This is a genomic window from Pseudomonas sp. B26(2017), assembly GCF_002113045.1.
Taxonomy (GTDB): Bacteria; Pseudomonadota; Gammaproteobacteria; order Pseudomonadales; family Pseudomonadaceae; genus Aquipseudomonas.
In genome coordinates, this window is sequence record NZ_NEJJ01000013.1 from 113,578 (window position 1) to 206,644 (window position 93,067).

Sequence of the window (93,067 nt, forward strand, 5' to 3'; positions counted from 1 at the left end):
GTGGAGTCAGGGTCAGTACTTTGTTGTTGAACGAAACTTCCAGCGGAATGGTTTCGCTTCCATAGATCAATTGCGGAACACTTTCCAGGCTGGCGTGAACCGAACCGTTGTTGTTGCGCACATCGAAGAAACCATTGATCTCACGCATTTTGCCGGTGCTTGGCTGATAGCTCATGTCCTGGTCTTTGTTGACCAGATCCGTATCAGTTGGCACCACGTAGAAACCATTGGTCGGCACATGGGCGATGAGGCTGATGGAGTGGCGCGCTTCACCGGCAGCAAAGGTCACGGAAGAGCTGAGGGCGAGGGCAGCGAGAGAAGCGGTGATTGCGATTTTCTTGAACATCGATCAGTACCTGTTTTCTTTTTAAGGAATCGAAACATTGAAGTTCAGCTCACAACGGCCGATAAGGCCCGAGACACTGAAGTTCAACTCCGCGGCATGATCAACGCTTGTAGATTAAATGTAAGCAGGCAACTTCCTACGCACTTGTAGTTCAACACCCTTACAACTCGAAAGAAAAAACATTCAAAATCACAAATTCAATAAAGTGACTGTAAGCAATTCCCTACCTACAGTTTCAAGTCAAAAACATTACAGCACTTTCAGCACGCCCCAGTAGTACTTTCCTCAAGTTTTAGAATATAAGCTCAACGATTAATAGAGTCATAGCTTTAACTTCATGGTTATTTATGCGTGACTGGTCTTTTTGGCAAAAAAATCATTTGAAACCCTGCTCACGCGCTTCGACCGCTCGTCAGCGGCCATTCCCTTTCGAAGAAAAAGGCCTTGCCCGGCCTGAAAGATATATCTTAAGTTGTATCTAAATACGACGAGAGACGACTGAAATGAGAGACCATCATTCCCCCCACCGCGACCACGGCAACAGCCGTGACGGCTTCGAAAAACGCCACGGCCGCGAGCGCGGCGGTCGCGGCCCGCGGGTTTTCGCTCCCGGTGATCTGAAATTGCTGCTACTGGCACTGATCGCCGAACAGCCGTGCCACGGCTACGACCTGATCCGCCAGATCGAAACCATGTTCGACGGCGCCTACAGCCCCAGCCCCGGCGTGATCTACCCGACCCTGACATTCCTTGAAGAGAGCGAAATGATCACCGGCGACGCCGAGGGCGGCAAAAAGCGCTACGCCGTGACCGATGCCGGCCGGCAATCCCTCAGCGAACAAGCGGTGGCGCTGGACGGCGTGCGCATGCGCATCGACGTCAGCAAGCGCTCGCTACGCGGTCACGACCGGCCGCCGGAAATCCATGAAGCGGTACACAACCTGCGTCATGCCTTGCAGATGCACCACGGGCGCTGGAGCCCGGAAGAAATCCTGCGGGTGCGCGACCTGCTCAACGACACCGCCAAAGCCATCGTCGACGGCCCTGCCGTTCAATCTGCCCCGGAGAAAGCCGAATGACTGAAGTCCAGACCCAAGGCATCCACCGTGTGATGCATGAAATCAAACGCCGCCGGCTCGAGGTTCTGCGGGTGGTCGACCTGACCCCGCGCATGCGCCGCATCACCCTCGGCGGGCCGGAACTGGCCGGGTTCATCAGCCTGGGCACCGACGATCACGTCAAACTGTTGTTCCCGCAGAACGCCGAACAGGCCGCCGCGCTGGAAACCCTGGTGCTCGGCGCCGGCAAGAGCGACGTGCCGATGCCACCGATGCGCGACTACACCCCGCGTCGTTACGACCTCGACAAGCTAGAGCTGGACATCGATTTCGTCCTGCACGGCGACGGCCCTGCCTCGACCTGGGCCGAACAGGCCAAACCGGGGCAGTTCCTGCACATTGGCGGCCCGCGTGGCTCGATGATCGTGCCGGACATCTTCGACAGCTACCTGCTGATCGGCGACGAAACCGCCCTGCCCGCCATCGCCCGCCGCCTCGAAGGCCTGGCGGCCAATCGCAAGGCGCTGGTGGTGATCGAAGTGGAGAACGGCAAGGAGCAGCAAACCCTGGAAAGCGCGGCGCAGGTCAATGTGATCTGGGTGTTGCGTGAGGGCGGCAAAGACAATCTGCTGGCCACCATCAAACAATTGCAGGTGCCCAAGGGCAATCTGTATGCATGGGTGGCGACGGAAACAAAAGTCTCGCGGCAGATCCGCCGGGTACTGCTCGATGAGCACGGGCTGGATGAGCAGTTCGTCAAAGCCGTCGGCTACTGGCGTGCCGAAGGCTCGGAAGAAGAGTGAATACGCGCGGCGGCGCTGTTAAAGGCGCCGCCCTTGCCAGCGATCAAGCCCGATCACCAGCAACGCCATCAGCACAAAACCCAGCAGAATCCCCCCGGCATTGACGAACACCTGTGGATAACCCAGCAGCGCCACGTCAATGAACGGATAGGCGTAAGCCCCCAGCAAATGCCCGCGCAACAGCGCATAGGCGAAGTACACCAGCGGATAGATCAGCCACAGCGGCAGGTGCTTCAGACGCAGGGTGCCCTTCGGCACACACAACCACCAATAAGCCAGAAACAGCAGCGGCATCACGTCGTGCAGCAATTCGTCAGCGATAAACTGCCAGCCCTGCGGATGCCACAGATGTCTCAGCAGAATGCTGTAGGCCAGGCCCACCACCGCAATGCTGACGGCAATCCCGCTGCTGACCCGGGGTTGCACAAACCACTGGCGCGCAGCGGATTCGCGATGGGTCACCGCGCAGGTCAGCACCACCGCCACCAGGGTGTTGGTGATCACGGTGAAGTAGCTGAAGAAACTCACCAGCCCGCCCAGCAGGCTGGCGCCGACACTCAGCCGTGCGAAGAAAATCAGGTACAGCTGAATCCCCAGGCCGGCCCAGCCCAGCACCGCGGCCGAAGTGATCAGGCGTCGCCGCCATAGGGCGTTCATCTCAGAGCGGTCGCTTGGTGCGCATCAGCTTCACGTACAGACGCTCAACCTTTTCCCGCGCCCATGGCGTCTTGCGCAAAAAGGTCAGGCTCGACTTGATGGTCGGATCGCTCTTGAAGCAGCGGATGTCGATGCGCTCGGCCAGGCCCGACCATTCGTAGTGGGTTACCAGTGCATTGAGGATTTGTTCGAGGGTCACGCCGTGCAGCGGATCGGGATTGTGGTCGTTCATGCCGGGCCTTTGGGCGAAGTGAAAATGCAGAAGCCGCGCACCTTAGCCGAGGGGCAGAGCCGGTGGAAGGCCTTCCTTCAAATGTAGGTGAACCGCACAAGATCGCAGGCTCCATCATCCCGGGCAATGTGATCGATTGCCGCACTGTTACCGAATCCGAAAGGGTTCATGTCTGCAAAAGCACTTTGTGTTTTTGTAACAGGACATTATCCTGCCGCCCTTCTGCTGAATCGCTTCACTGCCTGCGTCAAATCGTAGCGGCCAGCTTATCCCCCAAAAAGATCAAGAAAGACCTATTCAATGCCCGATTTTCCGCTCTCCAGAGACAGCGCTATCTCAACCCTGCGCCTGATCGGCGGCTGCACCGCCCTTGGCCTCGCCACCTGCACCCAGGCCGCCTCGGCCTTCGACAGTGAATCACCGTGGATGCTCGGTGACTGGAACGGCACCCGCAGCGAACTCTCGGCAAAAGGCATCGACTTCAAGCTCGACTACACCGGTGAAATGGGCAGCAACCTGCACGGCGGCTACGACCACGACCGCACCGCGCGCTACAGCGACCAATGGGGCCTCGGCACTCATCTGGACCTGCAAAAACTGCTGGGCTGGGATGACGCCGAATTCCAGCTGACCGTGACCAAACGCAGCGGCAACAACATCAGCAACGACCGCATCAACGACCCGCGCGTCGGTGGCTTCACCTCGGCCCAGGAAGTCTGGGGCCGTGGCCAGACCACCCGCCTGACGCAGATGTGGTACCAGCAGAAATTCTTCGATCAGAAACTCGACATCAAGGTCGGCCGCTTCGGCGAAGGCGAAGACTTCAACAGCTTCCCGTGCGACTTCCAGAACTTGGCGTTCTGCGGCTCGCAGGTCGGCAACTGGGTCGGCGGCATCTGGTACAACTGGCCGGTCAGCCAATGGGCAATGCGCGTCAAATATCACCTGACGCCGGAGCTGTACGCGCAAGTCGGCGCCTATGAGCAGAACCCGTCGAACCTCGATCGCGGTAACGGCTTCAAACTCAGCGGCAGCGGCACCCAGGGCGCGATCCTGCCGATCGAACTGGTGTGGAAGCCGAAACTGAACGGCCTGCCGGGCGAATACCGCGCCGGTTACTACTACAGCAACGCCAAGGCCACCGACGCCTATAAAGACAGCAACGGCCAGCCGGCGGCCCTGAGCGGCGAAGCCTATCGCAGCGCTTCAAGCAAACACGGTGTGTGGCTCGGCGTGCAGCAGCAGATCACCAGCGTCGCCAGCGACAACTCTCGCGGCTTGAGCGTGTTCGCCAACGGCACGATGCACGACAAGAAGACCAACGCCGTCGACAACTACGTCCAGGCCGGCGTGGTCTACAAAGGCCTGTTCGACGCCCGCGCCAGGGACGACATCGGTTTCGCTCTGGCTCGCGTTCACGTCAATCCGGCCTATCGCAAGAACGCCGAAGCGACCAACCAGGCCCGCGCCGTCTACGACTACGACGATCCGTCCTACCTGCCGCCGCAGGACACCGAATACAGCGCCGAACTCTATTACGGCGTGCACGTGACGAACTGGCTGACCGTGCGCCCGAACCTGCAATACATCCGCCATCCGGGCGGCGTGGACAAGGTCGATGACGCGCTGATCGGCGGGATCAAGATCCAGTCGTCGTTCTGATCGACACCGCCTTGCACGAAATTTAGCTAGCTACACAAGTTTTACTTGAACCATGCCCACGCCAAATCGTCATCTACAGTGACTACAGCGCGGGACTACATAAACGTCACGGAGAATCACACTATGAGCACTGAAGGTGCTTCGAGTCGAAGCCGTCTTCTGCCGAACCTGCTCGGCATTCTGCTTCTACTGATGGGCCTGGCCATGCTGGCCGGGGGAATCAAGCTGAGCACGCTCGGCGGCTCGCTGTACTACCTGCTGGCCGGCATCGGCATCACGCTGACCGGCATTCTGATGTTGATGCGCCGTCGCGCAGCACTGGGCCTGTACGCCATCGTGCTGTTCGCCAGCACCGTCTGGGCGCTGTGGGAAGTCGGCCTGGACTGGTGGCAACTGGTGCCGCGTCTGGCGCTGTGGTTTGTCCTCGGCTTCGTGATGCTGCTGCCGTGGTTCCGTCGTCCGCTGTTGCTCGCAGGCCCTGCGCCGATGGGCACCGGTGGTTTGACCGTGGCCGTGATCCTGGCCGGCGTCACCGCTCTGGCCAGTCTGTTCACCCACCCGGGCGAAACCTTCGGCGAACTGGGTCGCGACACCGCCGGTACCACCAGCACCGCGCCAGCCATGCCCGACGGCGACTGGCAGGCCTATGGCCGCACCGAGTTCGGTGATCGCTACTCGCCTCTGAAGCAGATCACCCCGGCCAACGTCGGCAAGCTGCAAGAAGCCTGGCGCATCCAGACCGGCGACCTGCCGAGCGCTGATGACCCGGTCGAGCTGACCAATGAAAACACCCCGCTGAAAGCCAACGGCATGCTCTACGCCTGCACCGCCCACAGCAAAGTGCTGGCGCTGGACCCGGACACCGGCAAGGAACTGTGGCGCTTCGACCCGCAGATCAAGAGCCCGGTCGGCTTCAAGGGCTTCGCCCACATGACCTGCCGTGGCGTGTCGTACTACGACGAAGCCGCGTACGCCAAGTCGCAAAACGCGGCGTCCGCCGTCATCTCCGAGGCCGGCAAAGCCGTCGCCCAGGCCTGCCCGCGTCGCCTGTACCTGCCGACCGCCGATGCCCGCCTGATCGCACTGAATGCCGACACCGGCAAGATCTGCGAAGGCTTCGGCACCAACGGTGTGGTTGACCTGACCCAAGGCATCGGCCCGTTCACCGCCGGTGGTTACTACTCCACCTCGCCAGCCGCCATCACCCGTGATCTGGTGATCATGGGCGGTCATGTCACCGACAACGAATCGACCAACGAGCCATCGGGCGTGATCCGCGCCTTCGACGTGCGCGACGGTCACCTGGTGTGGAACTGGGACAGCGACAAGCCTGACGCCACCGAGCCTTTGGCCCCGGGCGAGACCTACAGCCGCAACTCGGCCAACATGTGGTCGCTGGCCAGCGTCGATGAAAAACTTGGCATGGTTTACCTGCCACTGGGCAACCAGACGCCAGACCAGTGGGGCGCCGACCGCACCCCGGGCGCCGAGAAATTCAGCGCCGGCGTCGTCGCCCTGGACCTGGCCACCGGTAAAGTGCGCTGGAACTACCAGTTCACCCACCACGACCTGTGGGACATGGACGTCGGCAGCCAGCCAACCCTGCTGGACATGAAAACCGCCGACGGCATCAAGCCTGCACTGATCGCCCCGACCAAACAGGGCAGCCTGTACGTCCTCGACCGTCGTGACGGCACGCCGATCATCCCGATCCGCGAGATCCCGGTTCCGCAAGGCGCCGTGAAAGGCGACCACACCGCCCCGACCCAGGCCCGTTCGGACCTGAACCTGCTGGCCCCGGAACTGACCGAAAAAGCCATGTGGGGCGCCAGCCCGTTCGACCAGATGCTGTGCCGCATCCAGTTCAAGGAACTGCGCTACGAAGGCCAATACACGCCTCCGTCGGAACAGGGCAGCCTGATTTATCCGGGTAACGTCGGCGTGTTCAACTGGGGCGGCGTATCGGTCGACCCGGTTCGCCAGATGCTGTTCACCAGCCCGAACTACATGGCCTTCGTCTCGAAAATGGTGCCGCGCGAAAAAGTCGCCGCCGGCAGCAAGCGCGAGAGCGAAACCGCTGGCGTGCAACCGAACACCGGCGCGCCATATGCGGTGATCATGCACCCGTTCATGTCGCCACTCGGCGTACCGTGCCAGGCCCCGGCGTGGGGCTACGTCGCTGGTATCGACCTGACCACCGGCAAAGTCGTCTGGAAACGCAAAAACGGCACCAGCCGCGACAGCTCGCCAGTCCCGATCGGCTTCACCCTGGGCGTGCCAAGCATGGGCGGCTCGATCGTCACTGCCGGCGGCGTCGGCTTCCTCAGCGGCACCCTCGACCAGTACCTGCGCGCCTATGACGTGAACACCGGTAAGGAACTGTGGAAATCGCGTCTGCCGGCCGGCGGCCAAGCGACCCCGATGACCTACACCGGCAAGGACGGCAAGCAATACGTTCTGCTCGTTGTCGGCGGTCACGGTTCGCTGGGCACCAAGATGGGTGACTATGTGATTGCGTACAAACTGCCGGAATAAGTTTTAGAGGCGGTAAAAGCAAAGGCGACGCCCTGCCAAGGGTGTCGCCTTTTTTGTGGGCGCCAATCGCCAATCGATATAAAAGACTGTCAACTCTGACAGGCGCGGTTCTGCTCATTTGCTCCGATCATCAACCCTGAGAAGCGGTTGAATCATGGAGCCAGCGATGTCCGCCCCCCACCACTTTGGCAACCACTGGATCGAGTCTCTGGTCAACGGACAGACCCGGCTCCATCAGTTGCCCGCACACCTTGCGCCCGATGAAGCCAACCTGATACGACGCGAGGCCCTACAACGAATCAACGGGTCGTCCCTGCAGGCGATCGGCGAATATCAGCACGACGCGCGACCGGTTCATTGCGAGAACCGCATCGGCTCCATACAGATTCCGCTGGGTGTCGCCGGACCGCTGCTTGTCAAAGGCCAGGCCATTACGGCTCAGGAACCGGTCTATGTGCCCATGGCCACCACCGAAGGCGCGCTGATCGCCAGCACCTCGCGCGGTTGCCGCGCCTTGCATGCCGCCGGCGGCGCCGTAGTGCGGGTCGAGGACGTGGGCATTACCCGCGCGCCTGTGTTTCGCACCAGCGGCATTGAACAGGCCCAAACCTTTCTCGCCTGGATCCGCGACCACTACCCGCAGATCAAGCAATGTTGCGAACAGGACAGCCACTATCTGCAATTGCAGGAAATCGTGCCGGCAGTGGTCGGCAGAACGATTTACCTGCGTTTTCGCTTCCACAGCGCCGATGCCATGGGCATGAACATGGCAACCCTTGCCTGCGACCGAGCGATTATCCAGTTGATCAGCCCGGAAACAGGCGTGCCCTGCATCAGCATCTCGGGCAACTATTGCACCGATAAAAAAGCGGCAATGGTCAATTTCCTCAACGGACGCGGCCAGCGCATTCATGCCGAAGCCCACCTGAGCGCCGACATCCTGCGCGATATTCTCAAAACCAACTCCACCGACCTGTGCGAACTGCAATACCGCAAGAACCTGCTCGGTTCCGCCATGGCCGGCGCCATCGGCCACAACGCCCATCACGCCAATATCCTCGCCGCGTTTTTCATCGCCACCGGTCAGGATGTCGCTCAGGTGGCCGAAAGTGCGGTAGGCATCACTTGTATCGAAGCCTGTGAACACGGAGCCATTTACGCCTCGGTCCTGTTGCCGGACACGCCGTTGGGAACAGTCGGCGGCGGTACCGGGTTGTCCACCCAGCGCGAAGCCCTGGCCTTGATGGGGATCGTCCCGGGCAGTAAAAAGCCAGGCGTCGACACCCGGCGGCTGGCGGAAATTCTCGGTGCGCTGGTACTGGCGGGGGAACTGTCGATCATGGCCGCCCAAGCCTCGCATCAGCTGGCTTCAGCACACCAGCGATTGGGGCGCTGAGCATGCCCGTGATCCATGCCAGAGCGCCCGGCAAAATCATCCTGATGGGGGAACATGCCGCGCTGCATGGATGTCCGGCCATTGCCTGTGCCGTGGGGCTTTACTGCAACGTGTGGATATCCCCGCACGAGAGTCGGCAGATCGACGTGCAACTGCCCGACCTTGCGTTCCAGCACCGCTATGACCCCGAGCAATTGGCCGACTACATCCGCCATGTTCGTCTGGCCTGGGCGCATTATCGGCGCGGCCCGAGTACCTCCAGTTTTGCGCGACTCAACGTCAGCGCCCCCGACCACCTGATCAAATGCGCCATGGGTGAAATCCTGCTGCGACTCGCGCCCGCCAACTGGCAGGGCTTTGTCCTGCGGGTGCAATCACAGATTCCGACCGGCGCCGGCTTCGGCAGCTCCGGCGCACTGGCCGTCACGCTCATGGCTGCACTGTCGCAGCTGTTCCGGCTGACAGAAGCCGATTGTCCGCTCGAGCAATTGGCCCTGGCGGTAGAACGCTATCAGCACGGCGAACCCTCGGGCATCGACCACAACACCAGCCTGCTGGGCTCGGTTGTCATAGGCCGGCGTGACGCGCAGGGCCCGTTCAATCTGCGCACGCTACCCGACAGCCCTGTGCTCCTGCCGCCCGGCACGTTGCGAGTGTTCAACACCGGAACCGCCCGCGAGAGCACCGGCCAAGTCATCGCCGCCACCCGATACCGGCTCGAAGGTGCCAACAATCCATTGCTGGCCAGCATGCAACGCAATACCGAGCGCTTCTGTTCGCTGCTGCAACAATCGCGACCGATGCCGGAAACGCTTCGCGCGGTGATACGCGATTACCAGGCGGATCTGGAAAAGCTGGGCGTCGTCCCCGCCGCCGTCGCCCGGTTGATTCGCTCGATAGAAAACGCAGGAGGAGCAGCCAAAATCTGCGGCGCGGGAGCCCTGACCGGTCACCAGGCCGGCGCGCTGCTGGTGACGGGCGCAGAAGAGGTGCCGCAGCTTTCGCGGTATCAGCGAATCGACGCACCGCTCGCGGTGGCGGGACTCGAGATCATCCGTTCATGAATCGCACCAGCGTCTCGTCCCCGGCCAACATTGCACTGATCAAGTATTGGGGCATGCGCGACGCTCACAACACCTTGCCCAATAACGCCTCGCTTTCGATGACCCTGAGCCGCTGCGTCAGTATCTGCACGCTGGCGCCATTGCCAGGTGGCTCGGCCGATGAATTTCTATGGAAAAACAGGCAAGGCGCACTGGTACCGGCCGATCCCACCCTGCGCGCCGGGATCGAACATCACCTGCACGCCTTGCGCGAACATTTCGATCACTGGCAACCGCTTCGCATCGCAACCACCAACCGTTTCCCGACCGGCGCCGGCATCGCCTCGTCGGCAGCGGGTTTCAGCGCACTTGCAGCGGCATTTGCCGTGTATCGCGGACACTCGCTGACGCATCCCACCCTCAGCGATCTTGCGCGCCTGTCCGGCTCCGGCTCGGCGGCGCGCTCGGTCTGCGGTGGTTTTGTGCAGTGGCCCGGCAATGCGCAGCTGCTTTCGGGGCCGCCCCTGCAAATCGCTCCCGCACGGCACTGGCCACTGCATGATCTGATCGCCGTGGTCGATGCCCGACACAAAACCGTCAGCTCCCGCCAGGGTCATCTGCTCGCCACCAGCAGCGAGTTTTATCCGACCCGTTTGAAGCTGCTGCCGGAGCGTCTGGAACAAGTGCACCGCGCCATTCTCGAATGCGACTTCACCCGACTGGCCGATGCCGTGGAGCGCGAAGCCATCGAACTGCACCTGATCGCCATGACTTCGCAGCCACCGGTTTTCTATTGGCGCCCGGCGACACTGGCCGTGCTGGAACAGGTCCGCCAACTGCGTCGCGAAGGCCTGGACGTCTGCGCCACCCTCGATGCCGGCCCCAACGTACATGTGCTGTGCACGCCGCAACATTCCCCCCGCGTGTTTGCTGCACTGCGCAAACTGCCTGACATCCAGCGCTGGATACTCGATAGAGCGGGCGACGGGCCCCGGCGGCTGGAGCAGCATCTGTTTTGAAACTTGCGTCCTACAGACGGGGTGTTTTTTGGGGATGATTCCGACAAGTCGCGTCGGTTGTCCCTAGGAAACGGGGTGGATAGGCTTTCAGGGTCGCTGAAACATTCAGCGATGGGGCGTCGCGGCCCGATAACTGATGCATAATCGCCAACCTCACGGCACCCCGGTGCCTGTTGTTTGTGTCATGGCGGCTGTGCGCGGGATACCTTCCTTGAATGTATGCCGATTCCTCAGTTATCGGTCCGCGAACCCGCGTACAGCTGCCACCTCAGATTGCGTCGCGGCAATCGAAGGCAGCTCCAAATTCACCAACTGAGTATTCACCATGAAAAAACCAACATCCAATCCCCCCGAATCAAACGACGCATCGCCCTAACGAATCGCCAGATTCCAAAAAACTCCACGAAGCCGCCGAGCGCGCCCTCGACCATTACCTGAAACCCAACGCCACCACCCTGCGCTTCCATAAACCCAGCACCATGTTCCAGGTCGCCCCCGATCAGGACAGCGAAAGCCTGCTGGTGCACGCCTGCGAATCACTGGCACAGGCCAGCCTCATGACCAGCGACATCGCCGCACACATCGACCTCCCGCAGCGGCGGACGATTCTGGCCATTCAGCAAATCATCATGCTGGCTGAACTGGCGGTGAATCGGGTGCTGGATAATGTTGAGGTTGATCGGTATCCAGCCTGATTATTGAAAATACCGCTGCGCGAAGAAGGGCTTGTGGTGCGTTCTGCCTGAGGCACCACGAGCCCTTCCGACCGTCAAATCCGTTGTTTTTTGACAATGCCCGGAGCCAGCCGGTTTTTATCTCACCCTGATCATTTGCAGATCGTGTTCAAGCATATTGATCAAGTTCTGCAGGTATTTGAATCGCTTATCTTTTTTCTCCCAACGATCAATGAACAGCAAGCCGTGATCGTTGACCTGGATCGGTGTCTCGACGATTTCACCGGTCCTGGATTTATGCACCAGACGGAGCGCACTCGTGTCTGAACTGTCGATCATGAACATCCCGGCACCGGTCAGTTTGCTGCGGCTGACAGACTGCACCGGGACTGGTTTTTTCCCTCCGGCGACGGCCGCCTCCATCAAGAAATCGCTGCGCAGGGCGCGGCTAGTGGTTCCCATCCTGCCGGCCACAACTTCCCACCTCCCGCGATGGATACCTTTGGCCAGTTCCGGAGCGGTGTCGCGCACATGGAGACTGACTGCCGAGAGGGTATCCGCCAGCCCCGGTACACCCAGGTTGTAATTGGTGTGGGCACTGCCGATCAGGGCCACCCATTTATGCGGTCCGTGTGCCAGTTGGTCGGCTTTGATCACCTGAGTGGCGAAATAGCTGAACATCTCGTTGCGAGAAATATCGGTGTCACGCAAGCCCTTGACGTGGTACGACACCGTGCAATCGAGTGCCCTGATACGGATGTTGTACTTGGCCGCCGCCTGACAGACCTCTGTGTACGTATCGTTACCGGCATGGGTGGGCATCTGGCCACGGTCCTGAACGCGCAGATAAGCCTTCAGTCGGTCCGGCATGCGCTGTGTCCGGTAAAAAACATCCAGGTCAGCCTGATGCAGATCGGTGAACAGATGCTCCATGTACAGCGTGTCATACCCGGCTTGCTTGAGCGCCTTCATGTGTTTTTTCAGCAGCACTTTGCTCGATACGTCGCTATGGGCCTCGCCGATCAGCAGGTTCAAGCGTCCGTCAGCCAACTGCCGCAAAAAACCTTCGAATGAGGTGTCTGAGGTGATTGTCGGGAGCCTGGCAGCTGCGGGGGGAGTGTACTGAGCAAAAGTGTCCCGGGCTTTTTTCCCGAGACGCTCGCGGTTGGTGATGAACGCATCATGCGCCGGTCTTTCTTTAGGTGCGGACGGGGAATAACGTGAATCCAAGGCATGGCGTTGGTGCAACATGTTCGCGATATCGTCACGCAGGGAGGCCGGGATATCGTAGTCGCTGAAATGCTCGACAACAGAAGCAATCGGAGCGGGCCTGGAGACGGGCTGGGGAGCCTTGTATGCCGTCGGCCATTGCACACGATAATCGCCCTTGGCAGCCGCATCCCCCGCGTTTGTCCCGGCCGAATCGAGGCTGATACGTGCTGACTGATCCAGGGCAACGTCTTCTACACGCACGGCGACAGCAGCATGCAGGTCAGCCAGGCCAGGGGTTTTGTCGGAGGTGCACATGCGTGATTGTTCAGTGAGAACCACCCAGCGCTCCTCGGGCGCATCGGCGATATCGGCGGCCAGCGTCTTGTGTGAATAGAAATTTCTGATGAGGTTGCTTCGAGGGGTCAATGGCGAGACATCGGCCAGGACCAGAGCCCCGTCCAGGTTGTAGCTGGTCGAAGCATCCAGCGCATGGATTTTCAGACCTTTTTCGCGAGCCGCACGCACCAGTGCCAGATACGAGTGTGGTGCGTCTTTCTCATGTCCCAGTGCACGATCGACGGCTTCAAGATGAGTTTTGATGTGCTTCCAGGTTCCACCCTTGTTCATTTTTGCCAGCTTGACATTGAAGACATCACCCGCCAGGTATTCCACGTAAAGCCGCTTGTAGCCGTGACTGACGAGTGCGTCCAGATTATCGATCAGCAGTTGTTTGCTGGCGATCGAATCGGGCCGGGCGCCGATCACCAGATTTTTCCCTTTGACAGTATCGCTGCCGATCAACCGGGCAAATGACAGGTCGCCGGCGACTGCCGGGACTTCGGCGCGGGCTGCCAGCGGGGCAAGTCCGGCGAAATGAGCAGTGGCGTCTGCGCTGAGCTTTTCGACCTGCTTGAGGTATGCGGTGCGTGTCGAGGCAAGCTCATGGGCGGCGCCTTCCATGACGACGGCGGGCGTGATGGCTATATCGTCCTGACTGCGCAGGAGGATGTTCTGCCTGGTTTGCGGATTCATCACCGTTTCGATGCGTTCCCGGTACTTGGGCTCTACGCCATAGTCCTTATACGGTCCGGGGGTCTCTGGTACAGGCTCATACTTGGGCGCTCCACCGACCATGCCACTACGTACCAGAACGCCATCGGAATTGCGCACGGTCAGAATGCCGGTAGAAACGAGTTCGCTGGAATCCGGCTTGAACCGATAGAGCAAATAACGACCGAGTTCGTCAGGACTGTTCCTGGTATAGAACAGTTGGTTTCTGAAAGACACCACATGCATGTCTTTCAAATGAGGTTGGGTTGCCACGTCATCAATCACGGCCATGACATGTTCCAGTTGATTTCTGGCGCTGGCACTGGAGAGGCGTGGCAGCAAAAGACTGCGTGTGGGTTTGAGCGGTTTCAACATCGGACGCAGGTCGGTCAGTACCGCCCCGGCACTGTTGAACAGATAGCCGAGCCAACGCTCAAAAGCTTCACCGTGGTCACCCTGGCGATAGGCGTGCAGGGCGAGCATGCCGTCCTTGAAAGCCAACAGCAGACCGCTACTCAGGCTCAGCAGCGGGAACGGCGCAGTGGCAATGGCGGTGAACAGTTCGACAGTGATCCATACCAGACCGGCGATCATTCCGGCACGGCTGGTGGTGGTCGCGTTAACGTCGTCGATCCGACGTTGCAGCTTCATGTTGTAAAGGGCAAAGCGCAGATCACTGACTGCCGCGACCGCGTGGGTCGAGTCGTAACGCGCAGGGCTGGGTGTCGTTTTATTGAGGCCTGCGGGCAGCTCCTTCCTGATATTTTCAAGGTACTTGCTTACACGGGGCCGGGCGCTGACGCTGACTCGCGAGACCAGGTATTCGAGCATGCCGGACAGCTGTTTAAGCAGGTAGTTGAACAGCCGCGCCTCGCGAAAAACCACGCCGTCGGGCGCATCGGGTGTGTAGAGCAGGACCGGGTTGTCGCCGTGGCTGAACAGCCACGTATCGATCACCCACTCGCCGTCGATCATCAGACGGTGAAGCGCATAATTGGTGCGCGTGGCACCTGAAGTCTCACCCATACTGTCAATACTGCGCTCCAGCCATTGCAGGTCATGACTGGCAATATGGCCTTGCAGCTGGCACTCCAGCGCGGCGTTTTTCATCTGGAGCCGGGTAATCGCCAGGGTCGCATTACGCCTGAAGTCATAGCCTTCGCTTGTCGAACTTTGCAGCTCGGCCTTGACTTTGTCGATGTAGCGTTGGCCGATCCATACACCGGTGACCGAACGCGCGACATTCTCTGCGGTCAGGTTGCTGATATCGATCCCCTGCGGACCTCTGAAGCGCGCCGAGCGGGAAAATTTTTCATCGAGAAAACCGACGCCGTCGGCGTAACCGTCGCGATAAAGCTCCGTGTACGTCAAAGGTGCCGGTGTCCACGAGGGCATGATGGAGGTCGGCGAGAATGCCCAGACGGTATCCGGGTCGACATCGTTGGCCGTGCGTTTGAGCAAGCGATTCAAGCTTATTTTTGCTTGCTCGTGCACATAGTCATCAAAGGTCGGAAAGCGACTGCCCGACAAGGCGTGGCTAATGAACGCACGCAAGACTCCGTCGGCGCCTTCGCCATGGGTCGTCAGTTTCCGGCGGTTGACGGAGGTGGTCGAGCGATACCACAACGGTGTACTGAAATCGTAGTCGTCGGTCCGTGTAGCGAGCATGTGCCTGGCCATCGCACCAAGGCAATCAAGATGACTGCCGTGAGCGAACGTGACCTTGTGATGCTCGTGCGCCTCTGGCTTGAAACTCAGTCCGGACAACACCTGGCGCACCTTCTGGCGAAAACGCATGGGCGCGCGACGGATCAGATAGCCGGCCATGCTGTCGGCGACACTTTGCCGGGCCCAGCCAAGCAAGTGAGTCTGGCATTCGAGCTCACTGTCGAAAGCCTGGAATTGCTGCTCTCGCGGCGCCTCTGGCGTACACAGCAACAACCGTTTGATCGCGCCGCCGTCATCGTTCTGGCACAGCACCCACAAGTCCTGTAACTGTGCGCCGTGCAGCGACACGGTGGCGGCGCGCAGGCGGGAATCGCGGCCGTCACGCAGGCGCTGGATCAGTTGCAGGTCACTGTCGAGCAGATGCCCTTGCAGCACTGCCGTGTGAGCGAGGGCGACGATACGGTGATCGAGCATCTGCTCGATGGCGGACTTGATCGCAGGCCTGGCCTGTAGCGTTTTTTGCAAGTCATAGAAATTAGTTCGAGGCTGCAGTTCCAGGGCTTGCTTGATCAGCCACGCTGGTGTCACGTCAGCGTAGGCTGGTGGCAAAGGCTCGTCATTGTAAGTGAGGGTGGTGTGCTTCAAAAACGCCGAGTCCGGTAATTCATCGCCGGTGTGCGGGCCGCGCAAGGTCAGCTCAAGCAAACTGCTTTGTTGCACATAATTACCGTATCCCGGTACTTGACGAACGGTGGATAGGCTTAATTTTTCGGGCTCGATATCGTCGATTTCCAGATCTTCGCTCAGGCGCTCCAGCCATTGCTGGCGGGCCAGGGCCGTCAGGCTGCCTGCCGGTCCCATCAGGTCGAGCAGGTGTTGCCGCCTCTGCTGGTAGTTGCGCAGGTGCTGCGTCAGTGCGTTTTTTTGCGCAGTGCTGGCGCTCCGATACCAGTGCGGTGCGCTATCGCGCAGATGGCGTTCGAACAAGGATTGCGCGCGCAATTCCATACGCGACGTGAGATCCGGCAATGCGGCGGCAATTGCGCGCTCCAGGGCCGCGAGCAATAGCGTGGGGTCTTGCAGCGGGTTATCGGAGAAGCTCAAGGCGCGCTCGATATCCTGCGTACGTTTTTCGATCAGCGCATCGTAGATGTGTTCGAACAAGGGCTTGCTGTCGATCGGTACGAGCGACAGCGGCCAGATACCTGCTGCGCCCACAGCGTGATAGCGCGTCGGCAGCATGTGCATGAATTCTTGGCTTGCACTGGCCTGGTTCAGTGACGCGCGCAACTGGTTGTCGAGATCAGCCAGGGAATTGAAGAATTCGATGCCCCTTGCGGGGGTGAACAGCAACGCGTAACCCATGCCTTGGTCTGTCTGCAGATCCTTGACCTGGCGGGTGTTTTTTTCCGTGACGAGGAAGGCGCCGGCCAGCTCGACGATGGTGTCCTGGTAGCTGAACTGCAGCGCGTAAGTGGCTGGACGCAGCATAGGTACCCTATTGAGTTTTTGAAGAAGCTCGCCGGCTTGCGGGTGCAGCAGGCGGTCGCTGACGGCTTGCCTTGCTTCGTTGCCGATGGCGGTGAAGCCCGCGTCATATACGAGGAAGCTTTTCGCCGGTTTGCCGTCGATGCGGTCGCGCATGTCCATGCCGGCCAGTTGGCTAGCCAGTCCGTTTTTCAGCGTTGCGATCAACTTTTTGCCGTCGGCGCTTTTCAGATCGCTGTTTTCCACCACCTGATACAGCGCGCGACTGCGTTGCAGGTAGCTTGTACGGTAGGTTTTCAGTTGCTCATCGAGGCGTTTCAGGAAGGCCTGTTCGCTGGTCGGTTTCTGTGCGGGAAGCAATGGGGTTGGGGTATTGAACAAATAATGGGCGATCACGTTGAGATCGTTTTTGATCTCTTCGGGTGTGGGAGGGGTGGTGATACTCATTGGCACACGTCCATGTTGAGAATGAGGGCGCAGCATGGCGAAGGGCAGTCCTGACAAGGTGGTACACATACACTTCCAGACGAGGTCCTAAACCTGTCAAAGCCCTGAACACACAACCAGAAACACCCACCCCATTGAAACCACCAAAACCCTGCCCCATCTAACAGCCATACCCCATTGCGCAGGTGCCCCATGAGCGACCAGCAAGAATTCCCCGAGAACCCCGACGACATCACCGAAACCGACGCCGAACACATCGAACACCACGTCCCAGGCAAAGGTCTGGCCCTGCCCGGCCAGAACCTGCCGGACAAGGTGTACATCATGCCGATCCACAACCGCCCGTTCTTCCCGGCTCAGGTCCTGCCGGTCATCGTCAACGAAGAACCCTGGGCTGAAACCCTCGAACTGGTCAGCAAATCCGAACACCACTCCCTGGCCCTGTTCTTCATGGACACGCCCCAGGAAGACCCGCGCCACTTCGACACCAAGGCACTGCCGCAATACGGCACCCTGGTCAAGGTGCACCACGCCAGCCGCGAAAACGGCAAACTGCAATTCGTCGCCCAGGGCCTGAGCCGCGTCCGCATCAAGACCTGGCTCAAACACCACCGCCCGCCGTATCTGGTGGAAGTCGAATACCCGCACCAGCCCACCGAGCCGACCGACGAGGTCAAGGCCTACGGCATGGCTCTGATCAACGCGATCAAGGAACTGCTGCCGCTCAACCCGCTGTACAGCGAAGAGCTGAAGAACTACCTCAACCGCTTCAGCCCCAACGATCCGTCGCCGCTGACCGACTTCGCCGCCGCCCTTACCTCGGCGACCGGCAATGAGTTGCAGCAAGTGCTCGACTGCGTGCCGATGCTCAAGCGCATGGAAAAAGTCCTGCCGATGCTGCGCAAGGAAGTCGAAGTTGCGCGCCTGCAGAAAGAAATCTCCGCCGAAGTGAACCGCAAGATCGGCGAGCATCAGCGCGAGTTCTTCCTCAAGGAACAGCTCAAGGTCATCCAGCAGGAACTCGGCCTGACCAAGGACGACCGCAGCGCCGACCTCGAACAGTTCGAGCAGCGCCTGGAAGGCAAAGTCCTGCCGACCCAGGTGCAGAAGCGTCTCGAAGAAGAGATGAACAAACTGTCGATCCTCGAAACCGGATCGCCGGAATACGCGGTCACCCGCAACTACCTCGACTGGGCGACCTCGGTGCCGTGGGGCGTGTACGGCGAGGACAAGATCGACCTCAAGCACGCGCGCAAGGTGCTGGACAAACACCACGCCGGCCTCGACGACATCAAGGACCGGATCCTCGAATTCCTCGCGGTCGGTGCCTACAAAGGTGAAATCAGCGGCTCCATCGTGCTGCTGGTCGGCCCGCCGGGCGTGGGTAAAACCAGTGTCGGCAAATCGATCGCCGAATCGCTCGGCCGGCCGTTCTACCGTTTCAGCGTCGGCGGCATGCGTGACGAGGCCGAAATCAAGGGCCACCGCCGCACTTACATTGGTGCGCAGCCGGGCAAACTGGTGCAGGCGTTGAAAGACGTAGAAGTGATGAACCCGGTGATCATGCTCGACGAGATCGACAAGATGGGCCAGAGCTACCAGGGCGATCCAGCCTCGGCGCTGCTGGAAACCCTCGATCCGGAACAGAACGTCGAATTCCTCGACCACTATCTGGACCTGCGGATGGACCTGTCGAAAGTCCTGTTCGTCTGCACCGCCAACACTCTGGATTCGATTCCCGGCCCGTTGCTGGACCGGATGGAAGTGATTCGCCTGTCGGGTTATATCACCGAAGAAAAAGTCGCCATCGCCAAGCGTCACCTGTGGCCGAAACTGCTGGAAAAGGCCGGCGTGTCCAAGGGCAGCCTGAGCATCAGCGACACGGCGCTCAAGGCCTTGATCGACGGTTACGCCCGTGAAGCCGGCGTGCGTCAGCTGGAAAAACAGATGGGCAAACTGGTGCGCAAAGCGGTGATGAAGCTGATCGACGACCCGAAAGCGGTGATCAAGATCGGCCCGAAAGATCTCGAAGCGTCCCTCGGCCATCCGGTGTTCCGCAACGAACAGGTGCTGTCCGGCACCGGCGTGATCACCGGCCTGGCGTGGACCAGCATGGGCGGCGCGACTCTGCCGATCGAAGCCACGCGGATTCACACGTTAAATCGTGGTTTCAAACTCACCGGGCAACTGGGCGATGTGATGAAGGAATCGGCCGAGATCGCCTACAGCTACGTCAGCTCGCACCTCAAATCCTTCGGTGGCGATACGAAATTCTTCGATGAAGCTTTCGTCCACCTGCACGTGCCGGAAGGTGCAACACCGAAAGACGGCCCGAGCGCCGGCGTGACCATGGCCAGTGCCTTGCTCTCCCTCGCTCGTAACCAGCCGCCGAAAAAAGGCGTGGCGATGACCGGTGAATTGACACTGACCGGGCATGTACTGCCGATTGGCGGGGTGCGCGAGAAGGTGATTGCGGCGCGGCGCCAGAAGATTTTCGAGTTGATTCTGCCGGAGGCGAATCGCGGCAACTTCGAGGAACTGCCGGATTACCTGAAAGAAGGCATCACCGTGCATTTCGCCAAGAAGTTTGCGGATGTGGCGAAGGTGCTTTTCTAACCCTCCCCTGCTGATCGTTCCCACGCTCCGCGTGGGAATGCATCCTTTGACGCTCTGCGTCACGCTTGCAAAGGACGCAGAGCGTCCCGGGCGGCATTCCCACGCGGACGCGTTCGACGCCTCGACGTGGGAACGATCACGCCAAGCCTGGCGTTGTCACACTTTGTCTCATCTTCAGTTATGCTCGCCGTTCGTCGCCAACGCCGGAGCCTCTGAATCCATGTCCCCCCTTCGCCTGTTTGTCCCCCTGTCTCTCGCCCTGCTGGCCGCCTGCGCCACGCAACCGAAAACCAACGTGACCGTGGAAAAACAGAGCGAATGCCCGGTGCAACTCACCAATGGGCAAAACCTGATCGTCATGCTCCCGAGCAACCCCACCACCGGCTACCGCTGGGCTATCCAGGATTCCGCCGGCGGCGTATTGCGCGCCCTCAGCCCCGAGGTCTACAGCAATCCGGAAGATGCCGGCGTGGTCGGTGCGGCCGGTCTCTCGACCTGGCGCTTCCAGGCTTTCGCCACCGGCACCGGTCGTCTGCGTCTGACTTCACAGCAACCATGGGCACCGGAAGTGTTGCCGGTGGAAACATTTGACTGCGCCATTTCGGTGAACTGATCGTGGGCTGGCTGATCCTCGCGCTGATGGGCGCCGTGACTTTTCTCTACGGCGTCAGTACCCACGCGGCGTTGCTTTGCCTGCTGGTCAAACCGCTGCCGGTGCTGGCATTGCTCGGCTGGTTGCACGATGCGCCGCCGAGCGAATATCGCCGCTGGATCAGCCTCGGACTGATTTTCTCGTTGATCGGCGATGTGCTGCTGGCGTGGCCGGGGGATTTGTTCGTCTTCGGCCTGGGTGCGTTTCTGGTCGCGCATCTTGCGTATCTCAAGGCTTATCTCAGTGATTGCCGGCGCCTGGCATTGCTGCCGCTGATCCTGGCGCTCAGCGTCGGCGCCGTGCTGTTGGGCATTCTGATTTCCAGTGGACTGGGTCCGTTGACCGTGCCGGTGATCGTTTACGGCACCGCCATCAGCGCCATGCTCTGGCGCGCCCTGGCCCGGCTCGGCAGCAGCGTGCCGCAGCGCTCGGCATTGCTGGCGGCGGGTGGCGCAGTGGCGTTCGTGTTTTCCGACAGCGTGATCGGCATCGATCGTTTTGTCGCACCGTTCCACGCTGCTCCGTACGTCATCATCCTCAGTTACTGGCTGGGGCAGTGGGGCATCGCCGCCTCGGCATTTTCGCAGAGCAAACGTCCGGCCCTTTGACCCGGCGGTTTATCAGACAACCCGCGCATCTGCGCGCCAGTTTGGCTAAAATGCCGGCCTTTTCATCGACACCGCCGGAACCGCCGTGAGCAAAGAACCCGATCGCATTTTCGCCCAGCCGATGGCCCAGGTGCCTGACTTCGCCTTCAACGAAGACGTGGTGCGGGTGTTCCCGGACATGATCAAGCGCTCGGTGCCGGGTTACCCGACCATCGTCGAAAACCTCGGCGTGCTCGCCGCGCAGTTCGCCCGGCCGAACAGCGTGCTCTACGACCTCGGCGCCTCTCTCGGTGCGGTAACCCAGGCCCTGCGCCGGCACGTGCGCACCGACGGTTGCCGGGTGATCGCGGTGGATAACTCGGCGGCGATGGTCGAGCGCTGCCGCGAATACCTCAACGGTCAGGATTCGATGTTCCAGGAGTTGCTGCCAGTGGAGGTGATCGAAGGCGACATCCTCGCCCTCGATTTCAAACCGGCCTCGGTGGTGGCGCTGAACTTCACTCTGCAATTCATCGCCCCGGATCAGCGCACCGCGTTGCTGTCGCGCATTCGCCAATCGTTGCTGCCGGGTGGCGCGCTGATTCTGTCGGAGAAGCTGCGCTTCAACGATGCCGAAGAACACGCGCTGCTCACCGATCTGCACGTCGCATTCAAACGCGCCAACGGCTACAGCGAACTGGAAATCGCCCAGAAGCGCAGCGCCATCGAAAACGTCATGAAGCCCGACAGCCTCGAAGAACACCGCGAGCGCCTGCTGGCGGCCGGGTTCTCGAAAGTCGTGCCGTGGTTCCAGTGTCTTAACTTTGCCTCGTTGATTGCCTTGCCATGATTGATCTGTCTCCCCTCGCCCGCCGTCTGGCCGGTACGCCGCTGGCCGAATGGGCCAACACCCTGCAAGTGCAGCTCGACAAGAAAATGGAGAAAGGCCACGGCGATCTGGAACGCTGGCAAAGTGCGCTGGACGCTTTGCCGAAGCTCCAGCCGACCGAAGTCGACCTGCTCGACGGCCTGAAGCTGGACACCGATTGCGACGACGCAACCCGCGCACAGATGCGCACCGCGCTGATGGGCCTGTCGCCGTGGCGCAAGGGGCCGTTCGATCTGTTCGGCGTGCACGTCGACACCGAATGGCGCTCGGACTGGAAGTGGTCGCGGGTTTCTCCGCATCTGGACCTGAAGGGCAAGCGCATCCTCGATGTCGGTTGCGGCAACGGCTACTACATGTGGCGCATGCTCGGCGCCGGTGCCGACAGCGTGATCGGCGTCGATCCGAACTGGCTGTTCTTCTGCCAGTTCCAGGCGGTGCAACGTTATCTGTCAGAGCCGAATGCCTGGCACCTGCCGTTCCCGTTCGAAGACCTGCCGCCGAACCTGGAAGGCTTCGACACGGTGTTTTCCATGGGCGTGTTCTACCACCGTCGTTCGCCGATCGAGCATTTGCTGGCGCTGAAGGATTGCCTGGTGAAGGGTGGCGAACTGGTGCTGGAGACATTGGTGGTCGAAGGCGACAAGCATCAAGTGCTGGTGCCGGAAGACCGTTATGCGCAGATGCGCAATGTGTGGTTTTTGCCATCGGTGCCGGCGCTGGAACTGTGGCTGCGGCGCGCGGGTTTCACCGATGTGAAATGTGTGGATGTGAGCACCACCACCGTCGAAGAGCAGCGCGGGACCGAGTGGATGAAGTATCAGTCGTTGAGCGACTTCCTCGATCCGCAAGATCACAGCAAGACGATCGAAGGGCTGCCGGCGCCGATGCGCGCCGTCATCGTCGCGAAGAAGTAACGATCCCTTCCAGACACTGCAAAAAATTGTGGGAGCTGGCTGGCCAGCTCCCACAGGGTTTGATGTTGTGCTTCAGTCTGCGGGTTTCGCCCGCCGCGCCCTGAAGAACTCGGTCAACACCGCCCCGCACTCCTGCGCCAACACCCCGCCTTCATACAGCACTCGATGGTTGAGAAAGCCCTGAGTGAAGAACTGCCCCTGACTCTGCACAATCCCGGCCTTGGGCTCCAGCGCGCCGTACACCACCCGCGCAATCCGCGAATGCACGATCAGCCCGGCGCACATGCTGCACGGTTCCAGCGTCACGTAGAGCGTACTGCCCGGCAGGCGATAGTTGCTCACAGCCTGAGCAGCGGCGCGGATCGCGACCATTTCCGCATGAGCACTCGGGTCACTGGCGCTGATCGGGCAATTGAAGCCGCGACCGATAATCTCGCCATCCTGCACCAGCACCGCGCCCACCGGCACTTCGCCGAGGGCTGCGCCTTGGGCCGCCAACGCCAGGGCTTCGCGCATGAAGTCGCGGTCACGGCTGCGGTCGATGATCGCCGCGGGGCGAATCTGGCGCATCACTTCACCTCGATGGCGGCCATCAGGCCGGTTTCCATGTGGTCGATCACGTGGCAGTGGAACATCCACACGCCAGGGTTATCCGCCACCAACGCCACTTGCGCGCGCTCGTTTTTGCCCAGCAGATAAGTGTCGGTGAAGTACGGCACGATCTTGTGCCGGTTCGACGCAATCACCTTGAAGCTCATGCCGTGCAGGTGGATCGGGTGCTGGTACTGGGTCATGTTCTTCAGTTCGAAAATATAGCTCTGACCCAGTTTCAGGCTGGCGATCGGCCGGTCGGCGCAGGTCTTGTCCGTGATGTCCCAGGCCTTGCCGTTGATCTGCCACAGGCTCGGCGGCTTGCCGTTATCAACATTCACCGACACCGAACCGACCCATTCGAAATTGAAGTTGAGTTTCTCGGCATTGGCCAGGTCCGGCTCGGCCACCGGGTTGGCCGGCAGTGCTTTCGGCCAGTCGGTCGGCGCGTCATTGTTGGCTACCGAACGCAGAGTGCCCAGGCGAACCGGGCCATTGCGCAGCGACAGTTCTTCACCGGCAGCCGGCGCCTTGATCGCCAGACAGATGCGCATGCCCGGGCCGAGCCAGTATTCCTTGCCCAGCGGGCGCGGCTCGACCGGGTTGCCGTCCAGCGCATAAACCTGCGCTTCGACGCCGGGAATATTGATGCGATAGGTCAGGGTATTGTCGAGGTTGAGCAGGCGCACGCGGGTGATCTGCCCCGCCGGCAACTCGATCACCGGCGAAGGCACGCCGTTGATGGTCGACAGCCTTCCTGCCGTACCGCCCCGGGCCGCTTCACGCGGGATGCTGAATTCGACGAAATTGCCCTCGTCGTCGACGTGCCAGTTCTTCAGGCTCAGAGTCTTTTCGTACTTGAACCCGGTCGGCTCGCGCTCCTCGACAATCAACGGCCCGACCAGCCCGCGACCGAGTTCTTCGCTGCTGCTGACGTGCGGGTGATACCAATAGCTGCCGGCGTCCGGCACACGGAATTTGTAATCGAAGTATTCGCCCGGCAGCACCGGCAATTGCGACACATACGGCACACCGTCCATTTCCAGCGGCAGGCGGATGCCGTGCCAGTGAATGGTGGTCGCGACCGGCAGATGATTGATGAAGCGAACCCGCAACCACTCGCCCTGACGCACGCGCAATTCGGTGCCCGGCGCCGACGGGCCGAACGCCCACGCCTCGGTCTTGTGCCCCGGCACCAACTCGACATCCAGTGGCGCGGCGATCAGCTCGTAGTCATGCCCCGCATCGGCATCGGCCATCTTGCCCAGCCAGTAACGCGACGCGCCCCCCGCTCCCACGCCAACGACAACAAGACCGGCCAGGCCACCGAGGATTTGGCGACGGGTAAAGGACATGAACTCAACTACCTCACGTATCTGCGGCGGGCCCGCAGGCCCGTAAAGGGCGAATACGATACACCTGCAAATGAGAAAGAAACAGCAACGCGGCCGTGACCACAGGCCGCAGGGGTATCACCCCACTCCACTCGCGAAGCAGCTTGTTACTGTTGAAAAACACAGCAACCTGACAAAAAGCGAAAACCTTCCGTAGAATGCCGGCGTGGCTATGGAACACCTTCCTTCTAAACCCTATGAACTAGGGGTTCCGCTCTCCACACCGCGCCTGCTCCCAGCAGGCGTTTTCATATCAGCTGTAGACATGATGCTGCAGCTCGCTCACGCCGGCGACCCAAGGAGAAAATCAAGCATGAATCAGGAGCTGTTCCTGCGTCGCCGCAGCAAAGTTCACGTCCCGATGGGTACTGGTGGTGCCACGCGCGCTCAGGTCGCGTCGGTTGTCCGGGAAATCGCGGCGTTCCGCTGCGTACTGTCAGAGCCTCTGATTGAACAAATCGGCCTGTTGTCGGCGACAGAGCTCAAGTACTGGTTGCGTGACATTGTCAGAGTGCTTCGGCGCAGGAGTGGCGCTCATGTGCACCACCGGCCGTTTTACCCTGACTTTCCTGAGCAGGTTCTGACGGCCTCGGAGGCCGAGCTGTACCTCAACGCCGTCATGCATTACCTCACGCTGCGACGTATACCAGCGACTGAAGAGTCTTGCCCCCCACTGCTTGAAGGCAACTTCATTTCCTGGGTTATCGAACCGGGAAGCATCCCTGAGTTCGAGTCACTGCTTGAGCCTCTGGTTTCATCACGCACCTCGCTCTCCGAGGAGGAAGCGACCGATGTCATCTGGTTTATCCGCGAGTACAAAAGTGATGTGTTCCGTCTGCTGCCTGAAGTCGTCCCGTTCCGGGAGATCCGGGCACAGGTTGGCGGCGCACTGATCCGGTATGTAGCCGGCGATACTCGGATAGATACATTCCTGGAGCAAAACGTCGAAACGGCGACTGACGTGCTACGACTGGCGATCGCGCTGCATGGAGGAGACGTGTCGCTGGCGACCGCTACGACACGTTTCAAAGCGATGAAGCGCTCGATGCGCCGCCTGCTGTTGAGTCTGCTCGATCAAATACCCAACGCTACAGAAGACGTGATGCGGCAAGCCGAGCGATGGAAACGCCTGGCTGAAGTGCTTCATCCGGGCGATTACGCCGATAAATACCCAAGAGCGCTGGCCGCCATCACCGCAGCGCGTCGCAACGAAGCGCTCGCCTCATTTGGTTCACGTGTCGAAACACTGTTCGCCCAGCGCGATATTGCCGAGCTTGTGTCCGTGCTCCAGAGTCGTCCCGGTGAGTTCGCACGACGGCTGGACGCGACCCTGCGGCGCGCGACGCAACCGGGGCCGGTTCTCGATGCGTTCGAGGCTGTTGCGGCACAAGTTGCCTCGCCTGTCCTGCTGCAGTTGCTGGCCCAGTCACGTGCGCCACGCCCCTTGCCTCTTAGAGGGTTCACACCCAAGGGTTCGTTCGCCAAAGTCTATGGCATCAAGGATGACCGAGAGCTTCTCGCACCCGAGGTGCTGGCCCGTGCAGCCCGAATCTGCGAGGACGCTCTGGTAACGCGGTTTGCGACACTACCGCCATTGGGTCGCTGTTACATCGATCCGGAATTAAGCGAATTCAGGGTACCGCTGGCACAACGCGCGTCTTCAAAATCGCTACGGACACTGGTGCGGGGCAGCCGATTGCCGATGCCTGACACACGTTTCATTCGTCTGTTCCTTTGGTGGAAAAACGGTCGTTCACGCACGGACATCGATTTGTCCGCCGCATTTTTCGATGCCAACTTCGTGTTCAGGGAAACGGTTGCGTACTACAACCTGAAAGATTACGGCGGCTGCCACAGCGGCGACATCGTCGACGCACCCGAAGGGGCTTCGGAGTTCATCGACCTTGACCTTGAAGTCCTCGTCGAGAAGGGTATCCGTTATGTCGTCACGTCCATCAACTCGTACACCCAGCAACCGTACTGCGATCTTCCAGAATGCTTCGCTGGCTGGATGGCCCGCACCGATACGGCATCGGGTGAAATATTCGAGCCGCGAACAGTGTTCGATCGTATCGATATTGCATCCGACACACAGATCTGCCTGCCATTCGTGATGGACCTGCAGGAGCGCCGAGTGATCTGGGCTGACCTGGGACTGACCTCAGCTCCCCGGTGGAACAACGTCGGGAACAATCTCAGCGGAATATCGTTGATGCTGCGGGCTTTGGTACATACACCGCGGCCTGATCTGGAGACATTGTTCGATTTGCACGTACGTGCACGAGGCGAACGAGTGGCTTCGCCGCAGCAGGCACAAGCGGTGTTTGCACCTGATCAAGGAATAACGCCGTTCGATACGGATTTGATTCGGTCACAGTTCCTCTAATACCTGCGCCCGCCTCCGCACTTTCCGCCCAAAAACAAAAAAGCCAGTCAGATTAACTGACTGGCTTTTTTATAACCCCTTTTGCGCCTCTGCGAATCCAAACTTGAACTCTAGAGGGCGCGACGCAGGATCACTCCCACTCAATGGTCGCCGGCGGCTTGCTCGACACGTCGTAAGTCACGCGCGAAATACCTTCGATTTCATTGATGATGCGGCCGCTGACAGTTTCCAGCAGTTCGTAAGGCAGGTGTGCCCAACGCGCGGTCATGAAGTCGATGGTTTCCACGGCACGCAGGGCCACGACCCAGGCGTAACGACGGCCATCGCCGACCACGCCAACCGATTTCACCGGCTGGAACACGACGAAGGCCTGGCTGACCTTGTGGTACCAGTCCGCCTTGCGCAGTTCCTCGATGAAGATGTGGTCGGCGCGACGCAGCAGGTCGGCGTATTCCTTCTTCACTTCACCGAGGATCCGCACGCCCAGGCCCGGACCCGGGAACGGGTGGCGGTAGACCATGTCGTACGGCAGGCCCAGTTCCAGGCCCAGACGACGGACTTCGTCCTTGAACAGTTCGCGCAGTGGCTCGACCAGTTTCAGGTTCATTTCTTCCGGCAGGCCGCCCACGTTGTGGTGCGACTTGATCACGTGGGCCTTGCCGCTTTTCGCGCCAGCCGACTCGATCACGTCCGGGTAGATGGTGCCCTGGGCCAGGTACTTGATGTTTTCCAGCTTGCAGGATTCGGCATCGAACACGTCGATGAAGGTGCGGCCGATGATCTTGCGCTTCTTCTCCGGATCGGCTTCGCCGGCCAGGTTGTTCAGGAACTGCTCTTCAGCGTTGGCGCGGATCACCTTGACGCCCATGTTCTCGGCGAACATGGCCATCACTTGCTCGCCTTCGTGCAGACGCAGCAGGCCGTTATCGACGAAGACGCAGGTCAGTTGATCGCCGATGGCCTTGTGCAGCAGCGCCGCAACTACCGAGGAATCCACACCGCCGGACAGGCCCAGCAGCACGTTGTCGGTACCGACCTGTGCGCGGATGTTGGCGATGGCGTCTTCGGCGATCTTCGACGGAGTCCACAGGGCTTCACAGCCGCAGATGTCGAGAACGAAACGCGACAGGATGCGACCGCCCTGCTTGGTGTGGGTCACTTCCGGGTGGAATTGCACGCCATAGTAAGCACGCTCGTCGTTGAACATGCCGGCGATCGGGCAGCTCGGGGTGCTGGCCAGAATGTGGAAATCGCCTGGCATTTTGGTGACCTTGTCACCGTGGCTCATCCACACGTCGAGGCCGAACAGGCCGTCGGCGTCGATGTGGTCTTCGATGCCGTCGAGCAGGCGGCTCTTGCCGACCACGTCAACGCGGGCATAACCGAACTCACGCAGTTCGGAGCCTTCAACCTTGCCGCCCAGCTGCTCGGCCATGGTCTGCATGCCGTAGCAGATACCGAAAACCGGTACGCCCAGATCGAACACCGCTTGCGGGCAGCGCGGGCTGTTGGCTTCGTGCACGGACTCGGGACCGCCCGCGAGGATCACGCCTTTTGGCGCGAATTCGCGGATCGCATCCTCGTCCATGTCGAACGGGTGCAGTTCGCAGTACACACCGATCTCGCGCACGCGGCGGGCGATCAGTTGGGTGTATTGCGAACCGAAGTCGAGGATCAGGATGCGGTGAGCGTGAATGTCGAGGGCCATGATTCAGTCTCGTCTAAGTAATTCAGAAACAGTCTTGATTCAGAAACAACTCGGGGCTGAATAAAACAGCCCCGGTCATTTGACGTTTTGCTTGAAGCCTCAACCTACGCGGTAGTTTGGCGCTTCCTTGGTGATCTGCACGTCGTGGACGTGGGATTCGGCCATACCTGCACCGGTGATCCGCACGAACTCAGGCTTGGTGCGCATCTCTTCGATGTTGGCGCTGCCGGTGTAACCCATCGAGGAACGCAGACCGCCCATCAACTGGTGAATGATCGCGCTCAGGGTGCCCTTGTAGGGAACACGGCCTTCGATGCCTTCCGGAACGAGTTTCTCGGCGCCTGCCGAGGAGTCCTGGAAGTAACGGTCGGAGGAGCCTTGAGCCTGGGACATGGCGCCCAGCGAACCCATGCCGCGATAAGCCTTGTACGAACGGCCCTGGAACAGTTCGATCTCGCCCGGCGCTTCTTCGGTACCGGCGAACATCGAGCCCATCATCACGCAGGACGCACCGGCCACGATGGCCTTGGACAGGTCACCGGAGAAACGGATGCCGCCGTCGGCGATCAACGGAACGCCAGTGCCTTCAAGGGCTGCGGCGACGTTGGCGATGGCACTGATTTGCGGAACGCCGACACCGGCGACGATACGGGTGGTGCAGATCGAGCCAGGGCCGATACCGACCTTGACCGCGTCGGCGCCAGCTTCGGCCAGAGCCTTGGCGGCTGCGCCGGTGGCGATGTTGCCGCCGATCACCTGCACTTCAGGGAAGTTCTCCTTGACCCAGCGAACGCGGTCGATCACGCCTTTGGAGTGACCGTGAGCGGTGTCGACCACCACCACGTCCACACCGGCATTGACCAGGGCAGCAACGCGGTCACCTGTGTCTTTACCGGTACCGACCGCAGCGCCGACGCGCAGACGACCCTGGTCGTCCTTGCTGGCCAGTGGGTAAGCCTTGGCTTTTTCGATGTCTTTGACGGTCATCATGCCTTTGAGGGCAAACTTGTCGTCGACGATCAGGACTTTTTCCAGACGGTGCTTGTGCAGCAGCTCGCGGACTTCGTTCTTGTCGGCGCCTTCGCGAACAGTGACCAGACGCTCTTTGGGCGTCATCACTTCGCGAACGGTGGCGTCCAGACGGGTTTCGAAACGCACGTCACGGGAAGTGACGATGCCGACCAGGTCGCCATCGTGCAGAACCGGAACGCCGGAAATGTTGTGCATGCGGGTCAGTTCGAACAGATCACGAACCGTGGCGTCAGCCTCGATGGTGATTGGGTCCTTGACCACACCGGCTTCGAACTTCTTGACCTTGCGAACTTCGGCAGCTTGCTGCTCGATGGTCATGTTCTTGTGGATAATGCCGATGCCACCTTCCTGAGCCATGGCGATTGCCAGACGGGCTTCGGTAACGGTGTCCATGGCGGCAGAAACCAGAGGAATGTTCAGCTCGATGCCACGGGTAAGGCGGGTCTTCAGACTGACTTCGTTAGGAAGCACCTCGGAATAACCGGGCACTAGGAGAATGTCGTCGAAGGTCAGAGCTTCTTGGCTGATACGCAGCATCGCGGGGGCTCCCGAGCGGGAAAATGGAAGCGCGCCATTATAGTCAGACACCCCCTCGGGTTCAATGTAAAACTTGTCTTATATCAATGTTGCTGATGTACGGAAAAAGCGGCCTCTAAAGCTCGACCTTGACCCAGCTCACCGGCTGATCCAGCCAGTCGGCGAATTCGTCTATGAAGCTCTGCTTGAACCCCGCCTCCAGCCAGTTGTTGAAGATGAACCCGAGGTTGGAAAAACCGCACTCCTGCAAATACAGAAAGCCGTTGATGTCGTCTTCATGCCCGCACTCAGGGCAGGTGAAGTTGTCAGTGCGGCCCGGCATCCAGTCTTCCAGGCTTTCGAACAATGCTTCGCCGATTTCCTGACGGCACTCGGCACAACCAGCCTCCTCGAGAAAACCCTTGGCTGGCGTGTAGATACAGCGCTTGGTAATGACTTCCAGCCCATTGATCGGCTCACCGAACGGCAACGCCTCCGGGTATAGCACCACCGCGCGGGCGCCATCGGCGATGGCGTAGGCCATGCGATTGCCGGTGCGTCCACAGGTGCTCAGCTCTTCCTTGACGATGTTCTTGCGCACCAGCCAGCGCAGGATCGCCCGGGCCCGGGGCTCGTGCACCGGCAGGTTGGAGATTTTCGGGACGATGATGCTTTGGGAATTCATGGTGCAAGCCTGCTGCGTCAAAGGATGTTCTGCGACGAACGCGGCCGGCAGCTTAATCCCTGACAAAATCCGGTCAAGTGCTTAAATAGCGGCCGATCAGCGCAATCCCGCTTGCCAGCACCAGCCAGGTCACCAGCCGCACGAAGGCCTCGCGGGACAGGCGCATGGTCAAGCGCCGCCCGCCCCACAAGCCCAGCGCCATGGCTGGCAACAGGCACAGCGCAAGCATCAACAAGGGTAGCTCGGCATACACACCGGCGATGGCGAACAGGCTCAAACGCACCACCGTGCTGCAACTGATCAGCGCACTTTGCGTGGCCCGGGCTGCGTCCTTGGGCAGTCGGCTGTTGAGGTAGATCGCATAAAGAAAGCCACCACTGCCGAACAAAGCCCCGAACAGCCCGCCCACCGTGCCCATCGGCAATGCCCACCCGGCGGACAACTGCGTCGGCCGTGCCTTGATCCACAAGCTGTAGATCGCATAGGCACTGATGAACAGCCCCATCAACAGCAGCAAAAGATCGGATTTGAGGTTAAGCAGAAAAATCACCCCCAGCGTGCAACCGACCGCCATGCACGGCAGCAGCCGCAGCAATTCCGGTTTCGCCACATCCCGCCGCGAAGGCAGCAAATTGCCGAACGCCGCGACGAAATCCAGCAACACCAGCAACGGCACGATTTTCGACAGCGGCATGAACAGAATCAGAATCGGCCCCGCCACCAGCGCCGTACCGAAACCGGCAATCCCGAAGACGATGTAGGCCAGCGCGATGGCCAGTCCGATCACCACCCAGCCCTGCGCGCCCCACGACCATTCGCTCAACAAACCCGCCACGCTCATCCATTCGCTTCCTTTATAGACCTGCGATGACTTTAGCCAGCGCCGAGGGTTGCGACTAATATCATCGAATTCGCCAAGCCATCTCGAAAAGGCATGCCTCGTGCTTTCAACCCGTCAATTGCGCTACTTCGTGGAAATCGCCGAAAGCGGCAGCTTCAGCGCCGCAGCCGAACGGCTGTTCATCGCTCAATCGGCGTTGAGCCGGCAGATCAAGGACATGGAAACCCGACTGCAAACACCGCTGTTCGAACGCACCGCGCGTCAGCCCCGGCTCACCGCTGCTGGCGAAGCGTTCCTGCCCCGGGCGAGAAACCTGCTCAATGAACTGAACAAGGCCAGCACCCTGGCCACGGAGATCGGCCAGGGCCAACGCGGCACTTTGCGCGTGTGTCACTCCAGTACCGTCCCGATCAGTGGCCGGCTGCTGAGCGACATGAGCGCATATCTTGAGCAACGACCCGGCGTTTCGCTGGACATCGGCACGCTATCCTCGGAAACACAACTTGAAGAACTGGCCGAGGGCCTGCTCGACATCGGCCTTCTGCGTCTGCCAGTACTGCGCCAGCGTGAAGGCGTTCAGGTTGTGCCGCTCTATACCGAGCGCCTGCTGCTTGCCGTGCCGATGAATCATCGACTGGCGTTGGTGGAGGCAGTCGACTTGGCGCAATTGAGAGACGAAGCGTTTATCTCCATCCCGCATCCGCAGCGCGGCGGGCTGAGTTATTTGTGCGCCGACCTGTGCATGCGTCACGGTTTCTTCCCTCAGGCTGCGCGGGTGATGTCGCGCAAGACCACGCAACTGCAGTTGATCCAGGCCGGATTCGGCATCGCGCTACTGCCGGAATCGATGCAGGATATCGCGCCCGCCGGTGTGAGATTTGTCCCGCTGACCGGCGATTGCCAGAGCACCGTCGCCCTCGCCTCTCGGCAAAATCCCACAGCTCTGGTGCAACACTTCCTCCAGACATTCACCGGCGAATGCCTTTAAACTGCGCCCCATGATTAAAGATCCCTTTGCAAGACTCGGTCTGGACCGCGAAGTCCTGACCGTCAGCCAGCTCAACGGCCGCGCGCGGGTGTTGCTTGAAGACGTGTTCAGCAACATCTGGGTCGAAGGCGAAATCTCCAACCTCGCCCGCCCGGCGTCCGGCCACGTGTATTTCACGCTCAAGGACAGCGGCGCGCAGGTGCGTTGCGCACTGTTCCGCCAGAATGCCGCGCGGGTGCGTCAGGCGCTGAAGGATGGCCTGGCGGTCAAGGTGCGCGGCAAGGTCTCGCTGTTCGAAGGGCGTGGCGACTATCAGCTGATCCTCGACACCGTGGAGCCTGCCGGTGACGGCGCCCTGCGCCTGGCCTTCGATGCGCTGAAGGAAAAGCTCAGCGCCGAGGGCCTGTTCAGTGCCGAGCGCAAGGTGCCGCTTCCGGCGCATCCGCAACGCATCGGCATCATCAGTTCACCGACCGGCGCGGTGATTCGCGACATCATCAGCGTGTTTCGCCGTCGCGCGCCGCAAGTGCAACTGACGCTGATCCCGACTGCCGTTCAGGGCCGTGAAGCCACCGCGCAGATCGTCCGCGCTTTGAAAATGGCGGATGCCCGTGGCTTCGACGCGCTGATCCTGGCCCGTGGCGGCGGCTCGCTGGAAGACCTCTGGTGCTTTAACGAAGAGGCCGTGGCCCGGGCGGTGGATGCCTGCGTCACGCCGATCGTCAGCGCAGTCGGCCATGAAACCGATGTGTCGATCAGCGACTTCGTGGCCGACGTGCGCGCCCCCACGCCGTCCGCTGCTGCTGAACTGCTTGCACCGGACTCCAGTCACCTGATCCGTCAGGTCGAAAGCCTGCATCGCCGACTGGTGATGCGCATGCGTGATCGCCTGATGCGCGATCGCCTGCGGCTCGAGGGCGTGACCCGCCGCTTGCGCCATCCCGGCGAACGTCTGCGCCAGCAGGCACAGCGTCTGGATGACCTCGACATGCGCATGCGCCGTGCCTTCGAGCGTCAGCTCAATACCCGCCGCGAACGCCTGATCCGCCTGGAAACCCGCCTCGCCGGGCAACACCCGGGACGCCAACTGGCCCTGTTGCGCCAACGCCTCGACAGCCTCGCCGAACGCCTGCCACGCGCCATGAACGAAGGCCTGAAACGCCGTCGCCTGCAGCTGCAAAGCCAGATGCAGACGTTGCACGTGGTCAGCCCGTTGGCGACGCTCGGCCGTGGCTACAGCATTCTGCTGGATGAGCGCGGCAACGCGATCCGCAACGCCGCGCAGACCCACACCGGCCAGCGCCTCAAAGCCAGACTGGGCGAAGGCGAGCTGCAAGTGCGCGTCGAGGACAACCACCTGACGCCCGTCACTCTTTCTTTACTGGACTGATCCATGCCGCGTTTTCTCGCTCCGCTGCTGTTGCTGTGCCTGACCTTCAACGCCCACGCCGACAGTTATATCACCCGCCTGCTGAACAAACCGGTGCCGGGCGGCGTGGCAGTCGTCAATCTGGGCAGCGCCGCGCAAGCGCCGAAAGCCACGTATCAGGGCAAACCGGTGCTGGTCGTCAAGGAACAGAACAACTGGCTGGCGATTGTCGGCGTTCCGCTGACCGTCAAACCCGGTATTCAGCAGATCAGCAGTGGCGGCCGTAACCTCAACTTCAATGTCGGCAACAAGAAATACCCGGAACAGCACATCACCCTGAAGAACACTCAGCAGGTCAATCCGAACCCGGCCAATCTCAAGCGCATCGAGAGCGAACTGGCCGAGCAGATCAAGGCCTATCGCAGTTTCAGCCCGAACACCCCAAGCAACCTGCTGCTGGACAAACCGGTCAACGGGCCGCTGTCGAGCAAGTTCGGCGTGCGCCGTTTCTTCAACGGTGAAGAGCGCAATCCACACGCAGGTCTGGACTTCGCGGTGCCGGCGGGCACGCCGATCAAGACCCCGGCGGCGGGCAAGGTGATCCTGATCGGCAACTACTTCTTCAATGGCAACACGGTGTTCGTCGACCATGGCCAGGGCTTCATCAGTATGTTCTGTCATATGTCGAAGATTGAAGTGCAGAACGGCCAGCAACTGGCGCGTGGCGCGGTGGTTGGCAAAGTGGGCGCCACAGGTCGGGCGACCGGACCGCATATGCACTGGAACGTCAGCCTGAACGATGCGCGGGTCGATCCGGCGATTTTCATCGGGGCTTTCCAGCCTTGATTTGCGGGTGAGGCGAAGGCCCTCATCGCGAGCAAGCTCGCTCCCACAGCGATTGCGCACGACGAACGGACTGCGCAATCTCTGCAAACAATCAATCTGATTCAGAGAATAAAATCTCGGAAAAAACCGCTTTCCGAGTATTCCTCTCAATTTTTTTCGACTGCTTGCCATCCTCATCCCCCGCGGTTAGGGTTGAGGGCATGAAAACCTCTCACACCCTCATTCAGCTTCGCCAGCACCGCAGCCTGTGCCTCGTCAGCGCACGACTGCCGGGCTGAATCGCTGCGCCTCGTCCCACGCTTTTCCAAGAACGTTCGTTCCACCGGCAGGCCGCCTCTTTTCGGCCCAGACAATAAGGAATTTCCCGATGAGCATGCTCAAAGACCCGTCTTCGAAATACCGCGCGTTTCCTGTGATCAACCTGCCGGACCGTACCTGGCCATCGAAAACCATCGATGCCGCGCCGATCTGGTGCAGCTCCGACCTGCGTGACGGCAACCAGTCGTTGATCGAGCCAATGGACGCGGTGAAAAAGCTGCGCTTCTGGAAAACCCTGGTGCAGGTGGGCGTGAAGGAAATCGAAGCCTCGTTCCCGGCCGCTTCGCAAACCGACTTCGACTTCGTGCGCACCCTGATCGAAGACGGCCACATCCCGGACGACACCACCATCCAGGTGCTGACCCAGGGCCGTGAAGACCTGATCGAGCGCACTTTCGAATCCCTGCGCGGAGCGAAGAAAGCCATCGTTCACCTGTACAACGCCACCTCCCCTTCTTTCCGTCGCATCGTGTTCAACCAGGACAAGGACGGGATCAAGGCCATCGCCGTCAACGCCGCCAAGCTGTTCGTCAAATACGCAGCCATGCAGCCGGACACCGAGTGGACATTCGAATACTCGCCGGAAACCTTTAGCGCCACCGAGCTGGAATTCGCCAAGGAAGTCTGTGATGCGGTGATCGAGGTCTGGGACCCGACGCCTGAGCACAAGATCATCCTCAACCTGCCGGCCACCGTTGAATGCGCGACCCCGAACGTCTACGCCGACCAGATCGAGTGGTTCCACCGCAACATCAACCGTCGTGACAGCGTGATCATCAGCCTGCACACCCACAACGACCGTGGCACCGGCGTGGCCGCCACCGAACTGGGCCTGATGGCCGGTGCCGACCGCGTCGAAGGCTGCCTGTTCGGCAACGGCGAGCGTACCGGCAACGTCGACCTCGTGACCGTGGCACTGAACATGTACACCCAGGGCCTTGACCCGCAACTGGACTTCTCCGACATCGACGGCGTGCGCAAAGTCGTTGAAGAGTGCAACCAGATTCAGGTTCACCCGCGTCACCCATACGTCGGCGACCTGGTGCATACCGCATTCTCCGGCTCCCACCAGGACGCAATCCGCAAGGGCTTCGCCCAGCAGAAACCGGACGCACTGTGGGAAGTACCGTACTTGCCGATCGACCCGGCCGACATCGGTCGCAGCTACGAGGCGGTGATCCGCGTCAACAGCCAGTCGGGCAAGGGCGGCATCGCTTACCTGCTGGAACAGGAATACGGCATCAGCCTGCCGCGTCGCATGCAGATCGAATTCAGCCAGGTCGTGCAGCGTGAAACCGATCGCCTGGGCCTGGAGATGACTGCACAGCAGATCCACGCGCTGCTGCACAGCGAATACCTGCAAGCCAATACCCCGTACGCGCTGGTCAGCCATCGCTTGCAGGAAGAAAACGGCAATAGCGCCGTCGAAGTGGAAGTGGCGAGCAAAGGTCAGGGCGAAACCAACCTGCACTGGCGCGGTAAGGGCAACGGCGCGCTGGAAGCGCTGGTGGCCGGTCTGCCGATTCCGGTGGAAATCATGGACTACAACGAACACGCCATCGGCGCAGGCACCAACGCCAAGGCGGCGGCCTACATCGAACTGCGTGTGAATGGCGAGCGTGCGGTGCACGGTGTGGGTATCGATGAAAACATCACCACCGCCAGCTTCAAGGCCCTGTTCAGCGCGCTGAACCGCTCGCTGAGCCAGCCGGAAGCGAAAGCGGCGTAACTGATCGCTGCAATGCAAAAGGCCCCGGAGTTCGCACTCCGGGGCCTTTTTATTTTCCATCTGATCGTTCCCACGCTCTGCGTGGGAATGCAGCTCGTGACGCTCTGCGTCACTGGGACGCGGAGCGTCCCTTGAGGCGTTCCCACGCGGAGCGTGGGAACGATCTAGGTGATCTGGGCTATCAGGTGAACTCGAAGGTGTCCGCATCCAGATTCGCCGGAAACCGCTCGCGGTAAGCCGCCAGCGAAGCCGCTTCCAGAACCACCTTGAACACCCCGTCAGCCTCTCCGGCCGCGAGCAACGTCTCGCCCTGGAAGTCCAGCACCTGACTGTCGCCTGTATACGCAAAGCCTTTGCCATCGGTGCCAACCCGGTTGACCGCCGCTACATAACAAAGGTTTTCAATGGCCCGGGCCGGTAGCAGCCGGTTCCAGTGCTGACGCCGCGCGCCCGGCCAGTTGGCGGTGTACAACAACAGATCGGTGTCCTGCGCGTCGCGGCTCCACACCGGGAAGCGCAAGTCGTAGCAGATCAGCGGACGCACCCGCCAGCCCTTGAGTTCGAACTGCACCTGGCGCTCGCCGGGGGTGTAGTGGTTGTGCTCGCCGGCCATGCGAAACAGGTGACGCTTGTCGTAATACAGCACTTCGCCGTCCGGGCGAGCCCACAGCAAGCGGTTGCGGTGGCTGCCGTCGGCGGCCTGGATGATCACGCTGCCGGTGACGACCGCGTTCAGCTTCGCAGCCTGGGCCCGCAGCCATTTGCTGGTCGGGCCGTTTTCGGCTTCGGCCAAGGTTTCGGATTCCATGGAGAATCCGGTGGTGAACATTTCCGGCAGGATAATCAGATCCGCACCGCGCGCCTGCTCCAGCAAAACGTCGAAATGCTCGAGATTGGCCTGACGGTCATGCCAGGCCAGGCTGGTCTGGATCAGCGCCAGATTGAGATCGGGCAACGCACTCAGATCACGCATAGTTTGGCCGCTGCTTCCCGCAGCGTCTCCTCACGTTTGGCAAAGCACAGGCGCACCAGGCGCTGGCCTTCAGGTGGACTTTGGTAGAACACCGACACCGGAATACTCGCCACGCCGTGCTCGCGGGTCATCCACATTGCCATTTCGACATCGTTCAGGTCGGGGCGAATCTGCGAGTAATCGACCAACTGGAAATAGGTGCCGGTGACCCGGGTGAAACTGAATCGCGACGGCGCGAGCAAATCACAGAACAGATCGCGCTTGGCCTGATAGAAGCCCGGCAGTTCTTCGACGTGCTCCGGATGCTCGGCCATGTAATCGGCCAAAGCGAACTGCAATGGCGTCACGCCACAGAAACTGACGTACTGGTGCACTTTGCGCAGCTCCGCCGTCAGGGCCGGCGGCGCCACGACGTAACCGGTTTTCCAGCCGGTGACGTGATAGGTCTTGCCGAACGAGCTGACCACGAAGGCGCGCTGATACAACTCTTCGTGGGCCAGCACGCTGACATGCGGAACGCCGTCATACACCAGGTGTTCGTAGACTTCGTCGCTGATCACATAAATGTCGCGATCGCGGATCAGCGCCGCCAGTTGGTCCAGCTCTGCGCGACTGATCAGGGCGCCGCTGGGGTTGTGCGGGGTGTTGAGGATGATCATCCGCGTGCGCGGACTCAGCGCTGCACTGAGCTTGTCGAAGTCGATGGAGAAATCATCCAGACCGAGTTGCACATGCACACAGCGCCCACCGGCCAGTTCCACCGACGGCTCGTAGCTGTCATAGGCGGGGTCGAACACGATGACTTCGTCGCCGCTGTGGATAACCGCCTGGATGGCGCAGAAGATCGCCTGGGTCGCGCCCGGGGTCACGGTCACCTCGGTGTCGGCATCGACGTTGACGTTATAACTGCGGGCGATTTTCGCCGCGATCTGCTGGCGCAGCGCCGGCAGGCCGGTCATGGGCGAATACTGGTTATGGCCGCTGGCGATGTGTCGACCGACCGCGTCGCGCAGTGCCTGCGGGCCGTCGAAATCGGGAAAACCCTGGGAAAGGTTGATCGCTCCGGTCTGCGCCGCGAGCTGAGACATCTGCGTGAAAATCGTGATGCCGACATTCGGCAGCTTGCTGGTGATCATCGGGGTTCCCTGCTCTGCCCCGGCTCTGACGACGGCGCGGGAGAGCCCGAGGATAGCCCATCCGGCGCCCATAAAAAAAGGGCGCCAGACGGCGCCCTTCTCTCTTGATGACCGGGATCAGCGCTTGTCGCGGCGCTTCTTGCTGGCTTTCTTGTTGTGCGACATCAAGCGACGCTTCTTGTTGACCTGGCGGTCGGTCAGCGTGTTCTTGTTGCCTTCGTACGGGTTCTCGCCGCCCTTGAACTCGATACGGATCGGCGTACCGACCAGTTTGAGCACACGGCGATAAGTGTTTTCCAGATAGCGCACGTACGAGTTCGGCACTTTTTCGATCTGGTTGCCGTGGATCACAATCAGCGGCGGGTTGGCGCCACCGAGGTGGGCATAGCGCAGCTTGATCCGGCGGCCGTTGACCATCGGTGGCTGGTGCTCGCTGACCGCGTCTTCGAGGATCTGGGTCAGACGGCTGGTCGGCCAGCGGGTGACCGCCGACTTGAAGGAGTTCTGCACCGAAGCGTAGAGGTTCCCCACGCCAGTACCGTGCAGGGCCGAGATGAAGTGGATGTCGGCGAAGTCAACGAAGAACAACCGGCGTTCCAGCTCGGTCTTCACGTAGTCACGCTCGCCCGGCGTCATGCCATCCCACTTGTTCAGCGCGATGACCAATGCACGGCCAGACTCCAGTGCAAAACCGAGCAGGTTGAGGTCGTGATCGACCACACCTTCGCGGGCGTCCATCACGAAGATCACCACGTTGGCGTCTTTGATGGCCTGCAGGGTTTTGACCACGGAGAACTTTTCGACTTCTTCGTGGATCTTGCCGCGCTTGCGCACACCGGCAGTGTCGATCAGCGTGTACTTCTCGTCGTTACGCTCGAACGGGATGTAGATACTGTCGCGAGTGGTGCCCGGCTGGTCGTAGACGATCACCCGCTCTTCACCGAGCATGCGGTTGACCAGCGTCGACTTGCCGACGTTCGGCCGGCCGATGATGGCGATCTTGATGCCGTCCTTTTCGCTCGGGCCAGGAATACGCTTGGCTTCCTCGCCTTCGGCGACTTCCTCCTGCTCTTCGCCTTCCTGCGGCTCGTCCTCATCTTTCGGGAATTCGCTCAGGGCGATTTCCAGCAATTGAGTGATGCCGCGACCATGCGCGCCGGCGATCGGGATCGCATCGCCCATGCCCATCGGCGCGAATTCTGCGCGAGCCATTTCCGGATCGATGTTGTCGACCTTGTTGGCGACCACGTAGGAACGCTTGTTACGCTTGCGCAGGTGTTCGCCGATCATCTGGTCGGCGGCGGTGAAACCGGCCTTGGCATCTACCAGGAACAGAACGACATCTGCTTCTTCGATGGCCAGCAGCGACTGCTCGGCCATTTTTTCGTCCATACCATGCTCGTCACCGGAGATACCGCCGGTGTCGATCAGAATGTAGGAACGCCCTTGCCACTTGGCCTCACCGTACTGGCGATCACGGGTCAGACCGGACAAGTCGCCGACGATGGCGTCGCGAGTCCTGGTCAGGCGGTTGAACAAGGTGGACTTGCCGACGTTCGGTCGGCCCACCAGGGCGATTACGGGAACCATGCGGCTCTCCACTTCGTTATTTCAGAAAATACAAAAGCCGCTGCGAGGCAGCGGCTGGTGCTCGGGGCAACGCCCATGGGTGTTGCAAACCCTGCCGGAGCAGGGCCGCTTGGGGATCAACCCCAAGCATAGTCAAACCATTACTTGATGGTCAGGGCTTCCAGTTTGCCGCTGTTGCCATACACATAAATCGTGTCACCCACCACCAGCGGACGGGCGCGCAGGCCGTCGCTGTCGATGCGCTCGCGGCCGACGAAACGACCGTCCACCTGACTCAGCAGGTGCAGGTAACCTTCCAGGTCACCAACTGCAACGTAACTGGAGAACACTTCCGGCGCCGACAGTTGACGACGGGCCAGCGAGTCGTTGCTCCACAGTGCTGTGGTGGAACGCTCGTCGACGCCTTCAACGGTGCCCGACGACAGGCTTACGTAAACGTTGCCGAAACCCTGTGCAACACCGGCGTAGCTCGACGCGTCGCGCTGCCAGAGTTGACGGCCGCTTTCCAGATCCAGTGCCGCAACGCGACCCTGATAGCTGGCTACGTACAAGGTGCCGCCGGACAGCAGCAGACCGCCGTCGATGTCGACCACGCGCTCCAGTTCCGAACGACCTTGTGGAATCGCGATCCGCTGTTCCCAGACCGGCACGCCGTTGGAAATGTCGAGAGCGACCACTTTACCGGTCGACAGGCCAGCCACCGCGAGGCGGTTGGTGACGATCGGTGCGCTGGTGCCGCGCAGGGTCAGTACGGCCGGCGTGCTGTCATACACCCAGCGCTGGTTGCCGGTGGACGCGTCCAGACCAATCAGACGATCGTCCTGGGTCTGTACCACCACCACGTCACCGTTGTTGGCCGGTGGCGCGAGGACTTCGCTGTTGACGCGCGAACGCCACTTCTCTTCGCCGTTGATGGCATCGAGGGCAACGACTTCACCGCGCAGGGTGCCGACCATGACCAGACCGTAACCCACGCCAACGGCGCCGGACACGGGCAGTTCAAGGTCTTTCTTCCATTTCACGTCGCCATTGCTGCGATCCAGGCCCATCACGATACCGGTCACGTCGGCCGCGTAGATGGTGTCACCGTCGATCGCCGGCACCAGCATGTTGTACGTTTCGCCCTGACCGTCACCGATCGAACGGCTCCACTGCTTGTGCAGGACCACTTCTTCTTTGAAGTCGGTCAGCTCGGCCGGTGGCAGTTCTTTTTTGCTGTTGCTGCTGCAACCCGCGGCCAGAATGGCCAGAGCCAGCACTGCTGCATGCTTCCAACCGATCACGTCACGCATCCCCTTTGGCCAGGTCGTCCAGCTTGATTTGAAGGCCACCGACCGCCGCTTCATCCGACAGTGCCGCCTTGGCTTTTTGATACGCCGCGTTCGCTTCGTCGGTACGGCCCAGCTGTACCAGCAGGTCGCCCTTGAGTTCTTCGCGAGTGGCCAGGAACGACTTGTCGGCATCGCCTTCGAGCAGTTTCAGGGCTTCATCGGCCTTGTTCTGTGCACCCAGTACCTGCGCCAGACGCTGACGGGCGATTTCGCCCAGCGCCGGGTTGGCCGGTTTGGCCACGATGGCCTTGAGTTCGGTCGCCGCGTCGTCCAGCTTGCCGCTGTCGACCGCTACCTTGGCCACGAACAGGCTGCCGTACTGCGCGTAGGCAGAACCGCCGAATTCGCTGTTGAGCTTGCCGGCCAGATCCGCAACGCGCGCGGCGTCAGGCTTGCCGTCCGGGGTCAGCGTGGTTTCCAGCAATTGCTGATAGAGCACCGAGGCGCCTTGCGACTGGTTGCTCTGATACTTGTGATAAGCCTGCCAGCCGAACACGATGACCAGCGCCAACAGGCCGCCGGTGACCAGAGGTTTGCCGTTGCGTGTCCACCAGTCCTTCAAATCCGCCAACTGTTCGTCTTCGGTACTCGACACCCCAATACTCCTTAATCGCTAAATCGGCTGTTTGGACAGCTTCAACCCTGCACGACGCAGGTGGCCAGGTGTGCAGCGAGCGCATCCCAGGCAATGCTTTGTTGTTCGCCCTGGCCACGCAGGGGTTTGAAACCTACCACTTGCTGGGCCATTTCGTCGTCACCGAGGATCAGTGCGTACAACGCACCGCTCTTGTCGGCTTTCTTGAACTGGCTCTTGAAGCTTCCGGCGCCGGCATTGACTTGCAGACGCAGGTTGGGCAGTTGGTCGCGTACACGCTCGGCCAGGGCCAGACCGGCCAGCTCTGCTTCTTCGCCGAAGGCGCAGAGATAGACGTCGACCTGACGGGAGATTTCTTCCGGAATCTGCTCCAGGGTTTCCAGCAGCAGCACCAGACGTTCGATGCCCATGGCGAAACCGACGCCCGGAGTCGGCTTGCCGCCCATCTGCTCGACCAGGCCGTCATAGCGCCCACCCGCGCAGACGGTGCCCTGGGCGCCGAGCTTGTCGGTGACCCATTCGAATACGGTCTTGCTGTAGTAATCCAGACCACGCACCAGCTTCGGGTTCAGCACGTAAGGAATGCCGACGGCATCCAGACGGGCCTTCAGGCCTTCGAAGTGGGCACGGGATTCGTCATCCAGGTAGTCGGCCATTTTCGGCGCATTGACCAGCACGGCCTGGGTGTCGGCATTTTTGGTGTCGAGCACGCGCAGCGGGTTGGTTTTCAGGCGACGCTGGCTGTCTTCGTCCAGTTTGTCGTGGTGCGCCGAGAGATACTCGACCAGCGCTTCACGATAACGACCGCGGGACTCGCTGGTGCCGAGGCTGTTGAGCTCGAGCTTGACCGCATCACGGATGCCCAGCTCGCCCCACAGGCGCCAGGTCAGCACGATCAGTTCGGCGTCGATGTCCGGACCGTCGAGGTTGAACACCTCCAGACCGATCTGGTGAAACTGGCGATAACGGCCTTTTTGCGGGCGCTCGTGACGGAACATCGGGCCGATGTACCAGAGTTTCTGTACCTGGCCACCGCCGGTGATGCCGTGCTCGAGCACCGCACGCACGCAAGCGGCCGTGCCTTCCGGACGCAGGGTCAGTGAGTCGCCGTTGCGATCGTCAAAGGTGTACATCTCTTTTTCGACGATGTCGGTCACTTCACCGATCGAGCGCTTGAACAGCTCGGTGAACTCGACGATCGGCATGCGGATCTGCTTGTAACCGTAGTTATCCAGCAAACGCGAAACAGTGCCTTCGAAGTAGCGCCATACCGGCGTCTGTTCCGGCAGGATGTCGTTCATGCCACGAATGGCTTGCAGGGACTTGCTCACAGAAATTCCTTAATTCGTTCGATCAGCCGCGCGCGATAACCGCTGCGTCAGCTTCGACCTTCTCGGCCGCTTTCTCGCGGATCAGCTTTTCCAGCTCGTCCACCAGATTGTCATTCGTCAGTTTCTGCGACGGCTTGCCGTCGATGTAAATCAGGTTTGGCGTGCCGCCGGTGAGGCCGATATGGGCTTCCTTGGCTTCGCCGGGGCCGTTGACCACACAACCGATCACCGCGACATCCAGCGGCACCAGCAGGTCTTCAAGGCGCCCTTCCAGCTCGTTCATGGTCTTGACCACATCGAAGTTCTGCCGCGAGCAGCTCGGGCAGGCGATGAAGTTGATGCCACGGGAACGCAGATGCAAAGACTTGAGAATGTCGTAACCGACCTTCACTTCCTCGACCGGGTCGGCCGCCAGGGAGATGCGGATGGTATCGCCAATCCCCTCGGCGAGCAGCATACCTAGGCCCACGGCGGATTTCACTGTACCGGAACGCAATCCACCGGCTTCGGTGATGCCCAGGTGCAGCGGCTGGACGATTTCCTTGGCCAGCAGACGGTAGGCTTCAACGGCCATGAACACGTCGGAAGCCTTCACGCTGACCTTGAAGTCCTGGAAATTCAGGCGTTCAAGGTGTTCGACGTGACGAAGGGCGGATTCGACCAACGCGGCCGGCGTCGGCTCGCCGTATTTCTTTTGCAGGTCTTTTTCCAGGGAACCGGCGTTGACGCCGATGCGGATCGGGATACCGCGGTCACGGGCGGCATCGACCACCGCACGCACTCGGTCTTCGCGACCGATGTTGCCCGGGTTGATGCGCAGGCAATCCACACCCAGCTCGGCCACGCGCAAAGCGATCTTGTAGTCGAAATGGATGTCGGCAACCAACGGCACCTTGACCAGTTGCTTGATCTTGCCGAACGCCTCGGCGGCGTCCATGTCCGGCACCGAAACGCGGACGATGTCGACGCCGGCGGCTTCCAGACGGTTGATCTGCGCGACGGTGGCAGCGACGTCATTGGTGTCGCTGTTGGTCATGCTCTGCACAGCGATAGGGGCATCGCCGCCCACGGGCACGTTACCGACCCAGATCTTGCGCGATTCGCGACGTTTGATTGGAGATTCGCCGTGCATGACTTATTGACCCAACTTCAGGCGAGCGGTCTCGCCACTGGTGAACGGAGCAACATCGACCGGCTGGCCGTTGTAGCTGACCTGGGCGCCACGGGCTACGCCCAGACGCACGGCAAACGGAGGCTTGCCGACGACAGACAGGCTGTCGCCCTTACGCTTGAGGCCGCTGTACAGCACTTTGCCGCTGCCATCGGTCACTTGAGTCCAGCAATCGGCGATGAACTGCACCTGAACCTGGCCTTGACCTGCAGCCGGAGCAACTGGCGCTGTCGGCGCGGGTGCAGCGACGACCGGAGCTGCCGGGGCGGTGACGGTCGGCGCCGGCGTGGTCGGAGCGGCAGGTGCCGGATTCGCTGGAGCAGTAACCACAGGCGCTGGCGTATGGGCCGGGGCAGCCGGAGTGGCGGCTGGCGCAGCGGGTGCCGGAGCAACCGGTGCGGTCGCTGGGGCTGCAGTCTCGGCACCGGTCGATTCAGCCGTGGTTTCCGACTGTGGCAGCGCCAGAGAGGTCGAGCCCTCGGCCTCGCCTTCCGCGACGGCCTGGTCTTCCGGCTCGTCCAGCGGATGAATCTGGGTGGTGCCGTCGGCGCCTTCGACTTCGACGTGTTCCGGGGTCAGGCCGATCAGGTCCTTGGTACGCAGCGAAGTCTGATCCTGCCACCAGACGAAACCGCCGCCGATGACCGCAATCAGCAGCAACAGGCTGACGATACGCAAAATGGTGTGGGAAACCCGCACCGGCTCTTCGATACGGCCCAGGGCGTGGACGTTGCTGCCCTGGGAATCGGTGCCGGTGGACTGGTCGAATTGCTGGACCAGAACGGTCTGGTCCATGCCAAGCAATTTGGCGTACGCGCGAATGTAGCCGCGAGCAAAGGTATGCCCGGGCAACTTGTCGAATGCGCCGGCTTCAAGATTGCTCAGGGAAGTCACGGTGAGGTTGAGCTTGAGGGCCACTTCGGCCAGCGACCAGCCATTGCTTTCGCGGGCCTGGCGCAGGGTCTCACCGGGATTAACGCGATTCGCTGCTACAACTTCGGGATGCGCCGCTTTCATCATTGCTCCGACAGGTATTGCTGATATTCCGGCGTACCGGGATAGAGTCGTTTTAATTGCAGGCCCGCACTGGCGGCCTTGTCGCGATCTTCAAATACTTTTGCCAACCGAACGGCGAGCAACAGACTACGTGCATTTTGCTCGGAGAGCTGGCTGAAACGGTCGTAATAGTCACGCGCGGGCACATAATGCCTGTCTTCGAATGACAACTCAGCCATTTCCAGCAATGCCCTTGGCTGCTGGCGGTTCAAACGCAGCGCTTTTTCCAGCTGCTGCTGCGCCAGATCACGCTCCCCGAGCTTCGCCGCCGTCATGCCGAGGTTTTCGAATACCCGCGAACGCTCAGGATACAGGGTATCGGCGGCTGCCTGTTCAAATCGCTCGTAGGCTTCCTTGTAACGCTGTTCTTCGTAGAGAAAACTGCCGTAGTTGTTGAGGATGCGTGCATCGGCGGGACGGGAGGACAAGGCTTTGCGGAAGTGTTCGTCAGCCAGTTTCGGTTCCATTTCAGCCTGAAATACCAGCCCCAGCGCGGCATTGGCGTCGGGATCCGAACCGTCCAGCTCCAGGGCCTTCTTCAGTGGAACCTTGGCCCGCTCGGTCATGCCCTGCTGCAAGTATCCCAGCCCCAGTTGCACGTAGGCAGCACGCGCTTCGTCACGGCCCTTGCTGGTCTTCATCGGGTTGTAATCGCCCGACAGGACACAACCAGCACACAGGCTGGTCAACAGCAACAGCAGCGCAAAGCGCAGGGACATAGAGATCCTCTCTTAGTTAGTGTTCGCGGCGTTCTGTGCCAGATCGCTGTCGGCGCTCAATTCACGCACGGCGATGTAACGTTCGCTGCGACGGGTGCGATCCAGCACCTGCCCTACCAATTGACCACAAGCCGCGTCGATGTCTTCACCACGAGTGGTGCGCACAGTGACGTTGAAACCGGCCTGGTGAAGCTGATCCTGGAACCGGCGGATGGCGTTGTTGCTCGGCCGCTCGTACCCGGAATGCGGGAACGGGTTGAACGGAATCAGGTTGATCTTGCACGGAATGTCTTTCAGCAACTCGATCATTTCCACGGCGTGCTCAAGCTTGTCGTTGACGTCCTTGAGCAAGGTGTACTCGATGGTCAGCACGCGCTTCTCGCCCAGTTCGGACATGTAGCGCTGGCACGACTCGAGCAGCATCTTAAGCGGATATTTCTTGTTGATCGGCACCAATTGGTTACGCAATGCGTCATTCGGTGCGTGCAGGGACAACGCCAGGGATACGTCGATATGCTTGGCCAGCTCATCGATCATCGGCACCACACCCGACGTGGACAGGGTCACGCGGCGCTTGGAGATCCCGTAGCCCAGGTCATCCATCATCAGATGCATGGCGGCCACGACGTTGTCGAAGTTCAGCAGCGGTTCGCCCATGCCCATCATCACCACGTTGGTGATGGCGCGGTCGATGGTAGCCGGAACACTGCCGAAAGATTTGTTGGCAATCCACACCTGGCCGATGACTTCGGCGGCGGTGAGGTTGCTGTTGAAGCCTTGCTTGCCGGTGGAGCAGAAACTGCAGTCCAGGGCACAGCCTGCCTGGGACGAAACGCACAGAGTGCCGCGTTTGCCCTGGGGGATGTAAACGGTCTCGACACAGCTGCCGGACGCCACGCGCACCACCCACTTGCGGGTGCCGTCGCTGGAAATGTCCTCGCTGACCACTTCGGGACCACGGACCTCGGCAACAGCCTTGAGCTTTTCGCGCAAGGCCTTGCTGACGTTCGTCATGGCGTCGAAATCATCGACGCCAAAGTGGTGAATCCATTTCATTACCTGACCGGCACGGAAACGCTTCTCCCCGATTGAGTCGAAGAATTTTTCCATTTCCGGCTGGGTCAGCCCCAGCAGGTTGGTTTTAACAGTCGATATCGTCATGGATTCACCTTCACTCTCAAGCCAATGCTTAGCGAGTGGTTACTTCGGTAGCTGCGAAGAAGTACGAGATTTCGCGAGCGGCAGCGGCTTCGGAGTCCGAACCGTGAACGGCGTTGGCGTCGATCGATTCAGCGAAGTCGGCACGGATGGTGCCTGGAGCAGCTTCTTTAGGGTTGGTAGCGCCCATCAGCTCACGGTTGCGAGCGATGGCGTTTTCGCCTTCCAGAACCTGAACAACCACTGGACCGGAGATCATGAAAGCAACCAGGTCACCGAAGAAACCGCGCTCTTTGTGCTCAGCGTAGAAGCCTTCAGCTTCGGCTTTGGACAGTTGCTTCATTTTCGAAGCAACCACTTTCAGACCAGCCTTTTCGAAACGGGTAACGATTTCGCCGGCAGCGCCTTTTGCAACGGCGTCAGGCTTGATGATAGAGAAAGTACGTTGAACAGCCATGGTGTAACTCCAGAAACGGTAATTTGCGAAAAATTAAACCCGCGAATTATACGCGGGTTCTTGGGTATTGCCTAACCTGCGAGACGATCAGTCCAATTCATTGGCCCAGAGCTCCTGAACCGCTTCCAGAACCTTCTCGCCAACGCGGCCAGAAGTCTTATCGAAGTCAGGCAGTTCCTCGATCATATGCTGCAGACGGACAAAACCTACAGAATACGGATCGAGCCCCTCATGGGCCTCGGCCAGCTCTTCTGCAATACGTTGAACATCATTCCAACCGTAGCTCATGACAGTCTTACCAGTCAGTGCGGCGCTTCGGCCGCATGGTTAAGCGAATATTTCGGGATTTCGACGGTGATGTCTTCTTCACCGACGATCGCCTGACAGGCCAGGCGCGATTGCGCTTCCAGACCCCAGGCGCGATCAAGGAAGTCTTCTTCCAGCTCGTCAGCCTCTTCCAGCGAGTCGAAACCCTCGCGGATGATGCAGTGGCAAGTGGTGCAGGCACAGACACCGCCGCAGGCGCTTTCCATCTCGATATGGTGTTCGTGGGCCAGCTCGAGAATCGAAGTGCCGGGCTCAGCCTCGACCACCATGCCTTCAGGGCAGAACTTCTCGTGGGGCAGAAAAATGACCTGCGGCATCAGATATCCTCGATTTCATTCAGATTGCGCCCCGACAGAGCGGCTTTCACCGTCTGATCCATACGACGGGCTGCAAAAGCATCGGTCACTTGCGACAGACGCTTGGTCTGCTGCTCGATGGCATAGCCATCAGTGCCTTTCATCAGTTCGGTCAGTTCCTGCACCTGCAGATCGATGACCATGCGCTCTTCGGCGTCGAGCAAACGCTCGCCATCCGCCTCCAGAGCCCCCTGCACCGCTTCGATCAGGCGCTGGGCATCGACTTGCTGCTCACGAAGCACGCGAGCGACCTTGTCGTCATTGGCGTGCTGGAACGAATCTTTCAGCATCTTGGCGATTTCGCCGTCGGTCAGCCCGTAGGACGGCTTGACCTGGATGCTCGCCTCAACGCCCGAGCCCAGTTCACGGGCCGAGACGCTGAGCAGACCGTCGGCATCAACCTGGAAGGTCACACGAATTTTCGCCGCGCCGGCCACCATCGCCGGAATACCGCGCAATTCGAAGCGAGCCAGTGAGCGGCAATCGCTGATCAACTCACGCTCGCCCTGCAACACATGGATCGCCATGGCCGACTGGCCATCTTTATAGGTGGTGAAGTCCTGTGCGCGTGCGACGGGGATGGTGGTGTTGCGCGGAATCACCTTCTCCATCAGGCCGCCCATGGTTTCCAGACCCAGGGACAACGGAATCACGTCGAGCAGCAGCAATTCGCCGCCATCACGCTTGTTGCCGGCCAGCGTATCGGCCTGGATCGCAGCACCAATGGCCACCACTTGATCCGGGTCGATTTCGGTCAGCGGCTGACGACCGAACGCTTCGGCGACAGCTTCGCGAACACGCGGAACGCGGGTCGAACCACCGACCATGACCACGGCGTGCACGTCTTCCAGCTCGACGCCGGAATCACGCACGGCACGGCGGCAGGCTTTAAGACTGCGGGCGACCATCGGTTCGATCAACGCATCGAAGGCTTCGCGGGTCAGCTGTGCTTTCCAGTCGCCGTAGGCAACTTCAACAGTGTCAGAGTCCGTCAGGGCTTCTTTGGCAGCGCAAGCGGCTTGCAGCAAGCTGCGCTGTGCACCCGGATCGAGGTCGGCGGACAAACCGGCACTCTGGATGATCCAGCCGGCAATCGCATGATCGAAATCGTCACCGCCCAGGGCACTGTCGCCACCGGTGGCCAGGACTTCGAACACACCGCCGGTCAGACGCAGAATCGAAATATCGAATGTGCCGCCACCCAGGTCGTAAATGGCGACCAGGCCTTCGGCATGCTGATCCAGACCGTATGCCACCGCTGCTGCGGTCGGTTCATTGAGCAGACGCAGCACGTTCAGACCGGCGAGTTTCGCCGCATCCTTAGTAGCCTGGCGCTGGGCATCGTCGAAATACGCCGGAACGGTGATCACCGCGCCCACCAGCTCGCCGCCGAGGGTGGCTTCAGCGCGCTGACGCAATACTTTCAGGATATCGGCGGAAACCTCGACCGGGCTTTTCGGGCCCTGCACGGTGTCGATGAACGGCATGTGCGATTCGCCGCCGACAAAGCGGTACGGCAGCTGATCGCCCAATTGCTTGACGTCGGACAGACCACGCCCCATCAGGCGTTTGACCGACAGCACGGTATTCAGGGGGTCGGAGGACGCAGCCAGCTTGGCCGACTCGCCGACTTCGACGCGATCGGCGTGATAACGCACGGCGGAAGGCAGGATGACCCGTCCTTCGGCATCGGCCAGCGGCTCGGAAAGACCACTGCGCAATGCAGCGACCAGCGAATTGGTAGTACCCAAGTCGATCCCCACAGCCAGACGACGCTGGTGCGGTTGAGGACTTTGGCCGGGTTCGGCGATCTGCAGTAGGGCCATCGTGATCAGGACTTATCTGTATATCAGGCGTGCGACCGGAGCGGCACTGGGTTAATCGTCGAGGCGCTCTTCTAACTGGCGCACTTCGTAGGTGAGCTTGTCGAGGAACTGCATGCGCCGCATCAGGCGTTCGGCCTGTTCGCGTTGCGCTGCATCATCCCAACAGGCTGCGAAGCTTTCGTTGAGCTCTTCCTGCGCGGTTTTCAGGCGACGCTTGAAAGCCGCGACACCGTCCAGGTCGGCACTGTCCTGCAGATCTTCGAGCTCTTCGCGCCATTGCATCTGCTGCAAAAGAAACTCGGGATCGTGGACGGTGACTTCCATCGGCACTTCATGCCCGCTGATGGTCAGCAGGTAGCGTGCACGCCGGGCCGGACTCTTGAGTGTCTGGTAGGCATCGTTGAGCCGCGCAGACTGCTCGAGCGCCGACCGCTGCTCGCGCTCGGAAGCATCGGCAAAGCGGTCAGGATGAACGCCGCGCGCCAACTCGCGATAGCGCGTGGCCAACTGCTCGAGATCCAGGCGAAAGCCCGGTTGCAGCTCGAATAAAGCGAAATGACAAGGAGTACCCACGACAAGCCTCAGATGTTGAAGCTTTCGCCGCAGCCACATTCACCGCGTACGTTGGGGTTGTTGAACTTGAAGCCTTCGTTCAACCCTTCCTTGACGAAGTCGAGCTCGGTGCCGTCGAGGTAGGCCAGGCTTTTCGGGTCGATGATCACTTTCTCGCCGTGACTCTCGAACACCTGATCTTCTGCAACCACCTCGTCGACAAACTCCAGCACGTAGGCAAGGCCGGAACAGCCCGTGGTGCGAACACCCAGACGAATCCCCTCACCCTTGCCGCGCCCGTCAAGGGAGCGCCGCACGTGTCGAGCAGCCGCTTCTGTCATGCTGATAGCCATCGTTGACTCCTTACTCGTCGCCAAATCTTGAAAGTCAGATCAAGCCTTTCTTCTGCTTGTAATCGCGAACGGCGGCCTTGATGGCGTCTTCAGCGAGAACCGAACAGTGGATTTTCACTGGCGGCAGGGCCAGTTCTTCAGCCAGCTGAGTGTTCTTGATGGTTTCAGCTTCGTCCAGGGTCTTGCCTTTCATCCACTCGGTAGCGAGGGAGCTGGAGGCGATAGCCGAACCGCAGCCGTAGGTCTTGAACTTGGCGTCTTCGATAACGCCCTGGTCGTTGACCTTGATTTGCAGACGCATCACGTCGCCGCACGCCGGAGCGCCGACCATGCCGGTGCCAACGTCCGGATCTTCGGCGTTCATCTTGCCGACGTTACGCGGGTTTTCGTAGTGGTCGATGACCTTTTCGCTGTAAGCCATGATTCTCAATCCTCACTCATCAGGGCCGCTCTTGAGACCCTGCAACTGCGCTGCGTAAACCGCCGCGTCGCTACAGGATCCGTATCCGGCGGCTTCTATATTTAGTGTGCCGCCCACTCGATCTTCGAGATATCGACGCCGTCTTTGTACATGTCCCACAGCGGCGACAGAGCGCGCAGCTTGGTAACGGCCTCGCAGACTTTCTGCGCGGCGTAGTCGATTTCTTCCTCGGTGGTGAAACGGCCGAAGGTAAAACGGATCGAGCTGTGTGCCAGTTCGTCGTTGCGGCCCAGGGCGCGCAGTACGTACGAAGGCTCCAGCGACGCCGAGGTGCAGGCCGAACCGGACGAAACCGCCAGATCCTTGAGCGCCATGATCAGCGACTCGCCTTCAACGTAGTTGAAGCTCAGGTTCAGGTTGTGCGGAACGCGCGCGGTGAGGCTGCCGTTGACGTACAGCTCCTCCAGATGCTCGACCTGCTTGTAGAAGCGATCGCTCAATGCCTTGATGCGAACGTTTTCGGCAGCCATGTCTTCCTTGGCCACACGGAACGCTTCGCCCATGCCGACGATCTGGTGAGTCGCCAGGGTGCCGGAACGCATGCCGCGCTCATGACCGCCGCCGTGCATGGTCGCTTCGATGCGCACACGCGGCTTGCGGCTGACGTACAGCGCGCCGATGCCTTTAGGGCCGTAGGTCTTGTGCGCGGAGAACGACATCATGTCGACTTTCAGTTTCTGCAGGTCGATTTCGACCTTGCCGGTGGACTGAGCGGCGTCGACGTGGAACAGGATGCCTTTGGAACGGGTCAGCTCGCCGATGGCGGCAATGTCGTTGACGGTGCCGATTTCGTTGTTCACGTGCATCACCGACACCAGGATGGTGTCTTCGCGCAGCGCGGCTTCGATCATGGCCGGGGTGATCAGGCCGTCTTCGGTCGGATCGAGGTAGGTGACTTCGAAACCTTCACGCTCCAGCTGGCGCATGGTGTCGAGGACAGCCTTGTGTTCGATCTTGGAGGTGATCAGGTGCTTGCCCTTGGAGGCGTAGAAATGTGCCGCACCCTTGATTGCCAGGTTGTCGGACTCGGTGGCACCGGAGGTCCAGACGATTTCACGCGGGTCGGCGTTGACCAGGTCGGCCACCTGACGACGGGCGTTTTCGACAGACTCTTCGGCCTTCCAGCCGAACACGTGGGAACGGGACGCCGGGTTGCCGAAGTTTCCGTCGACCAGCAGGCATTCACTCATTTTTTGCGCAACGCGCGGATCGACCGGGGTGGTCGCAGAGTAATCAAGGTAAATCGGCAATTTCATGGACTATCTCCTAAATCAGGCTGGCTGGCGTGCCGCTAGCTCTCTGGCTGTCATTCGACGGCGGACGCTTCAATCTTGTCCAGGCGCGGCGCCTTGCCATTGCAACGACGCTGATCCTGACGCTGGGCCACTTCCTGCACCTCACGGCGAGTTACGAGGTCGGCCAAGCTGATACCGCTGAGAAATTCGTGAATCTGCAGGCTCAGATCGCACCACAGGTGGTGGGTCAGGCAAGTGTCACCGGAGTGGCAGTCGCCCTGGCCCTGGCATTTTGTTGCATCGACCGATTCGTTCACCGCATCGATCACCTGCGCCACCTGGATGCCCTGCATGTCGCGGGACAACTGGTAGCCACCGCCCGGACCGCGAACACTGGAAACCAGGTTGCTGCGGCGCAGCTTGGCGAAAAGCTGTTCGAGATAGGACAGGGAGATGCCTTGGCGCTCGGAGATATCGGCCAGGGACACGGGCCCGTGTTGCGCGTGCAACGCCAGGTCAAGCATGGCGGTCACGGCGTATCGGCCTTTTGTAGTCAGTCGCATGGACAATTACCACGGAGTTCGGAATGGGCGGGAGTATGCAATTCCCGAGCATTTAAGTCAACTATAAGACCTAGTGCTTTAGTCGGGTTTACCCGCAAAAGAGCGCGCGAATGATAGCAGGGTCTGCGGCCTAATGGCACACCGGTCGGCAGCAGCCCTGCAAGCGCGTCAATGGAGCTTGGATTCGTCCTTGCCCTTGACGCAGGCGAAGTCTTCTTCACGCAGCTCGGGCAGATCTTTCGCACAGTAATTGCTGCCCAGATCCTTCAGCGCGCCGCACATTCCCTCCAGACGCCCGTCCACCGCTTGCAGATGATCGAGCAACTGGCCAATGGCGCGCGCCACCGGATCGGGCATGTCTTCGCTGACGCCATAGGCATCGAAACCGATTTTTTCGGCCATCGCCTTGCGCTTGGCGTCGACCTCATCATCAGACTTGACGATGATCCGCCCCGGAATCCCCACAACAGTCGCGCCCGGAGGCACCTCCTTGGTGACCACGGCGTTGGAACCGACCTTGGCGCCAGCACCTACAGTGAACGGACCAAGCACCTTTGCACCCGCACCCACCACAACGCCGTCACCGAGCGTCGGGTGACGCTTGCCCTTGTTCCAGCTGGTGCCACCCAGAGTCACACCCTGATAGATCGTCACGTCATCGCCGATTTCAGCGGTTTCGCCGATCACGATGCCCATGCCATGGTCAATGAAGAAGCGTCGACCGACCTTGGCGCCCGGATGGATCTCGATCCCGGTCAGCCAGCGACCGAAGTTCGACACCAGCCGCGCCAGCCATTTCAAATCGTTGCGCCAGAGCATGCCGGCCAGTCGGTGAATCCAGATTGCATGCATGCCGGGGTAGCAGGTCAGGACTTCAAAAGCGTTACGCGCCGCCGGGTCTCGGTGGAATACGCTCTGGATATCTTCACGCAAACGCTCGAACATCATTAATCCTTCCGCTTAAGGAGCTCGCCACGGGCCGCTTTCTGGGTTTCCGTGAGGATGCCACGCAAAATATTCATTTCCGCCCGGCTGACCGAGCTGCGTCCGTACAACCGGCGCAGGCGCGCCATCAAGTGCCGCGGTTTTTCCGGATCGAGGAATTCGATGGCCACCAGGGTTTGCTCAAGGTGTTCATAGAACCGCTCCAGCTCATCCATGGTCGCAAGCTCTGCGCTTTTCACGGAGGCCACTTCTTCCTTCTCAATCTTGGTCGGCTGGCCTTGTGCAGCCAGCCACGCCATGCGCACTTCATAACTCAACACCTGCACCGCCGCCCCGAGGTTCAGCGAGCTGAACCCAGGATCGGAGGGGATGTGCACGTGATAGTGACATCGCTGCAGCTCGTCATTGGTCAGGCCGGAATCTTCACGACCGAACACCAGCGCGATTTCCGCGCCCTGCCCTGCCTCCTCGACCACTTTGGTCCCGCACTCGCGCGGATCCAGCAATGGCCAGGGAATACGCCGGTCACGGGCACTGGTGCCGAGAACCAGATTGCAACCGACCAGGGCGTCTTCCAAGGTGGCGACGACTTGCGCGTTTTCAAGGATGTCGCCGGCACCCGAAGCGCGGGCATCGGCTTCGTGATGCGGAAAGACACGCGGATCAACCAGCACCAGACGCGACAGGCCCATGTTTTTCATGGCGCGCGCGGTCCCGCCGATGTTTCCCGGATGGCTGGTATTGACCAGGACGACACGAATATTTTGCAGCACGGCGGGCGCTCTCGGACTCGGCAAAGGGGTGCAAATCTTACAGAACAGCCTACCGTTAAGCTATGAAAGCGAACAGCGACCTTCACCTGAAGAAAAGTTCTGATAGAATGCGCGGCTTTCTTTAACAACCTTAGGTGACACATCCATGCAGCCCATGCTGAATATCGCGCTGCGCGCCGCCCGCAGCGCCAGTGAACTGATCTTCCGCTCCATCGAGCGCCTGGATACCATCAAGGTCGACGAAAAAGACGCCAAGGATTACGTATCCGAGGTAGATCGCGCTGCCGAACAGAAAATCATCGACGCCCTGCGCAAGGCTTACCCGAATCACTCGATCATGGGTGAAGAGACTGGCCTGCACGCCGGCACCGGCATCGAAGGCGAAGAATACCTGTGGATCATCGATCCACTGGACGGCACCACCAACTTCCTGCGCGGCATTCCTCACTTCGCTGTCAGCATTGCCTGCAAATACCGCGGCCGCCTGGAACACGCCGTTGTTCTGGATCCGGTTCGTCAGGAAGAATTCACCGCCAGCCGTGGTCGCGGCGCTCAACTGAATGGTCGTCGCCTGCGTGTCAGCGGTCGCACCAGCCTTGAAGGCGCCCTGCTCGGCACCGGTTTCCCGTTCCGTGACGACCAGATGGACAACCTCGACAACTACCTTGGCATGTTCCGCGCCCTGGTTGGCCAGACTGCCGGTATCCGCCGCGCCGGTGCGGCGAGCCTGGACCTGGCTTACGTAGCCGCCGGTCGTTTCGATGCGTTTTGGGAGTCGGGTCTGTCCGAATGGGACATGGCTGCCGGCGCCCTGCTGATTCAGGAAGCAGGCGGTCTGGTGAGCGACTTCACCGGCGGTCACGACTTCCTTGAAAAAGGCCACGTCGTTGCCGGCAACACCAAATGCTTCAAGGCAGTTCTGACGGCGATCCAGCCGCACCTGCCGGCCTCGCTGAAGCGCTGAGCGTTTCGCGAAACCAAAAACACCCTTCGGGGTGTTTTTTTATGGGCATGAAAAAAGCACCTCGAAAGGTGCTTTTTCTATAAGCCATCAGCCAATCACTGACCTGGCTGGTTCTGCGACAGGATCAGCTTGCCTTCCTTGTCGACCGGAATCTGGTTGCCCGGATCACGATCCATCCGCACCTTGCCTTCCTTGCCGTCCAGCGAATACCGGACGTCATAGCCCACGACCTTGTCGCTGATGTCATTCACCGTGTTGCAGCGAGTCTGAGTCGTCGTGTAGGTATCACGCTCCTGCATACCCTCCTGAACCTTGTTACCGGCGTAACCGCCACCGACCGCACCGGCCACCGTGGCAATCTTCTTGCCGGTACCGCCACCGATCTGGTTACCCAGCAGGCCACCTGCCAGCGCACCGACCACGGTGCCGGCGATCTGGTGCTGGTCTTTCACCGGCGCCTGCCGGGTCACCGTCACATCCTTGCACACTTCACGTGGAGTCTTGATCTGTGTCTTGACCGGCTCTACCGCCAGCACTTGCGCATACTCAGGGCCGCTTTTCACCAGGCTGTAGGTGGCAACAGCACCCCCGGCAGTCACACCGACAGCACCCAATACCGCACCAACCAGCAACGACTTGTTCACATGAACCTCCTGACCATCACATGCGGGAACGCGCCCGCGCTTCTCCCAGCCTTGGAGCAAAAAAAAAGACGCGAGTTCAACTCGCGTCTTTTTTGACTGACCGCCGGGAAAACGATGGCCGTTATGGACGATCGTCGACTTCCTTCTCGGTGTTGGCCGGAGGAATGAGATCTTCAGAGCTCAGGTTCAGCCAGATCAACACCACGTTCGCGATGTAGATCGACGAGTAGGTACCCGCCAGAACACCGATAAACAGGGCGATGGAGAAGCCGAACAGGTTATCGCCACCGAAGAACAGCAGCGCCGCGATCGCCAGCAGGGTGGAGATCGACGTCGCCATGGTCCGCAGCAGAGTCTGAGTCGTCGAGATGTTGATGTTCTCGATCAGCGAAGCCTTGCGCAGGACACGGAAGTTCTCACGCACCCGGTCGAATACGACGATGGTGTCGTTGAGCGAGTAGCCGATGATCGCCAGCACCGCCGCCAACACCGTCAGGTCGAAGGTGATCTGGAAAAACGACAGGATACCGATGGTCACGATCACGTCGTGGACCAGCGATACGATGGCGCCGACCGCGAACTTCCACTGAAAGCGGAAAGCCAGGTAGATCAGGATGCCGCCGAGTGCCAGCAGCATGCCGAGGCCGCCCTGGTCACGCAGCTCTTCACCGACCTGCGGGCCGACGAACTCCACGCGCTTGACGGTAGCGGGGTTATCGCCGCCGACCTTTTGCAGCGCTTCTGCAACCTGATGACCCAGTTGCGGATCTTCACCCGGCATGCGCACCAGCAGATCGGTGGTTGCACCGAAGTTCTGCACGACGGCCTCGTGGTAACCCGAAGTCACCAGCTGCTCGCGCACCTTGGTGACGTCAGCCGGACGCTCGTAGGTCAGCTCGATGAGCGTACCACCGGTGAAGTCCAGTCCCCAGTTCATGCCCTTGTGGAACACACTGAAGATGGCCAGCAAGGTCAGAAATACTGTGACGCCGAACGCAAAGTTGCGGACGCCCATGAAGTTGATTGTACGTAACATGGCAGCCCCTTAAATCCACAACTTCTTGAAGTCACGTCCGCCAAAGATCAGGTTGACCATTGCGCGGGTCACCATGATGGCCGTGAACATCGAGGTAAAGATCCCGAGGGACATGGTCACTGCAAAGCCCTTCACCGGGCCGGTGCCCATGGCGAAGAGGATGCCGCCGACCAGCAAGGTGGTCAGGTTGGCGTCAAGAATCGCAGTGAATGCCCGGCCGAAGCCTTCGTTGATTGCACGCTGCACGGTCATGCCGGCGGCGATCTCTTCACGAATCCGCGAGAAGATCAGCACGTTGGCGTCGACCGCCATACCCATGGTCAACACGATACCGGCGATACCCGGCAGGGTCAGCGTAGCCCCCAGCAGCGACATCAGCGCCAGCAGCAACACCATGTTCACTGCCAGAGCAACGGTGGCGATGACGCCGAAGAAACGGTAGATGGCGATGATGAACAGCGAGACGAACAGCATGCCCCACAGCGATGCATCGATACCCTTGGTGATGTTGTCCGCACCCAGGCTCGGGCCGATGGTGCGCTCTTCAGCGAAGTACATCGGAGCAGCCAGGCCACCGGCACGCAGCAGCAGCGCCAGCTCGGACGACTCGCCCTGACCGTTCAGGCCGGTGATACGGAACTGCGCACCCAGCGGCGACTGAATGGTCGCCAGGCTGATGATTTTCTTCTCTTCCTTGAAGGTCTGCACCGGAACGTCTTTCTCGACGCCATCAACCATTTGCTTGACGTAAGTAGTGACCGGACGCTGCTCGATGAAGATCACCGCCATGCTGCGACCGACGTTGCTGCGGGTCGCGCGGTTCATCAGATCGCCACCGTGACCATCCAGGCGGATGTTCACTTCAGGCGTACCGTGCTGCGAATCAAAACCGGCCTTGGCATCAGTCACCTGGTCACCGGTGATGATCAGGCCACGCTCGATCTGGGCAGGAGGACGCTTGCCTTCACGGAACTCGAAGGTTTCGGAAGTGGCTTTCGAAGCGCCAGGTTCTGCAGCCAGACGGAACTCGAGGTTGGCGGTCTTGCCGAGGATACGCTTGGCTTCGGCAGTGTCCTGCACGCCCGGCAGCTCAACCACGATACGGTTGGCGCCCTGACGCTGGACGATCGGTTCGGCAACACCCAGCTCGTTGACGCGGTTACGTACCGTGGTCAGGTTCTGCTTGATGGAGTATTCACGGATTTCCGCCAGCTTGGCTGGGGTCATCGCCAGACGCAGCACCGGTTGACCGTTGAGGTCGGCCGGAACAATGTCGAAATCGTTGAAATTCTTGCGGATCAGCGCGCGGGCCTGTTCGCGGGAGTCAGCATCGCTGAAGCCCAACTGAATGGCGCCATTGAGTTGCGGCAGGCTGCGATAGCGCAGTTTCTCTTTGCGCAGCAGGCTCTTGACGTCGCCTTCATAGACTTTCAGGCGGGCGTCGAGGGCTTTGTCCATATCCACTTCCAGCAGGAAGTGCACACCACCGGACAAGTCCAGACCCAGCTTCATCGGGTGCGCGGCCAGGTTGCGCAACCATTGCGGGGTGGTTTGCGCCAGGTTAAGCGCGACGACGTAGTCATCACCCAATGCCTTGCGGACAACGTCCTTGGCCGGCAGCTGGTCTTCAGCCTTGGTCAGACGGATCAGACCGCCCTTGCCGTTCGCAGCCAGGCTCGAAGCCTTGACGTTGATCCCGGATTCCTTGAGCGCGGTGCTCGCGCGATCCAGATCGGCCTGATTGACCTGCAGGGCCGTGCTGGCGCCGCTGATCTGAATGGCCGGGTCATCGGGGTATAGATTCGGAGCGGAATAAATCAGACCGATCGCCAGCACCGCCAGGATCAGAATGTATTTCCACAGAGGGTATTTGTTCAGCATCACGCCGCCCGTTATGAACGCGGGGCGCCTTGCGCGCCCCGTCGATTGAGTAGAAGTTGGAACCTTAGATCGCTTTCAGCGTGCCTTTTGGCAGCGTGGCGGCGATGGCGCCCTTCTGGAACTTCATTTCCACGGTGTCGGAAACTTCCAGAACCACGAAGTCATCGGCCACTTTGGTGATCTTGCCGGCGATGCCGCCGGTGGTGACCACTTCGTCGCCCTTCTGCAGGCTGTTCAGCAGGTTCTTCTGCTCTTTGGCGCGCTTGGCCTGTGGACGCCAGATCATCAGGTAGAAGATGACCAGGAAGCCGACCAGGAAAATCCACTCGAAGCCGCCGCCCATAGGCGCTGCAGCCGGTGCAGCCGCGTCAGCCATGGCATTAGAGATAAAAAAGCTCATTTAGCACTCCAGTTGCAAATGTTGAATCTTGGGGTCAGAAAACTCAGTCCAAAGGCGGAACGGGAAGCCCGCGTTTGGCGTAGAAGGCATCGACAAAGGCGGCCAATGTACCCTGTTGAATAGCCTCGCGCAAACCAGCCATCAGCACCTGATAATGGCGCAAATTGTGGATGGTATTGAGCATGCTGCCGAGCATTTCGCCGCACTTGTCCAGATGATGCAGATAAGCACGGGAGAAGTTCTGGCAGGTATAGCAATCGCAGGTCGGATCCAGAGGCGAATCATCATGGCGATGGAACGCGTTACGGATCTTCAGCACGCCTGTATCAATGAACAGATGCCCGTTGCGGGCATTACGGGTTGGCATCACGCAATCGAACATGTCCACACCGCGGCGCACACCCTCAACCAGATCTTCCGGTTTGCCAACGCCCATAAGGTAACGAGGTTTGTCAGCCGGCATCATGCCTGGCAGGTAATCCAGCACCTTGATCATCTCGTGCTTGGGCTCGCCCACCGACAGGCCGCCGATGGCCAGGCCGTCGAAGCCGATCTTGTCCAGGCCTTCCAGCGAGCGCATGCGCAGGTCCTGGTGCATGCCGCCCTGAACGATACCGAACAGCGCCGCCGTGTTGTCGCCGTGGGCGTTCTTCGAACGCTGGGCCCAGCGCAGCGACAGCTCCATGGACACTCGGGCGACGTCTTCGTCAGCCGGGTACGGCGTGCATTCGTCGAAGATCATCACGATGTCCGAGCCCAGATCGCGCTGAACCTGCATCGACTCTTCCGGGCCCATGAACACTTTCGAGCCGTCGACCGGGGAGGCGAAGGTCACGCCCTCCTCCTTGATCTTGCGCATGGCGCCGAGGCTGAACACCTGGAAACCGCCGGAGTCGGTCAGGATCGGGCCTTTCCACTGCATGAAATCGTGCAGGTCGCCGTGTTCCTTGATCACTTCGGTGCCCGGACGCAGCCACAGGTGGAAGGTGTTGCCCAGAATGATCTCCGCGCCGGTGGCGACGATGTCACGCGGCAACATGCCCTTGACCGTGCCGTAGGTGCCCACCGGCATGAAGGCCGGGGTCTCGACGGTGCCACGCGGGAAGGTCAGACGACCGCGACGAGCCTTGCCATCGGTGGCAAGCAGCTCAAACGACATACGGCATTGGCGACTCATAGTGTTTCCTCAGGGCCACGTGGTGCGGGATTACGGGTAATGAACATCGCATCACCGTAGCTGAAAAAGCGGTATTGGTTGTCGACGGCAGCTTTGTAGGCGGCCATGGTCTCGGGATAACCGGCAAACGCCGAAACCAGCATCAACAGCGTGGATTCGGGCAAATGGAAATTGGTGACCAACGCATCGACCACATGGAACGGCCGGCCCGGGAAGATAAAGATGTCGGTGTCGCCGCTGAACGGCTTGAGCACGCCGTCACGGGCGGCGCTTTCCAGCGAACGCACGCTGGTGGTGCCGACAGCAATCACTCGACCGCCACGGGCGCGACAGGCCGCGACCGCATCGACCACTTCCTGACCGACTTCCAGCCATTCAGTGTGCATGTGGTGATCTTCGATCTTCTCGACGCGCACTGGCTGGAACGTACCCGCGCCAACGTGCAGCGTGACGAACGCAGTCTCGACGCCCTTGGCGGCGATCGCGTCCATCAGCGTCTGATCAAAATGCAGCCCGGCGGTCGGTGCCGCCACCGCGCCGAACTTCTCGGCATACACGGTCTGATAGCGCTCGCGATCCGAACCTTCGTCCGGGCGATCTATATAAGGAGGCAACGGCATGTGCCCGACGCGATCGAGCAGCGGCAGCACTTCTTCGGCAAACCCCAGCTCGAACAGCGCATCGTGACGCGCCAGCATCTCGGCTTCGCCGCCGCCGTCGATGAGGATCTTCGAACCCGGTTTCGGCGACTTGCTGGAACGCACATGGGCCAGCACGCGGTGGGTATCGAGCACGCGTTCGATGAGGATTTCCAGCTTGCCGCCGGACTCCTTCTGCCCGAACAGGCGCGCCGGAATCACCCGGGTATTGTTGAACACCATCAGATCGCCGGGGCGCAAATGCTCCAGCAGATCAGTGAATTGACGGTGTGCCAGGGCGCCGCTGACCCCATCCAGGGTCAACAGGCGACTACCGCGACGCTCGGCCAAAGGATGGCGGGCAATCAGCGAATCAGGAAGCTCGAAGGTAAAGTCAGCAACGCGCATGATGGGGTTCGTCTAGCAGGGCCGGAAAGTCTAGCGGAAATATCGAAAATTGACCATGAAACGTGATTGACCAACGGTAGGCACCTCTCTATACTTCGCCGCCATTGAGCCCTGATGGCGGAATTGGTAGACGCGGCGGATTCAAAATCCGTTTTCGAAAGGAGTGGGAGTTCGAGTCTCCCTCGGGGCACCAGCACAATGAAGAAAGGCCTTGATTATCAAGGCCTTTTTTTTCGTCTGGCGTAAATGTGGCGTAGTGGCCGCCACTTCTCACCGTGTGAGAGAGCCAGCGCGGACGATTCAACTCTAAGAAAATATCGGGAGCGGGGCTATGGCTGGATCGAGAAGAAACGAGATCGTAATCGCCGTCATTGGCTTGGTCGGAGTCATCTTCACCGCCGTTATTTCGAACTGGGACAAGATCTCCCCGTCCACGGCAAATTATCCGGTGGCCAGCGACGATATCAACGTCCAAGCTCAGTACTACATAGAGACGACAGGTTTCCGAGCGACCCTGGAGGCATTCGAGAAAGCGAGAGTTGAACGCTATCGACGTGAATACAAAGTCTCCGCCGAAGTGGCGGACTGCATGATCGATATGGGCATCCCCGCTGCTCAGCTGGTCAGTATCGCTACGAACGTTCTGAAGGCGCATTACACGCTCGAAGAGCTAAAAGAGATGAACCGCATTGCATCACTTCCTCTCATGCGGAGAGTGACTGAAAAGCAACCCGCGATCGGGTTGGATCTCTTCAAAGGCATTGAGGAAGCGGCCGAAAGAGCGCGTCGACGGAATTTAGCGATCGCAGGTGGGGAGAGGAAGGTCGCTCAGCAGAGTACCGCATGCCCAGCGCAGTAGGGCCACTGCAAGGCTCTGTATGGGTGGCTGCGCATAGGGCGTAACTCTCGAATGTGCAGCGCGTGAATCTGCGTGCGGCACCCACCCTACGCGACGGAAAATTTTTTCCCTGCCCTATGCTCAAAAGCACGTAAGAAGTGTAAGTGAGAGATTTAGATTCTCTGTATCCCTTATAGATAGAGGGATAGAGGTCTCTCTATTACTGTAAGTGGACTGTCGGAAGGCTGTTTTTACCTAACAGTTGGCACGTGTAAGTAGAAATTCTCCCAAGCCCTTAATTTACAAGGCTTTCAGCGCAGTCAAAATTCCCCATACAGTTTCCTACATTCACACTGTAAGCGACGATCCCCAATGAATCCGGGGTGTGGAGCCGCTTTCTGACACACCCAACAACACTTACACGTTTGGAAGGGACTACCCAAGAAAGTGTTTTTGATGATCGACCAGATCTGGCAGTGATCCGCTCCTGAACTTCGGCGCTGTGTGTGAGACTTTGAAACACATCAAATAGCCCGCAACCCTTGATCTGTGCGGGCTGCAGCGAAATTCTGCGTCCCGCGAAGTCAGCCAGGTTTCACGTGTAAGAGACCTACGCCCGCCGTTAAAACCTGCTGAAACCCGAGTTTTCAAAGTCTTCGACCAATCAAACCGGGCACTTCAGCGACCCTCCCCCCGCTGCCGCTCCTTGCATCTCTGTGCAAGCGCGCTGCATTTCTCTTCAAAACTTTGCACATTGTGAAACACCCGCCTTGCTGCGAAGCCCCACGGCCCGCCTGGGCTGCGGGATCATTTGCACTACATCCCGATTTGCACAAAAAAAGGACGTGAAGCCCGTCGGCGGGAGGGGGATAAGTGATTTCTCGTCAGATTTTTTCTTGGTGCCACAAGCTTTACCGGGACCGAGCCGGCGCCAAAAAAAAGTTCTTCACGGAATCTCGGGAAACACACAAACAAGAACGCCGATTTGATTGATGATGTTCGTGCGAGCAAACACATCTAACAAACCGGCGTTCTTATGCGCGATATTAATACTTTCCTTCCTTTTTGGGAGGGCTTTTCTGTCGTCAACATCAAGCCTGATGGTGACGCCCTCCAGATCGATCTAACACCCCACGCCACCCGATTCCCTTCCTGTGGCGGCTGCCAAAAAACCTGTTCAACCACTCATGAGTATTGCGAGCGAGTCGTTCGTGACTTGCCCATTCTTGGCCGTGCGGTACGCCTCAATGTTTTGCTCAGGCGAGTTGGCTGCCGCGAGTGTGGCAAACGCATGGAGGCCGTCAGTTGGCTGGATCGCTATGCGCGTATGACGCGCCGCCTGGCCGACGCGGTTATTCAGGCTTGCGAGCGCCTTCCCACCCTGCACGTGGCCCAAATGTTTGGTCTGCATTGGGACACGAGCGTCGCGCCTTGCAGGCAGTATTGAGCGAACTGCCGAAGGCGCAACCACGACGTTTGGTGATGGATGAATTCGCGCTGTTCAAAGGACATCGCTACGCCAGCGTTGTGCTCGATGCCGACACACGACGGGTTCTGTGGATCGGCGAAGGCCGCAGTCGGGCGGCGGTCAGACCGTTCTTCGAAGAGCTTGGGCCAGAAGGTTGCGCCAAAATCGAAGCGGTGGCGATGGACATGAACACCGCTTTTGACCTGGAAGTTCGTCAGCACTGCCCGAAAGCGCGAGTGGTCTACGACCTGTTTCACGTAGTGGCCAAATACGGCCGAGAGGTCATTGACCGGGTCCGCGTCGACGAAGCCAACCGGCTACGTCACGACAAGCCGTCTCGCAAGGTCATCAAACAAGCGCGATGGCTGTTGCTGCGCAATCCGCAGAATCTGAAAACACCTGAACAAGAGGTTCACTTGCAGGATTTATTGGCAGCCAACCAATCACTGATGACGGTCTATTTGATGAAGGCTGAACTCAAAATACTCTGGGCACCGAGTACCGCCTGGGCCTGGAGATCGGCCTGGAAGCAGTGGCTGCGCCATGCTCATGAAAGCGAAATTCCGGCCCTGATCCAGTTTGCCAAACGGCTAAAAGGCTACTGGCGGGGCATCGTGAGTCGGGTTCGCTGGCCGATGCACACCGGTCAGTTGGAAGGAATAAATAATCGAATAAAGGTCATCAAACGGATGGCGTACGGTTACCGGGATAGCGAATTCTTTTTCATGAAGATCAAGAGCGTCTTTCCCGGTAATCCGTGAAGAACCTTTTATTTTGTTGAGGACATCCTTCGCGCATGCGACTTCACCCTCAAATAATCACTTCCATCAGCAAAAGGAATCTACGTTGTGGACACAATGAGCAGACGTGAGATTGGTGACCTGTTGTCTCGGCGCCTTCCACAATGCACCATCACCTGCTCGATAAATGCCGACGGTAGTCTGTCTGTCGAAGTGATCGACCCCGTCCAGCGACAATTCACGATTGGCAACATTGATCACTCCAGGTATCACGGCGAAGCAGGAATTAATCGCCTACTCCGCGAGATCCTCGAAGAGAGGATCATCCCTCGCCGGTCTACAAATCTGGACTAACGCTAGGTGCCCTGCCCTACGCCCTCGACTGCTTTCGACCAAAGGCAGTCATCGGCTGTCTAGGAAGGCCGCGGCGATCTAAGCGAAGTTTGATCTAATATTGGACCCCGCCAGATGACACGGTCGTGAACACATCCTCAGCCGTTTCGTGTGTGAAGGTGCCGTGTATGCCGGCCTTACGCATTCAGCCCCCACCCGCTCCGGGAGCACACACCACTCAGCATCGAGAGCTAGTGCTGTTACTAATGCCCTATTGACACCATAGCCTTTCCGCCCGAAGCTCAAAATCTTACGCAAAGCTAAAACCAGGGAAGAAAATGCTTATCACCAAAGTGGTTTTAAAAGGTTTTCGAAATTTCGCGGATTCTTCAATCAACCTTGAGCGTAACACGCTGATCATTGGTGCGAACAATGTTGGCAAAACTAATCTGGTTTATGCTTTGCGCCTGCTATTAGACAAAAGTCTTTCAGATGCCGAAATTGAGCCCGTAGAATCTGATTTCCATATTTCAGGCGCTGGAAAAATTTCGGACACGCTTTCAATAACGGTTTATTTCTCTGAGGTAACAGAAGACGCTGTGCTCGCGACTTTGAAGGGAAACATTACAAATGATGCGTGCTTTGTCCTTCAATATACTGCTGACAGGAGGAGCCTGACCTATGATATTAAAATTGGTGCCACAAGATCTTCGCTCGTAGAAATCCCTTCAAGATATTATTTAAAGCATATAAATCTGAGATACGTAAAATCTCGAAGAGATCTTGAGAAATATATTAATACAGAAAAGAGACAGCTTTTAAAACTGTCCTTAGAGAGCCGTAGCGAAACCGAATCGAAGTCCGATCATCGCCAGATGGCCAAAATTGGAAAAGCCTTAGAAGCGATCAACGACAAAATCCGAAACCTGCATTACGTAAAAGGAGCGACAGATTCTGTAAATGAGGAGCTACAAAAGCTTGCTCACGATTTCAGTGAGTACGAAGTAAAGCTCGATTCAGGTGCAATTCAGGTGCAGCAATTTATTGACAGCCTTCGCTTGGGCGCATCTACATCTGGAGCCTCAGTAATGCTTGGGGGCGACGGACGTAATAATCAAATCCTGATGGCTTTGTGGAAAGCTAAAAGCCAGCGCGAACATGATCCGGATAGCGAAGTGGTGTTTTACTGTGTTGAGGAACCTGAAGCACACCTTCATCCGCATCAACAAAGAAAACTGGCTGATTATTTAATTAATGACCTGCCTGGCCAAACGCTTATTACTAGTCATTCACCCCAGATTACGGCTCGCTATGTACCCTCTTCAATTGTCCACCTCAAGGTAACCAGTGGAAGTACCAGAGCGGCGAGCAATGGTTGCAGTAACTGCATCAGCAAAGCATGGGATCACTTAGGGTATAGAATGAGCATTTTACCTGCCGAAGCCTTTTTTGCTAAATGTGTTCTGCTTGTAGAGGGGCCTTCAGAAATTTTATTTTTTAGTGAGCTTGCAAAGCACCTATCCATCGATTTGGACTTCTATAACATTTCCATCTTGTCTGTCGACGGAATTCAATTTAGCGTTTATGTAAAGATTTTGAACGCCATGGAGATACCATGGGTAATGAGAACAGACAATGACGTTTCGGATATAAAAGTAAAAAAGATTCCGCTACGTCACTTGGCTGGGATTAACCGTTGTCGCGCAGCGATAGGTCTAAGTGCTATATCACATGCTCCACTCGGCACGACCACTCAATCACTGCTGGTCGATGGCACTTGGGAAAAGACATCAAAGGAGACGAACCCAAAAGGCGCCTATCTGTCTCGAGTCGATCTTGAGCATGACTTGGCGGAAGAGATGGAGTCTGAAGTGGTTGCTTATGTGTGTAAAAAGTTGAAGAAACGGACTTTAGACGTCACAAGTTCCATCAAGTACTTACAGGGTAAGAAAGCTATCCGCATGAGAGAGTTGCTGGCTCACATTTCGGCTAGTCTTCCTGTAATCAAAGATGGCTTTTTGGCGAAACCACTACTACATGCAAAAGCATTGGCTGAGGCGTAGGTATGCCTACTAAATTCACTTACAGTGATGCTCAGAAGGCGGCCATTGATTGCGCTGGCAGCATGGTTATCACGGCCTGCCCTGGAAGTGGAAAAACAACAGTAATGGTAGAGAAGATCCGCCAGGAATTTGGTAATCTCAAGCCACACCAAGGGATCATAGGAATATCCTTTACCATAAAATCCAGCAAAGAACTTGGTGACAAATGCAAAAAGAACGGAGCCAATACCAAGGCAAGTTTTTTTGGAACCATCGACAACTTTTGTCTTGCTGAAATTATATTTCCATTCCTTGCTCGGATTTACGGAACAAGCAAGCAAGAAATCTCATGCGTGCAGTTCAGCCAATTAAAAGATGAATACAAAGCTCACCTTCCCGAACTTTCAAAACCAGATATCAATTTAAGCACTGACGATTACGATTTCTACGAGCCTGAATTTATGGAGCACTACCGGCAAGGGTTCGTTCTTCTAGAAGCCGTCACAATAATTGCTTGTAAGATCTTGGAAAAATCAGAGGCTTGCAGGCGTTATATCAAAGCCAGGTATCGCTCAGTTTACATAGATGAATATCAGGATACATCTGAGCCTCAACATGCCCTTTTTTGCGCGTTGCACTCACTCGGCTTGAAAGCTGTAGCCGTTGGTGATACCCAACAATCCATATTTGCGTTCCGAGGAAGTGATCCTCGTCACCTTCTGGCACTCGCAGCGGATGTGGACAATTTCGAACATCACATAATTGACATCAATCATCGCAGTCATCCCTCAATAATTAATTACTCCAAACGTCTATACTCCCCTCAGTGCCAACTAATTCCGGTTGCCGCTAACGACATACATGTTTATCACCGTAGCTTTGACGGGACGCAGGAGGCTGTCGCTGGCGGCCTTAGTAATTGGATAGAGAAATCAGTTCGCGCGTTGAAAATAGAGGACCTGAGTGAGGTCGCTGTATTAGTGAGATGGAACGGTTCGATTGATCGTCTACAAAGACATCTAACGCTGCCTGCAAGATTTTATAGAGACGATTCGTTGTCAAAAATTGCGAGCCCGCTGGGACGATTCTTCTCTGCTCTGCTTACTTTTTATTTCGACGAGCGTATGTTGGCAGAGCAGTTACTTGATGATTTCTTGCTAAATAAAAGGACACCTGCAGGGCTCAGAGCTATTAGAAAATCGATCCATGGTCTGCGAAATTTTGAATTGAATAAGGTTCCAGAAGAGTTTATAAAAATTGCGACGCTTTTCAATTTATCTGCGGATAACAAAGCTGAGGTTGATGCGCTACTACAGACAATTTCATCTCCAGAGGATATATTGCACTACAAAGCGGTACAACCAGGCGAAATTCAAGTGATGACCCTCCACAAATCGAAAGGACTAGAGTTTGACTTGGTTATTCACCTGGACCTCTATGACTGGGTGTTCCCCACGAGAACATACACTGGAAATTTTAATGAGGAAGTTTTTCCGGATTGGGATCAAGACCTGAACCTTCACTTTGTAGGTATCACCAGAGCTAAAAAATGGTGTGTTTTGATCACGAGTACTCAGAGAATAAACTCGGAAGATAAAGTTAAAAAAGGCAGCCCCTCTCAGTTTCTTAGCTTGCCAGGAATCAAAGGATTGTATCGATAGATAAGGCACTGCTGAAATGTGCTTTCACTACGTCCATACAGTCCTCCTGCCATCTACCTGCAATCGATTATTTTCTGAGTTATGCGATGACCGTTCGTACCTGATGGCAATGGCTTCAAAATGTCGCGTAATTCTGTCACAGCTATTCGATTATCTGCGACATGACATGAGACAAATGTGGCATCGAGATAAAGGGATGTTAATCCGATCCCTGTCACGACTGACCGCGTATGGCCGATTGCTGCCGATCACTACAAACCGCTTTCGGCCAAAAGCGGTCGGTCTCTGAAAATAAAATCTGCGTGGTTCAGTCAGAGCGAAGCATTGCAAAACGACGAATTTGGTCCTAACAGAACCCAATGATTGCTCTTGTCCTGGTGCCAGCCAGATCCCGACGTTCTCTATATCCCTCGGATTGAAATACTACTGATCTTTCTTCGCTTTCTGAGCTGCCTAGCAAGGTCGCCAATAGCATCCGTTCGATCGCCCGCTGCCTGAAGGAGTACGTCCACAGTTTTCTTACTTCCGCGCCCCGCACTAATGGCAGCCTTCCAACCAATAGCTGCCTTTTCGGCGTTCATCATGTCAAGGACCCGCTGAAGACTTTCAGGGGCATGTGCCAGCATGGCTTTTAGCATTGGTGAAGACTCCTTGTACCAGCTCGGGTGAGCTTCAGAGAGAGTCTTAGCGATGGTTGGAATGCACTGAACAAGCACAGATGGCAATAGTTCAGGAGCTTTTTCCATGAAGAGTGCGATGACAAACTCGCCATAGGTCCATGCAACATGCGAGTAATTAGCTAGAGCAATGGATTTGCCTATACGTACAAACTCTACAGCAGCATCTGGGGCCACCACCGCCAATCGCGGGGGCATCGTTTCCATATGACCGAGGTTCCTCTGGATGAAATTTGCCATCGTCGTCCAGGACTCGCTCGTGCCAGCGGCTACCCCGATGAGAGTTTCTGCTTCATGGGGCAGGTGACTCCAATGCGCACCGATTGTTGCACCTAGTCCATCCCAGTCAATCAGTCTAACAAGCCGTTTGAACTTAGGTCGCGATACACGGTGTAGCAGAGCTAGCAGGAATGTTACTTGTTGAAACATGCGAAGCGGTGCCAGGGATAGCTTTCGAGCCAGGTCATGCAGGTCGACATTGTCAAACAGCGCACGTGCAAGATAGATATGCCGTGTAGTAGGCGCATACTTTCCTGTGTATACCCCCAGAGGGTCCAGAACTCTGAGAACGTGCCACGCAAGATCATCAAGCTCTCGAAAATTTAGTACAGGATCTGCTATTAATTTCTTCCTCGCGGTGGGTAAGAATACCTCGACCATGTCTAAGGTTAGCGTCTCACATGGCCAAGCCATCGCCTCCATGAGAGAGATAATTCGATACAATGGTGCTTCCTGTGGCCACGATGCTGCCAACGCTAATAGTTTTTCCTTATCTAGATTTTCGAGAACTATTTGCGCCCATGGATCCCCTTGTCCTAGTCTTAGGCTCTTTGCCAAGTCAGCGACATGCCCAACGCTTGCAGGGTCTACATTAGAAATCAAACCGGCGATCACTATCGGATTCACCCTGCGGATCAGTTTGATGGCAAACTCTTCTCTGCTGTTCAACAAATCGTTCAGTAGTCGCGCGAGTCCATGTCCCATAGGATTTATCGCTCGCTCAATCCATGAAACGATTGTGGATTCATTTCCTTGAAGATCGATTGCAATTACCTCTTCGAAATACGAGGAAATTTCAGTCAGTACAAAGCATGCCGTCATCACTTCATCCGGATCGCTTACTTCCCAGCAGCGAGCAAGAAGACATTCAAGCGACTCTCTCTTGATCAGTCGCCGCCACTTGCCGTGGTTGTTGAACCAAAGTTCATACAACAGTGTTCTCAGGCCCGCAAGGGGGAAAGAGTGATCTGTAACTACAGCGTTCAGGATTGCAGCTACAACAGCCCTGTATGCCTCGTCTTCGCGTTCCAAGATGCGTCCAAGTAACACGGCCGCAAATCGTTGATGTGGGCATCGCAAGTCATTCGCAGATATCACCAATCGCTCTGCGACAAGTGCATCCAGCGCAGCACCAAGGTTGCTGTTGTCGACTGTTGTACTGGTTAGCAGTTCTGTGATGTCCGCCGCTGAGCAGCTTGAATCGCGGGAGGCTAGCTGCCTAATGGCCACCGCGGCCAGCGGCAGTGCGGCATCCAGTGCAACGGCCGTGCTAGTAGCTTCGTTCGCCCGTCGCCAACCGCCTCCGAGCACAAAGCAGAATTGCCACGGAACCGCCGCATACTTGGCTGCATGCTCGATGCGCTCTTCGAGTGAAGTATCCATCATCAGATCGCCCACATTACCATCCGCCCGCCGCACGGCTTCCAACGTAGCGCGGCGATCCGCGAGCATACCTGACGCAATAGCACGAATGGCCGCTTGTGGGTCCATTCGCACTGCTCCTCGCAAAGCGGCTCGACCTTCTATTGCGCTGTGTGTGGAGAGAATAAGCCGCTGGGAAGTTGCCCGGCCTTCCAGTACTTTTAGGTCACTGTCGGTAATCAGGTGCGCGTCATCCACCAACAATAGGACGCCAGTGTCACCAGGCGAGGGGAGATCTTCCAAGAGCACGTCGTCACCACGAAGCGTAAAAACCCTCCAACCACGTGTTGCAAAAGTATGTGCTGCTTGGAAAGCACAAACCGATTTCCCTGTTCCAGGTTCACCGATGAGCCGTGCTGAGTAAGCCATTTCCATCTGCCGGGTTACCAAATCGGCTTCAGGAAGGCGCGGGCAAGCGAGTGCATCTGTCGGTCCGAGTGGCCTCCCCAGAAGAGCAGGACCTAGGTCGCGACTACTATCAAAAATCACTTCGCGCCATGCTGGTGTATTCAATCTTTGGGTGATTAAAGGTTGAGCACCATTAGTTGAAGGTCCAACGACTGTGAATACGTTAACGGCCTCCGCAAGCCTTGCAGCGTCCACCCCAAGCTCCGGGTAAAAGTTCTCAACCACGGTTGGGTGGTTGAAGAGTAGGGACTCGATGTCGCCCCAACCCATGACTTGGACGGTAAATTTTCCTTGGCGCTCTCTCTCGACGGAGATCTCACGTGCAATTCGCTGCAAATCTCCGTCCGTAGGTGCGGTGGTCGCCAACACCCAATGTTCCAGTGCAGGGCTAAATTTATCCGCCTTTGCTATCTCGGCTAATAGCTCGGCCTCACTAACGCTCGAGCCAAGTGATTCATCCTTTCCCTTACATTGAACGCCTTGAAAACGAGAACGACTGCCATCGACTCCGGCCCACACATCAACACCGTGTTGAGGTTGTCCTGCCCGACCATTCTTTTGAGCGAGCCTGTCTTTCCAGACGTCTCTGAAAAGGGCAAGGCATAACTCCTCAAATTCCTGCCAATGTTTTGGCCTGGGGATTTGCTTGTTTCTAAGGTCCATTAAGAATGGCAGCTCGCGTTAATTGGGCTAAAGGATTGCTCTTTGCTGAATAAGAATTCTTGGTCACCGGGAATATTAACGCTAGTCAGCATTGTGAGTCGCCTCTAATGCCGTAGGCGAATTCGAGCGACTGCTCTTGGCCGAATGCGGCCCGTTGCGACTGCTGACTGATCGCTGGCACAGCGGCCAAACTGATGATTACAGCCCGTTAATCGCATCTATTGGGCAGATTGAGAGTGGGAGAGTACTTGGTCTCCTGCGCATAGACATGTCCTCCTCCGTCTCTCTTTCAAGCATCAGAAGCGTTACACCGGATGGCAGAGTTACACGCCCAAAGGTTGGTGTACGAAGCCGATGTAACATTAGAAATATTCAATAAATACAGTCAGTTAACAACCATCGTTACACGAGTTACACGAGTTACACGAGTTACACCGCATTGTGGAGGGGGACACACCCCACACCCCGTAAGTATCAATCCCACCAGCGAACGTCAGGTGTATCTCCCACAGTGGGCCGGGGCCCCTGAGGTTTTCTTCGAGACACGGGGTCGGAAACCCGCCGGACCTTGTTAGCGGGAGAACTCCCAGCTTAGTGAACAGGTGAACCCGGTGAACTGCCTGTTCACCTGTGCATCTGCACTACGAAACAATCGATCCAAGGCCACCATTACCGGTACGGTAACGATGTCCTTTTTTCTTCAAGATCCTTTCAATTTCAACGTTGAAATTTCAGTAAATTGCAGCATCTCCCGCTACCACAGTCCCGCGGGTTTCCGACCCCGTATGATGTTGCTGGCTCCAGGGTCCCCAGCACCATTCACAACAATTTCTTCCATAGCTACTACCAAATGACATTGCAACCATCTACGGCTCAAGCTGTATCGCTGAGCGATTACGCAAGCAAACGACTTAACGTGCTACAGTGGCATTGTGCCAACAGCCTAATTAGACATCGGTCATAAAAATAGCAACATCAGTATCGATTGTTAAAAGCTGCTAACCAAACAACTTCCTTCACTAGTCATTGATCGGAACCAACTAATGCCGACGATTAAATCACCTAATAACTACAATGAAATGCTTGAAGGACTAAACAAAGGAACATTTCTCACCACATTTATACTTTTCATTGTTCTCCGTTACTTTGAGACAATCCCCAAAATAATTATTCCAGAATCATTAATTCCGCCACTAAAAGATTACAAAGAACTTATAGATTGGGTAGTCTCATTCGGCGCCATTCCTTTAGCCGCTGCATTGCTAGCAGCTTTCTTGAGCAGTTTTTTTGAGATCCATAATAAAATCTCAAAACTGCTCGGCATCAGATACCTCTGGGATAAGTTTTTTATCATAAAGCCAATGCTTAAAAGTGCGAACATAAAAAAACAGCTGAATCGCGCTGAGACAAAGTTGGCTATGAACAAACTGTACTATCCCGAAGCTAAGAAAATTGATCAGCATTACGTTCAGCTTTTCTGGCGATACGCTATGTTTTTCTGGATTTTTTTTGAGCACATCTTAGTTGTTCTAACCACCGCCTGCGCCCTTGAGCTCATCTACAAAGACAAGTCCTTCACTGGACTATGGTTATACCTACTTGCACTGTCATTAGTCACGCTCGCACAATGGTATTTTGTGACTGTTAAAAAATCCAAAGACCAAGCCAACCAAATACCTGTAAAAGCTATTAAAAAATACTTCAAATAACAAGGACGTAACTCATGAGATATCTAGTTAATGGCAACCACATTCGTTCAGAGAACGCAGCAAAGCCACATACGCAAAAATCAAAACCAGTAAATGACTATTTGCTTTCTAGCGGAAAAACCAACTCAGCACTGGACTTTGGCTGTGGAAAACTAAGATACTCAGACACACTAACAAAAATAGCTACAACCGTAACTTTTGTAGATTCTCAAATTCAACTTTCTCGAAGACAAGCAATAAGAGGCGAACAAACATCCGTAACTGAATTTGTGTCGAAACACTATCCAAACTGCAAAACTATACCATTCGAACAAATCCAGAATCACCAAGATTTGTACAACCTAATAACATGCACAAACGTTCTATCTGCGATCCCATGCAAAGAAACCCTCAACAGCGTCATATCAAGTATAAAAAAACTACTTTCGAGTGATGGAATTGCTGTATTTATCAACCAACACCGAAGCTCGTATTTTAAAAAATTCGAATCTGGCAAGAAGCATTTAAATGGCTATATATACAGCAATCAAAAATCCACTTCTTATTATGGAATTTTCACTAGGGCAGTCACACAAGATCTGCTTCTTGAACATGGCTTTGAAATTATTAAGTCTTGGTGTGTAGGGGAGAGCACTTTTGTGGAGGCTCGATCACCGATGGTTGCTAGCTAGGCTCACCGTCGGATGGCCTCTTCAGCGAACCGTCGACACGAGCATCTAGGGCAAAGAAAACTGAATATTGGATTTATAATCGTTTGGGATTAAGCTCTGTAGCGTCGACAAGCGTGTATCCCCGCTTGTATCCCTAGCGATATAATTTGGTTGCAAGCCACGAAATTTATGGAAGCTTCGAGTCTCCCTCGGGCACCAAAATCAAGAAAGGTCTTGCTTAGCAAGGCCTTTTTTTTCGTCTGCCGGAAAGTGCCGCTGGCCCTCCGGCGAGATCTGACACAGGTTCACCCCATGGAAACGTCACTGGAAACAGTCGCCCTTTTCTCCCTGAAACTCGCTTACGAGGAAGAAGGCCTGAGCCCGATTCTGCGCGATGACCTGGTCATGGGCGATTATCAGAAAGACGTGTTCGAACTGCTGGTGCGCCGGGGTGATGTCCAGACGATCCAGTTCAAGATGAACGAGTGCCTGGCGCTGGCGATGGATGCGTTGGGTGGCGTCGAGAAACCATTGGGGCGGGAACTGCACAAGTTGTCGACCGACCTCAGTCAGGCGCAGTCGCTGGAGCAGCTGGATCAGCCGCTCCTCGCGCTCAAGGGTTATCTCAAGGACATTCTGTAATTAAGACGCGCGATCCGGAGAAACGGGGCGACTGCTTTGCAGTCAGCGCCGAGCCTTCAACACCCGAACATCCGTCGCAAAACCGTCTGCACCGACCATTTTCTTCCAGCCCACATACTGGAATTCGCCCCGCCCATCGATGTAATCACCCTTCTCCACCGACCTGCCGCCGACGATCGCCACGCGTTTTTCCTCACCACAGCCGCCATCCGACGGCCGAACGGTGTAGATCACATACGGCTTCACATATTGCGTGGCGCGAAAGTATTGGCCGCAGACTTCATCGACGGTAATCAGCATGGTTTTCAGGCGTGCTTCACCGCCCGTGTCTTCGTGGAGTTTGAGGAAGGAAATTTCGCCGACATCGCTGAAGCCGAGCGAACGGGCGCGTTGGTATTCGGGGGAGTTCTGGTGGGCGATGCGGCCTTGCTCGGCGGCCTGGTTCATTCTGTCGGCGAACTCGGCTTTGCCACGGGCAATCATCGCATCGGCCTCGGCCGCCACGTTTTCGCATTGAGCGAATTCCCGGGAGGCGAGGTATTGGGGAGGCAGGTTCGTGCGGCGTTCATTCATGCTCCCCAGGCTGTTCTCCAGATTGCCCATCACCTCAAAGGCGCCGGATACACGACCGCTCTGGACGTCGGCCATTTTTTCCTGCATGCGCTGACAGTTGGCAAGGTAATACTTCCAGCTGTTTTCCGGGTGCTCTTTCCAGGCGGCGAATACCGGGGTCATGGCGCTGGCGAAAGTGATTGCACACAGCAGACGCAGAGCAGGGGCGACTTTTGACATGAGTAGTCCATTACAGGAATCAGGAGTGGCGCGAAGCTACTATTTTGCTATCGTGCCGTCCACTGTCGCCAGGCTTATCAAACGCATGCAACGCGACTGATTCAAAAGGATGAATTCGATGGATGGTGTGATTGCCTTAATGGCTTGGGCCGGCATGTGGGTGTGGGTTGTCCGGCAACGCGGCGCGTGGAATCTGCTTCTCGCCAATGTGCTGGGCGCAGCCAGCGGCATGGTGGTGGCTGTAACGGTCAGCGAGCTCTGTATCGGCCTGTTCGGATCAACCCGACCGCCGATTTACGGCGTCATGGGCATATTGCTGGAAATAATGGCAACGGTTGCCACGCTGGTGGGTGTCTGGATGCTGGTTGCCCGTCGCTCGCAGGCTGAACACCCCGCCATGCGTCAGCTTCAAGGCGCCGCATGCGGCATGGGGGCGTGCTTGGCGGCGATCATATTGTTTGCAATCATCAATTCACCCAAAAACGGCATGTAAATGTCTTCGTGGCGTCAGACTTCCATTTTGGTATCTTGCCGCCCCATCGTCGGGACTCACTCTGCGCGACGCACTGTTTTCAGGTTTTTGCAGGTTAAGGAAAGGATCGAATGGAGTTTCTGCGTTTTCTGGCATTTGTCGCGGCCTGGGGTTTCATGTGGCGCTGGGTAGTGAAAAACCGCGGCAGCTGGCATTTGTTTTACGCCAACCTGGTCGGTGTAGCGGGCGGTTTCATTGTTTCGATGGTGGTGCTGGCGATCACTTTTTCGCTGTTCCCGTCGGCGCATCGCTACGAAACTGCGCAGACTGAAAACGTCGTGGCACAGCAGGAAGCCGAGCCGACCTCGTTGCTGCCGGAAGCCGAGGCGGTCGCAAGCCCTGCTGTGCTGAAAGACGCGCCGGTGTTTGCCGCTATCGAGCCGGACAACAAGCCTTCTCCAGCGGATTCCGCATTGCTGCCGAACTACGCCAGTCGCGCCCCGAAGACGATGTCGGTGCAAACCGTGATCGACCAGAGTGACGATCAGGGGCGCAAGGCCCTGACGGCGCTGAGCAAAAAATCGCGCGCCGACGCCCAGGGCGACAAATCAATGCTCGCGTATGTGATGTGCAGCCCGTTTGTGACCAGCACCTTGCGCTTCCCCGCTTCTGCCCGGTTTGCCGACAGCAAAAGCCTTACGCCACAGCGCTTCAAGGATCAGGTTTACTCGTTCAGCAACACCGTCACCGCACGGAACATGAATGGCGACGACGTGACGTACCGCTTCGACTGCTCCGTACAGGAACAGCCAAGCGTCGACGCGACACCTGCCGCATGGCGCCTGCTGGCGCTGAAGCTGGAAAAAGCCGGCGCTTAAGCCTGGTTTAAGGGTTCAAGGCGCCGGCTGCGCTATCATCGCCGGCCTGTACGCCTTGAGCTTTTTCCCCAATGCCTGCGACACCTGATGACCTGAGCCCGTTGCCTGCTGTTCTGGCCGGGCCACTGCTGCGCCGACTGGAACCGACGCGCCTGGTGCTTTGGCTGGTCGGCAGCCGCGAGCTGTCGCTGACCTTGCGCCTGCAAGGCGTAGGAGACATTCCACTGGATGCCGGGAAATGCACTGTCATTCCTGTGGGCACCGGGGCGTTTGTTCACCTGATCGACGTTGCGCTGGAAACCGCCCTGCCCTGCGACACCCGCATCGACTACGACCTGTTGATCGATGGCCAGCAGCCCATCGCCGACTGGGCGCCACACCTGCTCTACGACAACGCCACCGGCCCGAACTTCGTCCTGCGCTCGCGCATCGACCAGTTGCTCCACGGTTCCTGCCGCAAGCCGCATCACCCGGCCGCCGACGGTCTGCTCTGCGTTGACCGGTTGCTGGCCGCCGAAACTGATCCGCAGCAGCGCCCCGCGCTGTTGATGATGAGTGGTGATCAGGTTTACGCCGATGACGTGGCCGGTCCGATGCTGCGGGCAATTCATGCCCTGATCGAGCGCCTCGGCCTCTTTGGTGAGCACCTCGAAGGCGCGGTGGTCAGCGACAGCGCGAAGCTCTACGAACACCCGGCCAGTTACTACCACCGTGCGGATTTACTGCCGGCACTGGAAAGTAACGAGACACTGCGCGAGCGTTTCTTCGGGGGGGCGCGCAAGCCGATCTTCACCAGCAGCAGCGCCGACAATCACCTCGTGACGTTTGCCGAAGTGATAGCGATGTATTTGCTGGTGTGGTCGCCAACCCCTTGGGCACTGGTCAATCCGCAACCGCCAGCGCTGACGCCTGAACGCCTCAAGCGCTATGCCCTCGAGCAGACCCGCATTGACGGGTTCAAGGCCGGACTCGGCCAGGTTGCCCGGGCGTTGGCGCACTTGCCGAGCCTGATGATTTTCGATGACCACGACATCACCGACGACTGGAACCTGTCCGCGCAATGGGAGGAAACGGCCTACGGCCACCCGTTCTCCAAACGCATCATCGGCAACGCGCTGATCGCCTACATGCTGTGTCAGGGCTGGGGCAACCATCCGGATGCATTCAGCGCAGTGCTGGAGAAAACCCGAGGCCTGAGCGCGAGCGGTGACGATCGCTATCTCGACGCGCCCGTGCAGGACGCATTGATCGAGGAACTGCTGCGTTTTCAGCAATGGCATTTCGTATTGCCGAGCAGCCCGGCGCTGGTGGTGCTCGATACCCGCACCCGACGCTGGCGCAGCGAGATGGCGCTCAAGCAACCGTCGGGTCTGCTGGACTGGGAAGCTCTGAGCGAACTGCAGCAGGAACTGCTCGACCACCCTTCGGCGATCATCGTTTCGCCGGCACCGATCTTCGGTGTGAAGCTGATCGAAACCGTGCAACGAGTCTTCAGCTGGTGCGGTTATCCCCTGCTGGTGGACGCGGAAAACTGGATGGCCCATCGCGGCGCGGCCCAGGTCATCCTGAACATTTTCCGACACTCACGTACACCGGGCAGTTACGTGGTGCTGTCAGGCGACGTGCATTATTCCTTCGTCTACGAAGTCCTGATCCGACACCGCAAGGCCGGCCCGCGCATCTGGCAAATCACCAGCAGCGGCATCAAGAACGAATTCCCGCCGACCCTGCTGGAATGGTTCGACCGCCTCAACCGCTGGCTCTACTCGCCGCGCTCACCGCTCAACTGGCTGACCAAACGCCGCCGCATGCGCATCGTGCCTTATGTGCCCGAGCACGCCGAAGCGGGTGAACGCCTGTGGAATTCGGCGGGGATCGGCCAGGTGTTTTTCAATCAACAGGGACAGCCGAACGACATCATTCAGCACAACGCGAACGGCGCACCGAAGACCCGAATGCTGGCGCCGGATTTGTCGGACTACCCTGATTAAAAAAAAATGGCTGCCGAAAAAACGGCAGCCATTTCAGACGCGACCGGGACAATCAGCTTTCGCCCAGCACCCGAGCCACCCCTCTGACAATCATCCCCACCTCCCGCTCATCAATCGTCAGCGGCGGCAGCAGCCGGATCGTCTTGCCGCGAGTGACGTTGATCAGCAGTCCGTGGTCCCGTGCCGCGATTAATGTCAGGTCGCGGACCGGCTGTTTGAGTTCGATGCCGATCATCAGCCCTTGCCCCCGAATCGCCAGCACATTCGGATTGTCCGCCAACTCTGCGCGCAAACGGGTCAGCAGGCGCTCGCCCTGGATCCTGGCATTTTCCAACAGGCCTTGTTCTTCGATGATCTCGAGCACGGTGCAACCTACCCGGCACGCCAGTGGATTGCCGCCGAAGGTACTGCCGTGGCTGCCAGGGGTGAACAGATCCGCCGCCCGGCCTCGTGCCAGGCAGGCGCCGATCGGCACGCCGTTGCCCAGGCCCTTGGCGAGGGTCATGACGTCGGGAACGATGCCTTCATGCTGGAACGCAAACCAGCGGCCGGTACGGCCGATGCCGGTCTGGATTTCGTCGAGCATCAGCAGCCAGGCGTGGCGGTTGCACAATTCACGCAGGGTCTTGAGGTAGCCGGGCGGCGCCAGTTGCACACCGCTTTCACCCTGGATCGGTTCGACCAGAATCGCCACGATCCGCTGACCATGCTTGCGCTGCACTTGCTCCAGCGCCTCAAGATCGCCGAACGGCACTTTGACGAAATCCCCCGGCAAGTCATTGAAACCCAGGCGCACCGCGGGGCCATCGCTGGCGGACAAGGTGCCGAGGGTACGGCCATGAAACGCGTTGGCCATCACCACCACCAGCGGCTGTTCGATACCTTTGCGCCAGCCGTACAGACGCGCCAGTTTCAGCGCGGTTTCGTTGGCCTCGGCACCGGAGTTGTTGAAGAACGCCCGCTCCATTCCCGCCAGTCGCGTCAGTTTCTGCGCCAGCGATTGTTGCCAGTCGATGCTGTAGAGGTTGGAGGTGTGCAGCAGCAATCCCGCCTGCTCGCTGATCGCCGACACGATGCGCGGGTGCGAATGGCCGACATTGGTCACCGCCACGCCCGCCACCGCGTCCAGATACTCGCGGCCCGCCTGATCCCAGAGTCGGGTGCCCAGGCCTTTGATGAAGCTCAAGTCCAGCGGTTGATAAGTGTTCATCAGGGCGGCGGTCATGTCGGCAAACTCCAGCAAGGTGAGAAGTTGCTGGCAGTATGGTTATCCACCCGAACTGGATAAACTCGGCAAAACTTCAATCATTTAAAAGCCGGGCTTGATAATGGATCTTTTCCAGTCGATGAGCGTGTATGTCAAGGTTGTGGAGTCCGGCAGCATGACAGCGGCCGCGCTGCAGTGCGAAATGTCCACGACCATGGTGGGCAACCACCTGCGGGCGCTGGAGCAACGGCTCGGCGTACAACTGTTGCAACGCACCACCCGCCGCCAGCGACTGACCGAGTTCGGCAGCGTTTACTACCAGCGCTGCCTGGAAGTGCTCGGTCTGGTCGCCGACTCCGAGCGGCTCGCCGAGCAGACGCTCGATGAACCGCGCGGCATCCTGCGAGTTACTGCGCCGCTGACCTTTGGCGTCGAACGCCTGGCCCCGGCGCTCAGTGAGTTTTCCCTGCAATGCCCGCAGGTCAAACTCGATGTGATCCTGACCAACCGCCGTCCGGATCTCCTGGAAAGTGGTCTCGATGTGGCCTTCCGACTGGGGCACTTCGACCAGTCCAACCTGATCGCCCGCCCGCTGATCGACTACACCCTGACCGTCTGCGCCTCCCCGGAATACGTGGCCCGACGCGGCATGCCGCTCACGCCTGAAGAGCTGCGTCAGCACGACTGCCTGTCCTTCGCCTACCCCGCCGGCGATGACTGGCAATCGGTGGAAAAACAGTGGCGCCTCAGCGGTCCGGACGGAGAAATCATGGTCGACGTCAAAGGCCCGATGCTGATCAACAGTTCCGCCGGCCTGCATCAGGCCGCGCGCACCGGCATGGGCATCGTGATGCTGCCGGACGCGCTGGTGGAACAGGATCTGCGCGACGGCCGACTGGTTGTCGTGATGCCGCAATACCAGCCGCCAAACCGGCCGATGCATCTGCTTTACGCGCCGGATCGCTATCGGCTGCCGAAACTGCGTCGCTTCGTCGAGTTCGCCATGCAGATGTGGGGCAGACCGTAAGCAACGCGACTACTGTTGGAAATACACCAGGGACGGGATCAACGAATGAACAAAGACATTTCAATACGCGACCTCCTGCCCACGGAAGTGGAGGCGGCAAGGCAGTTTCTCGAGCGGCACGGCTGGGGCCACCGCACCGGCACCGCCGAGCATTTCGCCCAGCTCATCCAGAACTCCCAACGCACCGCCGTTGCATTGAGCGGCCAGCAGATTGTCGGTTTCGCCCGAGGCCTCACCGATGGTTTGTCCAACGGTTACCTGTCGATGGTAGTGGTCGACGGGCAACATCGGCGCGCGGGCATCGGGCGGGCGCTGGTTGAACATGTGATGGGCGACAACACCGACATCACCTGGGTCCTGCGTGCCGGGCGCGAAGGTGCGGAGGCATTTTTTGCCAGCCTGGGGTTTGAAACATCGGTGATCGCAATGGAGCGTTTGCGGTTGAAATAGCCGACGGTTGCCGTGACCCCGGCTATGCTCCACCCTCCTCCTTTTCCAGCATGGATGCTGCGCAATGCTCACGATTCTGCAAAACACCCCGTTGCGGGTTTACCTGATTCTTCTGCTGGTGGTCTGTCTCGGTATCAAGGCATTTTCTCCTCGCCGTGAAAGCCGCGCCTCAATGCTCATAACACCCCCGGCGTTTCTCGCGTGGTCGCTGTACTGCGTGAATCTGACGATCAACCCGGTCTTGTTTTTGAGCATCTGGTTCGGTTCGCTTATGTTGGGTGGAATCTCGGCCTGGCTGGTGTTCTCCCGGCGGGGCGTAGTGCTCGACGACTCCGCGACCGGGCTGATCATGCCCGGCACGGTAAAAACCCTGATCATGTATTTGATGTTCTTTTTCGCAAACTACTACTTCAATTATCAGCATGACGTGCATCCCGAGCTTTCCTCCTCCCCCGACCTGCTGCTCAAGTCCGGTATTGCAGGTTTCATGTGCGGCCTGATCGGTACCCGCTCGTTGAAGCTCTACTGGACGCTGCGTGACCTGGCGTCCCGGCGATTGCCGATAAATGCCGTCGCCAATGAATAACGCAGGGCGCTCGCGGTGCCTGGTTACCCATCAGAAAACATCAGGATAAATAATCGGCACCGCCGGCCCCTTGCTCCGTGACAACGCCGCCGCGCTCCCCTAAATTAGTCGGCCTGAAAAAGCCTTCAGCGCTTTCTCGTCTCATCTCAAGTTAAAAAAGTAGTGAAATTTCAATGTCCGATTTCAACACCGCTGAATCCGTAGTCACTCTGTCGTCCAAAGCGGAATACGAAAACTCCATCAATCTTTCACAACACATCCCACAGGCGAAGATCATCAGCGAGATGGTGCTGGACGCGTTCCAGTCGAGCCGCGAGAGCGATCAGATCCGCGAGTTGCGCGCCGCGATCCGTCAGGCCCATGATCGCTTCGATGACGATCAGGCTTACGAGCTGATGGGTCAGCTCAAAGCGCTGAAGGACGCCGAGGCCGCTGACACCGCCGCGCTCGAAGACCTGAGCAGCAAATTCCCGATCAGCCGCATCCTGTCCAGCTTCAAGGACGATCCGGCGTTTCAGGAAATCGTCTACGGCCTGGCCCTCAAGGTGCTGAACCAGACCCACCAGGCCATCAGCAACCCGAGCGGCGGCAAGAGCAAGGCCGCACGCGCCAAGAAAGACGTCGAAGTGTTCAGCATCAGCAAGGACGGCATCAGCGTGACCCTGCCGATGCGCACACCGCGTTCGCGCCTGAGTGTGGATCGCGAGGCGCTGGAATTCCTCGGTTTCAGCTTTGTGGGTGAAGGTGACGAAGCCGAAGTCGAAGGCGAAACCTTCGTCGACAATACCGGCACCGAGCACGCGATCAACCGCAAGAACATCATCACTGCGCTGCAACAGCAGACCGCGTTCGACGGCTACAGCATTGCTGCCCAGTAACACTGGCGCTGACGAAAAAGCCCCGCTCTGAAATTCAGGCGGGGCTTTTTGTTGAGCGACTTTCAGCGATTATGCCGACGGATGTACCGCTGCGATCATGTCGACTTCGATAGCTGCGTTTTTCGGCAACTGATAGACGCCGACGGTGGTGCGGGTGTGACGCCCGACATCGCCCAACACATAACTGAATACATCCGAAGCGCCGTTGGCGACTTCGCTGAGGTCAACGAAATCCGGCGTGGACTTCACGTACACCGTGACCCGCAACAACGCCCTGACCTTGTCCAGCGAACCGACTGCATCGACGATGAACGCCAGGCAACGCATGGCGCTGATGCTCGCGGCGGCTTGCGCATCCTTGAGCGTCAGCTCCAGCCCGACCCGGCCGGGATACTGAATCTTGCCCTCGGTGCGCGGCACCATGCCACTGATGTACAGCTCATCGCGATGACGCACCAGCGGCGCGTAATTGCCGCCCACCGTGTTCTCGCCATTGATGTCGTAATTCAGCTCTTTTGCCAGGGCAATGAAGCGTTCGTCGCAGGTCATCCTCTCAGTCATTTCGCCCAGCCTCTTGATCGATGCATGTCGTTGGATCCGAATCTAGGGCTTTTGCCTACCGACCGCAACCTGTCGATTTCGAGCGAGTCGCTTCGGGAGAATGGCTGGTTACCGCGCCCTTTTGGGAGAAGGTCTGTCGGCGACAATTGACGTCGTCTCTCCAGCATCCGAGCAACAAAAAACCCCGCTCATCTCTCGATGAACGGGGTTTCTCGTACAACGTTCGAACCTTACGGCGCGTACGTCAGCAGCAGCTCGGTCGGCACCTTGAAGTCCAGGGACATCATGACGCTCAGCGCGGTGATGGTGAAGATCGAGAACACGAACAGCTTGCGTGCCCAGACCGTGTCATCCACCGCCTTGTAGCCGGTCCAGGCCATGTACAGCCAGTACATGCCCATGGCCGCGGCGACGGCGAGGTAGCTCATGCCGGCGTAACCGCTGAAGGTCAGCATCAAGGTCGCCACGAGGAAGGCCAGGATGTAGAACAGGATGTGCTTCTTGGCCACCTGGATCCCGCGCTTCACTGGCAGCACCGGAATCGATGCGGCCAGGTAATCATTGAAGCGGAAGATCGCGATGGCGTAGGAATGCGGCATCTGCCACAGACTGAACATCACCAGCAGGGTCAGCGCGGCCATGTCGAAGCTGTTGGTCACGGCCACGTAACCGATCACCGGCGGCATGGCGCCCGACAGACTGCCCACCAGCGTGCCGTGAACCGACTTGCGCTTGAGGTACAGGCTGTAGAAGCCGACGTAGATGATGAAGCCGATTACGGCGAACAGGGCAGCCAACGGGTTGGCCACCTTGTACAGCAACGCAACGCCGGCGACACCCAGGACGGTCGCATAGACCAGGGCCAGTTTCAGGGAGATCAAGCCCTGAACCAGCACCCGGTTTTTGGTGCGTTCCATCTTCAGGTCGATGTCGCGGTCGATGCAGTTGTTGAACACGCAACCGGAGGCCACGACCAGGGAAGTGCCGATCATGGCGGCCAGGAACACCGCCAGATCCACATGCCCTTTCGAGGCCAGGAAGAACCCGCCTGCCACAGAAAGCACGTTACCGAAAATGATCCCCGGTTTGGTGATTTGGATAAAGTGCTTGAGCGACATCGGGTCTACCTCACTTCGCCATCATGAACGTGTGGATGCTGAACATGATCCACAGCGACAGGCCGACCAGCAGCAGGATCACGATGGCCGTAAAGACGAACGCGATCACGTTGTTACGCTGAGCCACGGAGCGGTCCAGGTGCAGGAAGTAATACAGGTGAACGATCACCTGGATCACGGCGAACAGCAGGACGATTGCCAGCGTGGTGGACTTCGGCAGGGTCGGGAACATCACCAGGCCGAACGGGATGACGGTCAGGATCACCGACAGGATGAAGCCGATGGCGTACGACTTTACGCTGCCGTGGCCAGCATCATGGCTGTCATGGGAGTGTGCATTAGCCATTACAGGGTCCCCATCAGGTAAACAACGGTGAATACGCAGATCCACACCACGTCCAGGAAGTGCCAGAACAGGCTCAGGCAGCTCAGACGGGTCTTGTTGGTCGCCGTCAGGCCGTGCTTGTTGACCTGGTACATCATGATGCCCATCCAGATCAGACCCGCGGATACGTGCAGACCGTGGGTACCGACCAAGGTGAAGAACGCCGACAGGAAGCCCGAACGGCTAGGACCGAAGCCCTCGGAGATCAGCAGGTGGAACTCGTTGATCTCCATGGCGATAAAGCCTGCGCCGAGCAGGAAGGTCAGGAACAACCAGCCCAGAACCTGCTGCTTCTTGCCTTTGTACAACGCCAGCATGGCGAAGCCGTAGGTGATCGAACTGAACAACAGCAGAGCGGTTTCGCCCAGCACGTATGGCAGTTCGAAGATGTCGTGGCCCGACGGGCCACCGGCGACGTTGTTTACCAGTACCGCGTATACCGCGAAGATCGACGCAAACAGAATGCAGTCGGTCATCAGGTAGAGCCAGAAACCGTATACGGTCATCTCGCCCGAGTCGTGGTGATGGTCATCGTGCCCATGGTCATGACCATGGGCGTGTCCAGCATTGGTCACTAAGTTCGACATTGTTTAAGCCTGTTCCAACTTGGTTTCAACACGGGTTGCGGAAGCAGGGATCTTCCCGGCCGCTACCAGACGCTTGTGCTGCTCGGCTTCGATGCGCTCGATCACATCGACCGGCACCATGTAGCCCTGATCGTCACGTGCTGCGTGGATCACGAAGTAGATGACAGTGCCGGCCAGGCTGGCGATCGCCAACCACCAGATGTGCCAGATCATCGCGAAACCGAACACGGTCAGCAGTGCGCCCATTACCACGCCAGTGGCGGTGTTGTTCGGCATGTGGATCGGTTCGTACTTGGCCGGAGCCTTGTACGCGGTCCCGTTTTCCTTGGCCTCGGTGAACGGATCGATGCAGTCTGCTTTTGGCAGTACAGCGAAGTTGTAGAACGGAGGTGGCGACGAGGTCGACCATTCCAGGGTATGGGCATTCCACGGGTCACCGTGTTCGCACATGTTTTCCGGCTTGTTGCGGTCACGTACCGACACGTACAGCTGGATCAGCTGGCAAGCGATACCCACAGCGATCAGGATCGCACCGAACATGGCAACGTACAGGTACGGTACCCACTCAGGGTTGGTGGTGGCGTTCAGACGACGGGTCATGCCCATGAAGCCCAGAGCGTAGAGCGGCATGAACGCGACGAAGAAGCCCGAGATCCAGAACCAGAATGCTGCTTTACCCCAGCCTTCGTGCAGCTTGAAGCCGAACGCTTTCGGGAAGTAGAAGCCGAAGCCTGCGATGTAGCCGAATACCGCGCCGCCGATGATCACGTTGTGGAAGTGCGCGATCACGAACAGGCTGTTGTGCAGAACGAAGTCAGCACCCGGGATGGCCAGCAGTACGCCGGTCATGCCGCCGATGGCGAAGGTCACCATGAAGCCCAGAGTCCACAGAACCTGGCTGGTGAAGCGCAGACGGCCCTGGTAGATGGTGAACAGCCAGTTGAACAGTTTCACACCCGTCGGGATGGAAATCAGCATCGTCGCCAGACCGAAGAAGGCGTTGACGCTGGCACCCGAACCCATGGTGAAGAAGTGGTGCAGCCAAACCATGAAGCCCAGTACCGAGATCGCGCCCGAGGCGTAGATCATCGAGTGGTGGCCGAACAGTTTCTTGCCGGTGAAGGCCGAGATGACTTCCGAGAAAATGCCGAACGCCGGCAGGATCAGGATGTAAACCTCAGGGTGGCCCCACGCCCAGAACAGGTTGACGTACATCATTGGATTGCCACCAAGTTCATTGGTGAAAATGTGGAAATCCATGTAACGGTCAAGGGTCAGCAGTGCCAGGGTAGCGGTCAGGATCGGGAACGAAGCCACGATCAGAACGTTTGCCCAGGTGCAGGTCCAGGTGAAGATCGGCATGTCCATCAGCTTCATGCCCGGGGTACGCATTTTCAGCACGGTCGCCAGGAAGTTAACCCCGGTTAACGTTGTACCCAGACCCGATAGCTGTAGCGCCCAGATGTAGTAGTCCATCCCCACGCCAGGGCTGTATTGCAGACCCGACAGCGGTGGATAGGCAACCCAGCCGGTCTTGGCGAATTCGCCGACGCCCAGGGACAGGTTGATCAGCACGACGCCGGACACCAGCAGCCAGAAGCTCAGGGAGTTCAGGAACGGGAACGCAACGTCACGCGCGCCGATCTGCAGCGGCACTGCAAGGTTCATCAGGCCGGTGAAGAATGGCATCGCCATGAAGATGATCATGATCACACCGTGAGCGGTGAAGATCTGGTCATAGTGTTCAGGTGGCAGGTAGCCAGGCGAACCCTCGGTGGCCATGGCCAGCTGGGTACGCATCATGATGGCGTCGGCAAAGCCGCGCAGCAGCATGACCATGGCGACGATGATGTACATCACGCCGATTTTCTTGTGGTCGACCGACGTCAGCCACTCGGTCCACAGGTAAGTCCACTTCTTGAAGTAGGTGATTGCAGCGAACAACGCCAGACCACCGAGCGCGATCATCGAGATGGTGACCATCACGATCGGCTCGTGGAAAGGGATCGCTTCCCAACTTAATTTACCAAACATCGTTTACTCCTCTGCCCCGGCAGCTGAATGCGAATTCGAGTCCATATCCGTTGCCGCCACTTCTTTCTCTTTCTTCTCGTGCTTCAGCGGCTTGCCCGGTTTCATGCCTTCGTACTTGTCGACGATGGTCTGGAACAGGTTCGGCGTGACCGAGGAGTAGAGCTCGACTGGATTGTTCTGGCTTGGCTTGGCAAGGGCTGCGTATTCAGCTGGTTCAAGCTGTTTAGGTGCCTTTTTGACTTCACTTACCCAGGCGTCGAAATCTTCCTGAGAAGTTGCGATCGCTTTGAATTTCATACCGGTGAAACCAGCGCCGCTGTAGTTGGCGGAGATACCGTCCATTTCAGCGTTGCGGTCAGCGATCAGGTGCAGCTTGGTGGTCATGCCCGCCATCGCGTAGATCTGGCCGCCCAGGCCCGGGATGAAGAACGAGTTCATCACCGCGTCCGAAGTGATCCGGAAATTAACTGGCGTGTGCGCCGGGAACACGATCTTGTTGACCGTGGCGATGCCTTGTTCCGGGTAGATGAACAGCCACTTCCAGTCCAGCGCGACCACTTCGATGGTCACCGGCTTGACGTCGGATTCGATCGGACGATACGGATCCAGCGAGTGGGTCGACTTGTAGGTGATGTAACCCAGGGCAATGATGATCAGGACCGGGATGGTCCAGACTGCCACTTCGATCTTGGTCGAGTGCGACCATTTCGGGGTGTAGACGGCGTTCTTGTTCGAGGCGCGGTACTTCCAGGCGAACAGGAAGGTCATGACGATGACCGGCACAACAACCAACAGCATCAGCAGCGTAGCGGTGATGATCAGGTTGCGCTGTTCCAGGCCGACCTGGCCCGTTGGATTGAGCAAGGTCATGTTGCAGCCTCCCAGCAACAACGTGCCGAGCAGCGGCACTAGGCCTAGTAATCTGGGGTACCTGTTTTTACTCATCTCACGACCTCTAAAGCAGCTTGCGCAATGCAGTTGGGTTTTGATCGCCAACACTTCACCCTGCCAAGGGTTGGCATTTTCTTTGGATTGAATAAGGGCCGCCCGTCGCGCGTCAGACGCTCGACAAAACCTGGGACAGCGTTCAGTTCTTATTCGAATTCGTGGTCAAAGGCCTTGTTACAGACCAATTCCATTTGGTGCGGAAAGTTGGAAGGCACCGACACCTGGGTGTCTCGCATGCCTCTCGGCTGCTCGACACCCGACTTCCTGCTCGCCTCCTTAATAAAGGCTGAACAGTGCCGGGAATTCAGTGCGGGCGATTGTAGATAGGTAGCGCCCTATACACCATGTCTTATCCCGAAATAATTTTTATCGCTCAGAGCAACAATCCATCACCGTTTTTGCAAAAGTTCCGCATGTTATCGAAATCGATTCTCAACAAAAACACCAAAAAATGTAGGTCTATCGGCATCAGTTCAGACAGCTCCGAGGGCTTTTTCCCACCGCGCGATCCGCGCAAAGCCCGATATGCCAAGGCTTTTGGCCATCTGTCGGAGTCTGTTAAAACTGCCTGTTCCGGCACACGCGTGCAAAAACCGAAAAACGCTGAAACAGACCAATCCTTTTTTGTAACAGCACTCCAATCCGGCCCTGTGAATCGCCCTGCGACAGGGCGTGTGTGACAACATGTCGCACACCTGTCGCACCCTTCCTTGCCGTTCGTCACGGTGTTTTCACACAGACCCTGAAATGCAAAACGCCTCGAGTCGCATCACTGCAAATCGAGGCGTTTGTTTTATCGGCGCAAGCGCCGAAAAGTTGATTCAGCGCAGTGCTTTTCGGTTACGCGAGGTCAGCAGCGGCACCAGAATCACCACCAGCACGAAGGCCACCAGTGCCCATTGCGCCAGCGACAGGCCAAGGATCGGCGGGTACGGCGTCGAACAGAAACCGTCGACCTGGAAGCCCAGCGGGAAGATCTTCGCCAGCGGCAGATCATCGACGATCGGCTGCAACACATCGATGCCGCAACTCACCGCCGGATAAAACTGGGTGTACACGTGATGCCCGGCAACACCGGCCCCGGCGATGGCACAAATCACCACCAGCACCTCGAACACCGTGATGCTGCGGCGGGTACGCATGGCCGCGCCGATGAACGCGAACAGCGCGATCAGCAGCAACGCATAACGCTGCAGGATGCACAGCGGGCACGGTGCCTCGCCCAGCACGATCTGCATGTACAGCGCGCCGCCGATCAGCGCCAGGCAGATGATGCCCAGCAACACCAGATAGCGCCGTTCACGTCCCAATCGAATCGTTTCCTCGCTCATCGCGTTTCCCTTTCATGTCCATGGTTCAGCTGGCCGGCGGCTGCGCTTGCAGTTGCGCCATCAGGCTGATGTTGTCTTCGATATGCCAATTGGCCGCGATGCGACCATTGTCGATCTGATAGATATCGGTAGCCCGGAAGTCTACACGCTGGCCCTGCCCTTTGAGAGCCTTGAACGTGCCGGTGAAATGCCCGCGAAAGTGCAGATGCACCACCACGCGATCCCCGGCGACGATCATTTGCTCGATCTCGCAACTCAAGTCCGGCACCGCCGTGCGAAAGAACTTCGATGCCAGCAGCGGCCCGGTCGGCCCCTGCACCCGGCCTTCCGGCGGGGTCTTGTCGACAAACTGCGGCGACAGGGCCGCAGTGGCCAGCGCCTCTTCGCCGGTGTTCCAGAAACTGCCGTAACGCCGTGCCGCCAGTTCCATCGCATCACGCTGCGCCTTGGGCAGGCTCTGATCGACGATCAGGGTCCGGGGTTCGATCAAGACAGACTCGGCAAAGGCAAACGGGCTGGACAGCAAGGCAACCGACAGGCCCAACGTGGCCAGGCTGAAACGACGGGAAGAGGCGAAGTGCGACATGGGGCGATCCTGATCATGTAAACGAACGAGCGCCTATCATCAGCATCGGGGAATAAACGATAAACCGGTTAAGAAACGATTAACCTTTAAACAGAATTTAAGAATCAAGACCGCATAACGGCCAATCGTCGGATCGCCGCCCGGAGCAGGCTCGCTCCCACAACGGATTGCATTCCAGTGTGGGAGATTCTATGGTTTAGGGGAAACCCTCAACTTGCTTTCGGCTGGTATTCGCTCTGCCCCTTTAGTAGTGCGAATACGACCCGAGCAAGTTTAC

General features: G+C 58.5%; 80 protein-coding genes, 1 tRNA gene and 2 pseudogenes (1 of these 83 cut by a window edge). 35 read left to right on the forward strand and 48 right to left on the reverse strand.

Going from position 1 to position 93,067, the window contains the following annotated elements; all coding sequences use genetic code 11:
* Window positions 1-346: the 5' portion of a CS1 type fimbrial major subunit gene (locus tag CAF79_RS19910; RefSeq protein ID WP_085699769.1), read on the reverse strand. The gene continues 146 nt to the left of window position 1, outside the view; the window shows 346 of its 492 coding nt (coding positions 1-346); it begins with the start codon at window positions 344-346; its stop codon lies off the left edge, out of view.
* A 503-nt stretch (window positions 347-849) separates the two neighbouring features.
* On the opposite strand from CAF79_RS19910, the gene CAF79_RS19915 reads away from it, so the two are divergent.
* Window positions 850-1,425 carry a PadR family transcriptional regulator gene (locus tag CAF79_RS19915; protein ID WP_085699771.1) on the forward strand — a complete coding sequence of 192 codons (576 nt, stop codon included), beginning with the start codon at window positions 850-852 and terminating at the stop codon, window positions 1,423-1,425.
* On the forward strand, window positions 1,422-2,207 hold the full coding sequence (locus CAF79_RS19920) for a siderophore-interacting protein (protein WP_085699773.1): 786 nt from the start codon (window positions 1,422-1,424) through the stop codon (window positions 2,205-2,207). Before CAF79_RS19915 ends, CAF79_RS19920 begins: the two co-directional genes overlap by 4 nt.
* 18 nt (window positions 2,208-2,225) lie before the next feature.
* On the opposite strand, the gene CAF79_RS19925 is transcribed toward CAF79_RS19920, so the two are convergent.
* Both CAF79_RS19925 and CAF79_RS19930 read right to left on the reverse strand, forming a co-directional pair.
* Window positions 2,226-2,864, reverse strand: a complete 639-nt coding sequence (locus CAF79_RS19925) for a Pr6Pr family membrane protein (RefSeq protein ID WP_085699775.1) — start codon at window positions 2,862-2,864, stop codon at window positions 2,226-2,228.
* Window position 2,865: 1 nt separating this feature from the next.
* The gene (locus CAF79_RS19930; RefSeq protein WP_007956650.1) at window positions 2,866-3,096 is read right to left on the reverse strand and encodes a VF530 family DNA-binding protein; all 231 of its coding nucleotides are present in this window, start codon (window positions 3,094-3,096) and stop codon (window positions 2,866-2,868) included.
* Window positions 3,097-3,396: 300 nt separating this feature from the next.
* On the opposite strand from CAF79_RS19930, the gene CAF79_RS19935 reads away from it, so the two are divergent.
* The 6 genes and pseudogenes from CAF79_RS19935 to CAF79_RS19960 all read left to right on the forward strand — a co-directional run bounded on the left by CAF79_RS19935 (window position 3,397) and on the right by CAF79_RS19960 (window position 11,446).
* Entirely contained in the window at window positions 3,397-4,758 is a 1,362-nt protein-coding gene (locus CAF79_RS19935) for a carbohydrate porin (RefSeq protein ID WP_085699777.1), read from the forward strand.
* Window positions 4,759-4,881: 123 nt separating this feature from the next.
* Window positions 4,882-7,293 (forward strand): glucose/quinate/shikimate family membrane-bound PQQ-dependent dehydrogenase, encoded by a 2,412-nt coding sequence (locus CAF79_RS19940; RefSeq protein WP_085699779.1) that lies wholly within the window; start codon window positions 4,882-4,884, stop codon window positions 7,291-7,293.
* A 166-nt stretch (window positions 7,294-7,459) separates the two neighbouring features.
* On the forward strand, window positions 7,460-8,689 hold the full coding sequence (locus tag CAF79_RS19945) for a hydroxymethylglutaryl-CoA reductase (protein ID WP_170929753.1): 1,230 nt from the start codon (window positions 7,460-7,462) through the stop codon (window positions 8,687-8,689).
* A gap of 2 nt (window positions 8,690-8,691) precedes the next feature.
* Window positions 8,692-9,753 carry a mevalonate kinase gene (locus tag CAF79_RS19950; RefSeq protein WP_085699783.1) on the forward strand — a complete coding sequence of 354 codons (1,062 nt, stop codon included), beginning with the start codon at window positions 8,692-8,694 and terminating at the stop codon, window positions 9,751-9,753.
* Window positions 9,750-10,751 carry a diphosphomevalonate decarboxylase gene (mvaD, locus tag CAF79_RS19955; protein WP_085699785.1) on the forward strand — a complete coding sequence of 334 codons (1,002 nt, stop codon included), beginning with the start codon at window positions 9,750-9,752 and terminating at the stop codon, window positions 10,749-10,751. The genes CAF79_RS19950 and mvaD overlap by 4 nt, the downstream gene beginning before the upstream one ends.
* Before the next feature lie 325 nt (window positions 10,752-11,076).
* Window positions 11,077-11,446, forward strand: a pseudogene (locus tag CAF79_RS19960) (DUF6124 family protein).
* Window positions 11,447-11,563: 117 nt separating this feature from the next.
* Here CAF79_RS19960 and CAF79_RS19965 read toward each other — a convergent pair.
* A complete protein-coding gene (locus CAF79_RS19965; RefSeq protein WP_085699788.1) occupies window positions 11,564-17,290 on the reverse strand; it encodes a membrane-targeted effector domain-containing toxin in 5,727 nt (1,908 codons plus the stop codon).
* A gap of 192 nt (window positions 17,291-17,482) precedes the next feature.
* Between CAF79_RS19965 and lon the strand changes: the two genes are divergently transcribed.
* The 5 genes from lon to cmoB all read left to right on the forward strand — a co-directional run bounded on the left by lon (window position 17,483) and on the right by cmoB (window position 22,948).
* Window positions 17,483-19,906 carry an endopeptidase La gene (lon, locus tag CAF79_RS19970; protein ID WP_085699790.1) on the forward strand — a complete coding sequence of 808 codons (2,424 nt, stop codon included), beginning with the start codon at window positions 17,483-17,485 and terminating at the stop codon, window positions 19,904-19,906.
* 220 nt (window positions 19,907-20,126) lie between these two features.
* Window positions 20,127-20,519, forward strand: coding sequence for a protease inhibitor I42 family protein (locus tag CAF79_RS19975; RefSeq protein ID WP_085699792.1), 393 nt, complete (start codon window positions 20,127-20,129; stop codon window positions 20,517-20,519).
* A gap of 2 nt (window positions 20,520-20,521) precedes the next feature.
* The gene (locus CAF79_RS19980; RefSeq protein WP_170929754.1) at window positions 20,522-21,166 is read left to right on the forward strand and encodes a lysoplasmalogenase; all 645 of its coding nucleotides are present in this window, start codon (window positions 20,522-20,524) and stop codon (window positions 21,164-21,166) included.
* A gap of 121 nt (window positions 21,167-21,287) precedes the next feature.
* Window positions 21,288-21,995, forward strand: a complete 708-nt coding sequence (gene cmoA, locus CAF79_RS19985; RefSeq protein ID WP_234206556.1) for a carboxy-S-adenosyl-L-methionine synthase CmoA — start codon at window positions 21,288-21,290, stop codon at window positions 21,993-21,995.
* The gene (cmoB, locus tag CAF79_RS19990; protein ID WP_085699798.1) at window positions 21,992-22,948 is read left to right on the forward strand and encodes a tRNA 5-methoxyuridine(34)/uridine 5-oxyacetic acid(34) synthase CmoB; all 957 of its coding nucleotides are present in this window, start codon (window positions 21,992-21,994) and stop codon (window positions 22,946-22,948) included. Before cmoA ends, cmoB begins: the two co-directional genes overlap by 4 nt.
* Window positions 22,949-23,020: 72 nt before the next feature.
* Here cmoB and tadA read toward each other — a convergent pair whose 3' ends face one another.
* Window positions 23,021-23,518: a tRNA adenosine(34) deaminase TadA gene (tadA, locus tag CAF79_RS19995; RefSeq protein WP_085699800.1), complete on the reverse strand. Its 498-nt coding sequence runs from the start codon at window positions 23,516-23,518 to the stop codon at window positions 23,021-23,023.
* Window positions 23,518-24,894 carry a multicopper oxidase family protein gene (locus CAF79_RS20000; protein WP_085699803.1) on the reverse strand — a complete coding sequence of 459 codons (1,377 nt, stop codon included), beginning with the start codon at window positions 24,892-24,894 and terminating at the stop codon, window positions 23,518-23,520. The genes tadA and CAF79_RS20000 overlap by 1 nt, the downstream gene beginning before the upstream one ends.
* A 352-nt stretch (window positions 24,895-25,246) precedes the next feature.
* Between CAF79_RS20000 and CAF79_RS20005 the strand changes: the two genes are divergently transcribed.
* Entirely contained in the window at window positions 25,247-27,319 is a 2,073-nt protein-coding gene (locus tag CAF79_RS20005) for a TerD family protein (RefSeq protein WP_085699805.1), read from the forward strand.
* A 130-nt stretch (window positions 27,320-27,449) separates the two neighbouring features.
* On the opposite strand, the gene guaA is transcribed toward CAF79_RS20005, so the two are convergent.
* The 4 genes from guaA to CAF79_RS20025 all read right to left on the reverse strand — a co-directional run bounded on the left by guaA (window position 27,450) and on the right by CAF79_RS20025 (window position 32,101).
* Window positions 27,450-29,027: a glutamine-hydrolyzing GMP synthase gene (gene guaA / locus CAF79_RS20010; RefSeq protein ID WP_085699807.1), complete on the reverse strand. Its 1,578-nt coding sequence runs from the start codon at window positions 29,025-29,027 to the stop codon at window positions 27,450-27,452.
* A gap of 99 nt (window positions 29,028-29,126) precedes the next feature.
* A complete protein-coding gene (guaB, locus tag CAF79_RS20015) occupies window positions 29,127-30,596 on the reverse strand; it encodes an IMP dehydrogenase (RefSeq protein ID WP_011335798.1) in 1,470 nt (489 codons plus the stop codon).
* Window positions 30,597-30,711: 115 nt separating this feature from the next.
* On the reverse strand, window positions 30,712-31,260 hold the full coding sequence (locus CAF79_RS20020; protein WP_085610914.1) for a sugar ABC transporter ATPase: 549 nt from the start codon (window positions 31,258-31,260) through the stop codon (window positions 30,712-30,714).
* A gap of 73 nt (window positions 31,261-31,333) precedes the next feature.
* Window positions 31,334-32,101, reverse strand: coding sequence for a sulfite exporter TauE/SafE family protein (locus CAF79_RS20025; protein WP_085699809.1), 768 nt, complete (start codon window positions 32,099-32,101; stop codon window positions 31,334-31,336).
* Window positions 32,102-32,201: 100 nt separating this feature from the next.
* Here CAF79_RS20025 and CAF79_RS20030 point away from each other — a divergent pair, with 100 nt between their 5' ends.
* The 4 genes from CAF79_RS20030 (at window position 32,202) to leuA (ending at window position 37,351) form a co-directional block, all read left to right on the forward strand.
* Entirely contained in the window at window positions 32,202-33,089 is an 888-nt protein-coding gene (locus CAF79_RS20030) for a LysR family transcriptional regulator (RefSeq protein WP_085699811.1), read from the forward strand.
* A gap of 10 nt (window positions 33,090-33,099) precedes the next feature.
* Window positions 33,100-34,479 carry an exodeoxyribonuclease VII large subunit gene (xseA, locus tag CAF79_RS20035; RefSeq protein ID WP_085699813.1) on the forward strand — a complete coding sequence of 460 codons (1,380 nt, stop codon included), beginning with the start codon at window positions 33,100-33,102 and terminating at the stop codon, window positions 34,477-34,479.
* A gap of 3 nt (window positions 34,480-34,482) precedes the next feature.
* Entirely contained in the window at window positions 34,483-35,304 is an 822-nt protein-coding gene (locus CAF79_RS20040; protein ID WP_085699815.1) for a peptidoglycan DD-metalloendopeptidase family protein, read from the forward strand.
* Window positions 35,305-35,671: 367 nt separating this feature from the next.
* Window positions 35,672-37,351 (forward strand): 2-isopropylmalate synthase, encoded by a 1,680-nt coding sequence (gene leuA, locus CAF79_RS20050; protein WP_085699817.1) that lies wholly within the window; start codon window positions 35,672-35,674, stop codon window positions 37,349-37,351.
* A 181-nt stretch (window positions 37,352-37,532) separates the two neighbouring features.
* Here the strand turns inward: leuA and CAF79_RS20055 are convergent, their stop codons facing one another.
* The 21 genes from CAF79_RS20055 to trmJ form a co-directional block, all read right to left on the reverse strand.
* Window positions 37,533-38,324: an amidohydrolase gene (locus tag CAF79_RS20055; protein ID WP_085699819.1), complete on the reverse strand. Its 792-nt coding sequence runs from the start codon at window positions 38,322-38,324 to the stop codon at window positions 37,533-37,535.
* Window positions 38,312-39,460 (reverse strand): pyridoxal phosphate-dependent aminotransferase, encoded by a 1,149-nt coding sequence (locus CAF79_RS20060; protein ID WP_085699821.1) that lies wholly within the window; start codon window positions 39,458-39,460, stop codon window positions 38,312-38,314. The genes CAF79_RS20055 and CAF79_RS20060 overlap by 13 nt, the downstream gene beginning before the upstream one ends.
* 117 nt (window positions 39,461-39,577) lie before the next feature.
* Window positions 39,578-41,050, reverse strand: a complete 1,473-nt coding sequence (der, locus tag CAF79_RS20065) for a ribosome biogenesis GTPase Der (protein ID WP_085699823.1) — start codon at window positions 41,048-41,050, stop codon at window positions 39,578-39,580.
* A gap of 140 nt (window positions 41,051-41,190) precedes the next feature.
* Window positions 41,191-42,342: an outer membrane protein assembly factor BamB gene (bamB, locus tag CAF79_RS20070; protein ID WP_085699825.1), complete on the reverse strand. Its 1,152-nt coding sequence runs from the start codon at window positions 42,340-42,342 to the stop codon at window positions 41,191-41,193.
* The gene (locus CAF79_RS20075) at window positions 42,335-42,976 is read right to left on the reverse strand and encodes a tetratricopeptide repeat protein (protein ID WP_011335807.1); all 642 of its coding nucleotides are present in this window, start codon (window positions 42,974-42,976) and stop codon (window positions 42,335-42,337) included. Before CAF79_RS20075 ends, bamB begins: the two co-directional genes overlap by 8 nt.
* A 41-nt stretch (window positions 42,977-43,017) precedes the next feature.
* The gene (gene hisS / locus CAF79_RS20080) at window positions 43,018-44,307 is read right to left on the reverse strand and encodes a histidine--tRNA ligase (RefSeq protein ID WP_085699827.1); all 1,290 of its coding nucleotides are present in this window, start codon (window positions 44,305-44,307) and stop codon (window positions 43,018-43,020) included.
* Between the two features lie 22 nt (window positions 44,308-44,329).
* Entirely contained in the window at window positions 44,330-45,439 is a 1,110-nt protein-coding gene (gene ispG, locus CAF79_RS20085; protein WP_007956680.1) for a flavodoxin-dependent (E)-4-hydroxy-3-methylbut-2-enyl-diphosphate synthase, read from the reverse strand.
* A gap of 3 nt (window positions 45,440-45,442) precedes the next feature.
* Entirely contained in the window at window positions 45,443-46,495 is a 1,053-nt protein-coding gene (locus tag CAF79_RS20090; RefSeq protein WP_085699829.1) for a RodZ family helix-turn-helix domain-containing protein, read from the reverse strand.
* A complete protein-coding gene (gene pilW / locus CAF79_RS20095; protein WP_085699831.1) occupies window positions 46,495-47,253 on the reverse strand; it encodes a type IV pilus biogenesis/stability protein PilW in 759 nt (252 codons plus the stop codon). The genes CAF79_RS20090 and pilW overlap by 1 nt, the downstream gene beginning before the upstream one ends.
* A gap of 12 nt (window positions 47,254-47,265) precedes the next feature.
* Window positions 47,266-48,414 (reverse strand): 23S rRNA (adenine(2503)-C(2))-methyltransferase RlmN, encoded by a 1,149-nt coding sequence (rlmN, locus tag CAF79_RS20100; RefSeq protein WP_085699833.1) that lies wholly within the window; start codon window positions 48,412-48,414, stop codon window positions 47,266-47,268.
* A gap of 28 nt (window positions 48,415-48,442) precedes the next feature.
* On the reverse strand, window positions 48,443-48,868 hold the full coding sequence (ndk, locus tag CAF79_RS20105; RefSeq protein ID WP_065257687.1) for a nucleoside-diphosphate kinase: 426 nt from the start codon (window positions 48,866-48,868) through the stop codon (window positions 48,443-48,445).
* Between the two features lie 87 nt (window positions 48,869-48,955).
* Complete coding sequence (iscX, locus tag CAF79_RS20110) at window positions 48,956-49,156, reverse strand: Fe-S cluster assembly protein IscX (protein ID WP_085699835.1); 201 nt, start codon at window positions 49,154-49,156, stop codon at window positions 48,956-48,958.
* Window positions 49,157-49,170: 14 nt separating this feature from the next.
* Window positions 49,171-49,512, reverse strand: coding sequence for an ISC system 2Fe-2S type ferredoxin (fdx, locus tag CAF79_RS20115; protein WP_007964424.1), 342 nt, complete (start codon window positions 49,510-49,512; stop codon window positions 49,171-49,173).
* Window positions 49,512-51,377 carry a Fe-S protein assembly chaperone HscA gene (gene hscA, locus CAF79_RS20120; RefSeq protein ID WP_085699837.1) on the reverse strand — a complete coding sequence of 622 codons (1,866 nt, stop codon included), beginning with the start codon at window positions 51,375-51,377 and terminating at the stop codon, window positions 49,512-49,514. Before hscA ends, fdx begins: the two co-directional genes overlap by 1 nt.
* Window positions 51,378-51,428: 51 nt before the next feature.
* Entirely contained in the window at window positions 51,429-51,950 is a 522-nt protein-coding gene (hscB, locus tag CAF79_RS20125) for a co-chaperone HscB (RefSeq protein ID WP_085699840.1), read from the reverse strand.
* Between the two features lie 8 nt (window positions 51,951-51,958).
* The gene (gene iscA / locus CAF79_RS20130) at window positions 51,959-52,282 is read right to left on the reverse strand and encodes an iron-sulfur cluster assembly protein IscA (protein ID WP_003227904.1); all 324 of its coding nucleotides are present in this window, start codon (window positions 52,280-52,282) and stop codon (window positions 51,959-51,961) included.
* Between the two features lie 34 nt (window positions 52,283-52,316).
* The gene (gene iscU, locus CAF79_RS20135; protein ID WP_003227907.1) at window positions 52,317-52,703 is read right to left on the reverse strand and encodes a Fe-S cluster assembly scaffold IscU; all 387 of its coding nucleotides are present in this window, start codon (window positions 52,701-52,703) and stop codon (window positions 52,317-52,319) included.
* Between the two features lie 101 nt (window positions 52,704-52,804).
* A complete protein-coding gene (locus CAF79_RS20140) occupies window positions 52,805-54,019 on the reverse strand; it encodes an IscS subfamily cysteine desulfurase (protein WP_064599246.1) in 1,215 nt (404 codons plus the stop codon).
* 50 nt (window positions 54,020-54,069) lie between these two features.
* The gene (gene iscR, locus CAF79_RS20145) at window positions 54,070-54,561 is read right to left on the reverse strand and encodes a Fe-S cluster assembly transcriptional regulator IscR (RefSeq protein WP_007956690.1); all 492 of its coding nucleotides are present in this window, start codon (window positions 54,559-54,561) and stop codon (window positions 54,070-54,072) included.
* A 168-nt stretch (window positions 54,562-54,729) separates the two neighbouring features.
* Window positions 54,730-55,506 (reverse strand): serine O-acetyltransferase, encoded by a 777-nt coding sequence (cysE, locus tag CAF79_RS20150; protein WP_085699842.1) that lies wholly within the window; start codon window positions 55,504-55,506, stop codon window positions 54,730-54,732.
* A gap of 2 nt (window positions 55,507-55,508) precedes the next feature.
* On the reverse strand, window positions 55,509-56,279 hold the full coding sequence (gene trmJ / locus CAF79_RS20155; protein ID WP_085699844.1) for a tRNA (cytosine(32)/uridine(32)-2'-O)-methyltransferase TrmJ: 771 nt from the start codon (window positions 56,277-56,279) through the stop codon (window positions 55,509-55,511).
* Window positions 56,280-56,424: 145 nt separating this feature from the next.
* On the opposite strand from trmJ, the gene suhB reads away from it, so the two are divergent.
* The gene (gene suhB, locus CAF79_RS20160) at window positions 56,425-57,243 is read left to right on the forward strand and encodes an inositol-phosphate phosphatase (protein ID WP_085699846.1); all 819 of its coding nucleotides are present in this window, start codon (window positions 56,425-56,427) and stop codon (window positions 57,241-57,243) included.
* Between the two features lie 95 nt (window positions 57,244-57,338).
* Here the strand turns inward: suhB and CAF79_RS20165 are convergent, their stop codons facing one another.
* From CAF79_RS20165 to queA, 6 genes are all read right to left on the reverse strand, one after another.
* Window positions 57,339-57,887 (reverse strand): glycine zipper 2TM domain-containing protein, encoded by a 549-nt coding sequence (locus CAF79_RS20165; RefSeq protein ID WP_011335818.1) that lies wholly within the window; start codon window positions 57,885-57,887, stop codon window positions 57,339-57,341.
* Window positions 57,888-58,008: 121 nt separating this feature from the next.
* Window positions 58,009-58,923: a protein translocase subunit SecF gene (secF, locus tag CAF79_RS20170; protein ID WP_085699848.1), complete on the reverse strand. Its 915-nt coding sequence runs from the start codon at window positions 58,921-58,923 to the stop codon at window positions 58,009-58,011.
* A gap of 9 nt (window positions 58,924-58,932) precedes the next feature.
* A complete protein-coding gene (secD, locus tag CAF79_RS20175; RefSeq protein WP_085699850.1) occupies window positions 58,933-60,804 on the reverse strand; it encodes a protein translocase subunit SecD in 1,872 nt (623 codons plus the stop codon).
* Window positions 60,805-60,868: 64 nt separating this feature from the next.
* Window positions 60,869-61,204: a preprotein translocase subunit YajC gene (gene yajC, locus CAF79_RS20180; RefSeq protein WP_065257675.1), complete on the reverse strand. Its 336-nt coding sequence runs from the start codon at window positions 61,202-61,204 to the stop codon at window positions 60,869-60,871.
* 43 nt (window positions 61,205-61,247) lie between these two features.
* Entirely contained in the window at window positions 61,248-62,363 is a 1,116-nt protein-coding gene (tgt, locus tag CAF79_RS20185) for a tRNA guanosine(34) transglycosylase Tgt (protein ID WP_161794909.1), read from the reverse strand.
* 14 nt (window positions 62,364-62,377) lie between these two features.
* A complete protein-coding gene (gene queA, locus CAF79_RS20190) occupies window positions 62,378-63,427 on the reverse strand; it encodes a tRNA preQ1(34) S-adenosylmethionine ribosyltransferase-isomerase QueA (protein ID WP_085699854.1) in 1,050 nt (349 codons plus the stop codon).
* A 108-nt stretch (window positions 63,428-63,535) separates the two neighbouring features.
* On the opposite strand from queA, the gene CAF79_RS20195 reads away from it, so the two are divergent.
* From CAF79_RS20195 to CAF79_RS20225, 5 genes and pseudogenes are all read left to right on the forward strand, one after another.
* Window positions 63,536-63,620: transfer RNA gene (locus tag CAF79_RS20195), tRNA-Leu, on the forward strand.
* A 138-nt stretch (window positions 63,621-63,758) separates the two neighbouring features.
* Window positions 63,759-64,286 (forward strand): hypothetical protein, encoded by a 528-nt coding sequence (locus CAF79_RS20200; protein WP_085699856.1) that lies wholly within the window; start codon window positions 63,759-63,761, stop codon window positions 64,284-64,286.
* A 1,015-nt stretch (window positions 64,287-65,301) separates the two neighbouring features.
* Window positions 65,302-66,494: pseudogene (locus tag CAF79_RS20210) on the forward strand (ISL3 family transposase).
* 650 nt (window positions 66,495-67,144) lie between these two features.
* Entirely contained in the window at window positions 67,145-68,869 is a 1,725-nt protein-coding gene (locus tag CAF79_RS20220) for an ATP-dependent endonuclease (protein WP_085699860.1), read from the forward strand.
* 2 nt (window positions 68,870-68,871) lie between these two features.
* Window positions 68,872-70,509 carry a UvrD-helicase domain-containing protein gene (locus tag CAF79_RS20225; RefSeq protein ID WP_085699862.1) on the forward strand — a complete coding sequence of 546 codons (1,638 nt, stop codon included), beginning with the start codon at window positions 68,872-68,874 and terminating at the stop codon, window positions 70,507-70,509.
* Between the two features lie 401 nt (window positions 70,510-70,910).
* Here CAF79_RS20225 and CAF79_RS20230 read toward each other — a convergent pair whose 3' ends face one another.
* Window positions 70,911-73,958, reverse strand: a complete 3,048-nt coding sequence (locus CAF79_RS20230; RefSeq protein ID WP_085699864.1) for a hypothetical protein — start codon at window positions 73,956-73,958, stop codon at window positions 70,911-70,913.
* A gap of 1,043 nt (window positions 73,959-75,001) precedes the next feature.
* Here CAF79_RS20230 and CAF79_RS20235 point away from each other — a divergent pair.
* The 3 genes from CAF79_RS20235 to CAF79_RS20245 all read left to right on the forward strand — a co-directional run bounded on the left by CAF79_RS20235 (window position 75,002) and on the right by CAF79_RS20245 (window position 76,959).
* Complete coding sequence (locus tag CAF79_RS20235) at window positions 75,002-75,667, forward strand: hypothetical protein (protein WP_085699866.1); 666 nt, start codon at window positions 75,002-75,004, stop codon at window positions 75,665-75,667.
* A gap of 14 nt (window positions 75,668-75,681) precedes the next feature.
* A complete protein-coding gene (locus CAF79_RS20240; RefSeq protein WP_085699869.1) occupies window positions 75,682-76,338 on the forward strand; it encodes a class I SAM-dependent methyltransferase in 657 nt (218 codons plus the stop codon).
* 291 nt (window positions 76,339-76,629) lie between these two features.
* Window positions 76,630-76,959: a hypothetical protein gene (locus CAF79_RS20245; protein WP_085699871.1), complete on the forward strand. Its 330-nt coding sequence runs from the start codon at window positions 76,630-76,632 to the stop codon at window positions 76,957-76,959.
* 42 nt (window positions 76,960-77,001) lie between these two features.
* Here CAF79_RS20245 and CAF79_RS20250 read toward each other — a convergent pair whose 3' ends face one another.
* Entirely contained in the window at window positions 77,002-77,751 is a 750-nt protein-coding gene (locus CAF79_RS20250; RefSeq protein WP_085699873.1) for a hypothetical protein, read from the reverse strand.
* Window positions 77,752-77,869: 118 nt separating this feature from the next.
* Here CAF79_RS20250 and CAF79_RS20255 point away from each other — a divergent pair, with 118 nt between their 5' ends.
* From CAF79_RS20255 to CAF79_RS20265, 3 genes are all read left to right on the forward strand, one after another.
* On the forward strand, window positions 77,870-78,244 hold the full coding sequence (locus tag CAF79_RS20255; RefSeq protein ID WP_085699875.1) for a hypothetical protein: 375 nt from the start codon (window positions 77,870-77,872) through the stop codon (window positions 78,242-78,244).
* Between the two features lie 110 nt (window positions 78,245-78,354).
* Window positions 78,355-79,101, forward strand: coding sequence for a hypothetical protein (locus CAF79_RS20260; protein ID WP_085699877.1), 747 nt, complete (start codon window positions 78,355-78,357; stop codon window positions 79,099-79,101).
* A 71-nt stretch (window positions 79,102-79,172) separates the two neighbouring features.
* On the forward strand, window positions 79,173-81,092 hold the full coding sequence (locus CAF79_RS20265) for an alkaline phosphatase D family protein (protein WP_085699879.1): 1,920 nt from the start codon (window positions 79,173-79,175) through the stop codon (window positions 81,090-81,092).
* Between the two features lie 52 nt (window positions 81,093-81,144).
* Here the strand turns inward: CAF79_RS20265 and CAF79_RS20270 are convergent, their stop codons facing one another.
* Window positions 81,145-82,317, reverse strand: a complete 1,173-nt coding sequence (locus CAF79_RS20270; RefSeq protein WP_085699881.1) for an aspartate aminotransferase family protein — start codon at window positions 82,315-82,317, stop codon at window positions 81,145-81,147.
* A 103-nt stretch (window positions 82,318-82,420) separates the two neighbouring features.
* On the opposite strand from CAF79_RS20270, the gene CAF79_RS20275 reads away from it, so the two are divergent.
* The 4 genes from CAF79_RS20275 (at window position 82,421) to CAF79_RS20290 (ending at window position 85,240) form a co-directional block, all read left to right on the forward strand.
* A complete protein-coding gene (locus CAF79_RS20275; protein WP_085699883.1) occupies window positions 82,421-83,326 on the forward strand; it encodes a LysR family transcriptional regulator in 906 nt (301 codons plus the stop codon).
* A 45-nt stretch (window positions 83,327-83,371) separates the two neighbouring features.
* Complete coding sequence (locus CAF79_RS20280; protein ID WP_085699886.1) at window positions 83,372-83,776, forward strand: GNAT family N-acetyltransferase; 405 nt, start codon at window positions 83,372-83,374, stop codon at window positions 83,774-83,776.
* A gap of 64 nt (window positions 83,777-83,840) precedes the next feature.
* On the forward strand, window positions 83,841-84,362 hold the full coding sequence (locus CAF79_RS20285) for a hypothetical protein (RefSeq protein ID WP_085699888.1): 522 nt from the start codon (window positions 83,841-83,843) through the stop codon (window positions 84,360-84,362).
* A 173-nt stretch (window positions 84,363-84,535) separates the two neighbouring features.
* The gene (locus CAF79_RS20290; RefSeq protein WP_085699890.1) at window positions 84,536-85,240 is read left to right on the forward strand and encodes a hypothetical protein; all 705 of its coding nucleotides are present in this window, start codon (window positions 84,536-84,538) and stop codon (window positions 85,238-85,240) included.
* A 69-nt stretch (window positions 85,241-85,309) separates the two neighbouring features.
* Here CAF79_RS20290 and CAF79_RS20295 read toward each other — a convergent pair whose 3' ends face one another.
* The 6 genes from CAF79_RS20295 to cyoA all read right to left on the reverse strand — a co-directional run bounded on the left by CAF79_RS20295 (window position 85,310) and on the right by cyoA (window position 90,870).
* The gene (locus tag CAF79_RS20295; RefSeq protein WP_085699892.1) at window positions 85,310-85,801 is read right to left on the reverse strand and encodes a RidA family protein; all 492 of its coding nucleotides are present in this window, start codon (window positions 85,799-85,801) and stop codon (window positions 85,310-85,312) included.
* Between the two features lie 230 nt (window positions 85,802-86,031).
* Window positions 86,032-86,919: a heme o synthase gene (cyoE, locus tag CAF79_RS20300; RefSeq protein ID WP_039765651.1), complete on the reverse strand. Its 888-nt coding sequence runs from the start codon at window positions 86,917-86,919 to the stop codon at window positions 86,032-86,034.
* A gap of 10 nt (window positions 86,920-86,929) precedes the next feature.
* Window positions 86,930-87,265, reverse strand: a complete 336-nt coding sequence (cyoD, locus tag CAF79_RS20305) for a cytochrome o ubiquinol oxidase subunit IV (protein WP_065261339.1) — start codon at window positions 87,263-87,265, stop codon at window positions 86,930-86,932.
* Complete coding sequence (locus CAF79_RS20310) at window positions 87,265-87,891, reverse strand: cytochrome o ubiquinol oxidase subunit III (RefSeq protein WP_065261340.1); 627 nt, start codon at window positions 87,889-87,891, stop codon at window positions 87,265-87,267. The genes cyoD and CAF79_RS20310 overlap by 1 nt, the downstream gene beginning before the upstream one ends.
* Window positions 87,892-87,894: 3 nt before the next feature.
* A complete protein-coding gene (cyoB, locus tag CAF79_RS20315; protein WP_085699894.1) occupies window positions 87,895-89,925 on the reverse strand; it encodes a cytochrome o ubiquinol oxidase subunit I in 2,031 nt (676 codons plus the stop codon).
* A 3-nt stretch (window positions 89,926-89,928) separates the two neighbouring features.
* A complete protein-coding gene (cyoA, locus tag CAF79_RS20320; protein WP_085606895.1) occupies window positions 89,929-90,870 on the reverse strand; it encodes a ubiquinol oxidase subunit II in 942 nt (313 codons plus the stop codon).
* A 347-nt stretch (window positions 90,871-91,217) separates the two neighbouring features.
* Between cyoA and CAF79_RS28955 the strand changes: the two genes are divergently transcribed.
* On the forward strand, window positions 91,218-91,553 hold the full coding sequence (locus CAF79_RS28955; protein ID WP_139832617.1) for a hypothetical protein: 336 nt from the start codon (window positions 91,218-91,220) through the stop codon (window positions 91,551-91,553).
* 141 nt (window positions 91,554-91,694) lie between these two features.
* Here CAF79_RS28955 and CAF79_RS20330 read toward each other — a convergent pair whose 3' ends face one another.
* Window positions 91,695-92,204: a disulfide bond formation protein B gene (locus tag CAF79_RS20330; protein WP_007956723.1), complete on the reverse strand. Its 510-nt coding sequence runs from the start codon at window positions 92,202-92,204 to the stop codon at window positions 91,695-91,697.
* A gap of 25 nt (window positions 92,205-92,229) precedes the next feature.
* The gene (locus CAF79_RS20335; protein WP_085699896.1) at window positions 92,230-92,790 is read right to left on the reverse strand and encodes an ester cyclase; all 561 of its coding nucleotides are present in this window, start codon (window positions 92,788-92,790) and stop codon (window positions 92,230-92,232) included.
* Window positions 92,791-93,067 lie beyond the last annotated feature (277 nt).

Excerpts from the sequence above, each read along its gene's own strand:
- iscU (WP_003227907.1), bottom strand. The coding sequence starts at position 52,703 with ATGGCTTACAGCGAAAAGGTCATCGACCACTACGAAAACCCGCGTAAC.
- CAF79_RS20270 (WP_085699881.1), bottom strand. The coding sequence starts at position 82,317 with ATGACCGCCGCCCTGATGAACACTTATCAACCGCTGGACTTGAGCTTC.
- CAF79_RS19920 (WP_085699773.1), top strand. The coding sequence starts at position 1,422 with ATGACTGAAGTCCAGACCCAAGGCATCCACCGTGTGATGCATGAAATC.
- CAF79_RS20140 (WP_064599246.1), bottom strand. The coding sequence starts at position 54,019 with ATGAAATTGCCGATTTACCTTGATTACTCTGCGACCACCCCGGTCGAT.
- CAF79_RS20055 (WP_085699819.1), bottom strand. The coding sequence starts at position 38,324 with ATGCGTGATCTGAGTGCGTTGCCCGATCTCAATCTGGCGCTGATCCAG.
- CAF79_RS20090 (WP_085699829.1), bottom strand. The coding sequence starts at position 46,495 with ATGAAAGCGGCGCATCCCGAAGTTGTAGCAGCGAATCGCGTTAATCCC.
- CAF79_RS20260 (WP_085699877.1), top strand. The coding sequence starts at position 78,355 with ATGGAGTTTCTGCGTTTTCTGGCATTTGTCGCGGCCTGGGGTTTCATG.
- iscA (WP_003227904.1), bottom strand. The coding sequence starts at position 52,282 with ATGGCTATCAGCATGACAGAAGCGGCTGCTCGACACGTGCGGCGCTCC.
- CAF79_RS19950 (WP_085699783.1), top strand. The coding sequence starts at position 8,692 with ATGCCCGTGATCCATGCCAGAGCGCCCGGCAAAATCATCCTGATGGGG.
- secD (WP_085699850.1), bottom strand. The coding sequence starts at position 60,804 with ATGCTGAACAAATACCCTCTGTGGAAATACATTCTGATCCTGGCGGTG.
- guaB (WP_011335798.1), bottom strand. The coding sequence starts at position 30,596 with ATGCTGCGTATCAGCCAAGAAGCTCTGACCTTCGACGACATTCTCCTA.
- queA (WP_085699854.1), bottom strand. The coding sequence starts at position 63,427 with ATGCGCGTTGCTGACTTTACCTTCGAGCTTCCTGATTCGCTGATTGCC.
- cmoB (WP_085699798.1), top strand. The coding sequence starts at position 21,992 with ATGATTGATCTGTCTCCCCTCGCCCGCCGTCTGGCCGGTACGCCGCTG.
- CAF79_RS19940 (WP_085699779.1), top strand. The coding sequence starts at position 4,882 with ATGAGCACTGAAGGTGCTTCGAGTCGAAGCCGTCTTCTGCCGAACCTG.
- suhB (WP_085699846.1), top strand. The coding sequence starts at position 56,425 with ATGCAGCCCATGCTGAATATCGCGCTGCGCGCCGCCCGCAGCGCCAGT.
- mvaD (WP_085699785.1), top strand. The coding sequence starts at position 9,750 with ATGAATCGCACCAGCGTCTCGTCCCCGGCCAACATTGCACTGATCAAG.
- pilW (WP_085699831.1), bottom strand. The coding sequence starts at position 47,253 with ATGTCCCTGCGCTTTGCGCTGCTGTTGCTGTTGACCAGCCTGTGTGCT.
- CAF79_RS20275 (WP_085699883.1), top strand. The coding sequence starts at position 82,421 with ATGGATCTTTTCCAGTCGATGAGCGTGTATGTCAAGGTTGTGGAGTCC.
- CAF79_RS20265 (WP_085699879.1), top strand. The coding sequence starts at position 79,173 with ATGCCTGCGACACCTGATGACCTGAGCCCGTTGCCTGCTGTTCTGGCC.
- CAF79_RS20245 (WP_085699871.1), top strand. The coding sequence starts at position 76,630 with ATGGAAACGTCACTGGAAACAGTCGCCCTTTTCTCCCTGAAACTCGCT.
- CAF79_RS20040 (WP_085699815.1), top strand. The coding sequence starts at position 34,483 with ATGCCGCGTTTTCTCGCTCCGCTGCTGTTGCTGTGCCTGACCTTCAAC.
- cyoD (WP_065261339.1), bottom strand. The coding sequence starts at position 87,265 with ATGGCTAATGCACACTCCCATGACAGCCATGATGCTGGCCACGGCAGC.
- CAF79_RS20280 (WP_085699886.1), top strand. The coding sequence starts at position 83,372 with ATGAACAAAGACATTTCAATACGCGACCTCCTGCCCACGGAAGTGGAG.
- tgt (WP_161794909.1), bottom strand. The coding sequence starts at position 62,363 with ATGTCGTTTGAGCTGCTTGCCACCGATGGCAAGGCTCGTCGCGGTCGT.
- CAF79_RS20255 (WP_085699875.1), top strand. The coding sequence starts at position 77,870 with ATGGATGGTGTGATTGCCTTAATGGCTTGGGCCGGCATGTGGGTGTGG.
- ndk (WP_065257687.1), bottom strand. The coding sequence starts at position 48,868 with ATGGCTGTTCAACGTACTTTCTCTATCATCAAGCCTGACGCCGTTGCA.
- leuA (WP_085699817.1), top strand. The coding sequence starts at position 35,672 with ATGAGCATGCTCAAAGACCCGTCTTCGAAATACCGCGCGTTTCCTGTG.
- cyoB (WP_085699894.1), bottom strand. The coding sequence starts at position 89,925 with ATGTTTGGTAAATTAAGTTGGGAAGCGATCCCTTTCCACGAGCCGATC.
- CAF79_RS19975 (WP_085699792.1), top strand. The coding sequence starts at position 20,127 with ATGTCCCCCCTTCGCCTGTTTGTCCCCCTGTCTCTCGCCCTGCTGGCC.
- CAF79_RS20230 (WP_085699864.1), bottom strand. The coding sequence starts at position 73,958 with ATGGACCTTAGAAACAAGCAAATCCCCAGGCCAAAACATTGGCAGGAA.
- CAF79_RS20250 (WP_085699873.1), bottom strand. The coding sequence starts at position 77,751 with ATGTCAAAAGTCGCCCCTGCTCTGCGTCTGCTGTGTGCAATCACTTTC.
- CAF79_RS20285 (WP_085699888.1), top strand. The coding sequence starts at position 83,841 with ATGCTCACGATTCTGCAAAACACCCCGTTGCGGGTTTACCTGATTCTT.
- cyoA (WP_085606895.1), bottom strand. The coding sequence starts at position 90,870 with ATGAGTAAAAACAGGTACCCCAGATTACTAGGCCTAGTGCCGCTGCTC.
- cyoE (WP_039765651.1), bottom strand. The coding sequence starts at position 86,919 with ATGTCGCTCAAGCACTTTATCCAAATCACCAAACCGGGGATCATTTTC.
- CAF79_RS19965 (WP_085699788.1), bottom strand. The coding sequence starts at position 17,290 with ATGAGTATCACCACCCCTCCCACACCCGAAGAGATCAAAAACGATCTC.
- iscR (WP_007956690.1), bottom strand. The coding sequence starts at position 54,561 with ATGCGACTGACTACAAAAGGCCGATACGCCGTGACCGCCATGCTTGAC.
- CAF79_RS20060 (WP_085699821.1), bottom strand. The coding sequence starts at position 39,460 with ATGATCACCAGCAAGCTGCCGAATGTCGGCATCACGATTTTCACGCAG.
- CAF79_RS20200 (WP_085699856.1), top strand. The coding sequence starts at position 63,759 with ATGGCTGGATCGAGAAGAAACGAGATCGTAATCGCCGTCATTGGCTTG.
- secF (WP_085699848.1), bottom strand. The coding sequence starts at position 58,923 with ATGTTACGTACAATCAACTTCATGGGCGTCCGCAACTTTGCGTTCGGC.
- CAF79_RS20290 (WP_085699890.1), top strand. The coding sequence starts at position 84,536 with ATGTCCGATTTCAACACCGCTGAATCCGTAGTCACTCTGTCGTCCAAA.
- CAF79_RS19915 (WP_085699771.1), top strand. The coding sequence starts at position 850 with ATGAGAGACCATCATTCCCCCCACCGCGACCACGGCAACAGCCGTGAC.
- CAF79_RS20005 (WP_085699805.1), top strand. The coding sequence starts at position 25,247 with ATGAATCAGGAGCTGTTCCTGCGTCGCCGCAGCAAAGTTCACGTCCCG.
- CAF79_RS20335 (WP_085699896.1), bottom strand. The coding sequence starts at position 92,790 with ATGTCGCACTTCGCCTCTTCCCGTCGTTTCAGCCTGGCCACGTTGGGC.
- ispG (WP_007956680.1), bottom strand. The coding sequence starts at position 45,439 with ATGCACGGCGAATCTCCAATCAAACGTCGCGAATCGCGCAAGATCTGG.
- CAF79_RS20020 (WP_085610914.1), bottom strand. The coding sequence starts at position 31,260 with ATGAATTCCCAAAGCATCATCGTCCCGAAAATCTCCAACCTGCCGGTG.
- CAF79_RS20330 (WP_007956723.1), bottom strand. The coding sequence starts at position 92,204 with ATGAGCGAGGAAACGATTCGATTGGGACGTGAACGGCGCTATCTGGTG.
- CAF79_RS19945 (WP_170929753.1), top strand. The coding sequence starts at position 7,460 with ATGTCCGCCCCCCACCACTTTGGCAACCACTGGATCGAGTCTCTGGTC.
- CAF79_RS20240 (WP_085699869.1), top strand. The coding sequence starts at position 75,682 with ATGAGATATCTAGTTAATGGCAACCACATTCGTTCAGAGAACGCAGCA.
- tadA (WP_085699800.1), bottom strand. The coding sequence starts at position 23,518 with ATGCGCCAGATTCGCCCCGCGGCGATCATCGACCGCAGCCGTGACCGC.
- yajC (WP_065257675.1), bottom strand. The coding sequence starts at position 61,204 with ATGAGCTTTTTTATCTCTAATGCCATGGCTGACGCGGCTGCACCGGCT.
- CAF79_RS20220 (WP_085699860.1), top strand. The coding sequence starts at position 67,145 with ATGCTTATCACCAAAGTGGTTTTAAAAGGTTTTCGAAATTTCGCGGAT.
- CAF79_RS20000 (WP_085699803.1), bottom strand. The coding sequence starts at position 24,894 with ATGTCCTTTACCCGTCGCCAAATCCTCGGTGGCCTGGCCGGTCTTGTT.
- cysE (WP_085699842.1), bottom strand. The coding sequence starts at position 55,506 with ATGTTCGAGCGTTTGCGTGAAGATATCCAGAGCGTATTCCACCGAGAC.
- hscA (WP_085699837.1), bottom strand. The coding sequence starts at position 51,377 with ATGGCCCTACTGCAGATCGCCGAACCCGGCCAAAGTCCTCAACCGCAC.
- bamB (WP_085699825.1), bottom strand. The coding sequence starts at position 42,342 with ATGCGTGACGTGATCGGTTGGAAGCATGCAGCAGTGCTGGCTCTGGCC.
- CAF79_RS20225 (WP_085699862.1), top strand. The coding sequence starts at position 68,872 with ATGCCTACTAAATTCACTTACAGTGATGCTCAGAAGGCGGCCATTGAT.
- CAF79_RS19930 (WP_007956650.1), bottom strand. The coding sequence starts at position 3,096 with ATGAACGACCACAATCCCGATCCGCTGCACGGCGTGACCCTCGAACAA.
- CAF79_RS19935 (WP_085699777.1), top strand. The coding sequence starts at position 3,397 with ATGCCCGATTTTCCGCTCTCCAGAGACAGCGCTATCTCAACCCTGCGC.
- CAF79_RS20310 (WP_065261340.1), bottom strand. The coding sequence starts at position 87,891 with ATGTCGAACTTAGTGACCAATGCTGGACACGCCCATGGTCATGACCAT.
- CAF79_RS20295 (WP_085699892.1), bottom strand. The coding sequence starts at position 85,801 with ATGACTGAGAGGATGACCTGCGACGAACGCTTCATTGCCCTGGCAAAA.
- xseA (WP_085699813.1), top strand. The coding sequence starts at position 33,100 with ATGATTAAAGATCCCTTTGCAAGACTCGGTCTGGACCGCGAAGTCCTG.
- lon (WP_085699790.1), top strand. The coding sequence starts at position 17,483 with ATGAGCGACCAGCAAGAATTCCCCGAGAACCCCGACGACATCACCGAA.
- guaA (WP_085699807.1), bottom strand. The coding sequence starts at position 29,027 with ATGGCCCTCGACATTCACGCTCACCGCATCCTGATCCTCGACTTCGGT.
- cmoA (WP_234206556.1), top strand. The coding sequence starts at position 21,288 with ATGGCCCAGGTGCCTGACTTCGCCTTCAACGAAGACGTGGTGCGGGTG.
- iscX (WP_085699835.1), bottom strand. The coding sequence starts at position 49,156 with ATGAGCTACGGTTGGAATGATGTTCAACGTATTGCAGAAGAGCTGGCC.
- CAF79_RS19925 (WP_085699775.1), bottom strand. The coding sequence starts at position 2,864 with ATGAACGCCCTATGGCGGCGACGCCTGATCACTTCGGCCGCGGTGCTG.
- rlmN (WP_085699833.1), bottom strand. The coding sequence starts at position 48,414 with ATGACGATATCGACTGTTAAAACCAACCTGCTGGGGCTGACCCAGCCG.
- CAF79_RS28955 (WP_139832617.1), top strand. The coding sequence starts at position 91,218 with ATGTCTTATCCCGAAATAATTTTTATCGCTCAGAGCAACAATCCATCA.
- CAF79_RS20025 (WP_085699809.1), bottom strand. The coding sequence starts at position 32,101 with ATGAGCGTGGCGGGTTTGTTGAGCGAATGGTCGTGGGGCGCGCAGGGC.
- der (WP_085699823.1), bottom strand. The coding sequence starts at position 41,050 with ATGGTTCCCGTAATCGCCCTGGTGGGCCGACCGAACGTCGGCAAGTCC.
- CAF79_RS20235 (WP_085699866.1), top strand. The coding sequence starts at position 75,002 with ATGCCGACGATTAAATCACCTAATAACTACAATGAAATGCTTGAAGGA.
- fdx (WP_007964424.1), bottom strand. The coding sequence starts at position 49,512 with ATGCCGCAGGTCATTTTTCTGCCCCACGAGAAGTTCTGCCCTGAAGGC.